Origin of the sequence: Arthrobacter sp. NPDC093128 (genome assembly GCF_040683875.1) — a bacterium.
Lineage (GTDB): Bacteria > Actinomycetota > Actinomycetes > Actinomycetales > Micrococcaceae > Arthrobacter.
In genome coordinates this window covers 112793-224213 of the sequence record NZ_JBFBEY010000004.1, presented here as the reverse complement: position 1 = coordinate 224213, position 111421 = coordinate 112793, and the positions used below count along the sequence as shown (strand labels likewise).

General features: G+C 66.1%; 107 protein-coding genes (2 of these 107 cut by a window edge). 48 read left to right on the top strand and 59 right to left on the bottom strand.

Features of this window, described 5'->3' with window-relative positions; translation table 11 throughout:
- A protein-coding gene (locus AB0N24_RS06790; protein WP_364122189.1) for a hypothetical protein crosses the window boundary here: on the top strand, positions 1–289 show its 3' portion. 347 nt of this gene lie to the left of the window's left edge; the window shows 289 of its 636 coding nt (coding positions 348–636); its start codon lies beyond the left edge, outside the window; the stop codon is at positions 287–289.
- Between the two features lie 36 nt (positions 290–325).
- On the opposite strand, the gene AB0N24_RS06785 is transcribed toward AB0N24_RS06790, so the two are convergent.
- From AB0N24_RS06785 to AB0N24_RS06765, 5 genes are all read right to left on the bottom strand, one after another.
- Positions 326–706 (bottom strand): VOC family protein, encoded by a 381-nt coding sequence (locus tag AB0N24_RS06785; protein WP_364122186.1) that lies wholly within the window; start codon positions 704–706, stop codon positions 326–328.
- Between the two features lie 215 nt (positions 707–921).
- Positions 922–1689, bottom strand: coding sequence for an amino acid ABC transporter ATP-binding protein (locus AB0N24_RS06780; protein WP_364122183.1), 768 nt, complete (start codon positions 1687–1689; stop codon positions 922–924).
- Complete coding sequence (locus AB0N24_RS06775) at positions 1686–2741, bottom strand: amino acid ABC transporter permease (RefSeq protein ID WP_364122180.1); 1056 nt, start codon at positions 2739–2741, stop codon at positions 1686–1688. Before AB0N24_RS06775 ends, AB0N24_RS06780 begins: the two co-directional genes overlap by 4 nt.
- Before the next feature lie 6 nt (positions 2742–2747).
- The gene (locus AB0N24_RS06770; RefSeq protein WP_364122177.1) at positions 2748–3650 is read right to left on the bottom strand and encodes an ABC transporter substrate-binding protein; all 903 of its coding nucleotides are present in this window, start codon (positions 3648–3650) and stop codon (positions 2748–2750) included.
- 84 nt (positions 3651–3734) lie between these two features.
- Complete coding sequence (locus AB0N24_RS06765) at positions 3735–5006, bottom strand: alpha-hydroxy acid oxidase (RefSeq protein WP_364122174.1); 1272 nt, start codon at positions 5004–5006, stop codon at positions 3735–3737.
- Between the two features lie 132 nt (positions 5007–5138).
- Here AB0N24_RS06765 and AB0N24_RS06760 point away from each other — a divergent pair, with 132 nt between their 5' ends.
- Complete coding sequence (locus tag AB0N24_RS06760) at positions 5139–6773, top strand: helix-turn-helix domain-containing protein (RefSeq protein ID WP_364122171.1); 1635 nt, start codon at positions 5139–5141, stop codon at positions 6771–6773.
- Between the two features lie 11 nt (positions 6774–6784).
- Here the strand turns inward: AB0N24_RS06760 and AB0N24_RS06755 are convergent, their stop codons facing one another.
- The 4 genes from AB0N24_RS06755 to AB0N24_RS06740 all read right to left on the bottom strand — a co-directional run bounded on the left by AB0N24_RS06755 (position 6785) and on the right by AB0N24_RS06740 (position 12235).
- Complete coding sequence (locus tag AB0N24_RS06755) at positions 6785–8299, bottom strand: MFS transporter (protein ID WP_364122168.1); 1515 nt, start codon at positions 8297–8299, stop codon at positions 6785–6787.
- A 477-nt stretch (positions 8300–8776) separates the two neighbouring features.
- Positions 8777–9802, bottom strand: a complete 1026-nt coding sequence (locus AB0N24_RS06750; RefSeq protein WP_364122165.1) for an aldo/keto reductase — start codon at positions 9800–9802, stop codon at positions 8777–8779.
- 23 nt (positions 9803–9825) lie between these two features.
- Positions 9826–10710 (bottom strand): aldo/keto reductase, encoded by an 885-nt coding sequence (locus tag AB0N24_RS06745; RefSeq protein WP_364122163.1) that lies wholly within the window; start codon positions 10708–10710, stop codon positions 9826–9828.
- A 67-nt stretch (positions 10711–10777) separates the two neighbouring features.
- A complete protein-coding gene (locus tag AB0N24_RS06740) occupies positions 10778–12235 on the bottom strand; it encodes an MFS transporter (protein ID WP_364122160.1) in 1458 nt (485 codons plus the stop codon).
- 93 nt (positions 12236–12328) lie between these two features.
- Here AB0N24_RS06740 and AB0N24_RS06735 point away from each other — a divergent pair, with 93 nt between their 5' ends.
- The 6 genes from AB0N24_RS06735 (at position 12329) to AB0N24_RS06710 (ending at position 17450) form a co-directional block, all read left to right on the top strand.
- Positions 12329–13210, top strand: coding sequence for a helix-turn-helix transcriptional regulator (locus AB0N24_RS06735; protein ID WP_364122157.1), 882 nt, complete (start codon positions 12329–12331; stop codon positions 13208–13210).
- Complete coding sequence (locus AB0N24_RS06730; protein ID WP_364122154.1) at positions 13207–13983, top strand: SDR family oxidoreductase; 777 nt, start codon at positions 13207–13209, stop codon at positions 13981–13983. The genes AB0N24_RS06735 and AB0N24_RS06730 overlap by 4 nt, the downstream gene beginning before the upstream one ends.
- 28 nt (positions 13984–14011) lie before the next feature.
- A complete protein-coding gene (locus tag AB0N24_RS06725) occupies positions 14012–14455 on the top strand; it encodes a YdeI/OmpD-associated family protein (protein WP_364122151.1) in 444 nt (147 codons plus the stop codon).
- 72 nt (positions 14456–14527) lie between these two features.
- On the top strand, positions 14528–15280 hold the full coding sequence (locus AB0N24_RS06720; RefSeq protein WP_364122148.1) for a metalloregulator ArsR/SmtB family transcription factor: 753 nt from the start codon (positions 14528–14530) through the stop codon (positions 15278–15280).
- A 173-nt stretch (positions 15281–15453) separates the two neighbouring features.
- Positions 15454–16077: a dihydrofolate reductase family protein gene (locus tag AB0N24_RS06715; RefSeq protein WP_364122145.1), complete on the top strand. Its 624-nt coding sequence runs from the start codon at positions 15454–15456 to the stop codon at positions 16075–16077.
- Between the two features lie 383 nt (positions 16078–16460).
- Complete coding sequence (locus tag AB0N24_RS06710; protein WP_364122143.1) at positions 16461–17450, top strand: TM2 domain-containing protein; 990 nt, start codon at positions 16461–16463, stop codon at positions 17448–17450.
- A gap of 100 nt (positions 17451–17550) precedes the next feature.
- Here AB0N24_RS06710 and AB0N24_RS06705 read toward each other — a convergent pair whose 3' ends face one another.
- Together AB0N24_RS06705 and AB0N24_RS06700 are read right to left on the bottom strand one after the other, a co-directional pair.
- A complete protein-coding gene (locus AB0N24_RS06705) occupies positions 17551–18057 on the bottom strand; it encodes a DUF664 domain-containing protein (RefSeq protein WP_364122140.1) in 507 nt (168 codons plus the stop codon).
- Between the two features lie 43 nt (positions 18058–18100).
- Entirely contained in the window at positions 18101–18322 is a 222-nt protein-coding gene (locus AB0N24_RS06700; RefSeq protein ID WP_364122137.1) for a hypothetical protein, read from the bottom strand.
- Between the two features lie 297 nt (positions 18323–18619).
- Here AB0N24_RS06700 and AB0N24_RS06695 point away from each other — a divergent pair, with 297 nt between their 5' ends.
- The 5 genes from AB0N24_RS06695 to AB0N24_RS06675 all read left to right on the top strand — a co-directional run bounded on the left by AB0N24_RS06695 (position 18620) and on the right by AB0N24_RS06675 (position 21930).
- Positions 18620–19033, top strand: coding sequence for a hypothetical protein (locus AB0N24_RS06695; RefSeq protein WP_364122134.1), 414 nt, complete (start codon positions 18620–18622; stop codon positions 19031–19033).
- 2 nt (positions 19034–19035) lie between these two features.
- Complete coding sequence (locus tag AB0N24_RS06690; RefSeq protein ID WP_364122131.1) at positions 19036–19557, top strand: hypothetical protein; 522 nt, start codon at positions 19036–19038, stop codon at positions 19555–19557.
- 58 nt (positions 19558–19615) lie between these two features.
- Positions 19616–20113 carry a DinB family protein gene (locus AB0N24_RS06685; RefSeq protein ID WP_364122128.1) on the top strand — a complete coding sequence of 166 codons (498 nt, stop codon included), beginning with the start codon at positions 19616–19618 and terminating at the stop codon, positions 20111–20113.
- 180 nt (positions 20114–20293) lie between these two features.
- Entirely contained in the window at positions 20294–20671 is a 378-nt protein-coding gene (locus tag AB0N24_RS06680; RefSeq protein ID WP_214950871.1) for a MarR family transcriptional regulator, read from the top strand.
- Positions 20668–21930: an MFS transporter gene (locus AB0N24_RS06675; protein WP_364122126.1), complete on the top strand. Its 1263-nt coding sequence runs from the start codon at positions 20668–20670 to the stop codon at positions 21928–21930. Before AB0N24_RS06680 ends, AB0N24_RS06675 begins: the two co-directional genes overlap by 4 nt.
- Here AB0N24_RS06675 and AB0N24_RS06670 read toward each other — a convergent pair.
- The 5 genes from AB0N24_RS06670 to AB0N24_RS06650 form a co-directional block, all read right to left on the bottom strand.
- Positions 21927–24095: a beta-galactosidase gene (locus tag AB0N24_RS06670; protein WP_364122123.1), complete on the bottom strand. Its 2169-nt coding sequence runs from the start codon at positions 24093–24095 to the stop codon at positions 21927–21929. The two genes, AB0N24_RS06675 and AB0N24_RS06670, sit on opposite strands and share 4 nt — an antisense overlap.
- 2 nt (positions 24096–24097) lie before the next feature.
- Entirely contained in the window at positions 24098–24994 is an 897-nt protein-coding gene (locus AB0N24_RS06665) for a carbohydrate ABC transporter permease (protein WP_364122120.1), read from the bottom strand.
- Positions 24991–25917 carry a sugar ABC transporter permease gene (locus tag AB0N24_RS06660; protein WP_364122117.1) on the bottom strand — a complete coding sequence of 309 codons (927 nt, stop codon included), beginning with the start codon at positions 25915–25917 and terminating at the stop codon, positions 24991–24993. Before AB0N24_RS06660 ends, AB0N24_RS06665 begins: the two co-directional genes overlap by 4 nt.
- Before the next feature lie 6 nt (positions 25918–25923).
- Positions 25924–27276, bottom strand: a complete 1353-nt coding sequence (locus AB0N24_RS06655; RefSeq protein ID WP_364122114.1) for an ABC transporter substrate-binding protein — start codon at positions 27274–27276, stop codon at positions 25924–25926.
- An 80-nt stretch (positions 27277–27356) separates the two neighbouring features.
- Positions 27357–28409, bottom strand: a complete 1053-nt coding sequence (locus AB0N24_RS06650; protein ID WP_364122111.1) for a LacI family DNA-binding transcriptional regulator — start codon at positions 28407–28409, stop codon at positions 27357–27359.
- A gap of 212 nt (positions 28410–28621) precedes the next feature.
- Between AB0N24_RS06650 and AB0N24_RS06645 the strand changes: the two genes are divergently transcribed.
- The 5 genes from AB0N24_RS06645 to AB0N24_RS06625 all read left to right on the top strand — a co-directional run bounded on the left by AB0N24_RS06645 (position 28622) and on the right by AB0N24_RS06625 (position 34642).
- Positions 28622–29599 carry a LacI family DNA-binding transcriptional regulator gene (locus AB0N24_RS06645; RefSeq protein ID WP_364122108.1) on the top strand — a complete coding sequence of 326 codons (978 nt, stop codon included), beginning with the start codon at positions 28622–28624 and terminating at the stop codon, positions 29597–29599.
- Positions 29600–29773: 174 nt separating this feature from the next.
- A complete protein-coding gene (locus AB0N24_RS06640) occupies positions 29774–31093 on the top strand; it encodes an ABC transporter substrate-binding protein (RefSeq protein WP_364122105.1) in 1320 nt (439 codons plus the stop codon).
- Entirely contained in the window at positions 31090–32073 is a 984-nt protein-coding gene (locus AB0N24_RS06635; RefSeq protein WP_364122102.1) for a sugar ABC transporter permease, read from the top strand. The genes AB0N24_RS06640 and AB0N24_RS06635 overlap by 4 nt, the downstream gene beginning before the upstream one ends.
- The gene (locus AB0N24_RS06630; protein ID WP_364122100.1) at positions 32070–32981 is read left to right on the top strand and encodes a carbohydrate ABC transporter permease; all 912 of its coding nucleotides are present in this window, start codon (positions 32070–32072) and stop codon (positions 32979–32981) included. Before AB0N24_RS06635 ends, AB0N24_RS06630 begins: the two co-directional genes overlap by 4 nt.
- On the top strand, positions 32978–34642 hold the full coding sequence (locus tag AB0N24_RS06625) for an alpha-amylase family glycosyl hydrolase (RefSeq protein WP_364122097.1): 1665 nt from the start codon (positions 32978–32980) through the stop codon (positions 34640–34642). Before AB0N24_RS06630 ends, AB0N24_RS06625 begins: the two co-directional genes overlap by 4 nt.
- Before the next feature lie 30 nt (positions 34643–34672).
- On the opposite strand, the gene AB0N24_RS06620 is transcribed toward AB0N24_RS06625, so the two are convergent.
- Complete coding sequence (locus AB0N24_RS06620) at positions 34673–35185, bottom strand: VOC family protein (protein WP_364122095.1); 513 nt, start codon at positions 35183–35185, stop codon at positions 34673–34675.
- A 73-nt stretch (positions 35186–35258) separates the two neighbouring features.
- Between AB0N24_RS06620 and AB0N24_RS06615 the strand changes: the two genes are divergently transcribed.
- Positions 35259–36071 carry a helix-turn-helix transcriptional regulator gene (locus AB0N24_RS06615; protein ID WP_364122093.1) on the top strand — a complete coding sequence of 271 codons (813 nt, stop codon included), beginning with the start codon at positions 35259–35261 and terminating at the stop codon, positions 36069–36071.
- A 90-nt stretch (positions 36072–36161) separates the two neighbouring features.
- Here the strand turns inward: AB0N24_RS06615 and AB0N24_RS06610 are convergent, their stop codons facing one another.
- Positions 36162–36800, bottom strand: coding sequence for an HD domain-containing protein (locus AB0N24_RS06610; RefSeq protein WP_364122090.1), 639 nt, complete (start codon positions 36798–36800; stop codon positions 36162–36164).
- Between the two features lie 101 nt (positions 36801–36901).
- Between AB0N24_RS06610 and AB0N24_RS06605 the strand changes: the two genes are divergently transcribed.
- Positions 36902–37867, top strand: coding sequence for a GlxA family transcriptional regulator (locus AB0N24_RS06605; protein WP_364122087.1), 966 nt, complete (start codon positions 36902–36904; stop codon positions 37865–37867).
- Here the strand turns inward: AB0N24_RS06605 and AB0N24_RS06600 are convergent.
- Positions 37857–38678: an NAD(P)H-dependent oxidoreductase gene (locus tag AB0N24_RS06600; protein ID WP_364122390.1), complete on the bottom strand. Its 822-nt coding sequence runs from the start codon at positions 38676–38678 to the stop codon at positions 37857–37859. The two genes, AB0N24_RS06605 and AB0N24_RS06600, sit on opposite strands and share 11 nt — an antisense overlap.
- Positions 38679–38811: 133 nt before the next feature.
- Between AB0N24_RS06600 and AB0N24_RS06595 the strand changes: the two genes are divergently transcribed.
- Positions 38812–39168, top strand: a complete 357-nt coding sequence (locus AB0N24_RS06595; RefSeq protein ID WP_364122084.1) for a winged helix-turn-helix transcriptional regulator — start codon at positions 38812–38814, stop codon at positions 39166–39168.
- Between the two features lie 67 nt (positions 39169–39235).
- On the top strand, positions 39236–39700 hold the full coding sequence (locus tag AB0N24_RS06590; RefSeq protein WP_364122081.1) for a phage tail protein: 465 nt from the start codon (positions 39236–39238) through the stop codon (positions 39698–39700).
- Positions 39701–39716: 16 nt separating this feature from the next.
- On the opposite strand, the gene AB0N24_RS06585 is transcribed toward AB0N24_RS06590, so the two are convergent.
- A complete protein-coding gene (locus AB0N24_RS06585) occupies positions 39717–40061 on the bottom strand; it encodes a hypothetical protein (protein WP_364122078.1) in 345 nt (114 codons plus the stop codon).
- 108 nt (positions 40062–40169) lie between these two features.
- Between AB0N24_RS06585 and AB0N24_RS06580 the strand changes: the two genes are divergently transcribed.
- The 3 genes from AB0N24_RS06580 (at position 40170) to AB0N24_RS06570 (ending at position 43392) form a co-directional block, all read left to right on the top strand.
- The gene (locus AB0N24_RS06580) at positions 40170–41027 is read left to right on the top strand and encodes a PhzF family phenazine biosynthesis protein (protein ID WP_364122075.1); all 858 of its coding nucleotides are present in this window, start codon (positions 40170–40172) and stop codon (positions 41025–41027) included.
- Positions 41024–41956: an SAM-dependent methyltransferase gene (locus AB0N24_RS06575; protein ID WP_364122072.1), complete on the top strand. Its 933-nt coding sequence runs from the start codon at positions 41024–41026 to the stop codon at positions 41954–41956. Before AB0N24_RS06580 ends, AB0N24_RS06575 begins: the two co-directional genes overlap by 4 nt.
- A 176-nt stretch (positions 41957–42132) precedes the next feature.
- On the top strand, positions 42133–43392 hold the full coding sequence (locus AB0N24_RS06570; RefSeq protein ID WP_364122388.1) for an MFS transporter: 1260 nt from the start codon (positions 42133–42135) through the stop codon (positions 43390–43392).
- Positions 43393–43510: 118 nt separating this feature from the next.
- On the opposite strand, the gene AB0N24_RS06565 is transcribed toward AB0N24_RS06570, so the two are convergent.
- From AB0N24_RS06565 to AB0N24_RS06545, 5 genes are all read right to left on the bottom strand, one after another.
- A complete protein-coding gene (locus AB0N24_RS06565) occupies positions 43511–43927 on the bottom strand; it encodes an ester cyclase (RefSeq protein ID WP_364122069.1) in 417 nt (138 codons plus the stop codon).
- Positions 43928–44005: 78 nt separating this feature from the next.
- Complete coding sequence (locus AB0N24_RS06560) at positions 44006–44704, bottom strand: DUF2182 domain-containing protein (RefSeq protein WP_364122386.1); 699 nt, start codon at positions 44702–44704, stop codon at positions 44006–44008.
- 187 nt (positions 44705–44891) lie between these two features.
- Positions 44892–45509 carry a DUF1326 domain-containing protein gene (locus tag AB0N24_RS06555; RefSeq protein WP_364122066.1) on the bottom strand — a complete coding sequence of 206 codons (618 nt, stop codon included), beginning with the start codon at positions 45507–45509 and terminating at the stop codon, positions 44892–44894.
- A 186-nt stretch (positions 45510–45695) separates the two neighbouring features.
- On the bottom strand, positions 45696–47054 hold the full coding sequence (locus tag AB0N24_RS06550) for an MFS transporter (protein ID WP_364122063.1): 1359 nt from the start codon (positions 47052–47054) through the stop codon (positions 45696–45698).
- A 110-nt stretch (positions 47055–47164) separates the two neighbouring features.
- Complete coding sequence (locus AB0N24_RS06545) at positions 47165–47470, bottom strand: hypothetical protein (protein WP_364122060.1); 306 nt, start codon at positions 47468–47470, stop codon at positions 47165–47167.
- A 278-nt stretch (positions 47471–47748) separates the two neighbouring features.
- Between AB0N24_RS06545 and AB0N24_RS06540 the strand changes: the two genes are divergently transcribed.
- Positions 47749–49392, top strand: coding sequence for a glycosyl hydrolase 53 family protein (locus AB0N24_RS06540; protein WP_364122057.1), 1644 nt, complete (start codon positions 47749–47751; stop codon positions 49390–49392).
- A gap of 51 nt (positions 49393–49443) precedes the next feature.
- Here AB0N24_RS06540 and AB0N24_RS06535 read toward each other — a convergent pair whose 3' ends face one another.
- Positions 49444–49779, bottom strand: coding sequence for a cupin domain-containing protein (locus AB0N24_RS06535; protein WP_364122054.1), 336 nt, complete (start codon positions 49777–49779; stop codon positions 49444–49446).
- A gap of 116 nt (positions 49780–49895) precedes the next feature.
- On the opposite strand from AB0N24_RS06535, the gene ctaD reads away from it, so the two are divergent.
- Entirely contained in the window at positions 49896–51650 is a 1755-nt protein-coding gene (gene ctaD / locus AB0N24_RS06530; RefSeq protein WP_364122051.1) for a cytochrome c oxidase subunit I, read from the top strand.
- A 134-nt stretch (positions 51651–51784) separates the two neighbouring features.
- Positions 51785–52108, top strand: a complete 324-nt coding sequence (locus AB0N24_RS06525) for a hypothetical protein (RefSeq protein WP_364122049.1) — start codon at positions 51785–51787, stop codon at positions 52106–52108.
- 5 nt (positions 52109–52113) lie between these two features.
- On the opposite strand, the gene AB0N24_RS06520 is transcribed toward AB0N24_RS06525, so the two are convergent.
- Positions 52114–52971, bottom strand: a complete 858-nt coding sequence (locus AB0N24_RS06520; RefSeq protein ID WP_364122047.1) for an alpha/beta hydrolase — start codon at positions 52969–52971, stop codon at positions 52114–52116.
- Between the two features lie 317 nt (positions 52972–53288).
- Here AB0N24_RS06520 and AB0N24_RS06515 point away from each other — a divergent pair, with 317 nt between their 5' ends.
- On the top strand, positions 53289–54626 hold the full coding sequence (locus AB0N24_RS06515) for an amidohydrolase family protein (RefSeq protein ID WP_364122045.1): 1338 nt from the start codon (positions 53289–53291) through the stop codon (positions 54624–54626).
- A gap of 283 nt (positions 54627–54909) precedes the next feature.
- Here the strand turns inward: AB0N24_RS06515 and AB0N24_RS06510 are convergent, their stop codons facing one another.
- The 4 genes from AB0N24_RS06510 to AB0N24_RS06495 all read right to left on the bottom strand — a co-directional run bounded on the left by AB0N24_RS06510 (position 54910) and on the right by AB0N24_RS06495 (position 57674).
- Positions 54910–55890 carry an aldo/keto reductase gene (locus tag AB0N24_RS06510; RefSeq protein ID WP_364122042.1) on the bottom strand — a complete coding sequence of 327 codons (981 nt, stop codon included), beginning with the start codon at positions 55888–55890 and terminating at the stop codon, positions 54910–54912.
- Positions 55891–56001: 111 nt separating this feature from the next.
- Positions 56002–56604, bottom strand: a complete 603-nt coding sequence (locus AB0N24_RS06505; RefSeq protein ID WP_364122040.1) for a hypothetical protein — start codon at positions 56602–56604, stop codon at positions 56002–56004.
- Positions 56537–56821 carry a hypothetical protein gene (locus AB0N24_RS06500; RefSeq protein WP_364122037.1) on the bottom strand — a complete coding sequence of 95 codons (285 nt, stop codon included), beginning with the start codon at positions 56819–56821 and terminating at the stop codon, positions 56537–56539. Before AB0N24_RS06500 ends, AB0N24_RS06505 begins: the two co-directional genes overlap by 68 nt.
- A gap of 10 nt (positions 56822–56831) precedes the next feature.
- Entirely contained in the window at positions 56832–57674 is an 843-nt protein-coding gene (locus tag AB0N24_RS06495; protein ID WP_364122034.1) for an SDR family oxidoreductase, read from the bottom strand.
- Positions 57675–57828: 154 nt separating this feature from the next.
- On the opposite strand from AB0N24_RS06495, the gene AB0N24_RS06490 reads away from it, so the two are divergent.
- Both AB0N24_RS06490 and AB0N24_RS06485 read left to right on the top strand, forming a co-directional pair.
- Complete coding sequence (locus AB0N24_RS06490; protein ID WP_364122031.1) at positions 57829–58704, top strand: helix-turn-helix transcriptional regulator; 876 nt, start codon at positions 57829–57831, stop codon at positions 58702–58704.
- A 173-nt stretch (positions 58705–58877) separates the two neighbouring features.
- A complete protein-coding gene (locus AB0N24_RS06485; protein ID WP_364122029.1) occupies positions 58878–60410 on the top strand; it encodes a DUF222 domain-containing protein in 1533 nt (510 codons plus the stop codon).
- Between the two features lie 61 nt (positions 60411–60471).
- Here the strand turns inward: AB0N24_RS06485 and AB0N24_RS06480 are convergent, their stop codons facing one another.
- On the bottom strand, positions 60472–60825 hold the full coding sequence (locus AB0N24_RS06480; RefSeq protein ID WP_364122026.1) for a GNAT family N-acetyltransferase: 354 nt from the start codon (positions 60823–60825) through the stop codon (positions 60472–60474).
- A 93-nt stretch (positions 60826–60918) separates the two neighbouring features.
- Here AB0N24_RS06480 and AB0N24_RS06475 point away from each other — a divergent pair, with 93 nt between their 5' ends.
- From AB0N24_RS06475 to AB0N24_RS06465, 3 genes are all read left to right on the top strand, one after another.
- Positions 60919–61248, top strand: a complete 330-nt coding sequence (locus AB0N24_RS06475; RefSeq protein ID WP_364122023.1) for a DUF6457 domain-containing protein — start codon at positions 60919–60921, stop codon at positions 61246–61248.
- A 50-nt stretch (positions 61249–61298) separates the two neighbouring features.
- Positions 61299–62495 carry a TerC family protein gene (locus tag AB0N24_RS06470; RefSeq protein WP_364122020.1) on the top strand — a complete coding sequence of 399 codons (1197 nt, stop codon included), beginning with the start codon at positions 61299–61301 and terminating at the stop codon, positions 62493–62495.
- Positions 62496–62566: 71 nt separating this feature from the next.
- Positions 62567–63376: an alpha/beta hydrolase gene (locus AB0N24_RS06465; protein ID WP_364122017.1), complete on the top strand. Its 810-nt coding sequence runs from the start codon at positions 62567–62569 to the stop codon at positions 63374–63376.
- Positions 63377–63412: 36 nt separating this feature from the next.
- Here the strand turns inward: AB0N24_RS06465 and AB0N24_RS06460 are convergent, their stop codons facing one another.
- From AB0N24_RS06460 to AB0N24_RS06445, 4 genes are all read right to left on the bottom strand, one after another.
- The gene (locus AB0N24_RS06460; RefSeq protein WP_364122014.1) at positions 63413–63718 is read right to left on the bottom strand and encodes an acylphosphatase; all 306 of its coding nucleotides are present in this window, start codon (positions 63716–63718) and stop codon (positions 63413–63415) included.
- A 38-nt stretch (positions 63719–63756) separates the two neighbouring features.
- A complete protein-coding gene (locus AB0N24_RS06455; protein ID WP_364122011.1) occupies positions 63757–64620 on the bottom strand; it encodes a hypothetical protein in 864 nt (287 codons plus the stop codon).
- 76 nt (positions 64621–64696) lie between these two features.
- Positions 64697–65569, bottom strand: a complete 873-nt coding sequence (locus AB0N24_RS06450) for a hypothetical protein (RefSeq protein ID WP_364122009.1) — start codon at positions 65567–65569, stop codon at positions 64697–64699.
- Between the two features lie 161 nt (positions 65570–65730).
- Positions 65731–66465 (bottom strand): hypothetical protein, encoded by a 735-nt coding sequence (locus tag AB0N24_RS06445; protein ID WP_364122006.1) that lies wholly within the window; start codon positions 66463–66465, stop codon positions 65731–65733.
- 254 nt (positions 66466–66719) lie between these two features.
- On the opposite strand from AB0N24_RS06445, the gene AB0N24_RS06440 reads away from it, so the two are divergent.
- Entirely contained in the window at positions 66720–68594 is a 1875-nt protein-coding gene (locus AB0N24_RS06440; RefSeq protein WP_364122004.1) for an alpha-glucosidase, read from the top strand.
- Positions 68595–68918: 324 nt separating this feature from the next.
- Here AB0N24_RS06440 and AB0N24_RS06435 read toward each other — a convergent pair whose 3' ends face one another.
- The 4 genes from AB0N24_RS06435 to AB0N24_RS06420 form a co-directional block, all read right to left on the bottom strand.
- Positions 68919–69713: an alpha/beta fold hydrolase gene (locus AB0N24_RS06435; RefSeq protein WP_364122001.1), complete on the bottom strand. Its 795-nt coding sequence runs from the start codon at positions 69711–69713 to the stop codon at positions 68919–68921.
- Between the two features lie 109 nt (positions 69714–69822).
- On the bottom strand, positions 69823–70716 hold the full coding sequence (locus tag AB0N24_RS06430; RefSeq protein ID WP_364121998.1) for a glycosidase: 894 nt from the start codon (positions 70714–70716) through the stop codon (positions 69823–69825).
- A gap of 213 nt (positions 70717–70929) precedes the next feature.
- A complete protein-coding gene (locus AB0N24_RS06425; protein WP_364121995.1) occupies positions 70930–71316 on the bottom strand; it encodes a hypothetical protein in 387 nt (128 codons plus the stop codon).
- Positions 71317–71344: 28 nt separating this feature from the next.
- A complete protein-coding gene (locus AB0N24_RS06420; protein WP_364121992.1) occupies positions 71345–73642 on the bottom strand; it encodes an FdhF/YdeP family oxidoreductase in 2298 nt (765 codons plus the stop codon).
- Positions 73643–73833: 191 nt separating this feature from the next.
- Between AB0N24_RS06420 and AB0N24_RS06415 the strand changes: the two genes are divergently transcribed.
- Positions 73834–74673: a CPBP family intramembrane glutamic endopeptidase gene (locus AB0N24_RS06415; RefSeq protein ID WP_364121990.1), complete on the top strand. Its 840-nt coding sequence runs from the start codon at positions 73834–73836 to the stop codon at positions 74671–74673.
- Positions 74674–74706: 33 nt separating this feature from the next.
- Entirely contained in the window at positions 74707–75330 is a 624-nt protein-coding gene (locus AB0N24_RS06410; protein ID WP_364121987.1) for a hypothetical protein, read from the top strand.
- Here AB0N24_RS06410 and AB0N24_RS06405 read toward each other — a convergent pair.
- Positions 75327–76460: an adenosine deaminase gene (locus AB0N24_RS06405; RefSeq protein ID WP_364121985.1), complete on the bottom strand. Its 1134-nt coding sequence runs from the start codon at positions 76458–76460 to the stop codon at positions 75327–75329. The genes AB0N24_RS06410 and AB0N24_RS06405 overlap by 4 nt on opposite strands.
- A 48-nt stretch (positions 76461–76508) precedes the next feature.
- Between AB0N24_RS06405 and AB0N24_RS06400 the strand changes: the two genes are divergently transcribed.
- Both AB0N24_RS06400 and AB0N24_RS06395 read left to right on the top strand, forming a co-directional pair.
- A complete protein-coding gene (locus AB0N24_RS06400; protein WP_364121983.1) occupies positions 76509–79133 on the top strand; it encodes an excinuclease ABC subunit UvrA in 2625 nt (874 codons plus the stop codon).
- A 262-nt stretch (positions 79134–79395) separates the two neighbouring features.
- Positions 79396–80073, top strand: a complete 678-nt coding sequence (locus tag AB0N24_RS06395) for a transglycosylase family protein (protein ID WP_364121980.1) — start codon at positions 79396–79398, stop codon at positions 80071–80073.
- Positions 80074–80191: 118 nt separating this feature from the next.
- Here AB0N24_RS06395 and AB0N24_RS06390 read toward each other — a convergent pair whose 3' ends face one another.
- Positions 80192–80785, bottom strand: a complete 594-nt coding sequence (locus tag AB0N24_RS06390; RefSeq protein ID WP_364121977.1) for a hypothetical protein — start codon at positions 80783–80785, stop codon at positions 80192–80194.
- A gap of 221 nt (positions 80786–81006) precedes the next feature.
- On the opposite strand from AB0N24_RS06390, the gene AB0N24_RS06385 reads away from it, so the two are divergent.
- The 6 genes from AB0N24_RS06385 to AB0N24_RS06360 all read left to right on the top strand — a co-directional run bounded on the left by AB0N24_RS06385 (position 81007) and on the right by AB0N24_RS06360 (position 86470).
- Entirely contained in the window at positions 81007–81912 is a 906-nt protein-coding gene (locus AB0N24_RS06385; protein ID WP_364121974.1) for an MSMEG_6728 family protein, read from the top strand.
- 56 nt (positions 81913–81968) lie between these two features.
- On the top strand, positions 81969–82856 hold the full coding sequence (locus tag AB0N24_RS06380) for an SDR family oxidoreductase (protein WP_364121971.1): 888 nt from the start codon (positions 81969–81971) through the stop codon (positions 82854–82856).
- Positions 82857–82910: 54 nt separating this feature from the next.
- Positions 82911–83315, top strand: a complete 405-nt coding sequence (locus AB0N24_RS06375) for a DUF1622 domain-containing protein (RefSeq protein WP_104173541.1) — start codon at positions 82911–82913, stop codon at positions 83313–83315.
- A 119-nt stretch (positions 83316–83434) separates the two neighbouring features.
- Positions 83435–84133 carry a DUF2071 domain-containing protein gene (locus AB0N24_RS06370; protein ID WP_364121967.1) on the top strand — a complete coding sequence of 233 codons (699 nt, stop codon included), beginning with the start codon at positions 83435–83437 and terminating at the stop codon, positions 84131–84133.
- An 81-nt stretch (positions 84134–84214) separates the two neighbouring features.
- Complete coding sequence (locus AB0N24_RS06365) at positions 84215–85990, top strand: DUF222 domain-containing protein (RefSeq protein WP_364121964.1); 1776 nt, start codon at positions 84215–84217, stop codon at positions 85988–85990.
- 66 nt (positions 85991–86056) lie between these two features.
- A complete protein-coding gene (locus AB0N24_RS06360) occupies positions 86057–86470 on the top strand; it encodes a VOC family protein (protein ID WP_364121961.1) in 414 nt (137 codons plus the stop codon).
- Between the two features lie 9 nt (positions 86471–86479).
- On the opposite strand, the gene AB0N24_RS06355 is transcribed toward AB0N24_RS06360, so the two are convergent.
- Together AB0N24_RS06355 and AB0N24_RS06350 are read right to left on the bottom strand one after the other, a co-directional pair.
- Positions 86480–88315: a gamma-glutamyltransferase gene (locus AB0N24_RS06355; RefSeq protein WP_364121958.1), complete on the bottom strand. Its 1836-nt coding sequence runs from the start codon at positions 88313–88315 to the stop codon at positions 86480–86482.
- 43 nt (positions 88316–88358) lie between these two features.
- The gene (locus tag AB0N24_RS06350; RefSeq protein ID WP_364122384.1) at positions 88359–90947 is read right to left on the bottom strand and encodes a Tex family protein; all 2589 of its coding nucleotides are present in this window, start codon (positions 90945–90947) and stop codon (positions 88359–88361) included.
- Positions 90948–91127: 180 nt separating this feature from the next.
- Between AB0N24_RS06350 and AB0N24_RS06345 the strand changes: the two genes are divergently transcribed.
- Positions 91128–91424 carry a hypothetical protein gene (locus AB0N24_RS06345; RefSeq protein WP_104173544.1) on the top strand — a complete coding sequence of 99 codons (297 nt, stop codon included), beginning with the start codon at positions 91128–91130 and terminating at the stop codon, positions 91422–91424.
- 129 nt (positions 91425–91553) lie between these two features.
- Here the strand turns inward: AB0N24_RS06345 and AB0N24_RS06340 are convergent, their stop codons facing one another.
- Together AB0N24_RS06340 and AB0N24_RS06335 are read right to left on the bottom strand one after the other, a co-directional pair.
- Positions 91554–91991 carry a CBS domain-containing protein gene (locus AB0N24_RS06340; RefSeq protein WP_364121955.1) on the bottom strand — a complete coding sequence of 146 codons (438 nt, stop codon included), beginning with the start codon at positions 91989–91991 and terminating at the stop codon, positions 91554–91556.
- Positions 91992–92196: 205 nt separating this feature from the next.
- Complete coding sequence (locus tag AB0N24_RS06335; RefSeq protein WP_364121952.1) at positions 92197–92658, bottom strand: nucleoside deaminase; 462 nt, start codon at positions 92656–92658, stop codon at positions 92197–92199.
- 214 nt (positions 92659–92872) lie between these two features.
- Here AB0N24_RS06335 and AB0N24_RS06330 point away from each other — a divergent pair, with 214 nt between their 5' ends.
- Positions 92873–96547, top strand: coding sequence for a TM0106 family RecB-like putative nuclease (locus AB0N24_RS06330; RefSeq protein ID WP_364121950.1), 3675 nt, complete (start codon positions 92873–92875; stop codon positions 96545–96547).
- Positions 96548–96550: 3 nt separating this feature from the next.
- On the opposite strand, the gene AB0N24_RS06325 is transcribed toward AB0N24_RS06330, so the two are convergent.
- The 12 genes from AB0N24_RS06325 to AB0N24_RS06270 form a co-directional block, all read right to left on the bottom strand.
- Positions 96551–97393: a triose-phosphate isomerase family protein gene (locus AB0N24_RS06325; RefSeq protein WP_364121947.1), complete on the bottom strand. Its 843-nt coding sequence runs from the start codon at positions 97391–97393 to the stop codon at positions 96551–96553.
- Between the two features lie 88 nt (positions 97394–97481).
- Complete coding sequence (locus tag AB0N24_RS06320) at positions 97482–98831, bottom strand: MFS transporter (protein ID WP_364121944.1); 1350 nt, start codon at positions 98829–98831, stop codon at positions 97482–97484.
- Between the two features lie 53 nt (positions 98832–98884).
- Positions 98885–99025, bottom strand: coding sequence for a hypothetical protein (locus AB0N24_RS06315; RefSeq protein ID WP_364121941.1), 141 nt, complete (start codon positions 99023–99025; stop codon positions 98885–98887).
- A 12-nt stretch (positions 99026–99037) separates the two neighbouring features.
- Positions 99038–99805: an SDR family oxidoreductase gene (locus AB0N24_RS06310; protein ID WP_364121938.1), complete on the bottom strand. Its 768-nt coding sequence runs from the start codon at positions 99803–99805 to the stop codon at positions 99038–99040.
- A 37-nt stretch (positions 99806–99842) separates the two neighbouring features.
- Positions 99843–100844 (bottom strand): 3-hydroxyacyl-CoA dehydrogenase family protein, encoded by a 1002-nt coding sequence (locus AB0N24_RS06305; protein ID WP_364121935.1) that lies wholly within the window; start codon positions 100842–100844, stop codon positions 99843–99845.
- Between the two features lie 2 nt (positions 100845–100846).
- The gene (locus AB0N24_RS06300; protein ID WP_364121932.1) at positions 100847–101335 is read right to left on the bottom strand and encodes a ribose-5-phosphate isomerase; all 489 of its coding nucleotides are present in this window, start codon (positions 101333–101335) and stop codon (positions 100847–100849) included.
- Positions 101332–103107: a dihydroxyacetone kinase subunit DhaL gene (dhaL, locus tag AB0N24_RS06295; protein ID WP_364121929.1), complete on the bottom strand. Its 1776-nt coding sequence runs from the start codon at positions 103105–103107 to the stop codon at positions 101332–101334. Before dhaL ends, AB0N24_RS06300 begins: the two co-directional genes overlap by 4 nt.
- 72 nt (positions 103108–103179) lie before the next feature.
- Positions 103180–104184 carry a sugar phosphate isomerase/epimerase family protein gene (locus AB0N24_RS06290; protein WP_364121926.1) on the bottom strand — a complete coding sequence of 335 codons (1005 nt, stop codon included), beginning with the start codon at positions 104182–104184 and terminating at the stop codon, positions 103180–103182.
- Between the two features lie 97 nt (positions 104185–104281).
- Entirely contained in the window at positions 104282–104989 is a 708-nt protein-coding gene (locus tag AB0N24_RS06285) for a GntR family transcriptional regulator (RefSeq protein WP_364121923.1), read from the bottom strand.
- 145 nt (positions 104990–105134) lie between these two features.
- Positions 105135–106214, bottom strand: coding sequence for an alkene reductase (locus tag AB0N24_RS06280; protein ID WP_364121921.1), 1080 nt, complete (start codon positions 106212–106214; stop codon positions 105135–105137).
- Positions 106215–106296: 82 nt separating this feature from the next.
- A complete protein-coding gene (locus tag AB0N24_RS06275) occupies positions 106297–107352 on the bottom strand; it encodes a 2,3-butanediol dehydrogenase (protein ID WP_364121918.1) in 1056 nt (351 codons plus the stop codon).
- 85 nt (positions 107353–107437) lie between these two features.
- Complete coding sequence (locus tag AB0N24_RS06270; RefSeq protein ID WP_364121915.1) at positions 107438–109228, bottom strand: NAD(P)/FAD-dependent oxidoreductase; 1791 nt, start codon at positions 109226–109228, stop codon at positions 107438–107440.
- 212 nt (positions 109229–109440) lie between these two features.
- Here AB0N24_RS06270 and AB0N24_RS06265 point away from each other — a divergent pair, with 212 nt between their 5' ends.
- Complete coding sequence (locus AB0N24_RS06265) at positions 109441–110748, top strand: GAF domain-containing protein (protein WP_364121912.1); 1308 nt, start codon at positions 109441–109443, stop codon at positions 110746–110748.
- Between the two features lie 79 nt (positions 110749–110827).
- On the opposite strand, the gene AB0N24_RS06260 is transcribed toward AB0N24_RS06265, so the two are convergent.
- A protein-coding gene (locus AB0N24_RS06260) for a hypothetical protein (protein WP_364121909.1) crosses the window boundary here: on the bottom strand, positions 110828–111421 show its 3' portion. Its footprint extends 162 nt past the window's final position; the window shows 594 of its 756 coding nt (coding positions 163–756); its start codon lies beyond the right edge, outside the window; the stop codon is at positions 110828–110830.

The window sequence follows — 111421 nt, the reverse complement described above, 5'->3', positions numbered from 1 at the left end:
CACTGACCCAGCAACAAGGCCGGTTCTTCGTGATGCCCTCGCAGGTGTACGTCATGTGAGCCCCAAGACACTGGACTACGTCGACACTTTGAGCGGACTCGCTACGGGGGTTGCCACTGATGTGCGGATACGGAGAGTGGCCGAGGCAGCCGGTATCGAGGACACCTCCTCCGCCAACATGTCGGCCGTGATCCGCGCCGCGGCAGACTCCCGAGGGTGGCGCGCCGGGGACCTGGACGCCGCACTGTGGCACTTCGGTATTGCGCGCGCCCCGGAATCATCGACGTAAGGCGAGGCGCCCGCAGCGGCGGGCGCCGACGTCGTTCTACGCCCGCTGGGAGATGTTGAGAATGTTCCCTTCGCTGTCCAGGAACCAGGCGGCCTTCCCCCACTCACTCGTGGCAATGCCGTTCTCGGTCTTCAGCCCGGGCATGTCGTAATCTTCAAAGACGACGCCGCGGCCCCGCAGCTCCTCCACTTCGCGTTCGAGGTTGTCCGTGGTCCAGCCCATCTGGGTGTTCTTCGCCGTGCCTGCGTTCTCTGTCTGATAAACGAGGAAGCCCGTTCCGTGGCCCCCGCTGTAGATCAGGCTGTCCTCCTCAGCGGACTCGGAAGGTTCCAGCCCCAGCTTGTCCCGGTAGAATTCCTTCGCCCTCTTGATGTCCTTCGCGGGAAGGACAGCCATGATGTCTGAATCCGTGAGCATGATGATTTCCTCTGTGCATTGTTCTCGCGTTGATGGCGATGCCCTCCCCTATAGCGGTTCCGGAACGTCTTCTGTCCCGTGGCCGCGTGGCCGCCCGTTCCGCCAAGTACCAGGGCGGCCACCTGGGACTCTGCTACGCCCTGCCAGGCATCATCGCGAGGTCCCCGAACCTTATGGGGACATTATGGAACCGAATCACGGCTACGGAAATAGTTTCAGAGGACCTTGGACAGGAAGGCCTTGGTCCGGTCATGCTGCGGATCGCTCAGGATCTGCCGGGGCGGCCCGGCCTCCACCACCACACCGTCGTCCATGAACACCAGCGTGTCCGCCACTTCGCGGGCGAAGCCCATCTCGTGCGTGACCACGATCATGGTCATGCCGCTCTTGGCCAGTTCCTTCATCACGTCCAGCACCTCACCCACCAGTTCCGGGTCCAGGGCGCTGGTCGGCTCATCGAAGAGCATCAGCTTTGGGTCCATGGCCAAGGCACGGGCAATGGCCACGCGCTGCTGCTGCCCGCCGGACAGGTGCGCCGGGTAGGCAGCCCCCTTGTCCCCCAGGCCCACGCGCTCCAGCAGTTCCTTGGCCCGCGCGAGGGCTTTGGCCTTGGAAAGACCCTTCACCCGCATCGGAGCCAGGATGATGTTCTCCACCGCGGTCAGGTGCGGAAACAGGTTGAACCGCTGGAACACCATCCCGATTTCCTGGCGCTGGAAGGCCGCTTCCTTGAGCTTCAGCTCGTAGAGCTTGTCCCCCTTTTGACGGTAGCCAACCAGCTGGCCGTCCACCGACAGCCGGCCACCGTCAACCCGTTCCAGGTGGTTGATGCACCGCAGGAACGTCGACTTACCCGAACCGCTGGGCCCCACGATGCAGAGAACCTCCCCGGGGTCCACCTCCAGGCTGATCCCGCGCAGGACCTTGTTAGTACCGAAATTCTTGGAGACCCGCTCCGCGAGCACCATCGGCGCGTCCGTCATCCTTTTCCTCCAAAGTCATTGCCGAGCGGTCCGCCGGGCCCGGGGGCGCCGGAACCGCCCAGTCCGCCGGAAACCGCAGTCGGTTCCGGCGTCGTGCCTTCCTTACCCGTCTTGGCCCGTCCGGTTCCCCGCGAGAACCGCTTCTCAATGAAGTGCTGGCCCACCATGAGAACGGAGGTGAAAAGCAGGTACCAGAGGGACGCCACAATCAGCAACGGCACCGGAGTGAACGTCACCGCGGAAATGCCGCGGGACACCCCGTAGAGGTCAATGCTCAACGGAATGGCGGCCACCAGCGAGGTGGTTTTGAGCATCGAGATCACCTCATTGCCCGTGGGCGGAATGATGATCTTCATCGCCTGCGGGACCACCACGTACCGCATGGTCTGCCCCCAGGACATGGCCAGCGCCGTCGAGGCTTCCTCCTGGCCCTGGTCGACGGACAGGAGCCCGGCGCGCACGATCTCGGACATGTAGGCGGCTTCATTCAGGGCCAGCCCGATCACGGCGGTGATGAAGAGGTTGGTGAAGACCTCATTGGGGATGGTGACCCACGGCTCCATAAACGGAATGCCCAGCGTGAACACCGGATAGATGAGCGCCACGATGCCCCAGAACACCAGCTGCACGTAGACCGGGGTACCCCGGAAAATCCAGATATACAGCCAGGCAACGCTCTTCAGTACGGGGTTCGGCGAGAGGCGCATGATGGCCAGCAGCAGGCCGATGACGATCGCGCCGACCATCGCGTAGATGGTCAGCGACAACGTCACCCACGCCGCCTGGCTGATCCGGCGGTCGAAGATGTACTTGCCCACGTCCGGCCAGCCATAGTCCGGCCGCTGGGCGGCGTCCAGCACAAAGACCGCCAAGCCGATGATGAGGAGAACTGCAACCAGGATCCGCCAGGGGTGGCGGAGCGGGATGGCAACGATCGCTTCGGGCGGGGCGTTGTCCGCGTCCCGTCCGCTGCCGGCCCGGGACCTCCTGCCCGTTTCCGGCCTCTTGCCGGGTTCCGCCTCAATCATCCGGCCGGGCTCCGGCTCGCTCATGCGCTATCACCCTTTGGCTGCCACGTTGAGCTCCGCCGTCTTGACTCCGCCGGCTTCCACTCCCCACTTGGACAGGATCTTGGTGTAGGTGCCATCGTCGATCAGGGACTGCAGGGCCTTCTGCAGAACCGGCGTGAATTCGCTGTCCTGGGCCACCGGGATCCCGTACGGCGCCACTTCGAAGGCATCGCCGGCGGTCTGGATCTTGTCCTTGGTCTTGGAAATCGCGTAGAGGGTCACGGGCGAATCGGCGCTCATGGCATCCACCTGTCCCACCACGAGGGCGTTGGTCGCCTGGTCCTGGGCGTCGTACTTGAAGATGGTGATGGCCGGTTTGCCTGCATCGGTGCAGGCCTTCGACTTGGCGGGCACCTCGTGGGTGTCCTCATACGTGGTTGCCTGGACGGCCACCTTGAGCCCGCAGGCGTTGTCGGGGTCCACGGTCTTGCCCTTGGGGGCGGCCCACTGGATCCCGGCAGAGTAGTAGTTCACGAAGTCCACCTGCTTTTCGCGCTCCAGCGTGTCCGTGAAGGAGGACATGCCCATGTCGTCCTTTCCTGCTCGGACGGCGGGCAGGATGTTGTCGAAGGTGCCGATGTCGAAGTTGACCTTCAGGCCCATGACCTTGCCCAGGGCGTTGGTCAGGTCCACAGCCCAGCCTGCCGGCGCACCGTTATCGTCCTTGAACTCGTTGGGCGGGTAGTTGTTTGCCATGCCGACGTTGAGCACGCCGGCGCTCTTCATTTTCTCCGGGAGCATCGCGGCAATGGAGTCGTTCTTTTTCACGTCGACGGCGTCAGCGGTTGCGGATGCGCCACCGGTCGCGGCCGGTGCGCTGTTGTCGACGCAGCCGGAGAGGGCGAGCGCCGTGGCCATGGTGAGGACGGGCAGTAGGTATCGGGTGCGCATGGTTTCCTTAGCTGTTCAGGGATTCTCCGGGTTCCCGCAAGGCTGCGGGCGGAGGGCACTGTGTGCGTGCGTGTTCGGAACTCGTTAGTTCGTGGTGCCTGACGCCGTTGTTTCGGGGATTTCTCCGGAATGACGGATGTCCCGAAGAATTTCCCCGCCTCGAGCCTTCAACTCGGAAATGCTGGAAACGCCTACCAACGTCATGGTACGCCGCAGTTCGTCAGCGAAGATGTCGATGATGCGCCCGACACCCGGTGAACCGGCCGCCACCAATCCGTACAGGTAGGCCCTGCCGATCGAGCAGGCATCGGCACCCAGCGCCAGCGCCTTGAGGATGTCGCTGCCCCGGCGGATGCCCGAGTCCACATAAATCTCCATCGAATCGCCCACCCGCTGGCGGGATTCCTGCAGCACATCCATCGGGCTCAGCATGTGATCCAGCTGGCGGCCGCCGTGGTTGCTGAGCTGGACGGCATCCAGGCCGATCCGGGCGGCCTTTTCGACGTCGGCCGGGTTGACGCAGCCCTTGAGCACGATCTTTCCGTGCCACGCCTGACGCAAGGCGTCCAGTTCCTTCCATCCGCTGGTGGCATCCGAGTGGCCAAGGATGTGCTGCCACATCGACGGAGTGACCACGGAGGTGGCCGCGGCACTGCGCGGATCCAGGTTCGGGAAACTGATTCCGTCCGCCTTCAGGAAGTTGATCCACCAGGACGGCCGCCGGGCGATGTCCGCCAAGGTTGAAAGCGTCAGCGCCGGAGGCGCGGTGAAGCCGTTGTGGAGGTCCCGTTCCCTGGCGCCGAGCGCCCGAGTGTCGACGCCGACAATCAGTGTGCTGAATCCGGCAGCTTCGCAGCGCGCCAGTTTGTCCTTCAGCGCCTGGGCGTCGGAGGTGAGCCCGATGTTGAACCAGCGGTCGAGCGCCGGGTGGCCCTCGGCTATGGTTTCCATGGCCACGGTGCTCAGCCCGGCCAGCCCGTAGGGGATGCGGGCCCGGTCGGCGGCGGCCGCGACGGCCAGCTCCCCTTCGGGATGGAACAGCCGGGTTGCCCCGGTCGGTGTCAAAGTCAGGGGCAGGGCACTGTGTTTCCCGAGCAACGTGGTGCCGGTGTCTGGTCCGGACACCGGCCCCCAGCTGGGCATAAGCGCCCAGGAATCGAAGACGGCGCGGTTGCGGCGGAGCGTCACTTCGTCCTCGGAGCCGCCGTCGAGATAATCAAAAATCCCCGCCGGCAGGACTTTCCGCGCCGACTTTCGGTATTCCTCCACATTGAAGGCCTTGGCCAGCACACGGCGTCGTCGGGATAGGACGGGGGCTTTGACCTGGATGAGCTGCTTGGCTTCGCTGATTTTCAATTGCGGCCTTCCAGTGTGTGCGTGCGTTACGGTTCAGCGTAGGAAGCGGAACTCCGCGCCACTATGGAGCGTGCGACAAATTGAGGGGCCCTGAATTACCACTACCTACCAAACAGCGCATTCGGTGGCACCGTGAGGGTGCACCCCGCGGCGGAGAATCACGGCCTGCCCACTCTGGCGGATGTGGCGCGCTCGGCGGGATCGGAAATTGTCAGCCTCGTCGAAATGCCGGCCGATGACCAGCAGCTCGTGGCGGGTTCCGTGCTTTACGATTCGACGGCCCGGCCCGCCACGTTCCCCGGCGCTGTTGCCCTGGCCATCGGCCTGTCGCTGTCAGGGAAACGCCTGCGCGTGAAGGTACGGGAGCTCAACGACGCCGGCTACGTGGCCATCGTCTACAAGTCCAACGGCAACCCGGACGCCGCCCTCCGGGCAGCCGCCCGGGAAACGGGAATGGCCCTCTTCCGTGCCTCCGACTCGGTTCCGTGGAACCAGCTGGCGGAGATCATGGACGCCGCGGTGGTCCCGCACCGGCAGTCAGGCCGCACCCTGGTGGACATCCGCCCCGGGGACCTGTTCGATCTGGCCAACACCGTCGCTGCCCAGGCCGGCGGCGCCATTGCGATCGCCGATCCGGACCAGACGATCCTGGCTTATTCGACCCTCCCGGACCAGCCCATTGACGAGACGCGGCGGAGCTCCATCCTGCGTCTGCACGTGCCGCACTCCGTCCAGACGGACAAGGACTACCGGCGCGTCCATGCCGCCAGTGATGCGTTGAATGTGGCGACGGAGGACCCCCTGCTTCGTCGCACGGCCATCGCCATCCGGGCCGGCGGAGCCGTGCTGGGATCGCTCTGGCTGCTCGAACGCGCCGAACACCACAACGAGGACGCGCACCGGCTCCTGCGTGAAGCCGCCAACGTTGCCGCGCTCCATATCCTGCACAAGCGCACAACGTACGTCTCGAACCTCACCCGCCAGGTGGACCTTGTCCGGCCGCTCCTGTTCGAACCGGAGCGCGCGGAACTGGCCGCCATGCGGCTGGGAATATCGGCATCTTCGATCCGTGTGGCCGCCCTCAGCGTCTGGCCGGCGGACGCCATAGCGGCCGAAACGCTGCAATCACGCCTCAGGCTCTTCGACACCATCCGGACCGCCTGCGCCATCCGGCTGCCCTCCGCCGTCTGCGGGCTCTCGGACGGCATCGTGTACATCGTCCTGCCGCAGAGCACTGAAGCGTCCGTGCAGTTTCAGCGCGGCGCGATCCTCAAAATTGTCCAGAACGCGCGCCGGCTTCTGTCACGCCCGGTCCTGGCCGCACTGGGTGTGGCGGCCGCGATCGACCGGCTGGCAGAGTCCCGGGTCAACGCGGAACTGGTCCTGTCCGAACTGGTTCGCAACGTCGTCGAGGGGCGCATAGCTGCCGACTCCGATGACGTGGTGGCCGACGACGACTCCCTCGGCTCACGGCTGCAGCTGCGCCAGATCGTCTCGTCGCTGACGGCGTCCGGCCAGCTGCCCGGGACCCATGCCCTGAGAATCGCCGAGTACGACGCACGTCATAAGAAATCCTTTGAAGAGACCATCCACGCCTACCTGGGCTGCGGCGGCAACGCGATCGAGGCCGCCAAGTCCCTGGACGTGCACGTCAACACGGTCCGCTACCGCCTGTCCCGGGTGGAGGCCCTCTTCGGAATCGATCTGGACGATCCCGAAGCGCGCCTCCTCGTGTGGCTGCAGTTGTGGGCGAGACACAACCGGTAGATCCGCTTGCGTCAGCTGCCCGGCGTCGTGCCCGAGTGTCCCACGTGAGACGCACGCGCAGCTTCGTAGCTGCTGTCGAACGGCAGTGTGTCCATGTCCAGCAGCGGGTTCTCGTCCTGGGTCGCCACCAGTTCGCGGGCCGCTTCGTCCGAGTCCACGCTGGGCATCGACCCGGGCAGGTGCCGACGTGCGGATTCCGGCAGGAAGTATATCGTGACGGCGGCGATCGCCGAGGTGGCCATCAGGTAGTAGGCGGGCATCATGTCGTTGCCTGTCGCCTGGATGAGGGAGGCGATGATGAACGGGGTGGTGCCGCCGAAGATGGCGACGGCAAAGTTGTAGGCGATGCCCATGGCACCGTAGCGGTGGGCCGTGGGGAACAGTGCCGGCAGCGCCGACGCGAGGTTGGCGACGAAGAACGTGACCGGGAAGGCGATCATGGCGAGGCCGGCGATGGTTGCCGGAACGGTTCCGATCGAGATCAGAATGAACGCCGGCGTCGACAGCACCACCGTGCTGACGGCACCGATCCAGAGCACGGGGCGCCGCCCGATCCTGTCCGAAAGACGCCCGGTGAAGGGGATGCACAACGACATGACCACCAGGACGGGGATGGTCAGCAGCGTTCCGTGGACCTCGTCGTATCCCTTGTTGGTGGTCAGGTACGTTGGCATGTAGGACGTGAGGGCGTAGCCCACCGTGTTGCCGGCAGCCACCAGAATCATGGCCAGCACGATCCTGCGCCAGTGAGCCTTGAAAATGCCCACCGGGCCCACGGGCCCGAGCACCTCGCCGGTCTCGGGATGCCGGGCTGATTCCTCTTCCGCCTCGAGGGTTGCCTGGAAAGCAGGTGATTCCTCAATCTTCATCCGGAAGTAGATGGCGATGATGCCCAGCGGACCGGCGATCAGGAACGGAATGCGCCAGCCCCACGCCTCCATCTGGCCCTGGCCCAGCGTCAGCTGAAGGGCGGAAACCAGCCCGGCTCCAAGGGCGAAGCCCAGGTAGCTGCCCATGTCCAGGAAACTGACGAAAAAGCCGCGGCGCCTGTCCGGCGAATGCTCGCAGACGAACGTGGTTGCGCCGGCGTACTCACCGCCGGTGGAAAACCCCTGGATCAGTTTGGTGACCACGAGAAGCACGGCGGCCCAGATGCCCAGCACCGCATAACCCGGGAGGAGGCCGACGACAAACGTCGCCGCCGCCATCAGCATCAGGGTCATGGCCAGCACCTTCTGGCGGCCGATCTTGTCGCCGAGCCAGCCGAAGAACATGCCGCCCAGCGGACGGGCGATAAATGTGGCCCCGAAGGTGCCCAGCAGGAACAGGTTCTGTACGGCTTTGTCCGCTTCGGGCAGGAAGACGGGGCCCATAGTGGTGATCAGGTAACCGAACACGCCGACGTCATACCATTCCATGGTGTTGCCGACGATGGTGCCGCCGAGCGCTTTCCTCAGCGTGCGGTGGTTGACAACATTGACGTCCGAGATGCGGAGGCGGCGGATTTTCGGGGGCTGGGCGGTCATGGCTGCGGCGCTTCCGCGTCGGCGCTCAAGAGGCCCTGGCATTGGTTCTGCAGCATTTTCATTCCTCCACTGGAGGTCACGCGTCATCCCCAAATGGCGCCATCGTTGGCTTCGGACACGGTGCTCCGACCATTTTCGCACCGTTGCCCGGACACATCAATGAAATACGCTGCTTCGCTGTGGAGTTCGGCACATCGTGGCCGCTGCGATTCGCACCGTTAGCTGGCAAGTGCCTTGGATGTGTGGCCACCGGAAATTCTTGGTCATTTCGCTGGACGATCAGCCGGGGTATTTATTAGAGTCTCTAACTACGGAAAACCGGCAGGGGCGCCCAGCGCCCGGTAAGGAGGAGCGCATCACCGCTGACCAACACCAGAGATCAACTGCCCAACCCGCTGAAAGCCCCTCCTGAGGGGCTTTCCTCATTTATCCGCAAGCATGATCCCCAGGTCGTGGCATCGGTAAGGGTTCGGGCGGTCACGGCCCTGTCCGTCGGCGCGCCTGCGCTGTGAGTTCGTGTGCGCCGTAGCTGTTGTCGTCGGGATTGACGGTCACGCCTGGCCCGACGAGCTTGTCGATGCGGTCCAGGACGTCGCTGGACAAAGTGATGTCGGCGGCCGGCAGGTAGGACTCCAGCTGTTCCATGGTGCGTGGTCCGACGATGGAAGACGTGACGCCGGGGTGGTTGAGCACGAACGCGATGGACAGCTCGATCAGGGTGAGCCCGGCCTGTTCGGCCAGCTGGGCGAGTTCTTCGACGATGTCGAGCTTGCGCTGGTTCGCCGGGCTTGTCATGTCGAATCTTGCGCTCGGGCGGGCACTCGAGGTGGGTGCGGACGCCGCATCCTTCCGCCAGCGCCCGGACAGCCAGCCTCCACCAAGAGGGCTGTACGTGAGGGTACCCATGCCGTGGCGTTGCACCGCGGGGAGGATGTCCTCCTCAATGCCGCGCACCAGAATCGAGTAGGGCGGCTGTTCGGTGACGAACCGTTCCAGGTTGCGTTCACGCGACGCCCACTGGGCCTCCACGATCTGGGATCCGGAGTACGACGAAGACCCTATGTAGCGGACCTTACCGTGGCGGACGAGGTCGGTGAGCGCGCCGAGGGTCTCCTCCACATCCGTGTCGGGACTGGGCCGGTGGACCTGGTAAAGGTCGATGTAATCGGTGTTCAGGCGGCGCAGGGAGTTCTCGACCTCGCGGATGATCCAGCGGCGCGATCCGCCGCGCTGGTTCGGGTCCTCGCTCATGGGCATAAAGAACTTTGTCGCGAGGAACACATCGTCGCGCCGGCCCTCCAACGCCTGCCCGACGATCTCCTCGGACGCCCCGCCCGAATAGACGTCGGCGGTGTCGATGAAGTTGATGCCCGCGTCGAGGGCGTGGTGGATGATGCGGGTCGCCTCGGCGCGGTCATCGTTGCCCCAGGGGCCGAACATCATCGCGCCCAGGCACAGGGGGCTGACCCGCACACCGGTGCGGCCAAGGGGACGGTATTCCATGCTGATTTCCTTGTCTCTCTGTCTTAGGCTTCGGGGATGACCAGGGCGAAGCGCTCTTCACGGGCCTCGTCGGGGTCCGGTCCGTTGCGCACACCGGTGTCGAGAGCGTCGATGGCGGCGAGCTGGTCGGCGTTGAGGTCGAAGTCGAAGACGTCGAAGTTCTCGGCGATGCGTGCCGGGTTGGTTGATTTGGGGATGGCTGAGCGGCCCTGCTGCAGGTGCCAGCGGAGCATGACCTGCGCCGGGCTCTTGCCGCAGGCTCGCGCGATGGCGGCGATCGTGGGGTCTTCCATCACGTTCCGGCGGTCCTCGCCGCCCCACCCGGGATAGAAGGTGATGCCGCCGATCGGTGACCAGGCCTGGGTGAGGATGCTGTGCTCGGCGTCTGCTGCCTGGACGTCCGGCTGGGCGAAGTAGGGGTGCAGTTCGATCTGGTTGACCGCCGGGATGATGTCGGTCGCGGCGAGCAGTTCCTTCAGGTGGTGTGGCATGAAGTTGCTGACGCCGATCGCCCGCACGCGCCCGTCAGCGAGCAGCGTCTCAAGGGCTTTGTACGCCGCGATGGTCTTGCCGAACCTGTCTGGGGCGGGCTGATGCAGGATGAGCAGGTCCAGGTTGTCGACGCCAAGCTTGCCAACAGCCTTCTCCCAGGCATGCAGCGTCTGGTCAAAGCCATAGTCGCTGACCCAGACCTTGGTTTCAATGAATACGTCAGAACGGTCCAGGCCCGAGTTGCGGATGCCTTCGCCGACCTCCCGCTCATTGCCGTACGCGGCGGCAGTGTCGATATGCCGGTAGCCGGCAGCAAGCGCGGCCACGACGGCCGCCGTCGTCTGCTCGGGCGGACTCTGGAAGACGCCCAGACCGAGGCCGGGCATCGTGACGCCGTTGTTGAGAGTAAGTTCCATAACCATGCCTTTCACGGTATTCAGATGTGCGGGATTGTGGGAGGGCATGTCAGTACCCCTTTGAGTTTCAGCGGGCAGGCTCGGCCTCCGGTGCGGGCACGGCCGTCCGGATTGTCAATCGACGGGCCGCGAGGTCCGCTGGCAGGATGAGGGCCGCTGTGATGGCCAGGGCAAGGAGCAGCAGGACACTGCCCGTGGCGAGTGCGGCGCTGACCTGCAGGGCAAGGTGCGCTGCGGCAGAACCGCCCGTGGGGACGGTCGCTGCGGAGGCGACCGCGATGCCGAGCCCGAGGCAGGTGCCGATCTGGTGGAAGGTGTTCACCAGGCCCGACGCTGCCCCGGCATCGGAGGCCGGCGCACCGATGATGCCGAAGGAGGTCAGTGGCGCGAAGGCCAAACCCTGGCCGGCGCCGATGAGGATCATCGGCAGTGCCACCCCGGTCAGGTAGGAGGAGTCGAGGCCGGCGCGGCTGAGCCAGAACATCCCGGCGAGGGTGAGCAGGATGCCGGCCAGCAGCGGAACCGAGCCTGGCATCCGCCCTACGAGCCGCGGGATGCTCATGGCGACGGCGAAGTTCACCGCCGTCATTGGCAGGAACCCGAGACCGGCCTGCAGGGGGTCGAAGCCGAGCACTTCCTGCATGAACTGGGTGGTGAAGAAGAAGAACCCGATCATTGCCCCCAGGTAGAGGAAGCGGGCCAGGTAGGCGCCGGTGCGTCGGCGGCTCGCGAACAGGCGCAGCGGCATGATCGGTTGGGCTGCCTTGCGTTCGATCAGCACGAACACGATCAGGAGTACGACGCCGGCCGTGACGGCCGTGGCGGTGACCGGCGAGTCCCAGCCCGCTTCAGCGGTGTTGATGATGCCGAACACCAGGGCGCCCACACCCAGGGTGGCGCTGAGCACGCCGAACAGGTCGAAGCGTCCCCTGGCCCGGCCCGTTTCGGGGAGGAACTTCGGAGCCAGGGCGATCATCGCGGCGCCGATGGGTACGTTGACGAAGAACCCGGCACGCCAGGAGATCCAGTGGGCCAGCGCCCCGCCGATGACCAAACCGAGGCTGGCGCCAATACCTGCTGTAGCGCCATACAAAGCCACGGCCCGGGTACGCTCACGGCCCTCGGGGAAGCTCGCCGTGAGCAGGGACAGCGAAGCGGGCGCGACGATCGCCGCCCCGATACCCTGCACTGCCCGGCCTGCGATCGCCCACCATCCGGCCGGTGCCAGACCGATCAGCAGTGACGCGATCGAGAACACCACCAACCCGAACACGAAGACCCGCCGCCGGCCGAGCAGGTCTCCGGCCCGGGCGCCGAGGAGCAGCAGACCGCCGAAGACCAGCGTGTACGCATCCTGAACCCAGGAGAGCTCACCCGTGGACAGCTGCAGGTCAGCCTGCAGGCTGGGCAGGGCAGTGAAAATGACCGAGTTGTCCAGCAGGATCATGAAGTAGCTGGCGAGGATGATCGCCAGGATCGCCGCCGGGCGGGGAGCGGTTGTCGGTTCAGGTTTCATGGTTTCCATGCAACCGTGATTCCTTCCGGGCCGGGAGTCACGGCCGTTCCGGGTAACGCCAGTGCCTCCCTCGTTCGGTAAGCCGCGCGTAGCGTGGATGCCATGACACACAGCGACGACGTGCGGAAGTTCCTGACCTCCCGCCGTGCAAGGATCACGCCCGAGGAAGCCGGCCTGCCGGTCTATGGGGGAAACCGGCGCGTTACCGGGCTGCGCCGCGAGGAAGTCGCCATGCTCGCCGGGATGAGCATCGATTACTACATCCGCCTGGAGCGCGGAAACCTCTCCGGCGCCTCCGACAGCGTCCTCGAAGCGCTTGGGCGTGCCCTGAAGCTCGACGACGCCGAAACGGCCCATCTCTTTGACCTGGCCCGCGCCGCCACCGCCTCCCCCCGGGTGCGGCGCAAGCGCAGCCCGCAAACAGTGCGGCCCAGCGTGCAACGCGTCATTGATGCGATCACGACTGCACCCGCCTGGGTCCGCAATGACCGCGGGGATGTCCTCGCCGCCAACGAGCTGGGCCGTGCGCTCTATCTGGACATGATGGCAGAGGTGCCCACCCCGCCGAACAGCGCACGCTTCACCTTCCTGAATCCGAAAGCGCGGGAGTTCTTCGCCGATTGGGAGCGTGCCGCGGACGACGTCGTCGCGGTCCTGCGCTCGACGGCCGGGAAAAACCCCTACGACAAGGACCTCACAGACCTGATCGGTGAACTCTCGACCCGCAGCGAGGAGTTCCGCACCAGGTGGGCCCGTCACGACGTAAAGCACCACCGCACCGGCCGCAAACGGCTCCACCACCCGATCGTTGGCGACCTCGATTTGAGCTTCGAAGCACTGGAACTTCCCGCGGACCCGGGACTGCGCATCAACGTATACACAGCAGATCCCGCCACCCCCTCCGAGGACGCACTGAAAGTCCTGGCCAGCTGGGTCGCCACCCAGCGGGAAACAAAAGAGGCCACAGTCAAGGAGAAGAAATGAACTCCAGTCCCTCTACCGTGCTGATCGTCGGCGCCACCGGCAGCATCGGACGCCACGCAGTGGCCGAGGCACTGCAACACGGCTACGCCGTCCGGGCCCTCGTGCGCGACCAGACGCGCGCCGCCCGCATCCTTCCCGAAGGTGTGGACCTTGTGATCGGTGACCTGACCCGTCCCGAAACCCTTGGCCCCGCCGTCGACGGAGTCGACGCGATCGTGTTCACCCACGGAACCACCACCAGCGAACGCGACGTACGCGACAACGACTACGCCGGCGTCGCCAACGTCCTCAAGACGCTGGACAGCCGCCCGGTGCGTATTGCCCTGATGACTGCTATTGGCACCACCCGACCCGGCGTCGCCTACGCCCAGTGGAAGCTGCGCAGCGAACGGCTCATCCGCGCCAGCGGCAACCCGTACACAATCGTGCGCCCCGGCTGGTTCGACTACAACCAACCCGACCAGCGGAAGATCGTCATGCTCCAAGGCGACAAACGGCAGTCCGGCTCACCCAAAGACGGCGTCATCGCCCGGGACCAAATCGCCCGCGTCCTCATCGACAGCCTTCACATCGATGCCGCCAACCACAAAACACTCGAACTCATCGCCGACCACGGACCCGAACAAGACGACCTCACCGCCGTCTTCAACGCCCTGACGCCGGACTCAAGCGCATCGCTCGACGGGGCCGAAGACAGTGTCGACCTCCTTACGGAGAGTGAGCCCGAAACGTTCCGCCACGACCTCACCGCCATCACAGCCACGGGCCTCTAGGGGCGGATGGGGAAGGCATACTGTAAACATGAAATTCACCACGACCATTCAGGGCAGCGGCAACAAAGCGGGCATTGAGGTCCCTGAAGACATCGTGAACGCACTCGGTGCCGGCAGGCGGCCGCCGGTAGTCGTGACCATCCACGGCCAAAGCTACCGCAGCAGCATCGCGGTGATGGGCGGCCAGTACATGGTAGGGGTCAGCGCGGCCAACCGGGAACTGACCGGCGCCTCGGCGGGAGACACTGTAGAGGTCGACGTCGAACTGGACACCCAGCCGCGGGTCATCGATGTTCCCGATGACCTCGCGGCCGCCCTGGATTCCGAGCCCGAGGCGAAAGCGTTCTACGCGACACTGAACTACAGCAGCCAGCGGCGCTACGTTGAGCCGATCGCGGACGCCAAAACGGAAGACACGCGCTCACGCCGGATCACCAAGGTGGTCGCCGACCTCAAGGCGGGTAAGAAGTAGCAAACACCAACCTTGGTGAGCCGCATTTTCACACCCTAGACATGTGACCAATTAGTCACCTATTCTGGAGCTGTGGACGCCGTATTCAAGGCCCTCGCCGACCCCACCCGCCGTGACCTCCTGGACGAACTGTTCAGGGAAGACGGACAGACCCTCCACGCGCTCGAGGCACGCTTCGACATGACCCGCTACGGCGTGATGAAGCACCTCAAGCTGCTGGAGGAAGCCGGCCTGGTGGTCACACGCCGCCGGGGCCGCGAGAAACTCCACTTCCTGAATCCGGTGCCCATCCGGCTGGTCCACGACCGCTGGGTCAGCAAATATTCCGAACCATGGGCCGCTGCCCTCAGCGACCTCAAAACCCGATTGGAAAGTCCCATGGAAAAGGTCTTCGAAATCTACATCAAGACCACCCCGGAACGGCTCTGGGAAGCCATCACGGACAGCGAGATCCGCAGCAAGTACCAGTTCGGGATGAAGATCAGCTCGGACTGGACGCCCGGCTCCCGGTTCGAGATGGCACCCAACGGCGGGGACCCCCTGGGCGAGGGCGAAAACATCGAGGTGGACCCACCCCGGAAGCTCGTGCAGTCCATGCGGGCACTGTGGGGCGAGGACGTCAAGGCCGAAGGCACCTCGCGGATCACGTGGGAGATCGAGCCGGTGGGCGACGATTCCTGCCACCTCACCGTCACGCACGACCAGCTCCGCGAAGGCGCCAACGACCAGCTCTACGGCGGCTGGCCGATGATCCTCTCCGGCCTGAAGACCTGGCTGGAAACCGGCGAGCTCCTCACCACGCCCGGCTCCCTGATGTACACCTGAGACGGCTGTACACCTGAGGCGGCCGGCGGGAGCAACCGGGCGCCGCCGTCGTACTCCCCCGCCCGGCGGGACCACCGGGTGCCGCCGAGCCGTTGATACCGGTTGCTTCGTGTGGCAACCTCGAAGTGATCCCGCCGCCGCGGCGACGACGGGCCGCAGAGAAGGAGCACGGCATGGGACTCATCCATATCGACCTGTTCACCACTCTTGACGGCGTCGCGCAGGCGCCCGGCGGGCCGGAGGAGGACGCCGAGGGCGGTTTCGCGTTTGGCGGCTGGCAGGCGCCCCTCATCGACGAGGTGGTGGGCGACCAGATTGACTCCGGGATGGCGGGGATGGACGCGCTGCTGCTTGGGCGCCGGACCTACGACATTTTCGCCTCGTACTGGCCGCACGCGAACGGGGACATCGCGCGGTTGTTCAACCGCCTCCCGAAATACGTGGCCTCGCGCCAGGCGCCCGCCCTCGAGTGGGCCGGCTCCACACTGCTCGGTCCTGACGTCCCCGCCGCCGTGCGCGAACTGCGCGACCGGCACGAGAACATTCACGTCATTGGCAGCCTCGACTTCGTGCAGACCCTGTTCGCCGAGAAACTCTTCGACCGGCTCACGCTCTGGGTGTATCCGATCCTCCTCGGCGGCGGAAAGAAGGTCTTCGCCAACGGGGTGGTTCCCACGAACCTCACACTCATCGAGCCGGTGGTCGCCTCACCGAAGGGTGCGGTGCTGCAGCGCTACGCGCTCGCCGACGGCACCCCCGGTGTCGGCGACATGTCAGCCGTCGACCAGGAGGGCTAGCCGCGGCGGTTCAGGCCCTTGGCGTACGCGGCTTGCCCCACGTGCTGGAGGCAGTCGGCAATCGTGCTGAAGGCTGCGCGGCTTCAGCCGTGCGGCCGGGACGGGTGGCTGCGGGATTGCTGTGCAAAACCTGTTCCAGTCCTGCGCCAATACTGCATTAAACGGCACGTGCGCTGAGGCATGCTGTAACCCGGGCGGCTACACCGTAGCCGCACTTCTGGGGGGAAGCGAACGTCACATGAGCATGGCATAGCGCGCCAAGCCATCCTTCCGCACCGCCCGAGAGCGAATCACCGGCGAACCCCGTCCATCCGACGGCATTTCTCGCATCCATCACGCACTCCGGGCGCCCCGGCACCAGGGCGCCCTTTGAAAGGAACCCAATGAGCTCAAAAGACCCCTATGGCGCACCGCAGCAGCCGCAGCAGGCCCCCTACGGCCAGGGGCCCTCCTACGGGCAAGCCCCCACTTATGGGCAGACCCCCGCCTTCGGGCAAGCACCCGTGGCCACACAGCCTTACCCCGGCGCCCCCGGCCAGTATCCGGGCGCCCCGGCGCCCTATCCCGGCGGCCCAATGCTGGGTGGATACGGAGTGAGCAACAAATCCTTCCTTGTGACCTGGCTGCTCTCCCTGCTCGTCGGAGTATTCGGCGTCGACCGTTTTTACCTGGGCAAGGTCGGTACCGGACTGCTCAAGCTGTTCACCTTCGGAGGCTTGGGTATCTGGGCACTCGTCGACCTCATTCTCGTTCTGGCGAACAAGCAGCGCGACAAGCAGGGCCTCCCGCTGGAGGGCTATGACCAGCACAAGAAGGTCGCCCTCATTGTGACCGGAGTGGTCATTCTCCTCAGTGTCATCTTCAACTCCACCCGAGGTCCTTCAGTTCCTGTTTCCGCACCTGCGGCTAGCCAAGCAGCTGAAGCTCCCGCTGCAGAGCCTGCAGCTAAAGCCCCGGCGGCTGAAGCACCGGCTGCGTCCTCGGAAAAGAAGGTCGGCGAGGCATTTACTGCTGACATGGGCAACGGGAACACCGCCAAGATCACCATCCTCTCCGCCACCTACGGCCCCTCGATCACGACCGGGCCGTTCGACAGCCCGGCGAAGAACGGCGGCTACCTGACCCTCGATGTGCTTTGGGAAACGGAGAAGGGCGAGACCACCAGCAACCCGCTGTACTTCAAGGCCAAGGACGCTGACGGCCGCTCCGCCAGCGTTGAACTCATCATGGATGACCAGCTGGGTTCCGGCGAGATCCCGGCCGGCGACAAGGCACGAGGCAAGGTTGCCTTTGACATCAAGTCGGGCACGTCTACCGTCATCATCACAAACCCGATCCTGCAGGAAGTCGCACGCATCAGTGTGACCCCGTAACGACCGGCATTCCCCGAGGGAGCCCCCGTTTCGGGGGCTCCCTCATCCATGGGGTCCCGGGGTTGTCCAGACGTCGACGGCGGACCCCACACCAGGAGGGCTAGCCGCGGCGGTTCAGGCCCTTGGCGTACGCGGCTTGCCCCACGTGCTGGAGGCAGTCGGCAATCGTGCTGACCAGCCGCACGCCGAGGGTGACGGGCGGGTCCCAGCGGGTGTCGACGATGCGGTCCAGATCGTCGTCGCTGAGGCTCTGCAGAAAGCCCACGGTCTGCCGGTGAACGGCATCATAGTATTCGAGCAGCAGCGCCGGCGGGGCCTTCACCGAATCGACCTGCACGCTCGAATGGCCGTACCCGGTGTCACGCTTCTGAAGCGGCAGGTCGAAGCGGCCCACAAACCCCTGCGAGGTCCAGACCTGTTCCAGGCCGGCGGCGGAGGCCACCTGCGCATCCTCCACGCGGCCAAGGTGCCAGATCAGCCACGCCATCGAGTTTCCGGTGCCCGAGGGCCGCCGGACCAGGTCCACGCCGTCGACTCCCTCAAGAGTGGCTTCCACGGTCTCCCGGATCCGGCCAAAGGCGTCCAGCAACAGTTCGTTGGATTTCATCAGGTCCCCTTCATCTGCGTTTCCGTGTGCTTGCGCCGTTCACTTACTTCAGGATCTCCGCCCGGCGCAGGCGCACTATTTCCTCCAGCACATCGTCCGGGACGGGATGGTCCGGGGTAAAGCGGATGGTCCCCTTGGACAACGAATATCCGTCAAGCTGGCTGGCGACGGCGTCACAACGGCCCTGGCAATTGTCGATGACCCGTTGAAGACACCCGCGCTGGGGCTCGGCTAAAGCGGCCAAGGAATCGTCAACAGTGCCCATGGCGCTCAGTCTATTCCGCGTTCCACGTCCGCGGCCCGCGACGGCGAACAAGCGGCGGGGTGTGGAAGCCGGATAGTTGTCCCCATTGCACACGAGCTGCCAACGACTAGAGTCAGGCTCGGCTGTCAGACGAAATCAGGGGGACAACGGATGCAACCACCTCAGGGCTACGGCCCACCGCCGATGCCTGCCCAGCAGCCTCAGGGACCTCCGTACCCGCAGTATGGGCCACCGCAGCAGCGATTTCAGCCACCACCGAAGAAGACCAAACTCAAGTGGATTCTGGGTGCGGTTGGCGTGGCAACCGTCTTGTTTGTTCTCCTCCTCTTCGCCGCATGCACCTCGATGGTTAATGGCATCAACGGAGGAGGTGACCATCAGGAAAAGGCCCGCACGATGATGGCCATGGCGGACACCCTGCCGGAAGAGGATTGGCAGCTCAAGGTACGGGTCGATCCAAAAGTGGAGCAGGGCTGCCTCTCGATCGACATCGAGTGCGTACGACTGAACGCCGTATGGTCGGTGCCCCATGAGGTGACTATGGAAGACGCTGCCGCCCGTCTGGGACTGGATTGCAGTGATGCCGCAATGACCTACAAGGGCTGCCCCCGGAAAAACTCGACAGACGGCATCACTGCAGACCTTCGTATCTATCCGGCCGAGGATGCGCCAGGCACGTGGAAGGTCATCATTGACCTGAGGGCAAAATAGGAATGGAAGATGCGCAAGCACCGCAGGGCTACGCCCCACAGCCGGAACCTTCGCAGCAGCCTCAGGTTCCGGAGAAGAAGAACAAGCTCGGATGGATTCTCGGTGGCGCCGGCGCTGCAACCGTACTGATCGTGGTCCTCCTCTTCGCGGGTTGCGCCGCCGTGGCTGACGCCGTCAAGAACGGCGGCAGCAATGAGGAAAGAGCCCAGGCGATGACCTCCAAAGCCGACGACCTGCCACAGAGTGACTGGCAACTCGTGGAACGTTCAGATCCGGACACCGGCTGCCTTTCAACAGATCTCGCCTGCGTCCGGCTGAACGCAACGTGGTCGGTGAACCACAAAGTGGGCCTTGAAGACACCGCCGGCCGGCTGGGAGTGGACATCAGCGGCCCGCCCATGGGCAGGTACACCGGTTGCCTCAAGTCCGAAATGGAGGGCGGAGGCATGGCAAGGGTTTGCATCGACCCCGCCCCGGATCTGGACGACAACTGGCTTGTCAACATTGAGCTCACCGCAAAGTAGCGGCTCCCCCGCCACGCTGGTCGTTGCCTTGGCCCGCCGCCCTTGCAATACTTCAGCCATGCCTCCCCTCCCCGCCACCTATGCCGAAGACGTCCTCCATCAGCCTGCCCGCGTCCAGTTCGAGGCCTTCCTCAATGAGCACCGGAACATGCTCCACTCCTGCCTGGACGGACTGACCGAAGAACAGGCCCGCCGGTCCCTGGTGCCGTCGCGGACCACGCTGCTCGGCCTGGTGAAGCATGCCACCTTCGTGGAAAAGGTCTGGTTCGACGAAGCGATCACGTGCCGGTCGCGCGCCGAGATCGGCATCCCGGCCACACCGGATGAGTCGTTCATCCTCGAAGAGGCGGACACCATCGCCACCGTCCAGCAGGCCCACCTCGACGCCTGCGAGGCCTCCCGCCGGGCCACGTCAGTCCTGGAGCTCGACGACGTGCTCCGCGGCAACCGCCGAGGACCGCTGCCGCTGCGCTGGGTATACCTGCACATGCTGCGGGAGCTCGCCCAGCACTGCGGTCACGCCGACATCCTCCGCGAGCAGATCACCTCCGGCTAAGGCCGCAGCCCGCAGCGCACACTTGCCGCGAGCACCGCGTCGGAGCATAATGGTTAGCAGAGCTAATTAGCATTGCTAAGTAAATTCGCAGGAGGCGCTATCACAGTGACGGCAACGGACCGGGAGCCCCAGGACAGCATCAAGCCGGATATTCTGGCCATCGACCTTCGGACGGCGGTGATGCGCACTTCCCGCAGGCTCCGTGTGGAGGCAACCGGTGACGTCATCACGCCGGGCCAGTACACGGTCCTGGCCCAACTGAACGGCGGCGGCCCGCAGACCCTCCGCGAACTGGCAGAACGCGAGCACGTGCAGGCGCCCTCTATGACCCGGATCGTGAATGCCCTCACTGAGCTGGGCTTTGTCACCCGGACAGCCCATCCGTTGGACGGACGCCAGGTCCAGGTGGGCATCACCCCGGCCGGCGAGGCCATCCTGGCCGAGGCGCGTGAACAACGGACCGCCTGGCTGGCCCACCGTGTCGCCGGACTGAGCGACGAAGACCGCCGGATCCTGAGCCGCGCGGCCCGCATCATGCAGCAGCTGAGCGCCAAATGAGCGCCATGTTCCAGGCACTGGCGAACCCCAATTACCGCGTGTGGGCCGGCGGCGCGCTCGTCTCCAATATCGGCACGTGGATGCAGCGTGTGGCTCAGGACTGGCTGGTACTGACCGTCCTCACCGACCACTCCGGCACGGCCGTCGGCATCACCACCGGCCTGCAGTTCCTGCCGATGCTCTTGCTTGGCCCCTACGGCGGCGTGCTCGCGGACCGGCACCGCAAACGTGTGATCCTGCTCTGGACGCAGCTGGCGATGGGCCTGTGCGGACTGGCAGTCGGACTCCTCGTGGTGACGGGCACCGCCCAGCTGTGGCACGCCTACCTGGCTGCCCTGTGCCTGGGGCTGGCAAGCGCCATTGACGCACCGGCCCGCCAGTCCTTCGTCTCCGAACTGGTGGGGCAGGACAAGGTGGCCAATGCGGTGGCCCTGAACTCCGCCTCCTTCAACACGGCACGGCTCACCGGCCCGGCCATTGCCGGTGTGCTGATCGCGTGGGTGGGCACCGGGCCGGTCTTCCTGCTCAACGCGGCCAGCTTCGCCGCCGTCATCATTTCGCTGTTCCGGATCCGCACCTCAGAACTGGCCCCGTCCACGCTGGCAGTCCGCGGCAAGCATCAGGTGGCCGAGGGCCTGCGGTACGTGCGGGGCCGGCCGGACCTGGTGCTCATCCTGGTCATGGTGGGGATCCTTGGCGCCTTCGGGATGAATTTCCCCATCACCAACGCGCTGATGTCCACCGCGGAGTTCGGGGTGGGACCGGGTGAATTCGGGCTGCTGGGCTCCATCATGGCGGTCGGGACCCTGGCCGGTGCCCTGCTTGCGGCCCGCCGGTCCGGCCCCCGGCTGCGTTTCCTGCTCGGCGGTGCGCTCGGACTCGGGTTCTTCACGCTGGTAGGCAGCGTGTCGCCGTCGTTCTGGCTCTATGCCGCGGTGCTGATACCGGTGGGCCTGGCCTCAATCACCTTCCTGAACAGCTGCAACACCACCATCCAGCTCTCCGTGGAGCCGCAGTTCCGGGGGCGGGTGCTGGCCCTCTACCTGGCCGTCCTCCAGGGCGGCACCGCCGTCGGAGCGCCGCTCATGGGATGGATAGGCACTGAATTCGGCGCGCGCTGGTCAGTGGCCGCCGGCGGACTCATCGTATTGCTGACAGGCCTGCTCTCCGTCATCGCGGTCAGCCGGCGCAGCCCGCTGACCTTCCGGGGACAGCTGCGAACCGCGTTCCCCAGAAAGCGCGCCGTACCTGACGCTTAGGCATCAGCCTCCACCAGCACGCGCACGTCCCAGGCGCCCAGCTCCAGCACGTCGCCGTAGCCAAGGGATGCGCCGCTGATGACGTCCGTGACCGCGCCTGGCAGCTTGAAGCTGCCGGGCGTCCAGGACCAGTTGTGCACGAACCGGAGACGGCGGCCGTCCCGGGCCGTGGCGCCGGTGACGGTATGCGACGCCGTCTGCGGACGCCAGTCGCCCTGGTCCCGGGCCGCCCACTGCAGGATGTCCCGGGCCAGCGCCTCGTTCGGAACGGTGCCCACGTACGTGATGCGGCCCTTCCCGTGGGCGTTGGTGGTCAGCGCCGGCCACCGGCCGAAGTGCACGTGGTCATAGGAGGCCAGCACCTGCGCCCCCTGGGGCTGGACGCCGTCGATCCAGCGCGTGCCGGCGGCAGCCGGGCTCGGGCTGAAGCCGGTTCCCTTGAAGCCGGCACCCTCCCCTGCTGCCACGCTGTCCAAAGCCGGAGCCACGACATCCACAGGCGCGGACAGCGTGCTGAACTCGTCGTAGAAGAGGCCGGCGGCCTCCGCCAGGTGGGCTGGCTTGCGTTCAAGCCGGGCGCGGGCCTCCTCATCCTGGTAGCCGGTGCGGATGCCCAGGAGCAAGTGCCCGCCGGCCTCGGCGTAGGAGCGCAGCCACTGAAGTTCCTCGTCCGAGGCAATGGCGAAGCCGGCGGCCACGAGGACGGGCTGCGCCGAGGCGTACGCTGCCGGGTCTTCGGCAGTCATCTGGCCGGGGTGCAGCAGGCGCGACTGGAGTCCGGCGTCGAACGCGCCGCGGTAGAAGGCATCGAAGATGGTCTGGTAAGAACGCGGGTCCGGCTCGTTATCGTGCTGGCCAGTCAGCGGAAGCTGCGGCGCCTCCTGGAAGGCCCACTTCGTGTCGTTTGAGTACACCAAGGCGATGTCGGCGTCGGGCGTCAGGCCGGTGACCAGGTCACCGGCCGCGGCGAAGTCCGCCCCCAGTTCCTTGATCTGCTGGTAGGTCCGGCCGGGCTCCAGGCTGTGCGGCAGCACCCCGCCCCAGAACGTCTCAGCACCGAAGTGCAGGGTGTGCCAGTGCCAGTACTCGATCATGCTGGCACCGCGGGACACCAGCGCCCACGCCGCCTGCCGCCACTGGCCGTCATAGGCGGGCTCGTTCTGGTGCGCGTGGCCGATTGCCTGGGCGTTGGTCTCGGTGACCAGGAACGGCGCCTGCTTGGAGGAGAACATCCGGTCCGCCGTGGCGTACAGGGACCACGTGCCCTCGGTGGTCCAGGCCTGCGTCGTGGGACCGGCAGCCGGCAGGGCCAGGTGGTCCTGCATCCGGTAGTACGGGTTGCCCGCGGTGACATCCAGTCTGGACGTTAGGTCGTCGTCCCGGACGGTGCGGCGCTCGTAGGAAATGCAGGTGGTGACGAACTGGTCTTCCTGCGCATACTCGCGGACGACGTCGGCCTGCCAGTGGATGAAGGACGTGGTCAGCTCCGCCTGGAAGCGCCGCCAGGCCAGTGCGTATTGCGGTTGCGCGTTGGAGTCCGGGGTCCAGAGGTCGGCCCAGTCGGACAGCTTGTGGGACCAGTAGGTCAGGCCCCATTCCTTGTTGATGTTCTCCACGGAGCCGTACTGCTTGCGCAGGTGCTCGGTGAAGCGTTGGAACACGCCGGGGTTGAAGAAGATCTCATTGCCGGGCTCGTTGTCCACCTGGAACCCGATGACGGCCGGGTGGTCCACGTACCGCGCGATGATCTTGCGGATGATCCGTTCGGCGTGGAACAGGAACGCCGGGTGCGAGTAGTCGATCTCCTGCCGGACGCCCCAGCCCATCGGCTGGCCCGTGGAGCGGTGGACGTTGATTTCCGGATAAGCGCGGGCGAGCCACGGCGGCGCCGCGTAGGTGGGCGTTCCGAGGATCACCTGGATGCCGCGCTGGTGGGCGGCGTCGAGCACCGGCTGGAGCCAGTCCAGGTCAAAGACGCCGTTCTCCGGCTCCCACGTGGACCAGACGGATTCGCCCACCCGGATGACGGTGAAGTGGGCCTCCTTCATCAGGTCCATGTCGGCGTCGAGCCTTTCGGTGGGCTGGTACTCGTGATAGTACGCAGCGCCGAAAAGCACACGGTCAGTGGGGAACGGCATGGTGCTGCCTTTCTGGTTGATGGTCATGGTCAGCCTTTCACCGCACCGGCGGCGAGGCCCTCAAGCAGCTGCTTGCGCAGCAGCAGGAACACAAGGATGGTGGGCAGCGACGCGAGCACCGCGCCCGCAAGCACCAGGTCGAAGGACTGGTTCTCCGCGCCGAACAGGATGTTCAGGCCCAGCGGAAGGGTGTACTGGTTGGCGTTGGAGATGATCACCAGCGGCCACATAAAGCTGTTGTACGTCTGCAGGAAACTCCACACCGCCAGCGCTCCCAAGGAGGGCCGGAGCAGGGGCAGGACGATCCGGAGGAAGATGCCGAACTCGCTCGCGCCGTCGATCCGGGACGCCTCCAGGATCTCGTCCGGCACGGACTGGATGATGTACTGCTGCATCATGAAGATGCCGAACGCGGGCGCCACCCACGGCACCACCAGCGCGAACCACGGATCGGACACCCCGGTCTTGACCACCAGGATGAACAGCGGCACCAGGATGACGGCGAACGGGATGGAGAGCGAACTGAACATGATGTTGAACAGGACCCGCTTGCCGGCAAACCGGAACTTCGCGAAGCCGTAGCCGGCCATCGCACACACAAACACGGAGATGGCCGTGGACAGCAGCGCGGTGCCCACGCTCATGCCGAACCAGCTCCAGAACGGCTGCGTGCCCAGCAGGTTGCTGTAGTTCTCGGTGGTGGCCGGGGACGGGATCAGCTGCGGCGGGAAGTTGAAGATGTCGCCGCGGGGCTTGAAGGACCCGCTCGCCGCCCACACCAGCGGGGCGATGAAGACCAGCAGCAGGCCGATCAGGAAAGCGTAGAGCAGGCCCCGCCTGACGTAGGGCGTGCGGCGGCGCGGTCTGCGCTGTACGACGGCGGCCGGTGCGGTTGCGGTGGTGGGTTCCTTGATGGCGGTGGTCATGAGACCCTCCCGATGGCGAGTGCGCGGTTGAGGATTTGGCTGACGATAAAGACCAGCGCGAAGAGGACGACGCCGGCTGCGGCGGCGTAGCCGAACTGCTGCCGTTCGAAGGCGGCGCGGTAGATGAACATGGCCACGCTGAGCGTGGCTTCCCCGGGGCCGCCCCGGGTGAGCAGGTACGGCTCATCGAAGAGCTGGGCCGCGCTGATGAAGGACGTGACCACCACAAAGGCGGTCACCGGCTTGAGCGCGGGAAGGGTGACGGTGGTGAACTGGCGGAACTTGCCCGCGCCGTCCAGCTCGGCCGCCTCATACAGTTCGGTGGGGACGGCCTGCAGCCCGGCGAGGAAGAAGATGGTGAGGTACCCCACCCAGCGCCAAAGCAGCACGAAGCTGATGGAGATCTTGGCCAGGGTCGGATCGCCCAGCCAGTCCAGCGACGGGGCGCCGAACAGTGCCTTCAGGGTGGCGTTGAGGAGCCCGAAGTTCTGGTCCAGCAGCAGGCTGTAGACCAGGGCGATGACGATGGGCGAGAGCACCATGGGGACAAAGAACGCGACGCGGAAGAGGTCCCGGGCACGCAGCCCGCGGGTGTTGAGGGCCTGGGCAATCAGCAGGGCGGCGGGGACGGCGATGAAGACGCTGACCAGCACATAGAGCAGGGAGTTGCCCAGCGCCGTATGGAAGCTGGTGTCCATGGCCAGGCTGGTGTAGTTCCGCAACCCGACGAAGTCCGGTGTGCCCAGGCCCACCCATTCGGTGAGGCTCAGGTAGATGGCGGCCAGGACCGGGACGATCAGGAACAGTCCATAAAGGACGTAGAACGGGGCGATGAACGCGTACGGCGCGAGGCCGGTGGTGCTGCGCACGCTGCGCCGCGTGCGGGGCCGGGACGTGGTACCGGCGGGGGCGATGGTGGTCATGGGGTCCTATCCTTCGCGGGTCTGTCCGCGGAACGCTGCGGCGGCCTGCAGGAGCGCCTCGCGCGGGGAAATGTTGCCCTTGTAGGCCTGGAGGAGGTAGCCACTGAGCACCGTGTCAAGGATGGCCTTGTTGGGGCTCAGGTTCTGGGCCGGCGCTTCGCCGATGACGTCGGAGTAGACGTCGAACAGCCGCTGGCCGCCGCAGAAGTCGTCGGTGATGGACAGCAGTGCCGGGTCGTTGAAGACGGACCGCAGGGTGGGCAGGTAGCCAAGCATCTGGTATCGCCGGATCTGCTCCTGCGGGTCCAGGTACGCCGCGGCCAGGAGGTGTGTGGCGGCGTCGGTATTGGGTTTGTCCTTGAGGACGGCGAAACCTGTGCCGCCCGCGAACGCTGCACGGCTTCCGCCCCCGCTGAACCGGGGCAGCGGACGGATCCGCCACAGCCCCTTCTGGTCCGGAACATTGGGCAGCAGCCCGAAGGTCTTGTACCAGCTGGCCATCCAGAGGCCGGCCAGCTTGCCGCTCTTGAGCGCGGCCTGGATGCTGGGCCCGTAGTAGTCGCTGACGGAGGTCAGGAAGCCGCTGGCCAGGCCTTTGGCAATGAAGGCCAGAACGTCCTCGGCCTCCTCGGATTCGATGGCCAGCCCGCCCTGGGCATCAAACAGCTCGCCGCCGCGCTGCTGCAGGAGCATGTCGAAGCCCTGGATGACCTGGGGCAGGTTGGACCCCACGGCCAGGGCACCGAACGAAACGTCAGTGGAGGTCCGCACCCGGGCACCCAGCTCGGCGAACTCCTCCCAGGTCTGGAAGCCCTCCGGAATTCCCAGCTGCGTGAACAGGTCATCCCGGTAGTAATAGGTCACCAGCGGCGCGTCGGAGTCGAGGGCGTACAGGGCGCCGTCCGAGCTGTACGGGGCGGTGCGCGAGGTGATGAGGTCCGAGCTGACTTTGGCGGTGGCCGGTGTCAGGTCCACAAATAGCTCCGGAGCCAGGTTCTTGCGCCGCAGCCGCGAGTAGTTGCCGATCTCCACCCCCACCAGGTCCGGCGTTCCGCGGTCCGCGACGGCCTGGGCGATCATTTTGGTGATCAGGTCCGTGGAGCCGGACTTGGTGACCTGGATGTTGTAGCTGAACGGGGCGGCCTTGGCGGGATCCTTGGCCACCTCGGAGAAGAAGTTGATGTAGCCCTGGTCGTGGGTCCACAGGGACAGGTCCACGGCGCCGGAGGCGACCAAAGCGCCGGCTGTGCCGCTGCCGCAACCGGCCAGTGACGTGCCTGCCACGGCAGCGGTGCCGAGGCCAAGGCCAAGCTTGAGGAGGGACCGCCGTGAGGGGGCGGCGTGGTTGGGTAGGTTCATCGTGATCCTTTGTTAGCGCTAACAAAGCGCGGAGGGTTGATGATGGGCTGGAAGGCGGAACTATGCTGGCGCTCGCCCGCTTAGGGGTTGCCTGCGGGCGGTGCGGCGGACTCGCGGATCACGAGTTCCACCGGGAGGGTGAAGTGCCTGGGGCTTTCATCCCGGCCCTCGATGGCCTGGACGAGGCGGTCCACTCCCCTGCGCGCGGTTTCCTGGAAATCCGCGCGCACGGTAGTGAGTGGGGTGTGGAGATAGGCGGAATCGTCAGCGTCATCGAAACCGATGATGCTGACATCGCCGGGGACTGACAGGCCCGAGCGTTCCAAGGCGTGGATCGCCCCGACCGCCATCTGGTCATTGGCCACAAAAACGGCGGTAGGACGCCCGGCCTCCTGCCCGGCCTCCAGGAGCCGAAGCATTTGGGTATAACCCGACGCCGGCGTCCAGTCACCAAAGACGGGTTCGACGGCGGGCGCACCCTCCGCTTCAAGGGTTTCCCGCCAGCCGCGCACCCGCTGCCGGGCTGCAGCCCAGGCGGGATCGCCGGCGATGTGGTGGACAGTGCGGTGGCCCAGGGACAGGAGGTGCTTGACCGCCTGCCGCGCCCCGTCCACCTCGTCAGGTCCGACGACGATTTCCTCAGCGCTGTGCCTGTGGTCAGGGAAGTCGATACTCAGCAACGGAACACCTGCCGGGGCGTGGATGCCCAGGTCATAGGTGTCCACGGGCTCGGAGAGGATGAGCCCGTCGATCCCCTGGCTCACAAGCTGGGCCATCGCGTGCTGGATCTCGTAACCCTCATCGGGCTGGGTACGCACGAGGGCCAACGAGTAGCCCTGCTGCCGCACCGCTTTCTCCACGCCGTCCAGAATGGCGGACGGCCCGGAGAGCGACGTACTGGCGGCGATCATGCCAATGCGGCGGGTCTTCTTGCTGGCGAGTGCCCGGGCCGCGCCGTTCGGCTGGTAGCCGAGTTCGTCGATGGCCTGCTGGACGGCGTCGCGGACACCGCTGCTGACATGCTGCTCCCGGTTGACCACCCGGGAGACCGTCTTCAGGGAAACACCAGCCGCACGGGCGACGTCGGTCATGGAGACGCTCGCCGTGCGGCGGGTGCCGTTGGCAGTTTCCATGGTTACTCCTTCAGATTGACAGCGCTGTCAGTAACGACGATCACAAAGATATCAAGGCGCTGACAGCGCTGTCAATGGTTCCGGCGGCCCCGCGTTTACGAAACGTACAGCAATCCCGAATGCCTCCATTTAGTGTTGGTGCAGCACATCACGAAACCGATTACGTAAACCGTTTGCGTAAGACGGTCCAGCAACACCCGCAAGGAGAAACAGTGGTAACCATCAGGGACGTCGCCAAGCACGCCGGCGTATCTCCCGCCACCGTTTCGCGGGTGGTCAACGGGCTGGTGGGGTACTCCACCGAGACCCGCGAGCGCGTGGAGGACGCCGTCCGGAGCCTCAGCTACGAAACGGACTACCTTGCCCGCGGCCTGAAAACCCGGCAGACCTCCGTGATCGGGCTCCTGGCCCCTATGGTGTCGGATGCCCTCGCCTCGCAGGTCATGCTGGGGGTTGAGCAGGAAGCCCAGGAGCGCGGCTACGCCGTGATGCTCGGCCGCACGGGCGCCAAGTCGGCGTTCATCGCCGGCTATCTGCGGACGCTCCGCACTTACCGGGCGGCCGGCGTCATCCTCATCTCCGCCGTCATCACCCCCGAAACACGGCAGCTGCTGGGGCCGAACATCCCCATCATCTCCGTGGCCATCAGCGACAAGTCCGGCTCACCCAGCGTGGCCATCGACGACGAACAGGCAGCCTACGACGCAACCCGTCACCTGCTGAAGCTCGGCCACCGCCGCATCGGCCTGCTCGCCGGCGACCCCGCCTCCATCTACGTGGCCCAGCCACGCCAACGCGGTTACCTCCGCGCCATGGCCGAGGCCAAATGCACCCCCGTCACCGCCGCCGGCAGCTTCTTCTACGAAAGCGGCGCCCCCGGCCTGGACGAACTCCTCCGCCAGGAACCGGACCTCACTGCCATCTTTGCCATGAGCGACGAGATGGGGGCCGCCGTGGTCAACGAACTGCAGAAACGGGGCCGCCGGGTCCCGGAAGACGTCTCCGTGCTGGGGTTCGACAACACCTCCACCGCCCTGCACGTCCACCCGCCCCTGAGCACCATGGCCCAGCCGCTCGAGGAAATGGGACGGATGGCGGTCAGGAAACTCCTCCGCTCCCGCGACCTCGGACCGAAGAGCATGCCGCACCGGCTGATCGAACGCGGCTCCACCGCGCCGCCCACCAGCTAGCGCCCCCAACAGCTAACCCAACACCCCAACCCAGCCACACCGCACCCAACCCAAAGCCCCACGGCAACAGCCGGCACTGACGTGTGCCGCCGTCGTCGTACTCCCCTGCGCCCTAAGACCAAGCGCCCTAAACCAATTGCCGCAAAACAGACAGAACCCCTGAAGGAGCAACACATGAGGCAGCGCCGCCGGACCTGGCAGACTCTTCTCACCACCACCGCACTCGTGACGGCCGCCGCCGTCTCGCTCACGGCCTGCGGCGGATCCGCGCAGGAACCCAAGGCCGCCGCCAACGCCGCCGCGGCGTTCGAAGGCAAGGGCCCCATCAACTACGTCTCCTCACGCGACGCCTCCGGTGCCGCGCAGAAGAGCATCGACGAGTGGAACGCCGCGCACCCGGACGAGAAGGTCACCTTCATCGAGCTCCCGGATTCCGCGGACCAGCAGCGCCAGCAGCTCATCCAGAACGCGCAGATCAAGTCGGACACGTTCAGCGTGCTCAACCTGGACGTGGTCTGGAACTCCGAGTTCGCCGCCAACAAATGGGTCCTCCCGCTCCCCGCGGACGCCATCCCCACGGCGGACATGATCCCCGCCACCGTCAACGCCGCGAAGTACCGGGACACCCTCTACGGCGCCCCGTACTACACCGACGGCGCGCTGTTCTACTACCGCGCCGACCTGCTCAAGGTCGCCGGCGTGGCCGCCGCGCCCAAGACCTGGGACGAGATGAAGGCCGCCTGCGAAAAGGTGCTCGCACTCCCCGAAGCGGCGGGCATGTCCTGCTACGCCGGCCAGTTCGACAAGAACGAGGGACTCACCGTCAACTTCTCCGAAGCCGTGGCCTCAGCCGGCGGCAGCATCGTGGACGCCGAGGGCAAGCCCACCGTCAATACCGCTGAAGCCAGGCAGGGCCTCTCCCAGCTGGTGGACGGCTTCAAGGACGGCCTCTTCCCCAGCGACGCCATCACCTACCTCGAGGAACAGGGCCGCCGCGCGTTCCAGGACGGCAAAGTGGTGTTCCTGCGCAACTGGCCGTTCCTCTACTCGTCGCTGACCGCCACGGACGGCTCCAGCTCCGTGGCCGGCAAGTTCAACATCACCTCCATCCCTGGCACCAACGGCCCCGGCGTCTCCACCCTGGGCGGCCGCAACCTGGCCGTGTCCCCCTTCACGCAGAACAAGGCAACGGCACTGGAGTTCATCAAGTTCTTCACCGGCCAGGAACAGGCCCAGAAGCGCCTGGCCCTCAGCTCCCGCGCACCGGCCTACGCCGCGCTCTATGAAGACCCCGCCGTCGTGGCCAAGCGCCCGTTCTTCCCCACCCTGCTCGAATCCCTGACCGTCGCCCAGCCTCGCCCCAAGGTGGTCCAGTACGGCGCCACCACCAAGGCCATCCAGGAAGAGGCGTACGCCGCCCTCACCGGCGCCAAGGACACGGACACCGCCCTAAAGGACATGCAGGCCAAGCTCGAAGAGATCACGGCGAAATGACAACCACCACCGTTCCCGCACTCCGGAAGCTGAACACCCGCACGCCCGGCGAAGGCCGCATGGCCGCCATGCTGCTCTCCCCCACCCTCCTCGTCCTGGCCCTGGTGATCGTGTACCCGCTCATCTCGGCCGTCCACCAGTCGCTCTTCAGCGCCGAGTCCGGCCTGGACGCGGACGGCTTCGTCACCGAGGGCGAGGCCTTCGTGGGACTGGCCAACTACGCGGACCTGTTCGTGGGCGAATCCGGCCGGCGCTTCCTCAACGCCTTCTGCAACACCACGTTCTTCACCGTCACCACCGTGCTGCTGGAAACCGTCCTGGGCCTGTGCTTGGCGCTGGCCATGAACCGGGCGTTCCGCGGCCGGGCCTTCCTGCGCGCCAGCATCCTGGTCCCGTGGGCCGTCCCCACCGCTGTCTCCGGCCTGCTGTGGCGCTGGATCTTCCAGTCGGACGGCATCGCCAACAGCCTGCTGGGCAGCGAGATCCTCTGGACCGCCGAAGGCACCGCCTCCAAGCTGGCCGTGATCATCGCCGAAGTGTGGAAGACCGCCCCGTTCATTGGCCTGCTGGTCCTGGCCGGTATGCAGATCATCCCGGAGGAAGTGTACGAGGCCGCTAAGATCGACGGCGCCGGCTGGTGGCGCCAGCTGGGCTCCATTACGCTCCCCCTGGTCAAGCCCACGCTCCTGGTGGCTGTGCTCTTCCGCATGCTCGACGCCCTGCGGATGTTCGACCTCCCGTTCGTCCTCATCGGGCCCGGCAAAGAGTCCGTGGAAACCCTCTCCATGCTCGCCTGGGACGAGTCCAACCAGCTCCGCTACGGCTCCGCCTCCGCGTTCGCCGTCGTGCTGTTCCTGTACGTCGCCGTCGTCGCGATTGTGTTCGTGAAGGTGCTGGGCGCGGACGTGACCGGGGCAAAAAAGCTGGGCATAAAGAAGCGCAAGGCAAACCGTTCACAGAAGGCCGAGGCCACCCGATGACCATCACCGAACTCCGCAGCCTTGCCACCGAAGGTAAGGGCGGCAACCGCTCGACGTCGGATACTCCCGCCCCAGCGAAGAAGAAGCGCACGTGGCGCTCGTACTCCGTGTACGCCGGGCTGGTGCTGATCTTCGCCTATTGCCTGGCGCCGTTCTACTGGATGATCGTCTCCAGCCTCCGCCGCACCGCGGACATCTTCGACAACACCTTCCTGCCCGCGCCGTTCTCCCTCGAGAACTACGTGAAGGTGTTCGACGGCTCCACCATGTTCGGCCAGGCCCTGCTCAACAGCCTGATCGTGGCCGGCACCACCACGGTGTTCGCCCTGGTGCTGGGAGTCTTCGCCGCGTACGCCATCTCCCGGCTGGAGTTCCGGTTCAAGTCCGTGATCCTCGGCGTTATTATTGCGACGTCGATGTTCCCCGGCATCTCGGTGGTGGTCCCGCTGCTGAGGTTCTTCACGGACCTCGGCTGGATCAACACCTACCAGGCGATGATCATCCCCAACCTGTCCTTCGCCATCCCGCTCGCCGTCTGGAACCTGACCACGTTCATGAAACAGCTGCCGTTCGACCTCGAAGAAGCGGCGATGATCGACGGCTGCACCAAGTGGCAGGCGTTCCGGAAGGTGCTGCTTCCGCTGGCCGCACCCGGCGTGTTCACCACCGCCATCCTGACGTTCATCCACAGCTGGAACGAGTTCATCATCGCCCTCTCGATGATCAACGACCCCAAAATCCAGACCGCCACCGTGGCCATCTCCAAGTTCACCGGCGCCACCGAATTCCAGGCACCGTTCGGCGAGCAGATGGCCGCCGGCGTGATCGTCACCGTCCCGCTGGTGATCATGGTGCTGATCTTCCAGCGCCGGATCGTGGAAGGCCTCACCGCCGGGGCCGGCAAATGAGCACTATTTCTGTTTCACAAGAAGCGCACGACGCCGGCTGGTGGGAGTCCGCCGTCATCTACCAGGTGTACCCGCGCTCCTTCGCGGACGGGAACGGCGACGGCGTCGGGGACCTCGCCGGACTCATCGCCCGGCTCCCGTACATCGCCTCGCTGGGCGTGGACGGCATCTGGATGACGCCGTTCCAGCCCTCCCCGCAGGTGGACCAGGGCTACGACGTCAGCGACTACTGCGGCGTGGACCCGCTTTTCGGCACCATGGACGAGTTCGACCGGCTGCTGGAGCTCGCCCACTCCCTGGGCCTGCGCATCCTGCTCGACGTCGTCCCCAACCACTGCTCCTCCGCCCACCCGCTGTTCCAGCAGGCCCTCGCGGCGGGGCCGGGCTCGCCGGGGCGGGACATGTTCCACTTCGTTCAGGGGCGCAGTTCCAGCCCGGACTCCCCCAGCGACCTGCCGCCCAACAACTGGCAGAGCGTGTTCGGCGGGCAGGCCTGGAGCCGCGCCGCTCCCGACTCGGAGACGGACACCGACTGGTACCTGCACCTCTTCTCGGCCGGCCAGCCGGACTGGAACTGGCGGAACCCCGCGGTGGGCGATTACTTCGAAGGCGTGCTCCGCTTCTGGTTCGACAAGGGCGTGGACGGCCTCCGGATCGACGTCGCGCACGCCCTCTTCAAAGCGGACGGCCTGCCGGACGCGGCATCCGCCACCGCCGTTGTGGACGGGCTGCGGTCCAACCCGCTGGTCTCGGACCAGGAGGAAGTCCACGAGGTGTACCGCCGCTGGCGCACCGTCGCCGAGAAGTACCAGCCGCACCGCCTGCTGGTGGGCGAGGTCAACCTGGAACCCGCCCGCGCCGCCCGCTACACCCGCGCCGATGAGATGCACCAGGCGTTCGCGTTCGCCTTCGTGAAGCTCGGCTGGGATCCCGCGGCCTGGGCTGAAGTTGGCACTGAGCTGGAGGCCGCGCGGCAGCTCCACGGCGCCGCCCCGAGCTGGGCGCTGGAGAACCACGACATCGTCCGGTCCGTGACCCGCTTCGGCGGCAGCGGGGCGGGCAGTGGCGAGCTCGGTGTCCGCCGGGCCCGGGCCGCCCTGCTGGCACTGCTCGGACTCCCCGGCGCGGCCTACATTTACCAGGGCCAGGAACTCGGCCTGCCCGAGGTGGACGTTCCGGTGGAGGCCCGGGTGGACCCCATGTGGGCCCGCGGCGGCATCACCCGCGACGGCGCCCGCGTCCCGCTGCCCTGGACCGAGGATGCGGCGCTGAACCACGGGTTCTCGCTGGGTCCCGGTGGAGAGCCTGCGGCAAATCAGGCATCGGCGCCGTGGCTGCCCCAGCCCGAGGGCTGGGGCAGCCACGCGATCGAAACCCAGCAGCAGGATCCCGGTTCCACGCTCGCACTGGTGACTGCCGCCGTCGGACTCCGACGCAAGTTGTCGGAGCAGGGCGTGTTCACCGCGGACGACGGCGGCAGCTGGCGTGTGGAGGACGGGAACCTGCTGATCTGCGAGCGCAGCCCGAAGTTCCTGGTGGCCGTCGCGATGGGATCCGGGCCGGTGCGGTTGCCGGCCGGGACCGTGCTTGCCAGCGCGGTCCCGCTGGAAACCGACGGCTGGCTGCAGCCGGACAACGCCGCGTGGGTGCTGCGGGACTGAGTTGCTGCAGGCCTAGGGTGCTGCGTGGGTTCAGCCTTGCGTGGCGGCCCAGTCGGCGACCCGCTGTGTGCTTTCCTCTTCGGAGAGGTCCTCGACGCGGGTCATGATGGACCAGCGCACACCGTACGGGTCCCGGATGCTGGCGAAGCGGTCTCCGGAGACAAAGGTGGACAGCGGCTCCCGAATGGTGGCACCTGCCCGCTCGGCGCGCGCCACGAGGGCGTCCGCGTCGGCGCAGTAGAAACCTATGGAATAGCAGTCGTCGTCGCCGTTCGGTGCCGGGACCAGGTGGTAGTCGGGGTTGGGCTCCCCAATTTGGAGCCGCCCCTGACCGAAGTCCAGGTCGGCGTGGACCACGATTCCGCCGATCTCGGTGGCACTGACGGTGCGCGCGCCGAAAACGTCCTGGTAGAAGGTGATCGCTTCCTTGGCAGAGGTGATCGCCAGGAACGGCGTGAGGCTCGTGACGCCGTGCGGGATGCCGGATGTTGTGTGCTTGCCGTCGGCGGCTGCGGTCAGTTCGGTGCTTGTAGTATCAGTCATAAATCTCACGGTACGCAGCGGTCCGCCCGGCGGCTTGGAGAATTGCGACAGCCTGGAAAAGGAGTGCCCTCCGATGGTGGATTCGTTCAAGGGAATCCTCTACCCGGCCCGGCTTCCCACGTTCCACCGCGTGCCCGCACCGGAGTCCGTCACGGACCTGGTGCAGTGGTTTTGGATCCCCGAATGGGACATCGAGCCGGGGCACACGTCACGCCAGCACCTCATCGCGTTCCCGGCGTCCAACCTGGTGGTCCAGCAGGAACTCGTCGAGTTCGCCGGCCCAACAACCCGCCGGTCACACCGCGACCTCACGGGCCGGGGCTGGGCGGTCGGGGCCCTCCTGCGTCCCGCGCTGGTGCCGCGTTTCACGGATGATCCGGGGAGCCTGCGGGATGCCCAGCTGCCGCTGCCGCTCGCGGATCTGCAGGCCTCCGTATCGGCGGCGATGAGCGGAACCGATCCGCTGGCACGCCGGCAACGCGCGGTGGAGGCCTTCACTGGCTGGCTGATGACGGAGGGCCCGGAGGTGTCCGAGGAGGGCCTTCTTGCCAACGCGATGATGGACCTCGTCGGAACATGCACCGACGTGACCCGCCTTGAAGACGTTGCGGCGCGTCTGTTTGTTTCGCCGCGAACCCTTCAACGGGTGGCGAAGAAGTACATCGGCCTGAGCCCGTCCGCGCTCATCCGAAGGCGCCGCCTGCAGGAGGCCGCTGACCGGTCCCGGACCGACCCGGCAGCTGACCTCGCGGCGATAGCTGCCGAGCTCGGCTACACGGATCATGCCCATCTGACGAACGACTTCCAAAAGACCCTGGGGTTCACGCCGAGCACATACCGGCGATCAGTCGGCCAGGACCCGGCCGGGAATCAGAACGATGATTAGGTCACCGGTGCACAGGTCATGAGTGTTCCTGCAGACGTCCTGGTATCCCGTCCCCAGTTGGGGAGGCCGGCAAGGCACCTGCCGTTGCGCTTATTCCGGCCAGCCGGAGCCCAGGATGACTTCCACGAAGTCGCCGCGCTGGAATCCGGGGACGTAATGGGCGAGCACGTCTGCCTTGACGTTGCCGAACGTGGTTTCCGGCCGGTCCTTGATGCCCTCGGTGAATGCTTCAAGGATGCGGTCCTTGAAGTTCGGCCTGGGGTGTGCCGCGACCACGGCGGCACGCTGTTCGTCGGAGATGGCATCGTAACCGATGCCCAGGACATCCAGTTCCACCCCGCGGGTCACCAGGGCAATCTCGGGGGCCATGTGCAGCGGAATCTCCGGGGTGGTGTGCAGCGCGATACCCGTCCAGACCCTGTCGGCCGCCTCGCCGGTGATTCCGTGGGAGTGCAGGAACCGACGGGCCTCGTCTGCGCCGTCGATCTCGAATCGCTGATCGGTGCGGCGGTACTTTTCGGTCAGGCCGAGGTCATGGAACATTGCCCCTACGTAGAGGAGCTCCGGGTCGAAATCCAGGCCCTGCTCCCGGCCGCGCAGCGACCCGAACACGAAGACCCGGCGGGAGTGGTCGAACAGCAGCGGCAATGCAACCTCGCGTACCAGTTCGGTCGCTTCCCGCGCCAAAGCGCTGTCGGGAATATCCACGCCAGCGATCGATTCAGTCATCTTGTTTTCCTTTTCTCATCGGTTGGTAGTCTCTTCCAGCATCGCCCGGAAGGGTAGAGTGGTGCCATGTCCGTACAGCCACGAAAACCACAAATTCAGACATGACTCAGCGGGTGGGCTTTGTCGTGTTCGACGGTGTGACGATGCTGGACGTCAGCGGTCCCGGCGAGGTGCTGCACCAGGCAATCCGGGCCGGCCTCCCGTACACGTCGGTCTTGGTCTCCCCGCGCGGTGGCAGTGTCACGGCCTCCTCCGGGCTGGTGATGGCGGGCACCACTGCGGTGGCCGACGCCGGGCCCCTTGACACGGTTGTCGTCGTCGGCGCCGACCGGCTCACCGAACCGGACCTCGACGGCGAGCTGCTGGCCGCCGTCAGCACGCTCGCTGAGCGGGCGGGGCGGGTTGCTTCAGTGTGCACAGGTGCATTCGTGCTTGCCGAACTCGGCCTGCTCGACGGCCGCCGGGCAACCACCCATTGGCGGCATACCGAAACTTTGGCCCGCCGCTACCCCCGAGTGCACGTGCAGCCGGACGTCATCCATGTCCGGGACGGCCGGTACACCACCTCTGCGGGCATCACCGCAGGAATCGATCTGGCGCTGTCGCTAGTGGAGGACGACCATGGGGCGCAGTCCGCCAGGGAGATAGCCCGCGAGCTGGTCGTGTTCATGCATCGCCCGGGCGGGCAGTCCCAGTTCTCCACGGCACTTGCGATCCCGCAGGCCCGCAGCAGCCTGCTGCGGTCGCTGACCGCAGCAGTGCACGCCGATCCGACGGCCGAGCACACGCTGCCGACCATGTCCGCGGCCGCAGCGGTCAGTGCCCGGCACCTGACCCGCCTGTTCCAGGCGGAGCTGGGCACCACGCCGGCCCGCTGGGTTGAACGCGTCCGCCTCGACCGGGCGCAGCAACTGGTGCTCGATGGCCACAGCATCACCGCAGCAGCCGAGCACAGCGGGTTCGGCAGCGACGAAACCCTCCGCCGCGCTTTCGGCCGGCACTTGGGCATCACGCCGACCGAATACCGGAAGCGCTTCGCCACCACCACGCCGTCCCTCAGCCAATGACGTCACCGCCGGATGTACGGGCGGCAGGGGCGATCCTATCGCTGTCGTCGACATGGATCTGGGGTCCCCGCTGTCCAGGGGCGATATCCGACCTCAGCTCAAGCCGACCGTCATAGTCGCCGCCATTCTGGCAGCGGAAACGAATCGGCGGTGTCTCCGGCAGCTCCTGCAGACGTCCGCGAAGTTGCTTGACAGCCAGTTCATAGTCCTCCACAGCGGCCCTGTCGGCGCCGTGAACCACCAGCGGTGGTACCACTGAGATGCCGGTGTACCAGAGCGTGCCGTGCTGGAGCGGGAACAGCAGCTCGTTGATCTCGCCGTTGATCCCCCGCGGGCCGATGCTCGATTCGCGTGCACCCACGGACGTGACGACCATTGCGGTCTTTCCGGAAAGATTCCCTTGCCCGTAGCGCAGCGTCTGCCCGGTGCCCGGATCATTGACGCCAAAGGCGAATCCCTTGACGAAGATGCGGTCAAACCAGCCCTTGAGTATCGCCGGCATTCCGTACCACCAGAGCGGAAACTGGAAAACCAGCGTATCTGCCCACGCGATCTTCCTTTGCTCCTCCACGATGTCCGCGCTGAGCCGGCCCGAAGCATAAGCCAACGCCGAAGCGTCTCCGACAATCAGCCGCTCACGGGCATCGTGTGCAAAGTCCTCACCGCTGACAATAGGATTCCACCCCATGGCGTACAGGTCGGACACCATGACCTGATGTCCGGCATCCTCCAGCCATCGCACGCCTGCATCACGCAGCGCGCCGCTAAGGGACCGTTGCTCAGGATGGGCAAACACCCACAACACCCGCATCTGCACTCGTCCTTTCGTCTCGACCGACCCACCTGTTCCAGCCAATCCCACACGGCCCTTTCGTGCAAGTACGGTCTTATATGACCCATACGTACGCCTTGTATAGTGGAGTCAGGCTGAGCGGAGGAAGCACATGCGCAAACCGGTATCCAACGCCGTCAACAGCTGCACCCTTGAAGTGGCCACGGCAGTGCTGGGCGGCACCTGGAAACTCACGATCCTTAAACACCTGCTCGCATCAACACGGCGGTACGGCGAGCTGAACCGGCTCATGCCCGGCATCACCCCGCGCATGCTCACACGCCAGCTCAGGGAGCTGGAGACGGACGGCGTCATCATCCGCACCGTCTATCCGCAGGTACCTCCCAAAGTGGAGTACTCCCCCAGCGAACTCGGGAGTACCCTGGCCCCGCTCGTAGCGGACCTCGAGCGGTGGGGCACCATGTACAGCAACCGCCTCCCGGACAACATCGACAACGGCCCACAATAATCGGCCCAGGAGCCGCTGCACGTCGTCGCGTTAGCATGGTCCCAACACGTCCCTACCAGGAGGCTACATGCCGTACACCGTTGACTTCGAGAACGTTTCTACTGTCGGCTTGGAATCGTCTCCGGTCGCCGAGACCCTCGCCGGGTTGCGCGCCAACGAGGCCCGCTATTACCGGAACAAGTACCACCACGTCTTCTCAGTGAGCCCTGCAAGCGAGGTTCCAGAGGTGGTGGACCGGGTGAGCCGGATCCTCCGGGACGAGCGTGACATCGTCATCGGATCCCGCCCGCTGGAAGCCACCGCCTTCGAAGTCGACGGTTTGCGGATGGCCTACGTTTTCTACGAGTCGGGGCTGTCTGTCAACGTCATGTACAGCGTCGAGGACGGCGGGAAGCGAGCGGTCGGGTTCAAACTCGCCGACGGCATGGAAATTCCGGAGGAACTGGCGCCGCGCTTCAAGTTCGCCCGCCAAAAATCGAAGCTGGCGGGCGTTATTCGCGGCTCCTACTTCGTGATCAAGGGCGAGTACTGACCAGGCACCGGTCGCGTTATCCACGGGTGGAACGGTGGGCAGACCCCACGAAGTCCAGGGCTTCACGGGCCAGGGCCAGCCATGACCCCTCATCATCCGCCGTGACGGTGAGCCACTCCTTCATCGCACGGCCCTTGCCGGCGTCGAACGGTGCCCCGGCTCCGGACCCGATCAGCGCGGTGACGCGATCGTGCGGCAGCTTCACTACGAGCCGGCCTCCGGCGATCATCGCAAAAATCGAGCCGTTGACCTTCAATGCGGACGATCCGAACCCTCGGCGTCCCGGTTCACCCGGAACCGCGACCCCTGGCCTGGCTCTGAACTCGTCCGCCAGCGCGGTGAACCGCTCCTCGGGAAGCATGCAATCATCGTCCCTCCCCGGACATCGGGGAACAACCCCTCTGACCGGTCCGGCCGTGCTTGGGCAAAGTTGACGGGCATTAGCCGGACGCCGTGCGAGGATACCGGAATGGAAACGACCTCCGAAGTTCTGCGTTATGCCGCCTTTACCACCACTCCCGAGGGGGGAAATCCGGCGGGAGTAGTCCTGGACGCCACCCGGCTCGACGACGCCCGGATGCAGGCCATCGCCGCCGACATCGGATATGCGGAAACGGTCTTCGTCACCGAAGCGAGGGTTGACGGCGACTTCCGCCGAAACCGTGTCCGGTACTTCTCCCCGATTGCCGAGGTGCCGTTTTGCGGCCATGCCACGATTGCTTTGGCCGTCGCGCTGTCAGGGCGTGATGGTACGGGGACCTTTGTCTTCGACACGGCCGTGGGACCTGTGGCGATCGAGACTGCAGGCCAGGGTGCAGCGGTGACGGCGTGCTTCACCAGCGTTGAGCCGCGGGTTGCCGAGTTCCCCGACGGTGTTCTGGCCACCCTGCTCGGGTTGCTCGGCGCGGACCGGCGTGATCTGCACCCTGAGTACCCTCCGATGATCGCTTTTGCCGGAAACTGGCATCCCATTCTCGTCTTCGCGGAACGAAGCACCTTTGACTCATTCGTTTTCGACCCGGACTCCATGCGCACGTTGATGGACGCCCAGAACTGGGCGGGCACCGTCACGACGCTCTACGAGATTGGACCGGGCGTGTACGACTCGCGCAATCTCTTCCCGGTTGGCACCATCACTGAAGATCCGGCGACCGGTTCGGCGGCCGCTGCCTTCGGCGGATACCTCCGCTTGCTTTCACTCGTGAAGCCGCCAAGCCGCGTAGTTGTCCACCAAGGCAGCCATGTGGGCCGCCCGAGCGTCCTCACAGTCGATACTCCTCCATCCGGCGGGATTGCGGTGAGCGGTGAAGCAGTGGAGATCCCATGACGGAACTTGAGGACCACGGGCTGCCGCTGACCGCCCTGGCCGTGGCAGCAGGCCGTGCCGTCGAGACATCCCGGCCCGACCAGCTCATCGCGGATCCGTTCGCTGCCGCCATTGTGGAGGCCGCCCACTCCCACGTGGACCTGCCCACGGCATGGCCCGCCAGCCCCGAAGACGCCCCTCCATTTCAGCAGCCGCTCCTGCTCGCGTCGATCTACCTCGGGATGCGGACCCGGTTCATCGACGACTTCCTGACGTCGGACCCGCAGACCGCCCAGACCGTGATCCTCGGCGCGGGGCTGGACACCCGCGCCTACCGGCTCACCTGGCAGGCCGGCGCCAGGGTCATCGAGATCGACCACGCCAACGTCCTGGAGTTCAAGGCGTCCGTATTGACGGGCCTGTCCGCCGAGCCGGCCTGCGAGCTGATCACTGTGGCTACGGACCTGTCCCGGCCGTGGCGCGAGCCGCTCCTGGCGGCCGGCTTTGATCCGAAGCAGCCCACCACGTGGGTCCTCGAAGGCCTGCTGCCGTACCTCGATGCCGCCGCCCAGCTGGCGGTGCTGGTGGAGGTGGCGGCATTGTCGGCGTCGGGATCCCGGGTGGTGATTGAGCGGGCGGTGGCCCTGCCCAAGACTGACGACCTGGAGGCAAAGCTGCGGGATTTCAGCCTCCAGACGGGGCTTTCCATGAGCGAACTGCTGGCGCGGGCCGTTCCGCCCGACCCGGTGGCCCTGCTCGAACCGGCCGGCTGGCGCTGCAGTGAACACACCGTCCCCCAGCTGTGTTCGATGTATGGCCGCAACCTGTCGCTGACTGAATCCACCGAGGCTGACTCCGCGGAAACCGTTGCGCCCGGACCGGAGGAGACGGGCGATTCCGGCACGTCCGGCGGGTCGCGCGGCGGCTTCGTCACCGCCTGGAGGCCGTGAGCCAGTAGCGTCAGGACGCGTCCGTGAGGGTGGGTCTGACAGACCCTGCCTCGGGCCAAATAAATCAGGTAATTTGAGTAAAGGACACCGGCAACCGGCGCCGCGCTCCTTCCCCACTCCCTGAAAAGGACTCCTCACCCGTGTCTCCCGCGACCTCCGTTTCCGCACGCGACCGCATGCCCTTCGGCGCGCTGCTGGTGCTGTCGATGATCGGCTTCACCGCCATCACCACCGAACTGCTGCCCTCCGGCCTGCTCCCCCAGATCAGCGCCGGGCTCAGCGTGTCCGAGCCCGTGGCCGGCTACCTCACCGCCGGGTACGCCGCCGTCATCGTGGCCACGGTGATCCCGGCCGCCATGCTGCTGTCCCGCATCCCCCGGCACATCCTCCTGGTGGCGCTGGTCCTGACCTTCGCCATCAGCAACGCCCTGGTGGGGCTGGTGTCCGACTTCGGCGCCGCCCTCGCCGCCAGGCTGGTGGGCGGCATCGCCCACGGTCTGCTCTGGACCGCCATGGCCCCCTTCGTGGCGCGCATTGTTCCGGCCCACAAGGTGGGAAAGGCGATGGCCATCGTGTTCAGCGGCAACAGCCTTGGCCTGGCCATCGGCGCCCCGCTGGGAACCGCCCTGGGCGCGGCGGTCGGCTGGCGGGCATCCTTCCTCCTGCTCGCGGGCGCCGGCGTCGTGCTCGCGGCGCTGGCCATGTGGCTGCTGCCCGCCGTGCGGAGGATCCCGGACGCCCCGCGGCCGTCGCTGCGCAAGGCGATCGGCCAGCCCGGAGTGAAGCCGGTGGCCATCGCCTGGCCGCTGATGCTGATGGCGCACTTCGCGCTGTTCACCTTCATCGCCCCGTTCCTCCGTGAGGCCGGCCTGCCCGACTACAGCATCACCCTTTCGCTCACCGTCCTGGGATTCGCCGGGCTGGTGGGCATCTGGATCGCCGGCATCACCGTGGACATGCGGCCGCGCCGTTCACTGCTGATCACGACGGCGGTAATCGCCGCCGCGTTCCTCCTCCTGCCGCTGGGCGGCACAACCGTCCCGGGCGCCCTGGTGCTGATGGCGGTCTGGGGAGCGGCCTTCGGCGCGATCGGCATCTACAACCAGTCGGCCATCCTCCGCGCCGGCAAGGAATACCGGGAAGCCGCCAACGGCCTCACCGTGCTGACCATCCAGCTGGGGATCACCATCGGCGCACTATACGGCGCGGTCGCCCTCACTACAGCAGGCCCGCTGCTGGTGCCGGTCGCCGCTGCGGTACCCGTCGTCGTCGCCCTCGTGATTATGGTGACCGGGCGCAGGCACGCCTATCCGCCGGGGCCGAAAGAGGCGGGCTATGTGGCAGCGGAACAGAAACCAGCTCAGGCGCACACGCCGGACGCGCCCGCCGCGAACGTGGCTGCCGCAGCTGCGGCGGACGTGTCCGCCCGCGCTTAGGGCATAGGGGTGCGGCACCGCCACGGGACGGTGCCGCACGCTGTGCCTCCCGCCGTCGGCTAGGAGTGGCGGCGGGAAACTCTAGTGGCCCGATTTGCGGACGTCCGTCCGGCGAGCCCTAGGTAGGGACTGCACCAAGCTGCTGCATGAGGGTCAAGTTGTCCGTGGTTCCCCAATGCTCGGCCACCTTGCCGTCCTCGACGCGGATAATGTCGGTTGTGCCGAATTCGACGCTCTTGCCCGTTGCGGGCATGCCGGCCATTTCCCCGCGATGAGTGCCCGTGAGAATTACGTGGCAGGCCTCCAGGTTTCCGTCGGCCAATGATGCTTCGATCGTCTTGACCTTAATATCCGGGAACGCCGTCCGGATCGCATTCACGAAGTAGCGAACACCATCCTTGCCGGGCGGCTGCCCTGGTAGAGCCTCCTCATGATCGACGTAGTCATCCGTCGACAACTCGTCAATGAGGGACAGATTTCCGCCCTCGATTATTTCCTTATAAAACCGCTCGATCAGTCCAGCCCCGTCAGCCATTTCCAACTCCTCCAGTGCATGAGACCTATCAGATTTCCCCCGTTTCCACGGCCGCCGCGCGTTGTGCAGGGCGGCCGGTTACATCCCCATACCGCCCGTCGCCGCGGGTATGAGGGCCACACCGAGTGCGATCACGGCGAGCGCCACCGCAACGGAGCGGTTGGCCAGCCGTCTCCACGGCAGCATCTTCTCCCCCGCAATGAAGGCCCCAATCAGCGCCATCCAGCCGAGGCTCATCACCCCAAGCGCAAACAGGGCCACCATCAGCGCCCAACAGCAGGCGACGCACCAGGCACCGTGCTCCACGCCCATCACCAGCGCGCCCCGGTACCCGGGCCGCATGCGGTGCAGGATGAAATCCATGGGGTTTCGGCATTTCATCAGGCTGATGTTCTTGGCGGGCGTCAGCTGATAAACCGCAGCCAGCATGATCACTCCCACCGCCAGGTAGCGGCCGCCCTGGTCCGAGCCGAAGAGCCCGGGAAGCAGTGACGCCACCGCGTTGTACAGCCCGTAGGCCAGCACCCCGAACACCGTCCAGGAAATCAGGTAGCCGGCAACGAACACGGCGGTGGATCCGCCGGGCGCATACCGCCCCGTCGTGCGCCGGTGGTGCTGGATCCTGTCATAGGCCACCACCATGGGTGCCACGGAGGGGAACATCATGGCCGCCAGCATCACCACCCACGTGGTGACGAAGAATCCCAGCGGTCCCGGATCTGTCCAGCGGCCCATGTCCATCCCGCTCAGCTGGGTGGACGTGAAGATCCAACTCATCGCTGCCAAGAGGAGCAGGACAGCGATCAGGCTGGCTTCCCGAGGGTCAATGCGGGGGGCGGTGTGCGCTCTCGCCTGTCCCTGCGCAGCGAGCCCGGAGACGGCAGCACCCGAAATGGCGGCGCGCGCAAAGACGCGCCCGCGGCCTCTCTTGAAAAGCCTCCTGTGATACATCGGCCGGCCGCGCTTAGCCGCGGCCCTTCGGGGCATCCTCTGCCATCTCACTGGCGAAGGTGAAGTCCGCGGTCTCGCCGTAGACGCCGTCGAATTCCAGGCCAAACAGGTCCGAGTGGCCCGGTCCCTTTCCAATCCGGAATTCCGGGGCGAAGCCGAACATCGCGTTCTTCTCGGTGGTGAAACCGCCGCCCGGCCCCGGTAGCGGCTCGAATGTGAGGTCAGCGTGCCCGGCGACCGAACCCGACGGGCTGTCGCCATCGGAGAATGTGACGCTCGCACGCTCGACTCCTAGCCATTCTCCGTACAACGCCGCAAAATCCGCGAACGGGCCGCCAGCCTCACCATGAAGGATGCTTTCCAAGGCGGTGGCCTGCGCAGCCGATGCGCCGTCGTCGACAACCACTCCCACTTTCCAGCCACCTGCGGTGAGGTTCGACGGGAACCAGTTGCAGAAGGCGAAGGCGATGCCGGACAGATCGGTATCATCGAGTTTTCCACTCGCGATGTTGAACACAGCCACGCCGCGGCACTCGTTGTTCGGTCCCGTGGGCGTCCCATCCACCGGGCACGGACAAATTAACTGGCAATTGCAGTTGGCGACATACTTTCCGGAAATTTCCCAAGACATTAGGACTCCTTGCTGGCGCCCTCGCCTAGCAGAAGCGGCCCAGACTCCAGCGCCGAAAATACTCAGGAACGGGGCGGATGGCCCCGTTAAGGCAGACACTATTCCCGCGGAATCTGGGTGTCAATATGCCGTGAATACAAGGAAATGGGGCGCCATAGTTGTGCCCTGTTTCCCGCTCCGGCTGGCTCATTTCCGCTCCCGCCACAGCAGCGTCACGCCGAACGCGACGCCGCCCAGCACCAGCATGGCGATCACCATCAGGCCCCAGTTGGCCTGGTTCACGCCGCTCCCGTAGAAGATGCCGATCATCACCGTGGCCGTGATGGCGCCAAGGTAGCGGCAGGTCTGGAAGATGCCCGCGGCCACCCCGCGTTCGTGCGGCTGGGTGGAGACGTACATGCCCTGGCTGGAGGCGATGCTCACCACGCTCCACGGAATGCCCATCAGCGCGGTGAGCACCAGGACCAGCGGGATGGCGAACGAGGCAGTCAGCAGCCACATGGTTCCCGCGGCGGCCACCAGGAACAGCACCCCGGCAATCAGCACCCGCCGCACACCGAAGCGTTCGATCGCGCGGACCGCGAACGGCGTCGCGACCACGGACATCGCTGCAAGCGGCAGCATCAGGAGACCCACGACGCCGGGATCGTAGCCGGCCGCTTCCTGCAGCAGCTGCGGCAGGCCGAAGAACGCGAAGTAATAGATGCCGTTGAACACGGCGAAGCCGAGGTAGACCAGCAGTAGCGGCCGGTTCCTGCCTAGCAGCCGCAGGTCCAGGAACGGCGGGCTGAACTTCAGCTCGCGCCAGACGAACAGGGCCGCCAGCACCGTCCCGCCGGCGAGCAGCCACCAGCGCACGTCCGGCAGCACGTTCAGCAGGGCCATCATGGTGAGCATCAGCGATCCGACGAAACCCAGGATGCCGGGGATGTCCGAGTCGCGCAGCAGCTCCGCGGCACTCCCTCGCTCGCGTTCCTCGTCCGCCGGGGCAAACTTCCAGACGACCAGCAGTGCCGCGAGGGACAGCGGCACATTGATCAGGAACAGCGCCTGCCAGCCCACAAGGCTCACCAGCAGCCCGCCCACCACGGGGCCGACCGCCGCCGCGGACGTGTTGGCCATCTGGATCCGGCCGAGCGGCCGGGTGGACTTCACATTGGCTGTCCGGGCCAGCGCGCCGACGATCACGACGGCGCTCGGGTACGCGGTGGCCGTGCCGAGCGCCATGAATGCCCTGGCGACGCACAGCAGGGCGAAGTTTTGGGCGAACGGTGCCACCGCGCAGGTTGCAGCCACCAGCACCATCCCGAAGGTGAACAGGCGCCGCGGGCCGAAGCGGTCCGCCAGCCGGCCCATCAGCGGCTGGCCCGCTGCTGAGGTGAGGTAGAAGGCGGTGATCACCCAGGTGACCGTGGCAACGTCGAGCCCGAAATCCGCGCGCAGCACCACGAGGGCGACGGCGATCATGGACGAATTCAGCGGGTTCAGCGAAGTGCCCAGGCTGAGGCCGGCCACGGCGAGGGCTGTCCGGGGTTTGTTGCTCACGGAAACAGTCTGTCCCACATCTGCGCGGGAGGCCGAACTTGGTTACGGCCGTGCGTGAGTTGCACCGGCCGAGCCACCACCGGCGGTGGTGGCGACCGGATTCTCAGCGGTCAGCCCGCGGCCTGCCCCTCGCGGGCCGTCTCCTCCAGGAGCCTGGCTGTCGGCGACGCCGACATCAGCTGCCCTATCACCTCCGGTTTGTCCCACACGTCCCTGCGGAGCCGCTCCAGAAAGGCGGTCGCTGCGTCCTTGGTGTCGAAGTCAAGGAGCACGGCCACGCTGTTCTGGTCGTCTGTATCCCGGAACAGGCGGACAGACCGGGCGCCCGAGGCGGCGCGGCCTGCAGGATCGCTGTCGAATACTTTCTTGAAAGCCTCGTAGTCCCGGACCGGATAGCTGATCTGCAAGGTGAACACCGTGGTTCCTTTCCCTCGGGCTGTGTCAGGTCAAAGATAGGCCTTCCAGCGTCATCCCGGTAGGGCCCAACGCTGGCCGCGATCCGGTGCTGCGTCGGGAAGCCCGCCCCCACAGGGTGAGGGCCGAAAGTTTGCCGTGAACGCTCCCAGCATTCCATGAGAACAAGAGACTTTCCTGATTTTGAACTGCTCTATTATCAACCAATAATCATGTGCTAGAACTGGGAGCGCACACAGCTCAGTGAGCTGATTCAATTCATACCGTCAGGGAGGACGACATGAAAAAGCACCATAGGGAAATTCACCCCCAGGCGAAGCGGCACCGTCGACCAGCGGTGGTGGCGGCGTCGCTCCTCACGGTGCTGGCGCTGCCCGCCGGGATGGCGCCGGCCACTGCGGAGAACCCGGCTGCACCGGGCGACGGCACCATCATCAACGGCGGGTTCGCCAATGGGCTGACCGGCTGGAAAGTCTCAGGGAAGACGGCCTCCACAACCACAGAGGCGGCCGCCGGAAATGCCCACCTCAGCCAGCGCCTCGACGCCGACGGCACCGCAACCGCACGCCAGAAAACCGGCCGCCTGGCCGAAGGCTGGTGGACGGTTTCCGCCCGCGTAAAGGCCGAAGGAACCCTCGGTGCCTCACGGATCGGCCTCAAGAACTGCGGCGTCGACGGCGAAACCGTCCTGCCGTCCGCCGCGCAGGACGGCGCCTGGCTACAGATCTCGGCCGACGCCTACGTCACGAAGGGCGCCTGCGAGATCGTGATCGAAACCCGCGGCACGGCTGGTGACTGGGCCGTCGTCGACGACGTCACGCTCACACCGGGATCGGTCCAGCGGGCCGTCCGCGGCGCCGACCTTTCCAACCTGGCCAAGAACGAGGACAAGGGCGCTGTCTACTTCGACGCCCGGGGCAAGCCGGTGGATGCCGTCGAGGCCTTCGCCGACGCCGGCGCCAACATGGTGCGGCTCAAGGTGTGGGTCAACCCGGCTGATGGCTACAACACCACCAACGAAGTGGTGGCCACGGCCAAGCGCGCCAAGGCCGCCGGCATGAAGGTCCTTGTTGACTTCCACTACAGCGACCGCTGGACCGACCCCGGCGCCCAGGGAACACCGGCAGCCTGGGCCGAACTGAGCCCACAGGAAACGGCGGATGCCGTGTATGCCCATACCTTCGAGGTGCTGACCGCGCTGAAGGACGCCGGCGCGACGGCGGACTCCGTCCAGGTGGGCAACGAGATCAACCCGGGCATGCTGTGGCCCCTTGGCCAGACCTGGGATGTGAACCCCGCGGATGACGTCACGGGAGCGCAGTGGGATAACCTCGCACTGTTCCTCTCCGCCGGCTCGCGTGCTGCGAAGGACGTCAGCGCCGGGACGGATGTCATCCTGCACCTGACCAACATCAACAACGGCATCGGCGGCCTCACCTGGTGGTTCGACGAGGTGACAAAGCGGGGCGTCCGGTTCGACACCATCGGCCTGTCCTACTACGGCTACTGGCACGGTTCCATGGCCGATCTGCAGAATGCCATCACCACACTGTCCGCCCGCTACGACCGCGACGTAATCGTCGTCGAAAACTCCTACCCGTTCACCCTCGACGACGACACGGTTGACCCCTGGGAAAACGTGATTAGAAGCCAGAGCCAGCTGGTTTCCGGCTACCCGGCAACCCCGGACGGACAGGCCGCCAACTTCCGGGCCGTGCAGGACGTCGTGGCCTCCGCACCCGGCGGCCGTGGCATCGGGGTGGTCTCCTGGGAGCCAGCCTGGACGGCGGTTCCGGGCAATGGCTGGGATCCCGCCGATCCCACCACGGGCAACGCATGGGAGAACCAGGCCATGTTCGACTTCGACGGCCGGGCGCTTCCTGCTCTGCAGGAATTCGCACCCGACCCGGACGTCAGGCGGTAGTCCGGTATTTCGCCGGGGCCGCATCTGCCTGGGCAACAGGCAGGTGCGGCTCTACTTCGCAGCCTTTGCCACGGTAAAAAGGAACGTCGAGTCCTCCTCCGCTTCCAGGCTGTGCAGTCCCTCCGGAACAATCAGCAGGTCACCGGGCTTGCCGTCCCAGGAGTCGCCGCCGGCCCGAAGCCGGAGACTCCCTTGCAGGACAAAGACTGTGGCGTCACCCGGATTCTGGTGCTCGCTCAACTTCGTGCCGGCCTTGAGCGCCATGACCGTCTGGCGAAGCACCTTCTCATGCCCGCCATAGACGGTGTCGGCAGCCCGCCCGTTGCTCGCTGCAAGGGCCGCGGCCAGCTGTTGCCGGGCCAGGGCGTCGATCGAAATTTTCTGCATGAGGCCACGGTACTCAAAAGCCCAGCCAGCACAAGCTCTGGACAGCACGATCCGCCGTCAGTAAATTCGAAGAATAGATCCCACCTCCCGCGGGACCTTCGGGAAAAGAGCCGGTCATGGCCACTTATGATTACGCTTCCGGAACTGCGGCGCCTACCTCCTACGCCCAAGTTGTGCCGAAGCGCAAGGGACGCATGGTGGTCAACTGGATCACCACCACAGACCACAAGACCATCGGGTACTTGTACCTGATCGCGTCCTTCGTATTCTTCTGCTTCGGCGGCGTGATGGCCCTGCTGATCCGCGCCGAACTGTTTGAACCGGGCATGCAGATCCTGCAGACCAAGGAGCAGTACAACCAGCTGTTCACCATGCACGGCACGGTGATGCTCCTCATGTTCGCCACGCCGCTGTTCGCGGGCTTCACCAACGTCATCATGCCGCTGCAGATCGGCGCCCCGGATGTCGCCTTCCCGCGACTGAACGCGCTGGCCTTCTGGTTCTTCCTGTTCGGCTCCACCATCGCCGTCTCCGGCTTCATCACCCCTCAAGGCGCAGCTTCCTTCGGCTGGTTTGCCTACGCCCCGCTGAATAACACCACATTCACGCCCGGCGTGGGCGGTGACCTGTGGGTCTTCGGCCTCGCGCTCTCCGGCTTCGGCACCATCCTCGGCGCCGTCAACTTCATCACGACGATCGTCTGCATGCGTGCCCCGGGCATGACCATGTGGCGCATGCCCATCTTCACGTGGAACGCCCTGGCCACGTCCATCCTGGTGATCATGGCCTTCCCGCCGCTGGCAGCAGCGCTGTTCGCCCTCGGCGCCGACCGCAAGTTTGGTGCCCACATCTACGATCCAGAGAACGGCGGTGCCGTCCTCTGGCAGCACCTGTTCTGGTTCTTCGGCCACCCCGAGGTGTACATCATCGCGCTGCCGTTCTTCGGCATCGTCTCCGAGATCTTCCCGGTCTTCAGCCGCAAGCCGATCTTCGGCTACAAGGGCCTGGTCTACGCGACCATCGCCATCGCCGCGCTGTCCGTGACCGTGTGGGCGCACCACATGTACGTGACCGGCTCGGTCATGCTGCCGTTCTTCGCCTTTATGACGATGCTGATCGCGGTCCCGACCGGCGTGAAGTTCTTCAACTGGATCGGCACCATGTGGGGCGGCTCGCTCACCTTTGAGACACCCATGCTGTGGAGCATCGGCTTCCTCGCAACGTTCCTTTTCGGCGGCCTGACCGGCATCATCCTGTCCTCCCCGCCGCTGGACTTCCACGTCTCGGACTCCTACTTCGTGGTGGCCCACTTCCACTACGTGGTGTTTGGCACCGTGGTGTTCGCCATGTTCGCCGGCTTCTACTTCTGGTGGCCGAAGTGGACCGGCAAGATGCTCAACGAGCGCCTCGGCAAGATCCACTTCTGGATGCTGTTCCTCGGCTTCCACGGAACCTTCCTGATCCAGCACTGGCTCGGTGTCCAGGGCATGCCCCGCCGCTACGCCGACTACATGCCGCAGGACAACTTCGCCTGGATGAACCAGTTCTCCACCATCAGCTCTTACCTTCTCGGTGCGTCGATGATCCCGTTCTTCTGGAACGTGTACATCACCTGGCGCAGCCACGAAAAGGTCCAGGTGGACGATCCCTGGGGCTTTGGTGCTTCGCTGGAGTGGGCCACGTCCTGCCCGCCGCCGCGCCACAACTTCACGTCGCTGCCGCGCATCCGTTCGGAGCGCCCTGCCCTTGACCTCCACCACCCGGAGCTTCGGGTGCGTGAACACGAGACCACCCATTCGCCGGCCGCAGACGTCCTCGGGGCGGCAGACATCGGCGAGAAGGACGTGCGGAATCCGAATCCGGACGAGTAAGCGCAACCGCCGGGAGCTTTTCATCCTTAGCGCTGCCGATTAGCGCCGCTCCGCGGCTGTGCCTTCCTGTGCCTTCCTTTGTTGCCCGTTCCCAATTGTTCAGGCAGAAGCCTGTTTCGCGAGATAATTGAGGTATGGCCGACCAGGATCAGGACAGGGACCTCTGGGACGAGTTCGACAGTCTCAAGCCCGGAGCCCCCGACCGCGTCGGGGGCTACCCCGGAGGTGAACCTTTGGGCTTTGGCTTCCGAACGGGAGTCCGTAGCGCAAGGGTGGCCCTCGGCTTCGCCGTGTACACCCTGGTTCTCGGAACCGTGCTGGTCCTCGTGGGCGCCGTCGTTTTCGTCAGCCAGGGCGAGTGGCTGATGCTCGCGCTGATGATGCTGATCGAGGGCGTTTTCCTCTATGCCTTCACCCGGCTGGTGAAGCAGGCCCGCAACCGGCGCTCCGCCCGGTAGTACATCTACTTCGCCCACCCCACCTTCCGGAGCCAGCCGGCCAGGATGGGCAGCACCACTGAACTGTTCATCGCCCCCAGGTGGTCCAGGCCCGGAAGCAGCTCGACGTCCCATCCGGCCTTGATGAGTGCCGCCTCGTGTGCGGCCAGGGGGTCACCGATCCGCACCTGCACGCCGCCCCACTTGGGTCCGTAGTCGATCCGGTCCTCGGCGCCGGCGAAGGCGAGGCGCGCCAGGCCAGGCGGCAGCACGGCTGAAAAATCATCGAAGTCCTGGAGGGCCTCGTAAAGGGTCATGAATTGGCGGGTTTGCGACTCACTGGTCTGAATGGCCGCCGAATCCCAGTCGCCCGGCTCCGCCACAGGCACCGGCGTGTCAGGATCTGCAGGCCGGGCTGACGCGGCATGCGCCGCCCGGGTCACCGCCAGCATGCTCTGGTACGGCCCGTCGAGGGGCGGGAATCCGCCCATGGCGAGCGCCCGGAGACGGTCGGTGCGGATCGCGAGCTGCAGGCCACTCAATGCCAGCCAGGAATAGCCGTAGTACGCGAAGCCGTCGGCACCAGCGGCATCAGCAATGGCCAGGAAGTCGGCCGCGACGTTCTCCGGGGTGAGAGTGTCCGGTGCCGGGTGGGCCATCCGGTGGCCTTCGTAGTCCGCCACGATCACCCGGTTCGAGCTTTCCAGCCCCTCCACCAGGTTGGGACCGAGGTCCGGGTCGCCGCCCCACTGCCGGAGCGTTTCGGCTTCCGCCGGCGTCTGCGTCGCGAGGCTAACCGGCAATAGGAGCGGCGGTCCGTCTCCGTGGATGGAGACGGCGATGGTCGATCCATCGTGCAGGACGGCGTCAGCAGTTTCAGCCATGGCTTCATCCCTCGGTGTGAGGTAAACGTGGACGTCTTAAGCATGCCACCGAGCTGGCCCGGACTGGCGCCAGGCGTGAAGGCGGCTTTTTCGGGCGCACAGTGCGGAGTGAGCTTTGGAATACCAAACATCGGAAGGGCCTGCCACCTCAGCCGGGGCCCGATCGAGCCGAATCCGTTGATAGTGAACGGTATTTCAGACAGATTCGGCGTCCAGCACCGAAACCTCTGGCAACCCTCTGGCCGGATTTTGGAATACCAAGTACCGTTTAAGTACGCGCCTTCGCCCTAAGGGCGGCTTTCCCCAAGGAGACAATGATGTGCCTTCACGACCACACTTCCGCCCCACAGCTGTCAGCCGACGTCCCGCGCCGCGGCATCCTGGCCGGTGCCGCCGCCCTCGCCGGGGTCTCCGTCGCGAGCATCGCCGCCCAGCTCGGCGGAGCCCCGGCAGCACTCGCCGCGGAGCGTCCGTCCGGGCCCAACTACCCGGGCAGCCCCATCGCGCACCCGCCCCTGATCATCGAGGGCGGCACCATCGTGGATCCCAAGACCGGTGACGCCGTCGAAGACGGCGTGCTGGTGCTCGACGGCGTCAAGGTCGCCGCCGTCGGAAGCCGGGACGCCACACGGAAGGCAGTCGCCGCCGTCGCCGGCCGCGCCCAAGTCCTCAACGCTTCGGGCCGCTGGGTGCTCCCCGGACTCATCGACGTACATGTCCACGCAAACGCGTTCGCCGATGCCCGCGCCATCCTGCAGGGTGGCGCGACCAGCGTCAGGAGCGGTTCGAGCAGCTACTACCAGGACGTCGCGCTGGCGGCACTCCCCGACTGGGCACCGGGCGTCTCGCCGCGCATGCTGCCAGCAGGACTGTTCATCTCCCCGGAGCTGGGTGACTCCCTCCTCGCGGACCCCGACCTCGCGCCGCTGGCCACCCTCTCCGGGGGCGTCAAGGAGGTAACGGACCTCGCCTACCTGACCCGGGTCAACCTCAAACGCGGCGCCGAAGTCATCAAAACCCGCGCCAATCCGCGCGCCGGGCTGCCTGAGCAGGATCCCCGCGAACTGGTCTACAACTACGAGCAGCTTTCCGCCGTGGTCAAGGCCGCCAAGGGCGCGGGCGTCCTGTGCCACGCCTACAGTGCAGAGGGGATCGACGGCGCCGTCCGGGCCGGCGTGCGCAGCATCGAACACGGCGTCTTCGTCACCGAGCGGACCATCGCCGAGATGGCCCGCCGCGGCACCTACTTCACGCCCACCATGGATGCCATCACCAGCATGGCGGCTTCCACCAACCCGATCCTCGCCGCCCGCGGCAAGGAGTACACGCCGATTCTCCAGGCTGCCGTCCGTGCCGCGCAGGACGCCGGCGTGACGATTGTGGCCGGCACCGATTCCTTCGGAACCGACGTAACGCCGATCGGCACGGAAGCGCGCCTCCTCGCCGAGGCCGGGCTCTCCCCGCTGGAGGCATTGCGGTCCGCGACGGTCCACGCCGCCCGGCTGCTGGGCTGGAGCGAAACTGCCGGCCGGCTGGTGCGCGGTTCCTTCGCCGACGCCATCGTGGTGGACGCCGATCCCCTGGCGGACGCCTCCGCCCTTGAAAAAGTCAGCGTCGTTGTTGCCCAAGGAGCCATAGTCCGCAACGGGCTCTGAGCGTAGGCATTCGTCCACGACGTGTCGTGGGGCTCGCGCTGGCCCTCATCTGGCCGCTCCCCCGGACAGTGCTGCTGCCCGCCGGGGTGTTTACCTCTCGTCCAGCTCCCGGCAGGCGGCAGTCCACGGGTACAACGTCGTCTCCGCCACGTTCCGCTCCGTTCACCCCCGCGATGATCGCCGAAGCCCATCAGCTGGGCCTGCCGGTCATCCCGTGGACGGTGGGCTAACCTTCAGGCCCGAAGACCCGAGTCGGGGATATTCCGTGTCCTGTCCCTTCGGATCAGCGGTCGATGGAGGCCATGTTGGCTTCATTGTGGCGTTCTCCCGCGGCGGGCCGGAGCGCGTTCAGCCGGTCCAGCTGGTCGCCGGTGAGTTCGATGCCGTCTGCCGCGGTGTTCTCCTCGACCCGGGAGACCCGGCGGGTGCCGGGGATCGGCGCAATGTCGTTCCCGCGGGTCAGCAGCCAGGCGAGGGCGGTCTGTGCGGGGGTCGCGCCGATCTCGGCGCCGATGGCCTTCACTTCGTCGACGATCGCGAGGTTCCGGCGGAAGTTCTCTCCAGTGAAGCGCGGGTTGGTCTTGCGCCAGTCGTCGTCAGGGAAATCGTCGACGGAGCGGATTTGCCCGGTCAGCAGGCCGTGTCCGAGCGGTGAGTACGGGACGAAGCCGATGCCGAGTTCCCGCAGCAGCGGCAGGATCTCAGCCTCCACGTCGCGGGTCCAGAGCGAGTACTCCGTCTGCAGGGCCGAGACCGGCTGCACGGCGTGTGCCCGGCTAATGGTCTCCGGGGAGGCCTCGGACAGCCCGAAGTGCAGCACCTTGCCCTCGGCGATCAGGTCCGCGACGGCGCCGGCGGTTTCCTCGATCGGGGTGTTCGGGTCGACCCGGTGCTGGTAGTACAGGTCGATGTGGTCGGTGCCGAGGCGCTTGAGGGAGCCCTCGACGGCGGCCTTCACGTTCGCCGCACTGCTGTCGATCACGCCGGGGCCGCCGCCGGAATGGGAGACCAGGCCGAACTTGGTTGCGATCTTGACGTGGTTGCGGCGTCCCTTGATGGCCTGGCCGACGATCTCCTCGCTCAGGAAGGGCCCGTAGATCTCCGCAGTGTCGATGTGGGTCACCCCGAGATCAAGCGCGCGGTGGATCGTGCGGATCGACTCCGCATTATCCAGGCCGCCCTCGCTGGTGTAGGTGCCAGCCATGGTCATGGCACCGAGGCCGATGGCAGAGACTTCCATGCCTCCGAGGTGTGCGTTCTTCATGGCGTGTTTCCTTTCTGTTGCTTGAGCCCGCCGACGCGGACGGGCTTCTTGGTGAGCTCTTGGGGCAGGGTGGGGTCTGAAGCTTCTCGCATCGGCCTGCTTTGGGGTGGGCTAATGCGTCGCGACGAAGCCCAGGGATTCTTCGAGGTATTCGATGAAGGCCGGGCTTCGTCCCTGGGCGCGGAAGAATGCAGCCGGGAGCGGTGGGCGGGGGGTTTCGTAGGCTTGGTCCGACAGGGCCCGCTGTGGGAAGTCGTGGTGGATGACGGCACCGCTGGCTACGAAGACGAAATCGCTGCCGTGATCGAGGGCCCGTTGGGCGCCCGCGGTGCTCATGACGTCGCCAGAGATCCCCACCCGGGTTTTTCCCCTCGGGAGATCGGTGAAGAGATCGACGAGCACCTTACCGGCGTAAAGGCCTACCTCTACCCGGGTGTCGAGGCTGCGGACGACCAGATCGAGGTAGTCGACCAGGTCGCGTTCGAGGAAGACGGCGACCATGTCCCGAAGTTCGGGCAGGTGAGGGTCCTGGCCGCTGAGAGCGAGGCGCAGTCCGATGTGGAAGTCAGGGCCGCAGGTGGCCCTGACTCCGCGAATGATCTCCCGGAGCAGGCGTGCACGTCCGTCGCGGTTTCCGCCGTAATGATCAGTGCGCCGATTCGGCCATGGAGCACTCGCCTCGGTCCAGTTGCTGGTGGTCGTCGTAGATGCCAAGCTGGCCGGTGAACGACTTGCCGTTGGACTGCACGTTGGCAGCGGCGGTGGTGAGCATCGAGTACCCGCCAGCGGCGAGTCGCCCAAACCAGTTCAGATCGTGCTCGGACGCTGTGCCGTCTTCGTTGCTCTGCTGGTTCGTTAGCGGGGCCAGAGCGAACCGGTTCTGCAGCACGGAACCCGCGCTGAGAGTCAGTGGATCGGTCAGAATTGGCATAAGTTCTTCCTTAAGAGTCGTAGGACAGTGCCGCGGAGAGATCGCGGTTCGCTTCAATCTGCTCCTGGACTGCGGCCTGCTTCTGCTCGATGGCGCCCATGGCGTCGGCGCCCGCGACAAAGCGTGCGGGCAGGCTGCCGCCGTCGGAAAGGGTGACGAGTGCCGCGGCCAGTTTCGCCGGGTCGCCGCCCTGTTGTCCGTTCATGCTCTTCCAGGCCGCGATGGTGGAAGCTGCTTCCTCGGCATAGTCCTCGATATGCACTTCCGGCCATATCGTTGACGAGCCTTCGACCAGCAGTTCGGTGCGGAAGAAGCCCGGCTGGACGGCCATCGTTTCAATGCCGAATGGCGCAACCTCCAGACTCAACGACTCCATCCACCCTTCGAGCGCGAATTTCGACGCTGCGTAGGCTGATGTGAACGGACCCCCGACAAAGCCGGCGGTCGAAGTCACCGTGATGATCTGGCCTGAGCGTTGACCGCGCAGGACTGGCAGGACGGCGCGGGTCACATTCAGGGGACCGAAGAAGTTCGTCTCCATCTGTGCCCGGATCTGCTCGGGGCTGACTGTCTCAAAGAAGCCGGCGTAAAAGTTGCCCGCGTTGTTGACGAGCACGTCGATGCGGCCGAAGCGGTCCACCGCGGTGCTGACGGCGGCTTCTGCCGCGGCTGCGTCGGTGACGTCGAGCGCGAGACTGAGCAAATTCTTATGCTCTCCGATTGCTGTCGCGACCCGTGACGCGTCGCGGCCGGTGGCGACGACGGAGTGCCCGGCGGCGAGAGCGGCCTGGGCGATGTCGATGCCCATACCGCGGCTCGCTCCGGTGATGAACCAAACGTTCTTTTCTGCCATGACTGGGTGTCCTCCTGTTGCGCGGATCGGCTGGTGCCTGTCCGTTGACGTGACATTTCCAGTAAAGGAGAACCCGCGGGCCGGAGGCAGACCCGCTCTATAGGGTTAATAAGCGGGCCCCCCTCAAAGGGGAGGGCTGACGTAGATTTGAAGCATGACCACCGCCGCCAACATCCGCGAGTTCCTTATTACGCGCCGGTCGCGGCTTACCCCTGCCGACGCGGGGCTGCCCGACTTCGGAGGCCGCCGTCGCGTGCCAGGGCTTCGCCGCGAAGAAGTCGCGCTGCTCGCCGGAATGAGTGTTGAGTACTACGTTCGCCTTGAACGGGGCAACGCATTCGGCATCTCGGACGCCATCCTCGACGGCATCAGCCGCGCGCTCAAGCTCGACGATGCCGAGCACGCCCACTTGTACGACCTGGTCCGTGCCGCAAACCAGGGATCGAGGACGCCGCAACGAAAGCCCGCCTCCCGTACCCAGCAGATCCGGCCCGGCACCCAGCGACTCCTCGACGCGATGACCTTCCCGGCAATCATCCAGAACGGTCGGATGGACGTCGTTGCCACCAACACCCTCGGGCGTGCTCTGTTCTCCGAGATGTATGTTCAGCCTTATGAGCCCGTGAACTTCGCCCGTTTCCTCTTCCTGGACCCGCGCGGCAAGACCGCCTACCGCCGCTGGAACGACCCGGCCGAACAAATCGTCGCCCTGCTCCGCGCTGAATCAGGGCGCGTGCCCGCAGACCGCGCCCTCCGCGCCCTCATCGAGGAACTCTCAAACGGCAGCAGCGAGTTCGCAGCGCTCTGGGAGGCCCACGATGTACGGATTCACCTCGCCGGCAACAAGCTCTTCCACCACCCCGACGTGGGCGACCTCGACCTTGGCTACGAGGCCATGCAGCTCATGACCGACCCGGGCCTGCAATTCGTTGGATTCACAGCCGAACCAGGATCCGCCTCTGACCATGCTCTCCGCCTTCTCGGGAGCCTGGCGGCGCGCGTCCCGGATCAGATCAAGCTCGATAGGTAGCAAGCGGTCGCTACCCCGAATAATCCAACAGCCCGCAAGGTCCGGAGCACCTCTAGCCTCACGCCCTTCTATCTGCCTGCTGACTGGCGACCATCACCCGATAGAATCCGGCATCAGATGAAGCATTGGTGGAGACCGCTAAAATGTCAGACCCTCGAGCCAGACTCGTGGGTATGGGAAGCACCGCCGTAAGTGACGCCTTGGACGCCATCACGACGTCCGTTGCTGCGCTGTACCGCGTTGTCGATAGTAGACGCCCCAGCGACGAGTCCTGCTCGGATCCTTTGCGGCAGCTGGCCGACGACTGCCTGGACGGGCTCACTGAACTGGCCCGTCTGGACGCCCGGAGCGCGGCCCTCAAGGTCCGGCTGACTGACACGTTTGTCGAGGCGACCAGGGCCATGGCGTCCCCGTCGGCGTCACCCCAAGAGCAATCAGCAGCTGAGATGGGCCTGGTCGCCGAATTGGCGTGCGCCCTGACCGTCAGCGAAAGGACTGCAGGAGCATTCGTGGAGGACGCCCGCCAGCTCACCACGGCCCTGCCACTGACCCTCGCAGCCCTGCAGGCCGGGACCATTTCATGGCAACACGCCCGGGTCATGGTCGACGAAACCACTGATGTACCCCAGGCCGCGGCTGCTGCACTGGAAGCTCATTTCCTGGACCCTGACGCCGAGAATCCTGCGCGAGGCTGTCCGGCCGGGGATCTGGTGCCCTCCCGGTTCCGGGCAAAAGCCAGAAGCTGGCGGGAGCGTCACCACCCTGTCAGCATCGAAAGGCGCCACGACACGAGTGTCCAGGACCGGCGACTGGAATTCACCCCGGACCGCGACGGCATGGCATGGCTCTCCGCGTACCTGCCCGCCGACGCCGCTGCCTCCATCTGGAACCGTGCCACTGACGCGGCCAGGGCACTCCAAAGCCCGTCCGAGCCGCGAAACCTCGCCCAACTCCGGGCCGACACCGCCGCTTCCTGGCTGCTCGCCGGCGTCGCCGAGGGTGTCCCGTCACCGAAAGCGCAGGTCCTGGTCACCGTGCCCGTGCTTTCGCTCCTGGGCGTCACCGAAGAGCCCGCCGTCCTGGATGCCTACGGACCGATTCCGCCCAGTATGGCCCGCCGGCTCGTCGCAGATGGCGCCTCCTCGTTCCACCGCGTCCTGACCGACCCCGGCACCGGTGCACCGCTGGAGATCGGACGCACCAGCTACCGCATCCCGGCGGCCATGCGCCAATGGTTACGCCTCAGGGACGGAAAATGCCCCTTCCCCGGGTGCAATAACCAATCCCTCGACACTGAGGCGGATCACGTCCTGGCCTGGCGCGATGGCGGTGCCACGGGGATCTCCAACCTCGGCCAGCCCTGCCGGAAGCATCACCGGCTCAGGCACACCACCGGGTGGACACCCACTGGCGCCAGCCGCGACGCACCGCCAGGCTGGGTGGCACCGTCAGGGCGCCGCTACGCCAGCGAAAGCTACGACTGGGAACCACCCTGGATGCCCTACCCCATAACAGGGCCACCGGGCTTGCCTCACCATGCCGAAGGGACGGAACACGTCACGGATGCAGACCTGCCCCAAGGAACGCACCAGGCCCGTGGAGCAGATCTGCCAGTTGACCCGTTGTCCCTTGACCAGTTGCCACCTGATCAATTGCCCCTGCCTGTTGATCCGCTGCCGGAATGGGAGACGTGGATCGCGGCCTAGCTACTCCCCACGCTGCTGCTGACGGCGCCCACGTCCAGGTCCAGGACCACGTCCACGCAACCTACGCCCGGGCGTGCGGGGCCAGGGCCTCGCTCAGGAACTCGAGGTGCGCCGGCTTTGGGGCGGTGGTGCTGGCGGCGTACTCCGGGTGCTTGGTGAGGAACTTCTTGATGTACGGGCACACTGGCACAATGTTGATCCCGGCCGCCACCGTCTCATCCAGGGCCGCTGTCGCCAGCTGGCCGGCCAGCCCCTGGCCGCCGTATTCCTCATTAATCACGGTGTGGTAAAAAATCCGCTGCGGTGCGTCACCGGCGTCGTACGTCTTGTACACGGCCTTGCCGATCACGTTGCCGGAAACAAGCACCTCAAAGCGTTCGCGCTCCGGATTATGGCGGATGGTGGCTTCAGTCATCGGGATCTCCTTGATCGGGGCTTCTGCTACAGCCTAACCTCAGGGGAACTGCTGTTATTTCTGACAGCTGCTATTTCTGACTGAGGAGCAACCATGGCCGTCAACGACAACGAAGCGCAGATCCTGGACCAATGGAGCCACCGGCTGGCCCAGGCGCTTCAGCTCCTGGACCTCGACTTTGACCGGGAACAAATCCTGGACCTGGCCGGGGAGTCCGCGCGCTCGGTGACCCACGCAGCCGCGCCAATCACCGCGCTGATGGTGGGCTACGCGGCCGGGCTCGCCGCCGGCACCGGAAGTGCCGGCTCCAAGGAATCGTCAGCCGCGGCGATCGCCCAGGCAGCCGGGGTGGCCTTGCAGCTGTGCGAGCACGGAGCCGACGGCGGCCCGACGGGCAGCGGCTGGGCCGACACCGCCCAGTAGCACCCGGCCGGTAGGGCGATAACACCGCACCGACAGGAAGGCACCCAAGTATGCAGGTTCCCCTCTATGTATGGATTCTGACCATTGTCGGCATTTTGGGCCTGCTGGCCTTCGACTTTTTCTTCCACGTCCGCAAGGCGCACTCCCCCAAGCTCAAGGAGTCGGCCACGTGGTCCGCCATTTACGTGGGCCTTGCCCTCCTCTTCGGCCTTGGCGTCCTGATGTTCGGCGGCACCACCATGGGCACCGAATACTTCGCCGGCTATGTCACCGAAAAGGCCCTGTCCGTGGACAACCTTTTCGTCTTCCTCATCATCATGTCCAGCTTCAGGGTCCCTCGGGCGGACCAGCAGAAAGTGCTCCTGTTCGGCATCGTGTTCTCGCTGATCGCCCGCACCGGCTTCATCTTCCTCGGCGCGGCCCTCATCAACAGCTTCGCCTGGGTGTTCTACATCTTCGGCCTCATCCTGCTGATCACCGCCGGCAACCTGCTCAAGCCCGATTCGCACGAGGAGGAAAGTGAGGGCTTCGTGGTCCGGCTCGCCCGGAAGCTACTCCCGGCTTCGGAGCACTACGACGGCGACAAGCTCTTTACCGTGGAGAACGGCAAGCGAGTGCTCACCCCCATGCTCCTGGTCATGGTGGCCATCGGCGGAACGGACATCCTCTTCGCTCTGGACTCCATCCCCGCCATCTTCGGCCTCACGCAGAACGTCTTCGTCGTGTTCACGGCCACGGCCTTCTCACTCATGGGCCTGCGGCAGCTGTTCTTCCTCATCGACGAACTGCTGGACCGCCTCATTTACCTGTCGTACGGCCTCGCCGCGATCCTCGGCTTCATCGGCGTCAAGCTCATCCTGCACGCGCTCCACGAGAACAACCTGCCGTTCATCAACGACGGGCAGCACGTGAATGTTTTGGAGATCAGCACCGGCCTCTCGCTGATCATCATTATCGGCGTGCTGGTGATCACGGTCCTGGCCTCGATCTACAGCCCCAAGGGCAAGGCCAAGAACATGGTCTCCCGCGCTAAACGGCACGCCACCGATTACGTGGACCTCAATTACGAGACGGACATTGCCGAGCGCGAGGCGATCTTCAACAAGATGGTCCACGAAGAGCAAGAACTCAGGAAGCTGCCGGAGAAGTACAAGCGGCTCATCCGGAACCAGACCGAGTTCATGGACCTGATCAAGCAAGCCCACGCTGAGCACGACGAAGCCCTGCACCGGGAAGGACGCGCGTAGCACCGGGTCAGCCGGCCCGAAGCAACCCACCGGATCTCGACCGGCGGTGTCCCCTGTTCTACGCTTGAAACATGCCCCGCTTGAGCGTCAACGGCATAGACCTCTACTACGAAGAGCACGGCGAAGGCGTACCCGTCCTGGGCATACACGGGACACCCAGCTCCGCTCTCCTGTGGGAAGACGCCGCCGTGGAACTGGGCAGGATCGGCCGGTGCATCATCTACGACCGCAGGGGCTTCTACCGCAGCGGCCGCCCCGAACCGTTCGACGCCGTCGGCCTGACCGAGCACGTGGACGATGCCGCCGCCCTCCTGGAAATCCTTCATGCGGCGCCGGCGGTGGTCATCGGCCGCAGCACCGGCGGTGGGATCGCCCTCTACCTGGCCCACCGTTTTCCCGAACTCGTGCAGGCCCTCGTGCTGCTTGAGCCGGCGGTCTTCTGGATGGACCCCAAGGCCCTGGCGTGGGCAATGGAGCTGCGGAAGTCAGTGCTCCACGCCGCCGCCAAGGATCCGTGGCGGGCCGCGGAAAGCGTCGTTCGTGCGGCCCTTGGCGATCAGGGCTGGGAGGCTTTTCCGGCCACTTTCAGGGACATGTTCGCCGCCACCAGCCCGGCCGTCCTCGCGGAGATCAGGGGTGAAGGCCTGGACCTCAGCGACAAGCAGGCAGAGCTGGGCGCCGAGGAACTCAGCCAGCTGCGCCAGCCGACGCTGCTCGTTTCCGCCGAAGATTCGCCGGAGGTCCTGCGTCTGGTCAACTCGCGCCTGGCGGAGGCACTCCCCCACTCCGAGAGCGTGCTGGTCAGCGGTGGCCACCTGATCAACCCGGCGCATCCGGCCGTACTTGAGTTCGTCCGTCGCTTCGTGGCGGCGCGCGACTAACAGCGTTCGCCCAGTACACGGGCTCAGTACACCGGCTCAGTACACGACCTCGAAGCTGCTGAACTCCCCCGTTGCCGCCGATACCGACTCGGCCACGTGGTCCACGCGCCCCGGCGCGTCCTCGGACCTCAGCCAGCGGCGGAACTCCAGAACCACCGCCTGGGGACCTTCGACGACGACGGCGACGGTACCGTCGTCGTCGTTCCTCACCGTTCCGGTCAGCGAGAGTTCCTCCGCCTTCCGCACGGTCCAGTAACGGAATCCGACCGCCTGGACGATGCCCTCCACGCGGGCCTGCAAGCGGACGTCCGTGCCAGAGTCCTGATCTGCAGCATGAGCCATGGTTCAAATGTAATGCCGGGACCGGGGGTTTCGCTCCCTCAGGCTTCCGGCGTTGTGTTGGCGGCGTGCTTGGCCTTGCGGCGCCTGGAGCGCGACCAGACAAGGAGGGCACCCATGGCTCCGATGAGCACCGGGATGGTCACGCCCAGGGGCTGGGCCCAGTCCTTCACGAGCGCATTCAGCACATAGCCGAGTTCAATCTCCACCTGGATATTTTCCCGGAACGTCTCCAGGCTCAGGTCCGGCCCGTCCTCCGCCGTGGCGAACAGCTGCAGGGTCATGGTTTTCCGGCCCGACTCCTTGGGCGTGATCCACCAGCGCCATTCCGCGACGCCCTCCACGGGAACCAGCATCTCGCCACTTGGATTTCCGGCCCGCTCAATGGCCATGCCCGGGCCGGACAGGTCCGCACGCATCTCTTCGCAGACAATGGGCGCACGCGTTTGCACCGGGTTGTTGCCGGGGATCTTCTCTTCATGGCCCGCCCCGGGATCGCCCATGGTGACGTGCAGGACGAACTCCCGGGTCTCGCCCTGGCGCATCGGCGACGGCGGCCTGAACGTCAGCTCGCCCTCCAAGCACGTGTCCAGGATTTCCTTGGCCCGCCGGGCCCGTACGAAGGCAGTAGAGGTGGGACCCGGCGGACGACTTGCGGTCTCTTCGGGCAAGGGCCCGGTGACCGTCGCGGTGGGGCGCGTTGTAGGGAATGGTCCCGCACCGGGCTTCGTGTCGGAAGGGCCGCCGTCGCCAGGCGTGGGTCGCGTGGCTGAGGCCGACGGCGACGGTCCGGCGTTCGGCCCCGGCGTGCACGCGGCCAGGCCCGCGGCGACGCACAGGGCTACCAGGGCGGATGCAATTGCCTTCGCACCGCCCACGAGCCGCTGCTTCCCCAGTGCGTACATCAGAACTCCGACTTATCGGACTGCGTCCTGATTCGAGTCTGCGCGGGCGCATTGGGCGAGTCAAGGAGCGCCGCAGCTATCCTGCGGGCCGCAGCGAGGTGATCATCCGCCGGATATTCCGGTACTCGCCGGTGTCCGCGTACCGCTTGGCCTTTTCCAAGTACGGGAGCGCCGGATCCACGGGGGTGGCATTGTTTGCGGGGTCGTAGACCGCGCCGAACATGGCGCCGCTGGGCGGCCACCTGAAAAGCAGGAAGATGGGACACTCCAGCGTCCCTACCTTCTCCGGAATCATGGTGATGCCGTAAGCCGCAATGGTTTCAGGTGTCCTGGCCGGAGCGGACGCGTCTCCCCTGGTTTCAAACATGAACCGGGGCACGTTTTCGTTTGGCACGCCCTTCTCGGCGAGCACCGTCATCGGTTCAGAATCCAGCACCGTAAACGGGTATTGCTGCACGCACTCCAAACCGGTGACCACCTTGGTCTGCAGGACAGCCATCGGCTTCCCTGCGGCATTCAAAACCTCCACGAACATCCCGCCGAGCGGTGATGTTCCGGCGGGATCCTTGACGGTCCAGTCGCCCGGATAGTCGAACGTCAGGTCACGGTCCGACGTCGTAAACGTCTTCCAGCCGGACGCCGTCGGTGACGGCAACCGGCTCGGGGACGTTGCCGACGGCGCCGGTTCAGTCGGTGTTACGCCAGCCGTCGCACTTGGCCGGACAGCGGTCCCGGTGGGCGCGCCAGTGGCGGTTTCGCTTGTAGTACCGTTCGTGGTCCCGCTCGCCGACGCGCTGGGTGGGGTGGCCGTCGCGGATCCCGTGTCAGGCGGGGCGGCAGACGGTCCGCAGGCTGCAAGAAGTGCCGCGACACAGGTCCCGGCAGCAATTGCGGCCACTGTGCGTGCCGGTCCAGATGATCCATAGCCGGGCTTCTTTGATCGGCGCATGCAATCCTCCTCAAACAAGCTGAGGGATTAATTGTGGCCCTGCCGTTCTCGCTGTGACCGGGACGGGGGCAATTTGCCGCCAAAACGTTGCGCACCGCGGGTTGCTCCGCGGTGCGCAACGGTTCCTGCGTGCGCAACGGTTCCTGCGCGGCCGGGTCCGCCTAGGAGGCGGGCCGCAGCGACGTGATCATCTTCTGGATGTCCTTATACTCCTGGGTGCCCATGTACGCCTCCGGGGTGTCCACATGCATCTCGTTGCCGGGAGTGGTGTCGAAGGGGTCGTAGACGCCGCCGAACATGGCGCCGCTGGGCGGCCAGGTGAAGAAGTGGAAGATGGGGCACGCTTCGGTACCGCTGGGTTCGGGAGCCGTGGTGATGCCGTACGCGAACAGGGTCATCAGCTTCGGATCCGTCGCGGTGGTGTCCGTCCGTGATTCGAAGGTGTACCGGGGCACCCTGCCGTCCTGCTCCAGTGCCGGAACGGGCTCGGATTCGTACACTCCGAACGGCTGTTTCCCGGTGCATTCGGAGCCGGTGACCATGTTCGTCCTGAGCGTCGCCAGGTCCTTGCCGTTCGCGTTGGTGATGTTCACGAACACGCCCCCGGGAGCAGCTTCGCCGCCAGGATCAGTGATCTTCCACTCGGCCGGGTAGTCGAAGATCAGGCCGTCTGCGGTGGTGTAGGACTTCCAGCCTGCTTCGGGATCCGAGGGCGCTGAGGGGGAGGCGGTGGCACTTGGGGAAGCGGAGGCGGTGGTGGGGGTTACCGAAGCGGCGGATGTGGTGCCCGGGGAGTTCGTCGACGGTGACGATGCCGGCGGGCCGCAGGCTACGAGCAGGAAGGAGAGGCATAGGGCCCCTGAGACTGCGATGGCCGAGGGTGCAGAGCGGTGCATCTGTTCTCCTGAATCTCATGAGACCGCGAATAATTCCTCAATTGTGAACCTCCGACAACGAACGCTCCAGCATTAAATCCAATCGATGTCCAAATGTTACTGGTGAAGCGAACCGCACTCCGGCTCCCTTCCACGGGAAGGGGCCGCGCCGCCGTCGTGCGTCCCTGCAGCCCTTTCCTGCCCGTAGGATCTGAACAATAATCGAACCGAGCCCAATCATCAGACCAGCCGAAAGCAACTGAGGAGACCAGGCCATGACCACGCACGCGGACCCCGCAACGGAACCCCCTGTCAGAGATGAGGCGGACACCGATGACGAGGTGACCACGGATCCCGGCTGGTTCCGGAAGGCGGTGGTCTACCAGATCTATCCGCGCAGCTTCGCGGACTCAGACGGCGACGGCATAGGCGACCTGCCCGGCATCATCAGCAAGCTGGACTACCTGCAGAAGCTGGGGGTCGACGTCGTCTGGCTCTCCCCCATCTACACGTCACCGCAGGACGACAACGGCTACGACATCAGCAACTACCGCGATGTGGACCCCATCTTCGGCACCCTGGCGGACCTGAAGAAGCTGACCGACGGGCTGCACTCACGTGGCATGAAGCTGGTGATGGACCTCGTGGTGAACCACACGTCGGACGAGCACCCGTGGTTCGTCGAATCCCGCTCCTCCAAGGACAATCCCAAGCGTGACTGGTACTGGTGGCGGCCGCCCAAGGAGGTTGCGGCAAACGGCGCCGAACCGGGAAGCGGCGCGGAACCGAACAACTGGGGTTCCGCGTTTTCCGGCCCGGCCTGGGAGTTCGACCAGGTCACCGGCGAGTACTACCTCCATCTGTTCTCCCGGAAGCAGCCGGACCTGAACTGGGAAAACCCCGAGGTCCGCGCCGCCGTCTACGAGATGATGAACTGGTGGCTGGACCGCGGAGTGGACGGTTTCCGGATGGACGTCATCAACTTCATTTCCAAGGACACCGGGCTGCCCAATGGACCCCGGGCCGACGGGATGCTGTTCGGGGACGGCAGCCCGCACTTTATGTCCGGGCCGCGAATCCACGAGTTCCTGCACGAGATGCACCTGGAAGTCTTCGCAGGGAGGGACAAGCCGCTGCTGACCGTGGGCGAGATGCCCGGTGTCACGGTGGAGGACGCCGTCCTGTTCACCAACCCTGCGCGGCGCGAAGTGGACATGGTGTTCCAGTTCGAGCACGTGGCGCTGGACCAGGAGGACGGCAACAAATGGCGGCCCAGGAAGCTGCGGCTTACGGACCTGAAACAGTCCCTGGGCCGGTGGCAGGAGGCGCTGGCGGAGCGCGGCTGGAACAGCCTCTACTGGGGCAACCACGACCAGGCCCGGGCTGTGTCCCGCTTCGGCAATGACGGGCCGTACCGCGAGCTCTCCGCCAAGATGCTGGCCGGGATCCTGCACCTGCACCGGGGCACGCCCTACGTGTATCAGGGCGAGGAACTGGGCATGACCAACATGAGCTTCGGGACGATCAGCGACTACCGCGACATCGAGGTGCTCAACCACCACCGCGAGGCCACCACCCACCTGGGCCACACCGACGCCGATGTCCTGGCCGCGCTGGCACCCCTGAACCGGGACAATGCCCGCACGCCGGTGCAGTGGGATGCCAGCAGGCATGGCGGCTTCACCACCGGCGCTCCGTGGATCGCCGTCAACCCAAACACCAGCCACATCAACGCCGCGGAGCAGGAGGACAACCCGGACTCGGTGTTCAGCTTCTACCGCCAGGTCATCGCGCTGCGGCATGCCGAGCCGGTGGTGGCGGAGGGTGACTTCACCATGCTTCTCCCCGACGACGACCACGTGTACGCGTTCCGGCGGTCCCTTGCGGCTCCGGCCACGGGACCCGGTTCGGCGGCGGCGCCGGGCGTCCAGCTGCTGGTGCTGGGCAACTTCTCCGGGCAGGACAGGACTGTCGCCCTCGACGGCGGCGGCTGGGGCGATGCCGAAGCCGGCGCAGACGAGCCGGAACTGGGCCACTACCCGGCTGAACTGATTCTGGGAAACTATCCCCTGGAGGCCACGGGGACACACGCCGAAATTGCGCTCCGTCCGTGGGAACTGAAGGTTTTCCGCCGGCAACACAACACCTGAGCGTCTCCCAACCAAGGCACCACACCAGCGAAGAAGGAGTTCACGATGACCATTCCACCGCTGCCAGAGCCGGATCCGTTCCCGCCGGAGCCGGGCCCCACCGGTCCGCCGGACCCGGACAATCCGTTTCCGCCCAGCAGGCCTGATCCCACGGAGCCGCGTCCGCCAGGGCCCGGACCCGAGCCGGCGCCTTCGCCGGGGCCGCTGCCGATTCCGGACCCCGGACCGGTCCCGCCAACGCCTCCCCCGCCGCACCCGGACCCCACGCGGTTCTGATTCCGGCTCTCGGCGACGGGGTTAAAAGCCTCAGTCACCAATGCTGTGTCAGTCACCAATGCTGTGCACGAAGCGGCGGACTTCGGCGTTGAACGCCTCCGGCGTTTCAGCGGCAGTCAGGTGTCCGACGTCGGGAATCACCACGAGCTGTGAACCCGGAATCTGGCGGTGCATCTCCCGGGCGACGGCCAGCGGCGACCGCACGTCCTCTTCGCCGTAAAGCAGCAGCGTGGGAACGCTGATAGTGGGCAGCACGTCACGATAATCGGCGTGTCCGCTCGCGCTCAGCAGCGCCCGCATGCCGGCAGGGTGGAAGTCTGCCATGATGGCGCTGATCTCTTCGACGATCCCGGGGTCTGCCCGCTCGGTGAAGAGCGTGGGCAGCCATGCGGGGATGAACTGTTCGGGTGGCTGGTCGAGCTCAGCCAGGATCTGCGCGTACCGCCGCTCCACCTCTTCCGCGGACAGCGAGCCGGCCCAGCCCGCATAGGCGGAGGCCAGCACCAAGGACGCCGCCATGTGCGAGTGGTTCCGGTACAGCTCCAAGGCGACCACTGAGCCCCAGGACAGCCCGAGGACATGGGGTTTCCGCGGCGCTACTTCCCGGAGGAAACCCGCCAGGGCATCGCCGAGGTCCGCGCCGGAGAAGTCCGGAGGAGGATCGTCGGAACGGCCGCAGCCCGGGGCATCCCAGGCAATGACGGTGAAATCGTTGGACAGCCCCTCCAGCTGCGGACGCCAAACGCGGCTGTCCTCGTAGGCGCCGTGGAGCAGGACCAGCGGCGGCCCTTGGCCCGCGCGCTGATAGCCGATGCGCAATCCTGAAATCTCAACGGTGTCCACGCCACACCGGTCCTTTGGGGAGCTGACCCTGAATGCTCTGATTCTAGGACGATCAGGGTCAGCTGCCTACAGGAACTACACCGCTTGCGCGGAGACCGCTGTCGCGGGATTAGACCAGGGTGATGTCCCGGGTCCGGTGATCGTAGTTGAACGTGATCCGGCCGCCGGGGTGGTGCAGTTCGTGGTTGGCGCCATCGAACGCACCGAATGCACCGTAGTTCTCGTCCCAGGAACGGTTGAGCGCGATCTTGAAGGTGTAGTGCCCGGCGGGAAGGTCCGTGGTGAGCTTCCACAGCTGGTCCACTGCATCGAGCTGCATCTGGGCTTCGTCGTACTGGGGTGCCCAGTTCGCCGGGGCGCCCAGCAGCACGTTGAAGTCGCCCGCGATTGCCACGGCTTCCGGCTGGTCGATCGTCTCAACGCTGGCGGCCTCTGCGGGCTGCTCCGTGCTGGCCTTGGCCGGCTTGGCGGCGGTCTTGCGCGTGCGCACGGCCTTCGTCACGGGTGCCACTGCGTCCTCGATCAGCTCGGCGGCCTTTTCGACCACCTTGGCGGCCTTGGACGGCGCCTTCTTCTTCGGAGCGGCCTTGGGAGCCTTCGCGGCAGCAACCTTCGCAGCGGCGGGCTTGGCGGGGAGCTCCGTGGGAACAGGCACGTCAGCCGGCACCGGAGTGCCATCGGCGAGCGCGGTTGCAAACGTGTCAGCATCCGGGAACGCCACGGTGGCACGGAGGCCGTCGTCCGTGATGGTCCAGCCGCTGCGACCCTTGACGAGCCAGCCGGCCTTGACCAGCTTGCCGGTGGCAGTGGTCAGGGCCTTGTGTCCCCGGGGGATGCCTCCGCTGAGCAGTTCACTTTCCTTCTCGTTCAGCGGGACGCGAACCGTGGCCTGGGCCAGGACGGCGCCTGCGCCGAGGGTCTCACCTGACAGGACGCTTTCCGCGAGAATGTCAAGCACTGACTTGAGTCGAACCGTGGTGGTGTCTGCAATAGCCGTGGGCATGTTTGTCCTTTCGAGCATGTGATCACTCAGCATTTTGCCAGTGAACTGTAAATAGAGGCGACTATGCGCGTTAACAACGTGTGTCGTGACCGTCTATGACGCAGAATGCGGCGCAAGTGATCTTAGAGTCTCAGCTTACTGGGGGAAACATGGGACTTTTGGCCCGTTGACAGAAGCCGGAAGGACTGCCACCGACACCCACTGGCGTGCATGTCAGGCCGCCGGGACGCGGGCGAACCCTGCGTGGAGGTCGTGGATAATCACGGTGCCGCCCAGCAGTTGAGTCTTCGCCTCGAGCTGTTTCGCCAGCTCTTCGGTGACAGCCCCGAAGATTTCGATGGTCCGAAGCTGGACGAGGGGCGCAATCGGAGGAAACCGCGGGCCGGCGACCTTCAGGTGAAACTCCAGCGATGGCACGTCCGTGTGGACGTGGAGGACGCTCATGCGTGTGCCGTCGGCCGAAAAGTAGACGTCGTAGGCGATGATCCGTGGCTCATTTACTTCGACAAAGCGGGCAAGGTCCTGCATCGCGGCCTTCAGCTCGCCAAGCTTCCCGGGCCGAACCTCGGACGTATCAAGATAGACGATGAAATCACTCATGATGCCCTTCTTATGGTGCTGCCCGCACTCACACCAAACTCGGCTCCAACCGGACGATCACTGCCTTGGACACCGGCGTGTGGCTGCCCTCGGCGACGGTCTCCAGGGGCACCAGGACATTCGCCTCCGGGTAGTACGCCGCAGCGCATCCCCGCGCCGTGGGGTAGGACACCACCCGGAAGTTCCTGATCACCCGTTCGGCACCGTCCCCGTACACGCCGCGGATGTCCACGTGCTGCCCGTCGGCCAGGCCGAGCTCGGCGATGTCCTCGGGGCTGACAAAAACAACGTCCCTGCCTTTCTTGATCCCGCGGTACCGGTCATTGTGCCCGTAGATGGTGGTGTTGAACTGGTCGTGCGAACGCATGGTCTGCAGGATCAGGGTCCCTGCCGGCCGCTCCACATACTCCAAATCATTGACCGTGAGCATGGCCTTCCCGGTGGGCGTGCGGAACGTCCGCGAATCACGCGGGCCGTTGGGCAGCACGAATCCGCCCCATTCCCGGATCCGCCGGTTGTAGTCCTCACAGCCGGCCACCACGTGCGAGATGTGGTCCCGGATGAGGTCGTAGTTCCGTTCGAAACCCGCCCAGTCCGCGTCGATCCGGCTGCCCACGGTGGCCCGGGCCAGCCGGCTGACAATCGCCACCTCGGACAACAGCCCGGGCGCCACCGGCTGCACCTTTCCCTCGGAGGCGTGCACAGCCGAAACGGTGTCCTCCACGGACACAAACTGCGGACCGGATTCCTGCACGTCGATTTCAGTCCGTCCCAAGGTGGGCAGGATCAGCGCTTCCTGGCCGGTGACAGTGTGCGAGCGGTTGAGCTTGGTGGAAATCTGCACGGTCATCTCGGTGTTCGCCACGGCGGCCTCGGCCGCGTGGGTGTCCGAGATGGCAGCCACGAAGTTGCCTCCCATCGCGACGAAAACCCTGATCCCGCCGTCGCGCATTCTGCGGATGGTTTCCACGGCGTCGGCGCCGGGTTCGCGCGGCGGTTCGAAACTGAATTCCTTGGCGAGCGAGTCCAGGAAGGCGGGAGGCATCTGCTCCCAGATGCCCATGGTCCGGTCGCCCTGCACGTTGCTGTGGCCGCGGATCGGGGACGCCCCGGCACCGGGCTTGCCGATGTTTCCGCGAAGCAGCAGAAGGTTGATGATCTCCTTGATGGTGGGCACGGCCTTCTTGTGCTGGGTGATGCCCATGGCCCAGGTGATGATCACCTTTCCCGCCCGCAGATACCGCTCGGCGAGTTCGTCGATTTCCATGCTGCTCAGCCCCGTGGCGCGCAGGACCGTCTCTTCCCGCAGCCCTGCCAGGTGGGCCCTGAGTTCGTCCAGGCCCTGGCAGTGCTCCCGGAGGAACTCATGGTCCAGGACTTTGCCGGGCCGCTTCGTTTCGGCGTCGAGCACACGTTTCGACAATGCCTGCATCAGGGCCATGTCCCCGCCCAGCCGGATCTGCAGGTACTGGTCCGCCAACTCCGTTCCGCGCCCCAGAATCCCGTTGACCTTCTGCGGATTCTTGTACCGCATGAGCCCTGCCTCCGGGAGCGGGTTGATGGCAACGATCTCGCAGCCGGCTTCCTTGGCCTCCTCCAGGGCGGTCAGCATCCGGGGATGGTTGCTGCCCGGGTTCTGTCCCATGATGATGATCAGGTCCGCCTTGGCGAAGTCGTCATAGGAGATGGTGGCCTTGCCGACGCCGATGGTCTGGCCCATGGCCCAGCCGGAGGATTCGTGGCACATGTTGGAGCAGTCCGGCAGGTTGTTGGTCCCGTACGCCCGCACGAACAGCTGGTACAGGAACGCGGCCTCGTTCGACGTCCGGCCGCTGGTGTAGAACGCGGCTTGGTCCGGGCTGTCCAGGCCTTGGAGCTTGCTCCCGACGATGGAAAATGCCTCGTCCCAGCTGACCGGCCGGTAGTGGTCCTCCCCCGCCGGTTTGTACACCGGTTCGGTGAGGCGGCCCTGCATCCCGAGCCAGTATTCGGACCTCCCCCGCAGTTCGCTGACCGGATTTTCGGCCCAGAACCCGGACGGGACGACGACGGGCGTTGCCTCCCAGGTGACCGCCTTGGCACCCTGTTCACAGAACTCGAACGTCTTGCGGTGCCCGGGGTCCGGCCATGCGCAGCTCATGCAGTCGAAGCCGTCCTTTTGGTTCAGCCCCAGCAGCGTCTTGCCGGCCCGTCCGACGCCCATGTGTTTCAGGGCCGGCTGCATGGAGTGATACACCCCGGGGATGCCCGCGGCCCAGTCCTTCGGCTTCGCCACTTCAAGGTTGTTTTCGTCGGCTTCCTCGACGTGCGGGTTCTTGCGCGGCATGCTGCACCCTCCCTGGCTTGGAACGCCCTGCGTGGAACGCACCGTTCGGTGCTGCCCTTTCATCAGGATTAGCAGTTCTGGAGTGCCCGGGCAAGCATTTGGCCCGGCTTCCCGGGTTATCCTCCGGGGTGTTGTTCAGGTGCCGAGGGGCGGACAATAGGACCCACCCGTCCTGAATGTCCGGAGCCGTCATGCCGCGCTTCCACAACTGGCTTCAGCACCACCGCCTGGCTGCCTTCTTTGTTCTCTCGTATGTGATTTCCTGGCTGTCCTGGCCGGTGTATGCGCTGGGCATGATGCCGACGATGGAGTTCCTGCCGATCGGTCCGCTGGCAGCCGCGGTCGTTGTGATAGGCCTCGCCGAAGGGCGGTCCGGCTACAGGGCGTGGGGCCGCCGGATCATCCGCTGGCGGGTGGGCTGGGTCTGGTACGCCGTGGCCCTGCTCCTCCCGGCCGTGCTGGTGCTGGTCACGGGCACAGTCAATATACTGCTGGGCGCTGCCGCACCTGGTCTGTCCCAGCTGACCTGGACCGGGCTGCTCGTGGTCTTCGCCGTGCGCCTGGTCAACCCCATGGACGGGCCGCTGGGTGAGGAACCGGGATTCCGCGGCTACGCCGTACCGTTACTCCAGGCCGGACGGTCGCCGCTGCAGTCAGCGGCGCTCCTTGGGGTCGTCGTGGCCTTCTGGCACCTGCCGCTGATCATCTTCGGGGGGCTCAGCCTGATCGGCCTGCCCACGACGTTCGTCATCACGTTCCTATACGTGTGGCTGTTCAACCGCACCGGCGGCAGCGTGCTGATGACACTGCTCTTCCACAACAGCCAAGGCACCTTCACCGTGGGATCGTACGGTTTCACCGGTCCCGACGAACCGCGCGCGGAGCTGATCTATTTTGTCGTGGTTGCCGCCGCAGCCCTCGCCACTATCCTGTTGGACCGACCGGCCTGGCGCTCCGCACCCAAGGAAGCAACCGACGTCGGCCCTCTCTCCCGGCGCTTCAACCGCACCGCATCCGGGCCCCCGGCCTGACTAATCCCCAACCCAACCCCGTTAGGAGGAGTGATGTCCTCACCACTCGCTTCCACCGCCGGACCGATCGCCCTAGTTGCAGGCCTCACCTTCGCCGCCGTCGATGTCTCGAGGCTGCTCGCGGCCGACACCAGCAAGGAACGGATTGCGATGATGCGCGAAACCCCGTTCCAGGTGACCAACGCGCTCTACTTCGTGGTCTTCATCGGCCTGCTCCTGGCGCTGGTCTCCGTGTACCTGAGGCACCACGCAGACGCCGGAGCGCTCGGCGCCGTCGCCTTCTGTTTCGCCCTGGTGGGCACCATGGACATGGCCGGCAACATGTGGTTCGACGGCTTCGCCGGTCCATGGATCGCCGACGTCGCACCCGAGGCCATCCTGGCGGGCGGCTCGGGAATGCTGGTCATCGGTGGGCTCTCGAGCTATGTCCTCTTTGCCCTCGGCTGGATGGTCTTTGGGATCGCCGGATGGCGGGCACGCATGTTCCCGGCCTGGCTGGGCGCGGCCTTCGTAGTGGCCGGTATCCTCGGCTACAACGCGGGCCTGCCGCCCTACGGAATACCGATCGGCCTGGCCATGGCGGCGCTGGGGTGGTGGATCACCAGCAGCACCCAGGGCGCCCGTAGCGCTGCCCGCCGCGACGAAGCGGCTGCCTAGGAGTAGCCCAGCTCCGCGAGCAGCTCTGTTTTGCGCTCTTCCTCCGCAAACGAGGACCGGATGGAGTTGGAAGCCAGCCGCACCCGGTCGAACTCGGACAACCCCAGCATGGTCTCCAGCTGCACGAAGTTGTCGTCCACGTACCCGCCGAAGTACGCGGGATCGTCCGAATTCACGCTGACGTTCAGTCCCGCGGCGAGCATGGCCGGCAGCGGATGGTCGGCCAGCGTGTCCACGGCACGGAGCCGGACATTGGACAGCGGGCACACCGTCAGCGGCACCCGCTCCGCCACGAGGTGTTCCACCAGCTCCGGGTCCTCCATGCAGCGGATGCCGTGGTCGATCCGCTCCACGTCCAGCAGTTCCAGCGCATCAATGATGTACGACGGCGGTCCCTCCTCGCCGGCGTGCGCAATCCGGTGCAGCCCCGCCTCCTTCGCCCGGGCAAAGAGCCGTTCGAACTTGGCCGGCGGGTTGCCCACCTCGGCCGAGTCCAGGCCGATGCCGGCGATCGGCGCGTCCATGGCCAGCAGCTGCCCCAGGACTTCGAGCGCTGATTCCTCGGACAGGTCCCGCAGGAACGCGGCGATGAGCAGTGTAGATATGCCGAACTCCTCCAGGGAGTTGGCCAGCACGGAGGCCACGCCGTTCACGCAGGTTTCCAGCGCCACCCCGCGGGACAGGTGGGCCTGCGGATCCAGCATGATTTCGGCGTGCCGGACGCCCGCAACAGCAGCCCTGGCGAGGTAGGCACGGGTCATGTCGGCGAAGTCCTGCTCCGTCTGCAGCACGGCCATGTTGGCGTAGTACAGGTCCAGGAAGGACTGCAGGTCGGTGAACTCATATCGTGAGCGCAGCTCGTCCAGGTCCGCATAGGGAAGCTGGATTCCGTTCCGTTCCGCCAGGGCGAAGATCAGCTCCGGTTCCAGCGTCCCTTCGATGTGGAGGTGCAGCTCCGCCACCGGCAACAGCTTGCTCGGTTCTTCGGCAATCGGTTCTCCGGCAACGGGTTCTTCGGCTTCGGTTTGTTCGGCGTGCGTGCGCTCGGCTTCCGGGAGCTCGGCCTCGGGTTGTTCCGGGGCGGGTACGGGAGCATCGCTGAGTGCTGGCGCACCGTCGTAAGTTTCCATCCGGTAAGGATATGCCCGCATCGCTCCGGCACCGATAGAGTCGAATGAATGCACACTGAACAGCATGCTTCCGATTTGCCGTTCCTGGTTTCGGACCACGCCACGGATGGATTTGTGCGGGTCCGCGGAGCCCGGGAAAACAACCTTCGCAACGTGGACGTGGACGTGCCCCGGGATGCCATCGTCGCGTTCACCGGTGTTTCCGGTTCCGGCAAGTCATCGCTCGCCTTCGGCACCATCTATGCCGAGGCCCAGCGCCGCTACTTCGAGTCCGTGGCGCCGTACGCGCGGCGCCTCATCCAGCAGGGGCACAACCCCAAGGTGGAGATGATCACCGGGCTGCCTCCCGCCGTCGCGCTCCAACAGCGGCGCGGTACGCCGAGCAGCCGCTCCACCGTAGGCACGGTGACCACGCTGTCCAACTCGCTGCGCATGCTGTTCTCCCGGGCCGGCACGTACCCTGCCGGCATGGCGCAGCTGGATTCGGACGCCTTCTCGCCCAACACGGCCGCTGGCGCCTGCCCCGTCTGCCACGGCCTGGGCATTGCCCACACCGTCAGTGAATCTTCGCTGGTTCCGGACACCTCGCTGAGCATCGCCGACGGCGCCATCGCCGCGTGGCCCGGCGCATGGCAGGGCAAGAACCTCCGCGATATCCTCAGTCACCTGGACTACGACGTCCACACGCCGTGGCGGAGGCTCCCCAAAAAGGACCGTGACTGGATCCTCTTCACCGAGGAACAGCCCGTCGTGGAAGTGACACCGAAGCGTGACCGCGTGGCCAAACCGTACAAGGGCCGTTTCTGGAGCGCCAAGAGCTACGTGCTGCACACCCTGGCCGACTCCAAGAGCGACACCATGCGCCAGCGCGTCCTCCGCTTTATGGAAACAGGACCGTGCGAACGCTGCAGCGGAAGCGGACTGACCCCGGACGCCCTGGCGGTGACGTTCGCCGGCCGGACCATCGCGGAGCTCAACGCCGTGCCCATGGCCGAACTGGCCGAGATCATCCGGCCCACGAGCAAACTCAAGGACGCCGGGACGGCAAGCCGTGCGGCGGCCTCGGGCGAGACCAACGAAGTGGCCGTCGCCATCACCCGCGACCTCCTGCTGCGGATCACCGTCCTGCTGGAGCTGGGCCTGGGCTACCTCGCCCTGGGCCGCGCCACCCCCACGCTCTCCCCCGGCGAAATGCAGCGGCTGCGGATCGCCACCCAGCTGCGCTCCGGCCTGTTTGGCGTGGTGTACGTGCTGGACGAACCGTCCGCCGGGCTCCACCCCGCCGACGCCGAACCGCTCCAGGCCGTGCTCGAAGCGCTCAAATCCTCCGGGAACTCGGTATTCGTGGTTGAACACAACATGGACGTGGTCCGCCGTGCCGACTGGCTTGTTGATGTGGGTCCCCGCGCCGGTGAAGGCGGCGGCGAGATCCTGTACAGCGGCCCCGTTGCCGGACTCGCCGAGGTCGAGTCGTCGGTCACGCGGCCCTTCCTGTTCCCCGACGGAAACGACGGGACGCACGACGGCGGGACGCGCCGCGGCGGCGCTGCGCCCGGTAAGCCTGCGACCGGTAAACCTGCTGCCAGAAAACCTGATGTCAGGGAGGCGGACGGCTGGCTGGGGCTGAAGGGCATCAGCCGGCACAACCTCAGGGATCTCGACGCGGATTTCCCGCTGGGCATCCTGACCGCGGTCACCGGTGTTTCGGGCTCGGGCAAGTCCACACTGGTGAGCCAGGTCCTGGCCGAGGTGGTGGGGGCACGGCTGCACCCTGAACCCGGGGCGGAGGCGGCTGCCGGACCCGGTGACCTGGGATCCGAGGACACTGAATCAAACGGGCCGCTGAATGTTGCCGAGGCTGTGGGCGAAACCAGCGGCATGGACCGGATTGACCGGCTGGTGCGGGTGGACCAGAAACCGATCGGCCGCACGCCGCGGTCGAACCTGGCCACCTACACCGGGCTCTTCGACGCCGTGCGCAAGGAGTTCGCCGCCACGGAGGAGGCCCGTGCCCGGGGTTTCGGTGCGGGACGGTTCTCCTTCAACGTTGCCGGCGGCCGCTGCGAGACCTGCCTGGGCGAAGGGTTCGTGGCCGTGGAGCTCCTGTTCCTCCCGGGCAGCTACGGCCCCTGCCCCGAATGCCAGGGCTCGCGCTACAACCCGGAAACCCTTGAGGTCACGTACAACGGCAAGAACGTGGCCGAGGTGCTGGCCATGACAGTGGATGCCGCCGCGGAATTCCTTGGCGACGTCCCGGCCGCCGCCCGCAGCCTGCAGACGCTGCGCGACGTGGGCCTGGGCTACCTCCGGCTGGGCCAGCCCGCCACCGAACTTTCCGGCGGCGAGGCACAGCGGATCAAGCTGGCCACCGAACTCCAGCGCGCCCGCCGCGGACACACCCTGTATCTTCTGGACGAGCCCACCACTGGCCTGCACCCCGCGGACGTCCAGCTGCTCATGGCCCAGCTGCACGGCCTGGTGGACGCCGGCAACACGGTCATCGTGGTGGAACACGAGATGGACGTGGTGGCCGCAGCGGACTGGGTGATCGATCTCGGCCCGGCCGGTGGTGACGCCGGCGGCGAGATTGTGGCGTCCGGGACACCCGCCGCCGTCGCGCGTTCCAAGCAGAGCCGGACGGCGCCGTACCTGGCAACCGCGCTGGGCGTGTGATCCCGGGCCCGCAGCCATCACGCCACGCGCGGTAACTATTTCGATTTGATAACGCGGCGGCACTGTCCTAGCGTGGGACGTGATCCCGCCGAGCGGGACATCGAATGCCCGGTGCTGCCACCACCAGTAACTGCCCGGCCGGCAGACACCGTAAATGACCTCTAGTTTGTCAGGGGCGGGCAGTGGCGCGACAACGTCCGGGGACGGACCGAGCGCAGGTGGCCCTTTCGGAGCATCCACCCCCATGAACACTTCCACTCGCATGAACAAATCCAAATTGGGAACCGTTGCGCGCCGCGGAGTCACCTTGGCTGCCGTTTCGGCCGCGGGCCTCGCACTCTCCGCGACCGCCGCCAGTGCGGCCGCCCCCACCGCCACGAGCGCCAGCACCTGGGACTCCCTTGCCCAGTGCGAAAGCGGCGGCAACTGGAGCACCAACACCGGCAACGGCTTCAGCGGCGGTCTGCAGTTCACGGCCAGCACCTGGTCCGCCTACGGCGGCACCGGGTCACCGGCGGACGCCACCCGCGAGCAGCAGATCGCCGTCGCCGAAAACGTCCAGGCCAGCCAGGGCTGGGGCGCCTGGCCCGCCTGTGCAGCCAAGCTAGGACTGAGCGGCGGCGGCGGTGCACCTGCACCGAGCGTTCCCGTCACCCCGGCTCCCACCGAGGCTCCGGTGCAGGCCGCGCAGGCTCCTGTCCAAGCGGCCTCCGCTGCAGTTGCGCCTGCCCAGGCGCCCGTCCAGGCTGAACCGCGCCACGCCGCCGAGGTGCCGCTGAGCGGCGAAACCTACACGGTGGAGGCTGGCGACACCCTGAGCACCATCGCAGAAAAGCTGAACATCACGGGCGGCTGGCAGACCCTTGCCGACGCCAACGTTGACACCATCGCGGATCCCGACCTGGTGTTTGAAGGACAGGTTCTGCAGCTGCCTGCCTAAGGCAGCAACCGTCCTGACTCAGGACGCCTGGTTCAGCGGTAGCCGTTAACCACGACGCCGGAGCCTCCCATGGTGGGGAGCTCCGGCGTCATTGTTTCTTAAGTCAGTTCAGAAGCAGTCAGTTCAGGCTGGCGTGCGGGTACGTAGCCTGCGGCAGTTCCCGGACGATCCGGACTTTCCAGGCGGAGTCGTCGCTGGTGTCCAGGACGGCCACCGTGCCGATGTGCAGGTGCAGGGCCACGCGCTTGGCTGCCAGGAGCTCCAGGTAAAGGTGCTCGTTCATGCGCGCCGGCGAATCGATCACGAACTTGACTGCGTCGCGCACCTTGCGGTAGTTGTCACTGCGTTCGCGGTGCAGGTGCAGTTCCAGCGAGTGGCGCTGGCGGACCTTCGGTTCGTGCTTGTTCAGCCACGAAACGCCTGCATGCACGCCGATCACAACGGCCAGGGATACGGCGTAGATCCACCAGCCGGTGGACAGGAGGAACAGGGGAAGGTTGGCGATGGCCACCACTGCGATGAACAGGCGGAGGGCCACGATGCGCCGAAGAGTGAGGGCGACAGAGCTGATGGCGGCGCGGAAACCGTGCTGCTCTTTGCGGGCCGCTACCGGGTCCAGGGTGAACTCATCAAGCACCAGGATGCCGTTGGCTTCCGGGCTCAGCATTTGTCCGAACTTCGGAGCGAACGGAACTGCTTGGGTCAGTGTCATGTCGTATCTTCCGGAGGGTGGGCTGAGGGGGGAACTGCTTGGGGTCATCTTAGTGAAATTGTGACCGTGTTGTCGCCGTCGTCTCACCATACGGTCCAGTAGACTACGCCGCGCCCCCTTGCCAACCGCTGACAGCCTACCCCATGTGTGCGGCTGCAGCGCCGGGGCCAGTGCCGCCAGCGGCATTTGGTCTGGGACCCCGGCACCTCCACACTTGAAGAATGCAGACTTTCCTTCCCTATCCAGATTTCCAGCAGAGCGCCGCGGCCCTGGACCGCGTTCGGCTCGGCAAGCAGCGTGTCGAGGCGCTGCAGACCCTGCGTGCGCTGGTGATCCCGGAGTACGGCTGGCAGTCGCACCCGGCCGTCCGCATGTGGATGGGCTACGTCCCCGCCCTGACGATGTACGGCCTGGCCATGGCGGATGAATGGATCGCCCGCGGCGGCGAAGACACCACCCGCGGCAAGATCGTCGAATTCGCGCCGCAGGCAGATCACCCGGCGTACGCGGCCAAGATCGCCATGCCGCCGTGGCTCGGCGAGCCGGACCTCCACCTCAGCCACCGCTCCCGGCTGCTGCAGAAGGAACCGCGTTTCTACACTGAACTTTTCCCGGGAACGCCGGCGGACCTGGAGTACGTCTGGCCCGAACCGCGGCACGAGTTCCTCCCGGAAGATCCGGTAGGCGACCGGCTCTGGATCCTGCGCGCCCTGGTGGGAGACACAGACCCGAAAAAGCTGGACACCATCAGCCTGCCGGAGGTTGGCCGCGCCGCGAAGGCCGCTGCCCAGTCCGACGAATACGAGTTCGTCTACGCCGACTCCGGCTCACGCCGCCCGCCCAAGAACCCCAAGAAGCGGCCTCCCAAGCAACTGGTCAAGAAGCCCACCCGCAAGCGCCAGCTGCAGGAAGAGGCCTTCCGCACCCTCCCCGGCAACTCGGCAATCGCCGTACCGTTCGACGGCGGCGCCACGTTTGCGGTGGGCAAGGTCCAGGGCCGCCCCATCACGGTGGACGGCCGCTTCGCCCGGAACTTCCAGGTAACCGAGGTTGTGGAACGCTCATCGTTCGACTACCCGGCACTGCTCCAGGACCCGCGGCTGTTCTTCCCGATTCCTGCGCCGTAGGCGTGGTCAGCGGCGCCTAGCCGAGCCGTTGGGGCAGCTCTGGCAGACTGGTCCGTATGACTGTTCTTATGGCCGGCTGCGGCGATCTTGGTACCGAGGCCGGGCTGCGGTTCGCTGCCGCCGGCCACCGCGTGGTGGGCTGGCGCCGGTCGCCTGACAAGCTTCCGGCCGCCATCGAAGGTGTCGCGGCGGACCTGACCACGGCGGCGCTGCCGCCCATCCCGGCGGACACCACCGCCGTCGTTGTGGCCATTGCGGCCGACTCTCCCACCGAGGACGCCTACCGGGCCGCCTACGTGGACGGGCTTGGGAACGTCCTCGATGCGCTGGAGCGCGGACGCGGGCACGACGGCGGGGCGTCACCTTCGCCGCTTCGACGCGTGTTGTTCGTCTCCTCTACCGCCGTTTACGGCGATGCGGAGGGCGGCTGGGTGGATGAAAGCACGACGCCGGCACCCGGCGGATTCTCCGGCCGCATCATCCGCGAGGCGGAGGAACTGTTGCACAGGCGGTTGATCGGCACCGGAATCGCCCCCGTCGTGCTCCGGCTGGGCGGCATTTACGGCCCGGGGCGGACGCGGCTCATCGACCAGGTGCGGGCAGGCACGGCTGAGGCCCCGGCGGAACCCCGCTACACGAACCGGATCCACCGCGATGACGCCGCGGCGGCCATTGTGCACCTTTGTACCATGGCCGCAGACCCCGGTCCCGTGTACCTCGGGGTGGACAACGACCCCGCCGAGCTCGGCGAGGTCCAGCGCTTCCTGGCCGCCGAACTGGGACTCCCCCAGCCGGCGTCGGCCATTGCTGGCGAACCGTCCCGCGGCGGGAACAAGAGGTGCAGCAACGCCCTGCTCCGCAGCACCGGGTTCGAGTTCGTATACCCCACTTTCCGTGAGGGGTACCGCGCCATGCTGGCCGGCGAAGGCTTCCGGCACCCGTGATGCGCGCCTTTCCGTGTCCGACGTTGTAGCCGAAACTTTCTTCTAAGGGGAACAGTGGATTTTCAGCACATCATTGAGACGGTCGGCAGGTTCATGGACTTTGCCGGCGTCGCCGTAATGGTGATCGGCGCCGTCGTCTCCATCCCCATGGCCGTGCGTGGATTCCAGCCGAAGCGCCTGCCGGAAGGCGCCGAACCGCTCTCCGTCTACCGTTCGTACCGGCAGCTGCTGGGACGCTCCATCCTGCTGGGACTTGAGCTCCTGGTGGCAGCGGACATCATCCGGACGGTCGCGGTCACACCCACGTTCGAAAGCGTGGGTGTGCTGGCGATCATTGTGCTCATCCGGACGTTCCTGAGCTTCTCGCTGGAGCTGGAAATCACCGGCCGCTGGCCGTGGCAGAAACAGCCCGCAGGCGAGGCGGCCTCGGCCGGCTCCGCGAGCTCGGCCGCCGGCTAACACCCTTCTCGGCTGTCAGGCGGCTCGGCTAGGCTCACAGGATGACTGGGCCGGAGATGCAAGCTGCGAGCCTGCCTGACCCATGGCCTAAGCCACCTGAGCTGCCCGCCCCTGTCCTCATGGAGCAACGATGGACCGATGCAGTGTTCCTGCACTGGCGCATCCCCGAGGCGGAGTCGGCGGCATTCATGCCGTCCGGAGTGGTGCCGGACGTGTTCGACGGGTCCGCCTGGGTGGGGCTGATCGGGTTCCGCATGCAGAAGGCGGGCTTTGGCCGTGGGCCCGCTGTGCCGTTTTTCGGGGACTTCAACGAGATCAACGTCCGCCTGTACTCGCGCGAACCGGATGGCACCCGGGGTGTGGTGTTCCTGAGCCTGGACGCCGACCGGCTGGCCGTTGTCCTGGCCGCCCGCGCGGCCGGGATCCCCTACGTGTGGTCGCACGCCCGCTTCCGCCCGGCCCAACCCGGCAGACCGGCCACCGGCTATTCCGTGCGTAGGTTCCGCCGCGGCGCGACGAGCGGTTTCGCGGTTATTCCGGCGTTCGACGACATCGCGGCGGATCCCCTGTCCATCCACCTCACGGCCAGGTTCGGGCTGCACTCCCGCTTCCGCGGCCGTACGCTCTACATTCCGAACACCCATCCGGCGTGGCCGCTGTACCGGGCTGAGCTGACGGTACTGGACGACGGGTTGGTCAGCGCCGCCGGCCTCAACGTGACAGGGCCGCCCGACTCCGTGCTGTACTCCCCCGGGGTCCGGACGCGGTTCGGCAAGCCGCGCGTGCTCGGGGCTGAGGCTGGGCGCGTACGGATCTAGTCGTTCGAACTCTTCACTGGATTAGAGCGTCCTGACTGTCCGCAGGCCTAAAATGTCTGACCCCTTTGGCAGAGTTATCCCATGGAAGCCATGGGGGATCTTGCAGCAGAAGGGGCGTTGCAGTGGGCCGAGCTGCCCGCAACCGCGTCTGCTGTCCAGCCTCCTCCTGTTCAAGCGCGAGCCGCGCGCGTCCGCGGCCTGCGCACTGTCCCCGCAGGACTCCACCATCCGGATGCTTTAGCGGACGACGGTGGCGGGTCCGGTGATCTGGCGCGGTGTCTTGAGCTGCTCAGGACCTTGAGTTCGACGGCGGTCGTCGAAACGGCGCTGCTGAGCTTCCGCGAGGCCGCGGCCTTCGCCGACAAGGTCGAGGAAATCTCCCGGGCCGCGGAATACCTGCAGATCGTCGCGGCCGGCGCCGTGGACCGGACCCGTCGTGAAGCCGCAATAGCTGCGCGCTCGGCCGCAGTCGGCTCGGGCTCAGGCTCGGGCGCGGCGGTCGGCTGGGTCACGGGATGGGGCACAGAAACCGCCGCAGCGGATCATCAGGTGCCCCCGGCGCCGAACCCCACCAATTCGGACCCGGCTGATGACGGGTGCCGGAACGCCACCGAATTCCTTCGGGCCCGGCTGCGGATCAGCGTCTCCGAAGCCCGCCGCCGTCTCGCTCTCGCGTCCGCGATGCTGCCCAGGACGGGGTTCACGGGTCACATCGAGCCGCCGGAGCGGCCCGAACTTGCCGCCGCCGTTGCCGCCGGGAGCGTCGCGTCCCGCCCGGCGACCATCATCACTCTGGCCCTGGACCGGGTCCGGCATCACGCCACCGCGGACACCACCGCCCGGATGGAACACGCCCTGACCCGCACCGCAGCACAATACGACACGGATTTCCTGACCCGGGTCGCCCGCCGCTGGACCGACGCGATCGACCAGAACGGATCCGAACCGTCCGAGGAAGAACTCCGCCGCCGCCAGGGTGTCTTCCTCCGGCAGGCCCGCCGTGGCCTGCAGCACATCGAAATCTTCGCGACCCCGGACCAATGCGAACCCCTCCTGACCGTCATGAACACCGCCACCAACCCCCGCACCCAGGCCGGGGCGGTTGCTGACAGCGACGCAGACAAAAGCGGATGCGGCGGCGGCGACGGAACCGACACCAGCGGGACAGGCGGCGCACCTGATGCCGGCCTGGACCGGCGGACCCGTCCGCAGCGGCTCCTGGACGGCCTCGTCGGCGCCTGCAAAGCGTCCCTCACCACCGATGCACTCCCCGCCGCGGGAGGGCTCCGGCCCCAGGTGATGGTTACCATCGACTACCGGAACCTCCTGGACCGCCTCGAACACACCACCGAAGCCACCAGCATCCCCGGCATCCCCGGCACGGGGTCGTTCACGTTCACCGGCCCGGTCACCGCCTCCACGATCCGGAAGATCGCCTGCGATGCCGACGTCATCCCGGTCCTGCTCGGCAGCCAGGGACGCATCCTGGACATCGGCCGCACCACCCGGATTTTCCCGCCGCACATCCGCAAAGCCATCACCGCCCGCGACCAGGGCTGCGCGTTCCCCGGCTGCACGATCCCGGCCCCCTGGTGCGAAGCGCACCACATCAATTACTGGTCGCACGGCGGGAGCACCAGCACGGACAACGGAACCTGCTGTGCTCCCATCACCACCACCTCATCCACAAAGAACAATGGACCATCCAGGTCAAAACCGGGATTCCCTGGTTCATCCCGCCACCCCACATCGACCCACGCCAAAAACCACAACGCAACAGATACTTCCGATGCTGAGCAGCGCCCAAATCGGCCCAGCTCTTTCCACCGGGCCGGACGAGCTAGCCACACCTGGTGAAGAAGATCGTCCGCTCTGCAAGAATCAAAGAGCGGACGCTCACACCTTGGAATAAGGAGACACGCCATGCTGAACCGCTTCTACGTGAACCCGATCCTTCCAGCACAGGACGGCGACCGTGCCCGGAAGTTCTACCGCGATGTCCTTGGCCTCGACCTTCTCACCGGCCCAACGGATGATCCCATGGTCTTCGGAGCGGCCTCCGGCTCGAGCATCGCCCTCACCGAGCTCCCGGACAGGATTCCCCCGGCCTATCCAATGATCAGCTTCATGGTCGAAGACATCGAGAATCTCGTGAAGGAGCTAAAAGCGCGTGGCGCCACATTCCAGCCACCGGGCGCCGGAAGCTTCGCCGGCGTCGAAGGCCAAGCTGAGGGCGAGGTAATGGATTTCGGCGCCGTGAAGTCAGCATTCCTCCAGGACACCGAGGGAAATGTCATTGCACTGAACGAGATGATGGGCTGGCCTCCCCACGAGTAGGGTCACCCCCTAGCGACCCGCCGCGTACCCCTGCCCACCGCGCGGATTGGCGGCAGCCTGCAGCACCCCCGTCAGAGGATCGCGCACGACGGCGGACAACCGTCCCAGCGTCCAGTCACCAGCCCGCGTGATCCGGTGGCCGCGACGCTCCAAACCCGCAATGACGCCGTCGCCTAATCGGTCCTCCACCACGGCCCCGCCCGGCTCCCACGTTCGGGGCCAGAATGACCCCGGCATCGACGTCGTATGGAACATGGGCGCATCGATGGCCTGCTGCGGAGAGTAGCCGCCCACGATTGTCCGCAGAAGGTAAGGCAGCTGCCACTGATCCTGTTGGTCCCCGCCGGGCGAGCCCAGCGCAGTTACAGCCCTGCCGTTCCGAAGCACGAGCGTTGGCGTCAGGGTGGTCCGGGGGCGCTTTCCCGGGGTCAGCGTGGACGGCGTTCCGGGTTCGAGCCAGGTCATCTGCAGCCGTGTGCCCAGGCAGAACCCCAGTTCGGGAATCGCCGGGGAGGACTGCAACCAACCGCCGGACGGAGTCGCAGAGATCATGTTTCCCCAGCGGTCCACAACGTCGATATGGCAGGTATCGCCGCGCGTCTCCCCGGTCGCCAGCACTGTCGGCTCACCCACGCCGGCACTGAAGCGGCTCCCGCGAAGACCCGGCCCGGCGTCGTCGTTCCCGAGCGACGACGGCACATACTCCGTCCGCAGCGGCGGGTGGAACGGCTCGCGTCCCGGAACTTGGCCGGGCCGGAACTCGAGCGACGCCCGCTCCGTGATCAAGGCACGGCGCGCGGCGGCGTACTCGGCGGACAACAGGTAGTCGAGCGGAACATCCGTATCGCCGTAGTAGGCCTCGCGGTCCGCGAGCGCCAGTTTCTGTGCCTCGAGGATGGTGTGCGCGCCAAGTTCGGTGGACGGGTCAAGGTATTCGTCGGCGAACCCGTCCAGGATCGCAAGAGTCTGCAACAGTGCCGGACCCTGACCCCACGGACCGGTCTTGGCGATCGTGTGGCCGCGGAATTCGATGGTGGCGGCGTCTTCGTAGCCAGCCTCGAAGGCTGCCAGATCGCTCATTGCCAGTACGCCGCGGTGGTCCGTGCCGGACGAGTGCCTGTGCGGCACCTGGACGGACCGGACCATCGCCGTTGCGACGAAGCCCTCGCACCATTCACGGCGGGCGGCATCGATACGCTCCTCGCGGGAGGACTCTGCTGCACCCGCTTCCAGAAGCCGCTCAAGGGTCCGCGCATAGGCCGGGTTGCGGAACAACTCGCCGTCGGCCGGGACCCTGCCTTCCGGCATCCACAGCTCGGCCGACGTGGGCCAGTGCTCCCGGAACAGTCCGGAAACGGCAGCGACCGTCGCTCCAACGCGGCCCAGCACCGGATGGCCGTCCCGGGCATACCCGACTGCAAACTCCAGCACAGCCGGCAACTCCCATGTCCCGTGGTCGCGCAGCAGCAGGAGCCAGGCGTCGACGGCGGCAGGCACCGCCGTCGCGAGGGCACCCGAGCCGGGGACAAGTTCCAGGCCTTCCGAGCGATAGTGTCCGGGCATTGCTCCGGCGGGCGCGGGACCCTGCCCCATCAGGACCATCGGTTTGCCTGGCGCCTCGGCGGTGACGAACACACCGGTCATGTCCCCGCCCGGACCGTTCAGGTGCGGCTCAACAACGTGGAGCACGAACGCCCCTGCGGTGGCGGCGTCGAACGCATTCCCGCCGCGTTCCAGCACCGCCTGAGCGGTGGCCGTCGCAGTCCAGTGCGTGGAGGCGCTCATCCCGAAGGTGCCCCGCAGCGTGGGGCGCGTGGTGAACGGATCGGGCCGCGTGAAAGTCATGGGGTCCACTGTAGCCACGGCCTGGGTCGGGAGTGCGGTGCGGTTACTTGCCCAGGCCGGCCTTTCGCAGCGCTTCGGCCATGGCGGTGTTCACCGGAGCGGGCTTGGGCGGCGGCGTCCGCTTGGCGTCGGTACGGTCGTTCCTCGCGGGCCGGCCGTCATTCCGCGGCGGACGGGCATCCTTCCGCGGCTGACCGGCGTCGCTACCTTGCCGCGGCGCACTGGTGCCCTGCCTCGGCGCATTGTTGCCCTGCCGCCCACCGGCAGCAGCCGACCGGCCACCGGGAGGTGCCGGTTCGTCGTCGAGCCTCAGCGTGAGCGAGATGCGCTTCCGCTCGGGATCCGCCTCGAGGACCTTCACCCGCACCACTTGTCCGGATTTCACCACTTCGCGCGGATCGGACACGAAGCGGTTAGCCAGCGCGGATACGTGCACGAGCCCGTCCTGGTGCACTCCGACGTCCACGAACGCCCCGAACGCGGCCACGTTGGTGACAGTTCCCTCCAGGATCATCCCGGGCCGGAGGTCGGAAATCTTCTCGATCCCTTCCGAGAACTTGGCCGCTGCGAATGCCGGCCTCGGATCCCGTCCGGGCTTCTCCAGCTCGGAAATAATGTCCTGCACCGTGGGCAGGCCGAAGGCACCCTCAACGAAGTCCTGCGGGTTGAGCGCGGCGAGGCTGCCGGTACCTGCCCCTCCTACGGCTGCCCTGCCGGCAGTTGCCCTTCCGCCTGCGGCGGCGACGATCTTCCGCGCCACCGGGTAGGCCTCGGGGTGCACGCTGGAAGCATCCAGCGGCTCCGCTCCCCCGGTGATCCGCAGGAATCCCGCACACTGTTCGAACGCTTTGGCGCCCAGCCGCGGCACCTTCTTCAGCTCGCTCCGCTTGGCAAACGGTCCGTGCTCGTTCCGGTATGCCACGATGTTCTCGCTCAGCAGCGGTCCGACGCCGGCCACACGGCTCAGCAGCGCGGGCGACGCCGTGTTGACGTCCACCCCAACAGCGTTGACGCAGTCCTCCACCACGGCATCCAGGCTGCGGTCCAGCTTCGCAGCTGTGACATCGTGCTGGTATTGCCCGACGCCGATCGACTTCGGCTCGATCTTCACCAGCTCCGCCAGCGGATCCTGCAGGCGCCGGGCGATGGACACGGCACCGCGCAGGGAAACATCCATGCCGGGCAGCTCGGCAGCAGCCAGCGCGGACGCCGAGTACACGGAGGCTCCGGCTTCCGACACCACCAGCTTTTCCGGCGGCCGGGTTCCCGGTGCCCCGTTGCCCGTTTGTCCCGCCGCTGACCCCGCGGACAGTTTCTTGATCAGTTCGAGGGCGAGCTTGTCCGTCTCGCGGGATGCCGTCCCGTTGCCGATCGCCACGAGTTCGACGGCGTGCTGACGAGCCAGCCGGACCAGCGTGGCCAGGGCTTCGTCCCATTTCCGCGCCGGGGCGTGCGGGTAGACAGTGTCCGTGGCCACCACTTTGCCGGTGCCGTCCACCACCGCTACCTTCACGCCGGTGCGGAGCCCGGGATCCAGCCCCAGGGTGGCCCTGTTTCCGGCCGGGGCAGCCAGCAGCACGTCGCGGAGGTTGGCGGCGAAAACCCGGACGGCTTCGTCTTCGGCGGCTGCGAACATCCGTCCGCGCAGGTCGGCCGTCAGCCGGGCCAGCACCCGCGAGCGCCACGCCACCTGCGCGGTCTGCAGGAGCCACTCGTCGGCGGGACGGCCGCGGTCCGCAACCCCGAGGAACCTGGCCACGGCGGATTCGTAGCGGCCGCGGGCGGCGGCCAGGGCGTCGTCGTCGGACGGTTCAGCCTCGGCGAGATCCAGCTCCAGCACCCCGTCCTTTTCCCCGCGAAGCAGCGCCAGGACGCGGTGCGACGGCATGCCCGACGGCACCTGCGAAAACTCGAAGTAGTCCTTGAACTTCTGGCCCTCGGTCTCCTGGCCCTTCTTCACCCGGGACACCATGCGGCCCTGGCTCCAGAGCCGTTCCCGCAGTGTTGCGGCGAGGTCAGGGTCCTGCGCCACCCGCTCCACCAGGATGGACCGGGCACCCGCCAGCGCCGCGGCGGCGTCGTCAATGGAGTGTTCAGCGTTCAGGAACTTGGCGGCCTCGCGCTCCGGATCCAGCTCCGGGCGCTTGAGCAGCGCGTCGGCGAGCGGCTCCAGCCCCGCCTCGCGGGCGATCTGCGCCTTGGTCCGCCGCTTGGTTTTGAAAGGCAGGTAAATATCTTCAAGGCGGGATTTGGTATCCGCATCGACGACGGCGGCCTGCAGTTCCGGCGTCAGCTTGCCTTGCGAGGCGATCGCCTCCAGGACGGTCCGACGGCGGTCCTCCAGTTCACGGATGTACCGCAGCCGTTCCTCGAGCTCGCGGAGCTGCGTGTCATCAAGGGTCCCGGTGGCTTCCTTGCGGTACCGGGCGATGAAGGGAACGGTCGAACCGCCGTCGAGGAGGTCCACTGCCGCCTTGACCTGCCAGGCCTTCACTCCCAGTTCGCCGGCGATCTGGGCCGCGATCTGTTCCGCCACGGCGTCGGCGGTCCTGCCGGCGGGCTTGCCAGACGGCGTGCCGCCCGGCTGCGCGGCCGTCTGTCCGGCTGTCCCGCCGGCGGGTTTTCCGGGCATCACGGCAGCCGGAGTGGCAGGGGACGGGTTAGGACGCTGCGGGATGTGGTTCACCCAGAACATTTTGCCTTACCGGACCGACACTATGGCACGGGCTGCGCGAGATTAGGGCTACCGGGCCCGGGGCATAAGTGATGTAGTGGCAGTAGGAAGGCCAGCAACCAACGGAGGCGGTCCATCATGCAGGAGTTGCTCATCATCCTTCAGGACGGCTTTGAGGAGGACAATGTCACGGTCTTCGTTAACGGCAAGCAGGCCAGGCGCGACACCGATCTCTCCACCAACCCCCTTTTGGGCATTGCGGAGGAGGTAGCAATCGAGCTTCCGGCGCGCGGGGCCACCATCGGCGTCGAGGTCACCAGCCGGGGTCTGGCCGGAGGCGTCAAACTCAGCGGAAGGCCGAAGAGCCTTCTCGTGTCCATTGCAGAAGGCAAACTGGTGATTCGGGAGGGAACCGGACGCGAGGCCTTCCTGTAGCTTTGCGGTCAAGCAGCTTTGCGGTCAGCCGAGACCCGGCGCAAGGAATGACGGCAGGCAAGGGACAAGCGCCGCGAACAGTTCGCGGCGCTTGGGTCAGTTGCAGTCAGCAGTTGCTCGCATACGGCACTAGGCCATGTTCTCCATGGGCTTCTTGGCCGAAATGTGTTCCACCAGTTCGCCGACGCGCTCTTCCGAGTAGTTGCGTGCAATGTCGCCCTGGCTGATGATGCCCACCAGCTTGTGGTCGGAAATGACCGGCAGGCGCCTGACCTGGTACTGCTCCATCAGTGCAATGGCTTCGTCGATGTTGGCGTCAGCATCGATCCAGCGCAGATTGCCCTGGGCCAGGTCGATGGCCCTGACCTCCCTGGCGTCCAAGCCCTCGGCAACGCACCTGAGTACGATGTCGCGGTCCGTGATGAGTCCCCTGAGTTTGCCTTCGCTGCCACAGATCGGCAGCGAACCACAGTCAAGGTCGCGCATCATTACGGCCGCTTCCTGCAGTGTCTGGTCTTCCTTGACGCACTGGGCGTTGGTAGTCATGAATTCACGTACGACGCTCATCAGTCCTCCTTCATCGGTTGGGGTTCGACGCAGGGGCCCTCGGCTCCGGCGCCGATGCTGTCAGCCTACGCCCGGGCAAACGCCCTGACTAGGCTCAATCATGGTTCGTCGGACGGCGGTACCGGACGGCGCACCCGGGCCGGTTTAGGCTCCATTTTTGGAGTTCAAACAGGGCCGCGCTGGAGGCAAAGTTGAAGATGTCGGCCTACTCGGCGATGTCCTCGGCCCACAGTTCCGGGTAGTCGTGTTGGAACGTGAGCATCATGTCCACGCAGCGCTGGTCGTCCAGCACCACCACCTCCACACCCCGCGAGCGCAGGAGGTCGAATTCGCCGGGGAACGTCCTGGCCTCACCCACCACAACTCTCGGAATCTTGAACTGGATGATGGTTCCCGTGCACATCGCGCACGGCGCAAGGGTCGTGTACAGAGTGGTGTCGCGGTAGCTCTTCTGCCGGCCGGCTGCCCGGAGCGCCGACATCTCGCCGTGGGCAATGGGATCGCCGTGCTGCACGCGTTCGTTGTGGCCGCTGGCGATCACCTCGCTCCCCCTCGCCAGCGCGGCCCCGATGGGGATGCCGCCTTCGCTGCGGCTCTGTTGCGCAGCCCGGACGGCAGCCTCGAACGCGGCTTCGTCGTATGCAGTGATGCCATCTTGCTCAGTCATATTCCCCGGTTCAGTTCAGTCGCGTGCCCCGCCGGCAGCGGTGCAGCATCCGTTGATTTTTTTGTCTCAGGCACGTCCCTCAGACCCTACGCCGACGGCACGGGCCAGGACCAGACCAGCCCTTGCAGCCCAACCCGCCAATACTGTCAGGGGCCTTTGATACTTTGGCAATAAGACATCAACGGCAACACGACATCTACGGCAACGAGGCGCAGTGTTTCTTCTTGAACCGCAAGCACCGGATCTCGAACAGGATCTGGTCTTCTCCGCGAGCGATCTCGTCATCGCGGCCACGTGCGAGTACCAGCTGCTGCGCAAGCTGGACGAAAAACTGGGCCGGTCCCCCAAAGCGGAGTTCGAGGCCGACGAGATGTTGGCCCGCACAGCGAAGCTGGGTGACACCCACGAGCACAAGGTCCTGGACAAGTTCCTGGATGAGTTCGGCCCGTGGGATCCCGCCACCGGCCGCGGCGTGTACGACGTCGCGCCCGCCACAGCCATGGACCGCGCCACCCTGCAGGCCAAGCATGCCGAATCCGTCGATGCGCTGCGGGCCGGGGCGGACGTCGTCTTCCAGGCGGCTTTCTTTGACGGCCGCTTCCACGGCCGTTCCGACTTCCTGGTCAAACAGGCCGATGGCAGCTATGCCGTGTACGACACCAAGCTGGCCCGCCACGCCAAGGTGACGGCGTTGCTCCAGCTCGCCGCGTACGCCGACCAACTGCTCCACGCCGGCATTGCGCCGGACCCTGCGGTGACGCTGGTTCTGGGGGCCACGGTGGAAACGCCCGGAGGCGGCTTCGACTATGTCCGGAGCAGCCACAAACTGGCGGACATCCTGCCGGTCTTCCGCGAGCGGAGGGACAGATTCCTGGCGCTCAGTACCGGCCACCGCAACCAGTCCGACGTCGTCAGCTGGGGCGCGTCCGGTGTTGTGGCCTGCGGCCGGTGCGATTACTGCCAGGAACAAGTGAAGGCCACTGACGACCTCCTCCTGGTGGCACGGATGAACTCCGCCCAGCGGAAGAAGCTGCACGCGCAAGGGATCCTCACGGTCAAGCAGCTGGCCGACGCCACGTTGCCCGGAGCCAACGCGTCACTGCTGCGGATGCAGGATCAGGCCAGGATGCAAAGCAACGCCGGAACCGCGGAGGGATCCGTCAGCTACGTCAAAGACGGTGAACAGCACAGCATCGGCTACCGCGTGATCCCCGAGAACACACTGGCGGAACTTCCCCCGCCCAGCCCCGGAGACATCTTCTTCGATTTCGAGGGGGACCCGCTGTGGCAGGACAGCGGCACCGGAGTCTGGGGGCTTGAGTACCTCTTCGGGGTTATCGAAGCGCCGCTGGAACCGGATCGCCGGACCGTGTTCAAGCCCTTCTGGGCCCACAACCGCGCCGCGGAGAAGCAGGCGTTCCTCGATTTCCTGGACTATGTGGAAGACAGACGGCGCAAGTATCCGGACATGCACGTCTACCACTACGCCGCCTACGAGAAGACCGCGCTCCGCAAGCTGTCGGTGATGCACGTCGCCGGTGAGGACACCGTGGACAACTGGCTGCGGGACGGGTTCCTCGTGGACCTGTACCAGACCGTCCGGAACAGCATCCGCATCTCCGAAAACTCCTACAGCATCAAAAAACTCGAGCCGCTGTACATGGGCAGCAACCTCCGCTCCGGGGACGTGAAGGACGCCGGCGCCTCGGTTGTGGCGTATGCCGATTACTGCGCGGCGCGCGACGCCGGCCTGGCCGGGGATGCTGCGGCCATCCTCGCCGGCATCTCCGACTACAACGAATACGATTGCCTCTCCACCCTGGAACTGCGCAACTGGCTGCTGCGGCTGGCTGGCGAGCGCGGAATCGGGACCGCTCCGGGAAGCAAAAAGACTGCCGGAAATTTAGGCCAGGCGGCATCTGACTCCGAGGACGGTGCCGCGCTCCCGCGGTCTGAGTCCGCCATCAGGGCCTTCCTGCACCGGGCGGCGGAGTCCCGCGCCGCGGGGGCAGCGGCTGTGTCCCTCGGCGCCGCGGTGGGGCACGGCGGCGCGGACCCTGACGTTCAGGCCGTCGCCATGGTGGACGCGGCCGTGAGCTACCACCGCCGCGAGCGCAAGGCGTTCTGGTGGGCCCACTTCGACCGCTGCGAGAACGGACCCGACACCCATCAGCAGGACCGCAACGTTTTCCTCGTGGAGGAGGCCCGCATCCTCGATGACTGGCAAAAGGTCGGCACCAGGCTCCCGGAGCGCAGGGTGCACCTGACCGGCACGGTGAGCGCCGGTTCGGACCTCCGCGAGGGCAGCACGTGGTTCCGCATGTATGACCGTCCGTTGCCGGCCGGCCTGGAGGGAACAGGGAGCGACGGTTCCGGGCGCAACGGCTTGTTCGGGACGGAGGTCCTGGAGCTCGGCCACGAGGACGGCAGGGATATCGTGGTGATCCGCGACAGGCTGCCCCGGAAGATCGATCCTCACAACAGGCTGCCCATCGCACTCACCGAGGACCAGCCTGTCCCCACCAAGAGCCTGGAGGAGGCCCTGGCGCGGCTGGCTGACCAGGTGGCGGCCGGGCTTCCGGACGGCACCGCAGCGGCGCCGGGGAAACCAGTCTTTCGGAAGCATCCGGCCCTGGACCTCGTGCGCCGGGTTCCGCCGAGGCTAGTGACAGGCGGGCCGCTGCCCGCGCCGGCCGGTGGCCCGGACCGCTTCATCGACGCCATCACGGCTGCAGTGGAAGCGCTCGACCATTCGTATCTGGCAGTCCAGGGTCCGCCGGGCACCGGCAAGACACACGTCGGCTCGCACGTCATTGCCCGGCTGGTGGCCCGCGGCTGGAAGGTGGGCGTTGTGGCCCAGTCGCACGCGGTGGTGGAGAACCTGCTCTGCACGGCCGTGGACAAGGCCGGAGTGGACCCGCGCAGGGTCGCCAAGGACGTCAAACACGACGGTTCCCTGCCGTGGCTTCACCGGGATGCCGCGGATGTGGACAGGCTGCTCAGTACCCCGGGCGGGGCCCTGGTGGGCGGCACGGCCTGGACCATGACCGGTTCCACGGTGCCCGCGGGGTCTTTGGATCTCCTCGTGATCGACGAAGCGGGGCAGTTCTCGCTCGCCAACACCCTGGCTGTGGCCCAGGCCAGCCCGCGGCTGCTGCTGCTTGGCGATCCGCAGCAGCTCCCCCAGGTCAGCCAGGGCACGCATCCCGAGCCGGTCAACGAATCCGCCCTGGGCTGGATCTCTGCTGGCCGTGCCACGCTTCCGCCGGAGCTCGGCTATTTCCTGGCCGACTCGTGGCGGATGGCATCTCCCCTGTGCGCTGCTGTGTCGGAGCTCTCGTACGAGGGTCGGCTGCAGTCCGCCAGCGCGGCGGACCTGCGCTTCCTGGACGGCGTTCCCGCCGGAATCGAAACGGTGATGGTGCCGCACAGCGGAAACATCACGTCCTCGGCCGAGGAAGCAGCTGAAGTGGTGCGGCAGGCCAGCAGGCACCTGGGACTGACGTGGCACGACGAAGCAGGCAGCCTGCCGCTCGGGCCGGAAGACATCCTGGTGGTGGCGGCCTACAACGCCCAGGTGAACGTGATCCGGGATGCCCTGGACGCCGCCGGCCACACGGCGGTCCGCGTGGGTACCGTGGACAAGTTCCAGGGCCAGGAGGCGGCTGTGGTGATTGTGTCCATGGCCTGTTCAGCGGTGGCCGAGGCTCCGCGCGGCATGGAGTTCCTGCTCTCCCGGAACCGGATCAATGTCGCTGTGTCCCGCGGGAAATGGCGCGCTGTGGTGGTGCGGGCCCCGGAGCTGACCAACTATCTGCCCACTCATCCGGAGGGCCTCGAACAGTTGGGCGGTTTTATCGGGCTCTGCCAGCGGTCTGTTTCTTCGTAGCTTCTACCTGGCGGCGATCAGCAGCGCCTCATCCAGCACCCTGCCGAAGTTCGCGGCGTCGTGCGCGAAGCGGCCAAGGAAGATCCCGGACACCCCGCCGAGCCGGGGCAACAGGCCGGGCTTGGCAGAACCGCCGTAGATGACCGAAAGATCCTGAAGTCCGTGCACGGCGAGCAGGGCCCGGAGGTGACTCACGACGTCGGACACGTAGCCGGCGTCAGCCGGCTCGGCGGCGCCGATGGCCCAGACAGGCTCGTAGGCAACGATCAGGCGCGAGGCCAGCGCCCAGTCGCCCCCAACCGCGGCCTTGATCTGCCGGTACACGAAGTCGGCCGCAAGGGCGCCGCCGGCGGCAGGCTCGCCGGCTGAGTCCCCGACCACTGATACTTCACCGACGCAGAGCAGCGGCGTCAGCCCGGCGTCGTCCGCGGCGCGTACCTTGAGCGCCACCACCGCGTCGTTTTCGCCGAAGTGCGCGCGACGTTCTGCGTGGCCGATCTCCACCAGGCCGACGCCGAGCTCCGCGAGCATGGACGGTGCCACCTCACCGGTCCATGGCCCGTCGGCCCAGCCGCAGTTCTGCGCGCCCAGGACCAGCGGTGACCCGTCCGACACTCCTGCAGCTGCCGGGAGCACCGGGAAGGACGGGATGACAAACGGGACAACCCGCCCGGCCGCGAGGGCCGGACGGGAGTCCACTTGGTGCCGCAACTGCTCCAGCCAGTCCAGGCTGTCCCGATATCCCAAGTACATCTTGGTGCTGACGCCCACGTAGATGGTGCGGTCGTAGGCATCCGGTCGTGCGGTAATGGAACCCGGGGACTGGCTGGCTGAAGCGCGCTGCATGTGTCTTGCTTTCTCGCTGGGGCGGAGGCTGACGGCCGCCTGGCTGGTGACGGAGTCCGGAGCTTGTGTCCGAAACTTCCTTCCGGACCTACTTCTCCAGCAGTTCGTCGGCCTTGTTCTGGAACCGCTTGGTGGCGTACATCATGACGGCGGCCACGAACGGCAGGACGCCGAGGGCGTAGACGCCCATGGTTCCGGTGTCGGACGCCGTGACCTGGTTGACCGTGGTGCGCAGGATCGGGGCGACGAAACCGCCCAGGTTGCCCAGCGAGTTGATCAGGCCGATGCCCGCAGCGGCTGCTGTTCCGGTGAGGAACGCCGTCGGGTAGGACCACGCGATGGGTCCGATCGACAGGAAGCTGCAGACGGCCAGGGTGATGAAGATGATGCCGAGCGCCGGGATGTGGTTGGCTCCGGCCCAGGCCGAGCCGAAGATGCACAGGCCCGTGGAAATGAAGAGGCCGGTGCCCCAGACGCGGCGGCGGACTATGGTGTTGGCAGCCTTGCCGATGAAGTAGCAGGCGAAGATGCCGAAGAACCACGGGATGGCTGCCAGCAGGCCCACCATTATGCCCACCTTCTGGCCGGTCAGCTGGGCCACCTGCTGCGGCAGGTAGAACGTCACGCCGTAGACCGCTATCTGCAGGCAGAAGTAGATGGCCGTGAAGTACCAGACCTTGCGGTTCTTCATGGCGGCAAGGACACCGCGGGGGCCGGTTTCTTCCTTGACCGTGTCCTCCAGCGCCATGACGTCCAGCAGCGCCTTCTTTTCGCCCGGGTTCAGGAACTTTGCGTCCTGCGGGCTGTTGATCAGGAAGAAGTAGGCCGCCATGCCGGCCAGGACCGCAAGCATGCCTTCGACGAAGAACATGACCTGCCAGCCGGCCACACCGGGTACCTGGTCGCCGATATTGATCAGCCATCCGGACAGCGGGGCGCCCATCATCTGGGAGAACGGCTGGGCAAGGTAGAAGATGGCGAACATCTTCACGCGCACCTTGTTCGGGAACCAGGCCGCCAGGAACATGATGACGCCCGGGAAGAGGCCCGCCTCAGTCACGCCGAGCAGGAAGCGCAGGATGATGAAGGAGGTCTCGCCCTGGACGAAGGCGAAGCACGCGGACACGATGCCCCAGGTGATGGCGATGCGTGCCAGCCACATCTTGGCGCCGAACTTGGTCAGCAGCAGGTTGCTGGGGATTTCAAACAGTGCGTAGCCGATAAAGAAGATGCCCGCGCCAAGGGCGTACGCACCGGCCGTGATACCGCGGTCCACACCGAGCGCGGCTTCAGCGAAGCCCACGTTGGTGCGGTCCAGGAAAGCGACGACGTACAGGATGACGAGCATCGGCATGAGCCGGAACGAGGCCTTGGAAATCGCCGATTTGAGGATCGGCGAATCCAGGAGCTCCTTGGTGGAAGTTGCTGTTAGGGACATCAAAACTCCTCTTTGAGTAAATCAGGTGCGAACGAAGGTGGGCCCCTCGGGTCCTAGCGGGAGAACGCGATGATGAGGACGCCGGCGATGCAGGCAAGGATGCCGACGGCGAGGTAGATCCGGCGTTCACGGCTCCAGGACCTGAGCCCGGCGGCTGCCGCAGCGGGTGCGGCGGGTTTGCTGTGCTGTGCCATGGCTGTCCGTTCCTAATGCATGTAGAGTCCGCCATCGACATTCAGCGTCTGGCCGGAGATGTACCCGGCGTCCTCGCTGATGAGGAAGGCGATGGCTGCTGCGATGTCGCGCGTGGATCCGACCCGGTTGACCACGAGGTCCTTGGTGAGTTCGTCCTTGCGTTCCTGGCTGAGGGTGCCGCCCATGATGTCGGTGTCGATGGGGCCCGGGGAGATGGCGTTGACGGTGATGTCGTACTCCCCCAGTTCGCGGGCGGTGGACCGGGTCAGCCCGATCACGCCGGCCTTGGCCACCGAGTAGGGCGTCTTGGAGAAGGTGCCGCCGCCGCGCTGGGCGGACACGGAGGAGATGTTGACGATGCGCCCGATCCGGTGCTTCACCATGGATTCGGCCACCCGGCGGGTGGCGTAATGGACGCCGTTGAGGTTGATGTTCAGGACGCGGTCCCATTCGGCGGCGTCCAGTTCCAGGTACGGAACCGGCGAGCTGACGCCAGCCACGTTGGCGAGGGCCACGACCTGCGGCAGTTCCGCTTCGATCTCGTCGATCGCGGCGCGGACGGACGCTTCGTCGCCGACGTTGGCGCCGACACCGTGGGCCTGGACGCCGTACTGGGCGACGAGTTCCTTGGCGGTGGCCTTGCACAGGCCGTCGTCGAGGTCGATGATGCCGATGTTCCAGCCCTGTGCGGCGAGGTAGTTAACTGTGGCCCGGCCGATGCCGCGCTCGGAGACGGCTCCGGTGACGATTGCCGTGCGTTCTGCGGGGAAAATGCTCATGGTTGCTCCTGGAAGATGCGAAGAGTAAGGGACGCGCTCAGTTGATGGGGGCCGGGCCGAGCTCGTCGATCAGCTTCTGCATGGCCACGTAGGCCTTGTTGCGGTAGGCGATCAGTTCGGGAGTGCGCTCGGCCGGGACGTTGAGGAAGCCCGCGCCGGTCTTGGTGCCCAGCTTCCCGGCGTCCACCAGGTCGCTGAGGATCTTCGGAGTGGCGAACCGCTCCGGGAAGTCGGTCTGGAGGGACTTGTAGCAGAAGTTGTACACGTCCAGCCCGGCCATGTCCGCGATGGCAAACGGTCCGAAGAACGGCAGCCGGAAGCCGAAGGTGGTGCGGACCAGGGTGTCCACATCGTCCGCGGTTGCGATGCCCTGCTCCACCAGCTGCGCGGCTTCGTGGAACAGCGCGTACTGCAGCCGGTTGAGCACGAAGCCGGTGACGTCCTTGACGACGGCGGTCTGCTTGCCGGCGGCGTGCACCAGGTCGCGGACTGCGCCGACGGTTCCGGCCGAGGTGCCGGCGTGCGGGATGATCTCGACGCCGGGGATGAACGGCGACGGGTTGGAGAAGTGCACGCCGAGGAACCGCTCCGGGTTGGTAACCGGCTCGGACAGTTCGGCGATGGAGATGGTGGAGGTGTTGGAGCCGATGATGGCGTCCGGCCTAGCGGCGGCGCTGATGCGGGCCAGCGTCTGGTGCTTGATGGCGATGACTTCGGGGACGGCTTCCTCGATGAAGTCGGCGTCAGCGACGGCTTCCTCGATGTCCTTGGCGGCCCAGAGGTTCTGCTTCAGGATTTCGGTGGAACCGGCGGGGAAGAGGCCGTCCGCCACGAACTGGTCCGACTCCGCCAGGAGCCTGTCGAAGTTGCTCTGTGCCACTTCTGCGGACACGTCGGCGAGCGCCACGCGGGCACCGCCGAGGGCCAGGACCTGCGCGATTCCGCCGCCCATGTAGCCGGAGCCGACGACGGCGATCTTCCGGGCGCTGTTTGCCGCGCCGGCGGCTGCGGTGGTGGGGGTGCTTGCTGTTTCGGTCATGATCAGATTGCCTTCGTGTAGTCGGGCTCGTAGGAGCAGATGGCGTCCACCTTGGCGGCGGAGGATGAGGTCTCATCGAAACGGTAGTCGAGCCATTCGCCCACCAGCTTCTTGGCCAGTTCCAGGCCGATGACGCGCTGGCCCATGGTGAGGACCTGTGCGTTGTTGCTCAGCACGGAGCGTTCCACGGAGTAGCCGTCGTGGGCGGTGACTGCGCGGATCCCGGGTACCTTGTTGGCTGCGATGGCCACCCCCAGCCCGGTACCGCAGATCAGCAGCGCCCGGTCCGCTTCGCCGTCGGCCACCTTACGGGCGGCATCGACGGCGACGTGCGGGTACGCGGTCGGGTCGTTCGCTCCGACGCCCACGTCCAGAACGGACGCCACGCGGCTGTCCGCTTCGAGGAGCGCCTTCAGCGCTTCCTTGTATTCGACGCCGGCTTCATCGTTGCCAATGACGATGCGCCATCCGGCCGCAGTACTGGTGCTCATGGGTGTGCTCCATTTCCGGCCGCAGCGGCCAGGTGGGAATCAGACGGTTGTGGATCAGTCAGTTCGGAATCGAGGTAGTTCGAGATCCGGGTAGCGATCAGCCCGAAGGACACAGCGCCGGGATCGGGATGGCCCAGGCTCTTTTCCGCCAGCGGCCGTGCCCTGCCCTTGAGTGGCCGGAGCGAAGCGGTGGCGTCCGCCGCCTCCTGTGCGGCGGTCGCTGCGGCGGCGAGGGCGCCGGCGACGGGAGTGCCGCCGTCGAACGCTGCCAGGAAGGTGTCCTTGAAGGGAAGCAGCGCGTCCACCATGGTCTTGTCCCCCGGTTCGGCCTTGCCGAGGGCGGTGATTGCGTTCACGAAAGCCGTGACGGCGGCCGCAGCATCCTCGCCGCGGTACGCGTCCCTGTTGCCGAGCGCGAGTCCGGCGGCGATCACCGCGGATCCCCACAGGGCCCCGGAGGTTCCGCCGGCGCGTTCGCTCCAGGCCTCCCCGGCAGCGGTGAGCACGCGTTCTGCCGATGCCCCCGCCGCAGAGGTTTGTTGTGCTGCGGCGGCTGCCGCGTCCACGCCGCGGCGCATGCCGATGCCGTGGTCGCCGTCGCCCGCGATCGCGTCCAGGTTGCCCAGTTCCTCTTCGTGTTCGACGACGACGCCCTGCACCTGGGCGAGCACGGCGGCTGCGAACCGGCCCAGGTCCGCTGCTGCCGCCGTCGTTTCCTCCGATGCGGCGGCCACGGCGTCCTCCGGTCCGGCCAGTTCGCGGCGTGCCCGCGGGGCGAGGCTGCCCTTGCGGAAGGCCGGGGTGTCGGCCGGGGCTGCCCAGAACTGCTCCAGTTCGTCGTCCAGCCACAGCAGGGTCAGGGAGAGCCCGGACATGTCCAGGCTGGTGACCAGCTCGCCGCATTCCGGTTCCACCACAGTCAGGCCGGCCCCGGTCAGGAGCTTTTCGATCTTGCCGAACAGCAGGAACAGCTCGTCGTACTTGACCGTGCCCAGGCCGTTGACGATGGCCACCACGCGGTCCCCGGCGTCGTCGGGCTTGTCCGCGAGGAGCCGGGAGACGAGCAGTTCGGCGAGTTCGGAGGCGGTGGGCATAGGGTGTTCGGAGATTCCCGGTTCGCCGTGGATGCCCAGGCCCAGCGACATCTGGCCGGCGGGCACATGGAACAGCGGTGCCTCCGCTCCCGGGAGGGTGCAGCCGTCGAAGGCCACGCCGAGGGAACGGGTGCGGTAGTTGGTGCGGATGGCGAGCCGTTCGACGGCGTCGAGGTCCAGCCCCGCTTCGGCTGCGGCGCCGGCGATCTTGAAGACCGTCAGGTCTCCGGCGATGCCGCGGCGCTTTTCGATCTGGTCAAGCGGCGCGCTGGCGATGTCGTCCGTGACAAGGACAGTGCGCGTTTCGATGCCTTCCGCGTTCAGCCGCAGCTGGGCCTGGCCGAAGTGGAGCACGTCACCGGCGTAGTTGCCGTAGCTCAGCAGTACTCCGCCGCCGGCATTGGCCGCTTTGGCCACTCGGTAGACCTGGCCGGCTGCCGGGGACGCGAACATGTTGCCGCAGGCCGATCCGGCGGCCAGGCCCGGTCCCACCAGGCCGGCGAAGGCCGGGTAGTGGCCGGAGCCGCCGCCTACCACCAGGGCCACCTGGCCGGCAGGCACCTCGGTGGAGCGGACGACGCCGCCGTCTACCCGGGCAACGTACCCGCGGTTGGCCGCCACAAAGCCGTCCAGTGCCTCATCCGCGAAGTCAGCGGGGTTGTCGAAGATCTGGGTCATGGTTCCTCATTGAATCCGTGTTGGGAGCGGTGCTGGGTTTGGAAGCCGGCTTCAGTCAGACGCCGGCTCCGCTTAGACGCCGGCGAGTTCGACGGCGGACGGCTGCTGCCGTCCCTGGGCCACCCGGCTCTGTCCAAGCGCGTAGCCGTCGGTCTTCGGGAGGACGTGGCGGCGCAGGTAGTCCTGGTTGCTGGCCGTTACGCTCAGGCCGTCTCCGCCGTAGTGCTCGGTGCAGAGGATGCCCTGGAACCCGACGGAAAGCGCCAGTTTGAAGGCTTCGCGGTAGTTGATGAGGCCGCTTTCCATCGGAGCCGGCATGGTCACGTACATGTCGCGGGCTGCGTCCTCGTCCCGGATGTAGTTCTTCATGTGCCAGTAGTTCGAGTACGGCAGGGTCTTGGCCACCATCTCGCGCCAGTCCTCGATGGGACGGTGGAGCCGGATCAGGTTGCCGAGGTCCGGGTTGAGGCCGACGTTTGAGAGGCCGATGTCCTGGACCAGCTGTACGGACGAATCCGCGGTGCCCAGGTAGGTGTCCTCGTACATTTCGAGCGAGAGCAGGACGCCCACCTCGGCGGCGTGCCGGCCGAGTTCGCGGAGGCGGGTGACGGCGTTGCCCCAGGCTTCCTTGTTCCCCGCCGGGTCCTTGTGGCCTTCAACCGTCCAGAACCAGAGCTGCTTCTGCTGCTCGGCGGTCAATGCCTGGTGGAGCCCGAAGGAGACAACCTCGCAGCCCAGCTCGGCGGCGGCGTCGATGGTGCGGTGGCTGTAGGCCAGGTTGGATTCCCAGTTGCCTTCCTCGATGACGCTGCGGCGGATCGCGGAGATCACCGGGATGCCGATACCGACGGTAGCCGCCGTCTGCTTGAACTCGGCGAGGCGCTCCCTGCTCAGGTCCCCCGGGCGAACCCAGCTGTCCGTCAGGTCCGCGTGGGCGAAACCGGCGTCCTTGACCTCGGTGAGGACCTCGGCCCAGGCCGAAGCGTCGGCGTCGTTGATCGGGGTTCCCTGGGCGTCGGCGCCCGGGAACTGCAGCAGGGCCGCGGTAATGGGCCAGTTCTCAGCTGTGTAAGCCATGGTGTTCACTCCTTATGCGAATCCTGTTTCCTATAGGATTTACTATCGAAAGAGAGTTGTCAAGGTCACACTTCAGGTGGTGGTTGGGAGGGCGGGTTTAGCCTTCCGGAGCGTCAGCGATGGCGCGGCCGCGGACCTTCCGGACGTGCTCGGCCATGGCGGAGGCGGCCTTTTCGGGTTCCCCCGTGGACAGCGCGTCCAGGACAGCCTGGTGCTCGGCGATGGCGTTTTCAGCATCCGTGATGCCGACGCCGCCGAACAGTCGGAACCGCTGCACCTGGCCTCCCAGCGCAGCGTAGGCGGCCACCATGAACTGGTTTCCGGTTTGTTCGGCGATAAGCCGGTGGAAGCGTTCGTCGGCTTCGAGGTAGTCACGGTATTCAGCGAACGACGGGCCCCGCGGCGCGGTCTTCAGATCCGTCACGGCCTGTTCCAGCTGGGCGAGCCGTTCCGGGGTCAGACGTGCACACGCGAGGCGGGCGTTCACCGGTTCAATGGCGAGCCGGGCCTCCATAAGCTCGGCAAAGTCCTCGCGGGTGAAAACCGGCGCCACGCGGTAGCCCTTCAGGGCCACGCGGCGGACCATGCCGGTGTGCTCGAGCCGGGCCAGCGCTTCGCGGACCGGCGTGGGCGAAACGTCGAGATCCCGTGCGGTTCCGTCAATGCTGACAGTGGCGCCCGGCTCGAGCCGGCCATCCATCAGTGATTCCAGCAGTTCCTCGTAGACGTGGTCGGCCAGCACTTGGCGGCTCACAGGCCTGCTTTTGCGGGTGCCGGGACTGTTGATCTGGGACGGACGCTGCATGTTCAGATCCTATAGGGCTGGCACGAAGCCGCTCGCATGAACGCCGGTGGGAACGACAACGCAGGGTCACATCGTGTCCGATAACCCCAGGCCATAGGACTCGATGCGACCCCGCGTTTGCTACGTGTAGCGGCGAGCTAAGAGGCTAGTTCCGGGACTCCTCGTAGAAGGGGTAGTCGGTGTATCCTGCCGCGCTGTCGCCATAGAACGTGGCCTGGTCCGGCTCGTTGACCGGCAGGCCCTCGCGCCAGCGGCGGACGAGGTCCGGGTTGGCGATGGCAGGCCGGCCCACGACTACTGCGTCGGCATGGCCGTCGGCAACGAGGGAGATGGCTTCATCGCGGGAGGTTACGACACCGAAGCCGGTGTTGACGAGGAACGTGCCCCTGAAGCGGGCCTTCAGGTCCTGGACCAGTTCGCCGGCCGGTTCCTTGTGCAGGATGCTCAGGTAGGCAAGGTTGAGCGGCGCGATCGTGTCCACGAGCACCTCGTAGGTTGCGCGGACATCGGCGGGGTCGTTCTCCGCGATCCCCTGGACGCCGTGTGCCGGTGAGATCCGGATCCCTACGCGGTTTCCGCCGAGCGCTTCGACCACGGCGTTGACGGTTTCGATGACGAACCGGGCCCGGTTCTCGGGTGACCCGCCATAGCCGTCCGTCCGCACGTTGGTGTCCGGCGCAAGAAATTCGTGCAGCAGGTAACCGTTGGCCGAGTGCAGCTCAACGCCGTCGAACCCTGCCTCGATGGCGTTCCTTGACGCCGTCACGATTTCCTGGATCACCACGGGCACCTCATCGGCGGTGAGCTCGTGCGGCACGGGGTGCGCCTGCTTGCCCTTGTACGTACGGGTTTCAGCTTCGAGGGCGATGGCGCTCGGTGCGACGACCTGGTGGCCGCCGTTGATGTCCTCGTGTGAGACCCGGCCGCCGTGCATGATCTGCGCGAAAATCCGGCCGCCTTCGGCATGGACAGCGTCCGTGACCTTCTTCCAGCCGGCAATCTGTTCGGTGGTGACGATGCCGGGCTGCCCCGGGTAGGACCGGCCGGCAGGGCTGGGGTAGGTGCCCTCGCTGACGATCAGGCCAAGCGAAGCGCGCTGGCGGTAGTGCTCCACAACGAGCGCACTGGGCACGCCCTCCTCGCCGGAGCGGAGGCGGGTGAGCGGCGCCATTACCAGTCGGTTGGGCAGTTCGAGCTCGCCGAGAGTCATGGGGGAAAACAACATGCGCGGTTCCTTTCGAAGCGGATGGGGTCCACTGAGATCAACTGGGGCGCGCGTGCAACTATTCCGCATGAGACGGGGATCACTAAGGGTGCACGATGATCTTCACCGCCGTGTCGTTGTGGTTGATGAGCGTATCGAAGCCCTTGTCCACCAGGTCCTCGAGGGCAATTCGTCCGGTGATGAAGGGTTTGAGATCCACTTTCCCGTCCTGGACCAGCTTGATGGCAGCCGCATGGTCGCCCCGGTAGGCAATGGTGCCCCGCAGGTCGATTTCCTTGAGGACGATCTTCTGCATGTCCACCGCGGCCGGGCGGCCCCAGATGGACACGTTGACCACCACGCCGGCGGGCTTCACGACGTCGAGCATGGTGTCCAGCACCGCGTTCACCCCCGCACACTCAAACGCTGCGTCCGCACCGGTCCCGCCGGTCAGCTCGAGCACCCGAGCCTTGACGTCGTCACTGCTCGGGTCGATCAGATGATCCGCGACGCCGGACGACGTCGCCTTCCCTTTGCGCGCGGCGGACAGCTCGGTCACCACGGTGGTGACGCCGATCCCTTTCAGGACTGCCGCCGTGAGCAGTCCGATGGGACCTGCACCGCCGACGACGGCGACGTCCCCGGCTTTGAGGCCGCTCCGGCCGACGGCGTGATAGGCCACCGCGAGGGGTTCGATGAGCGCGGCTTCGTCGAGCGGAATATCGCCGACGGGGTGGACCCAGCGTGAGCCGACCACGATCTTTTCACTGAGTCCCCCGCCGCCGCCGGCCAGCCCGATGAAGCCCAACTGAGTGCACAGGTTGTAGTTGCCCTCCCGGCACGGGCCGCACTCGTCGCAGACGAAGTAGGGTTCCACCACCACGCTGTCTCCGATGGCGAGCCCGGTAACGCCCTCCCCCAGTTCTTCCACAGTGCCGGAGAACTCATGACCCAGGGTGACCGGGGCGGCCTCGTTGGACAGCCCGTGGGGGTGCCCGGGCGGCGGGGTGAAGATGGGCCCTTCCAGGAATTCGTGGAGGTCCGTACCGCAGATCCCGCACCAGGCGACGGCGATCTTCACGGCTCCGGCGCGCAACCCCGGCTCCGGAATGTCTTCGATCCGGAGATCCTCGCGGGCGTGGAATCGTGCTGCTTTCATGATGTTTTCCTTCGCATTGCGGGCCGTGGATGCACCGGCCAGGCGCATCCACGGCATGTCGTTGGATTGTCACGGCCCGCCAGGGTCAGCGCGCGTGGTGGGTGGGCTGGAGTTCGTAGACCGGCGTCGGCAGTCCCTCCATCCGGGCTTTCAGCTGAAGCGCCAGGTAGTTGGAGTAGTGGCGGCTCTGGTGCAAGTTGCCGCCATGAATCCAGAGACTCTCAACATTGGTGGGCTTCCACATGTTGCGCAGTTCGCCCTCCCATGGGCCCGGGTCCTTGGGCGTGTCCGAACCGTACCCCCAACACTTGCCGACGGCGTCCGCCACCTCGGGCGAGACCAGGTCGGCCAGCCACCCGTTCATGGAACCGTAGCCTGTGGCATAGATGATGACGTCCGCTTCAAGCTCCGCCCCGCTGTTCATGACTACGGCATTGCCCGTGATCTTGCTGACCTGGCCGTTCGCGAGCTTGACGCGTCCTTCAATGATCAGCTGGGACGCGCCGACGTCGATGTAATAGCCGGAGCCCCGCCGCAGGTATTTGAGGAACAGGCCGGAACCGTCGACTCCGAAGTCCAGGTCGAAGCCGGCGGCCTCAAGCTGGGAGTAGAACCCGGCGTCGCGCTTGGCCATCTCCTGGTAGACGGGGATCTGGGCTTCCGGCAGGATCCGGTACGGCAGGGATGCGAACAGGAGGTCGGCCTTCTCGGTGGTGACGCCGTTGGCGAGCGCCTTCTCCGAATACAGGTCACCGAGCGCGAGATCCATCAGCGACTCGCTTCGGGCAATGTGCGTGGAGGACCGCTGGACCATGGTGACGTCCGCGCCGTGCTCCCACAGATCGGCGCAGATATCGTGCGCGGAGTTGTTCGAGCCGATCACCACTGCCTTCTTGCCCGTCCAGTCTCCACCGCCCGGGTGCTTGGACGAGTGGTACTGCTGCCCCAGGAAGGACTCGGCGCCGTCGAACGCTGGAACGTTCGGGTAACCCGAGACGCCCAAGGCGAAGACGAGCTGTTTGGGCCGCAAGGTGACCGGTTCGCCGTCGCGCACTACCTCAACGATCCATTCCTGGGACGCTTCATCGAAGCGGGCGTTGGTGCATTCGGTCCTGGACCAGTAGTTGAGCTCCATGATCCGGGTGTAGTGCTCCAGCCAGTCGCCGATCTTGTCCTTGGCGGCAAAGACCGGCCAGTCGTCCGGGAACTTCATGTACGGCAGGTGGTCGTACCAGACGGGGTCGTGCAGGTGGAGGGACTTGTAGCGGTTCCGCCACGAATCGCCGGGTTTCTCGTTCTTCTCCACGATGATGGTGGGCACGCCGAGCCTGCGGAGCCGCGCACCAAGTCCGATCCCGCCCTGTCCGCCGCCGATGATCACGGTGTACGGCTGGTCCGCATACCCGAGCTTTGCCGCTTCCTCCTCCTTGAGTTCCAGCCAGGACTTGCGACCCTTGCTGATCTGGTGCGCCACGCCCTTCTCCCGGTTGGGGCCCTTCTTCTCCTCGAATCCTTTGAGTTCCTGCATGGTGGTGAGCAGGGTCCAGCATTTGCCGTTGCGGAGCCGCAGGTGGGCATAGCCCCGCGCCTGGGCAGTTTCGAAATTCACCCACGCCTCGGTGTTCGCGGCGTCCCCGGTGGCATCCTCCGCGAGTTTCCAGTTGCCGGGCTGGACGTCGCCGAGCGTGGTGTCCAGCATGCGCTGGATTTCCGCTTTGCCCTCCAGTGTTTTGAGGTTCCAGGTGAAGGATACGAAGTCGCGCCAGTACGAATCGTCCTCGAACAGTTGCAGGGCGGCATCGGTGTTGGTGCTGCGCAGCGCCTCATCGAACTGCGCCAGCCAGGCCTCCACGATGCCGTTTGGTGTCTCAGGCATGATTCCTCTTTCCGTTGCTTTCAGTGAGCCACTCCCGGTCCGCCTCGCCATGACCGCCCCGTGACCCGCATCACAAGTAAAAGACGCCGAGGGTTACAATCGAGTGACATGGCCCTCTCCCCCTGTTCCTCGAGGTGTCTGCCGTGGGAATTGTGGAGTTGGCCTCCGGATTATGGCCGGATCGATTTCGATGACGAGTTGGGAGATTGTGGATGCGGACGGGCACTGGCGCGGCCACCTATCTTCCTGACCTGAGGTTTACTGCGCCGGCGGAGTACGCACGCACGCTGCGCAAGGCCCATGAAGCCACGATTTCGGGCAATCCTGATCCGTTCCTTTCGCCAGGCATTCTCAAGTCCTGGCAGCGATCGCTGGCTCTGGGGATCGACCCGGATCAACACCGCCCCGTTCACCGGCACGACGTGTCGGAGGCGCGCTCGCTCAGCGCCGGGCACCGGCTGGCCTCCGTGATGCCGGCCTTGTCGCAGCTGCTGGCCGACGAGTCCGCCGCGGGCCGCCATCTGTTGATCGTCACGGACCGGCAGGGCGAGGTGCTGTGGCGGGTTGGCAGCCGGCAGGCGCTGCGGCTGGCCGATTCCCTGGAGTTTGTTGAGGGAGCCGACTGGTCCGAATCCGGCGTTGGGACCAACGCCATCGGCGAGGCCTTGGTGACCGGCGCACCGGCGCAGTTGTTCAGTGCCGAACACCTGGTGCGCATGCACCACGACTGGGCCTGCACGGCAGCGCCGATTCGCGATCCGTTCACGGGCGAAGTCGTGGGAGTGCTCGATGTGTCCGGCCCGTTTGAATCGGTGACGCCGGACAGCCTCCGCATGGTGCGCTGCGGTGTTCGGCTGGCGGAGGAACTGCTGAAGACGGCCGGCACCCCGGCCGCCGGCCACCTCCTGCGGCAGCCCGCGAGCGCAGTGCGCTCAACGCTGATGCTGAGGTTGCTGGGTGACACTCCCAGCGCCGAGGTCGACGGCGGTGCCCGGCTTCCGCTGACTCTTCGCCGCGCGGAGATCCTGGCGCTGCTGGCATCCCGGACCCAGGGGTGGAGCGCCGACGAACTGGCGTATCGGCTTCACGGCGAGGACGGTGCCGCAACAGCCATCAGGACAGAGATGCACCGAATCCGCAGCGTCCTGGGCAACGTGGTAGAACCCAACCCCTATCGATTCTCTTCGGCCATCCGCGTCGTTACGGACGCGTCTGTCGTTGCCTGCCACTTGCGCGAGGGCCGGGTGCTGGACGCCCTGGCCGCTTACCCTGCAAAGCTGCTCAACCGTTCGGTCAACCTGTCTGTTGAACTTATGCGGGACGAGCTCAACGAAGCGATGGGTGCGTCCGTCCGAGCAAGCGGGAATGCCCAGCTCATGATGCGGTGGTGCGCGAGTGACATGGGCGCATCTGATACTGAAGCAGCTTCGGCAATGGCCAGCCTGGTTGGGCCTAACGATCCGCGCTATCAGTTGGTTCGGGCGCAGATGGAGCGGGTGGACCGGGAGCTGCAGGCGTAGCTGGTGGTTACGGCGATGGCCGCGCCAGAGGTGCGACTCCCTACGGAGCCGTGCGGCACCCTACGGAGCCGCGACGCTCTTATGGAGCCCGCGGCGCGGCGCCCGGACAGCCTTGGCCCTGCGGATTCCTGATGCAGTCGTCGGCGTAGTTTCGGGTGACGGAACGCCACACGCTGATGGTTTGAGGCGGCGAATTGAAATGCCCCTGTCCCGGGATGGGCAGCGGTGGGCCGTTGTTGACCGAGTACGCCCCCTGGAAGTGGGTCGTAAGCACCACCTGGAAATCGCCGGTCTGGGTGTAAACGTGGCTGGTGCGCGTTTTTTCACCCCAGCGGTCCTGCGGGAGTGGGCCGCCCATGACAGTCGTAGGCCCGAAGGAAGTCCCGTCGCCGTAGTTCCATTGGTACTGCACTGGCTTTGCAATTATGGAGACGCTCTGGCCGAACATATCGACCGTGAAAGACTGCTCGCTCGCTTCTGCGTAGAAGTTCGTCTCGGCCCCCCGAAGTGTGTGAGGATTAGGTTGCGCCACCGAGTCACCAGCCAGGACAGGTAACTGCTCGAACTTGCTTTGGATTTCCTGAGCGATTCTTTCCATCACGTCCTCAGGCTTCTCTGAATAGACGCAACGGTCTGGACGCATTTGAGTCCAGATCGGCGGTTGGAATGCCTT

Bases quoted from the DNA above. Each gene is read 5' to 3' on its own strand.
- AB0N24_RS06785 (WP_364122186.1), bottom strand. From the start codon at position 706: ATGCTCACGGATTCAGACATCATGGCTGTCCTTCCCGCGAAGGACATC.
- AB0N24_RS06780 (WP_364122183.1), bottom strand. From the start codon at position 1,689: ATGACGGACGCGCCGATGGTGCTCGCGGAGCGGGTCTCCAAGAATTTC.
- AB0N24_RS06775 (WP_364122180.1), bottom strand. From the start codon at position 2,741: ATGAGCGAGCCGGAGCCCGGCCGGATGATTGAGGCGGAACCCGGCAAG.
- AB0N24_RS06770 (WP_364122177.1), bottom strand. From the start codon at position 3,650: ATGCGCACCCGATACCTACTGCCCGTCCTCACCATGGCCACGGCGCTC.
- AB0N24_RS06755 (WP_364122168.1), bottom strand. From the start codon at position 8,299: ATGACCGCCCAGCCCCCGAAAATCCGCCGCCTCCGCATCTCGGACGTC.
- AB0N24_RS06750 (WP_364122165.1), bottom strand. From the start codon at position 9,802: ATGGAATACCGTCCCCTTGGCCGCACCGGTGTGCGGGTCAGCCCCCTG.
- AB0N24_RS06745 (WP_364122163.1), bottom strand. From the start codon at position 10,710: ATGGAACTTACTCTCAACAACGGCGTCACGATGCCCGGCCTCGGTCTG.
- AB0N24_RS06740 (WP_364122160.1), bottom strand. From the start codon at position 12,235: ATGGAAACCATGAAACCTGAACCGACAACCGCTCCCCGCCCGGCGGCG.
- AB0N24_RS06735 (WP_364122157.1), top strand. From the start codon at position 12,329: ATGACACACAGCGACGACGTGCGGAAGTTCCTGACCTCCCGCCGTGCA.
- AB0N24_RS06730 (WP_364122154.1), top strand. From the start codon at position 13,207: ATGAACTCCAGTCCCTCTACCGTGCTGATCGTCGGCGCCACCGGCAGC.
- AB0N24_RS06725 (WP_364122151.1), top strand. From the start codon at position 14,012: ATGAAATTCACCACGACCATTCAGGGCAGCGGCAACAAAGCGGGCATT.
- AB0N24_RS06715 (WP_364122145.1), top strand. From the start codon at position 15,454: ATGGGACTCATCCATATCGACCTGTTCACCACTCTTGACGGCGTCGCG.
- AB0N24_RS06710 (WP_364122143.1), top strand. From the start codon at position 16,461: ATGAGCTCAAAAGACCCCTATGGCGCACCGCAGCAGCCGCAGCAGGCC.
- AB0N24_RS06705 (WP_364122140.1), bottom strand. From the start codon at position 18,057: ATGAAATCCAACGAACTGTTGCTGGACGCCTTTGGCCGGATCCGGGAG.
- AB0N24_RS06700 (WP_364122137.1), bottom strand. From the start codon at position 18,322: ATGGGCACTGTTGACGATTCCTTGGCCGCTTTAGCCGAGCCCCAGCGC.
- AB0N24_RS06690 (WP_364122131.1), top strand. From the start codon at position 19,036: ATGGAAGATGCGCAAGCACCGCAGGGCTACGCCCCACAGCCGGAACCT.
- AB0N24_RS06685 (WP_364122128.1), top strand. From the start codon at position 19,616: ATGCCTCCCCTCCCCGCCACCTATGCCGAAGACGTCCTCCATCAGCCT.
- AB0N24_RS06680 (WP_214950871.1), top strand. From the start codon at position 20,294: ATGCGCACTTCCCGCAGGCTCCGTGTGGAGGCAACCGGTGACGTCATC.
- AB0N24_RS06675 (WP_364122126.1), top strand. From the start codon at position 20,668: ATGAGCGCCATGTTCCAGGCACTGGCGAACCCCAATTACCGCGTGTGG.
- AB0N24_RS06670 (WP_364122123.1), bottom strand. From the start codon at position 24,095: ATGACCATCAACCAGAAAGGCAGCACCATGCCGTTCCCCACTGACCGT.
- AB0N24_RS06665 (WP_364122120.1), bottom strand. From the start codon at position 24,994: ATGACCACCGCCATCAAGGAACCCACCACCGCAACCGCACCGGCCGCC.
- AB0N24_RS06660 (WP_364122117.1), bottom strand. From the start codon at position 25,917: ATGACCACCATCGCCCCCGCCGGTACCACGTCCCGGCCCCGCACGCGG.
- AB0N24_RS06655 (WP_364122114.1), bottom strand. From the start codon at position 27,276: ATGAACCTACCCAACCACGCCGCCCCCTCACGGCGGTCCCTCCTCAAG.
- AB0N24_RS06650 (WP_364122111.1), bottom strand. From the start codon at position 28,409: ATGGAAACTGCCAACGGCACCCGCCGCACGGCGAGCGTCTCCATGACC.
- AB0N24_RS06640 (WP_364122105.1), top strand. From the start codon at position 29,774: ATGAGGCAGCGCCGCCGGACCTGGCAGACTCTTCTCACCACCACCGCA.
- AB0N24_RS06635 (WP_364122102.1), top strand. From the start codon at position 31,090: ATGACAACCACCACCGTTCCCGCACTCCGGAAGCTGAACACCCGCACG.
- AB0N24_RS06630 (WP_364122100.1), top strand. From the start codon at position 32,070: ATGACCATCACCGAACTCCGCAGCCTTGCCACCGAAGGTAAGGGCGGC.
- AB0N24_RS06625 (WP_364122097.1), top strand. From the start codon at position 32,978: ATGAGCACTATTTCTGTTTCACAAGAAGCGCACGACGCCGGCTGGTGG.
- AB0N24_RS06620 (WP_364122095.1), bottom strand. From the start codon at position 35,185: ATGACTGATACTACAAGCACCGAACTGACCGCAGCCGCCGACGGCAAG.
- AB0N24_RS06615 (WP_364122093.1), top strand. From the start codon at position 35,259: ATGGTGGATTCGTTCAAGGGAATCCTCTACCCGGCCCGGCTTCCCACG.
- AB0N24_RS06610 (WP_364122090.1), bottom strand. From the start codon at position 36,800: ATGACTGAATCGATCGCTGGCGTGGATATTCCCGACAGCGCTTTGGCG.
- AB0N24_RS06605 (WP_364122087.1), top strand. From the start codon at position 36,902: ATGACTCAGCGGGTGGGCTTTGTCGTGTTCGACGGTGTGACGATGCTG.
- AB0N24_RS06600 (WP_364122390.1), bottom strand. From the start codon at position 38,678: ATGCGGGTGTTGTGGGTGTTTGCCCATCCTGAGCAACGGTCCCTTAGC.
- AB0N24_RS06595 (WP_364122084.1), top strand. From the start codon at position 38,812: ATGCGCAAACCGGTATCCAACGCCGTCAACAGCTGCACCCTTGAAGTG.
- AB0N24_RS06590 (WP_364122081.1), top strand. From the start codon at position 39,236: ATGCCGTACACCGTTGACTTCGAGAACGTTTCTACTGTCGGCTTGGAA.
- AB0N24_RS06585 (WP_364122078.1), bottom strand. From the start codon at position 40,061: ATGCTTCCCGAGGAGCGGTTCACCGCGCTGGCGGACGAGTTCAGAGCC.
- AB0N24_RS06580 (WP_364122075.1), top strand. From the start codon at position 40,170: ATGGAAACGACCTCCGAAGTTCTGCGTTATGCCGCCTTTACCACCACT.
- AB0N24_RS06575 (WP_364122072.1), top strand. From the start codon at position 41,024: ATGACGGAACTTGAGGACCACGGGCTGCCGCTGACCGCCCTGGCCGTG.
- AB0N24_RS06570 (WP_364122388.1), top strand. From the start codon at position 42,133: ATGCCCTTCGGCGCGCTGCTGGTGCTGTCGATGATCGGCTTCACCGCC.
- AB0N24_RS06565 (WP_364122069.1), bottom strand. From the start codon at position 43,927: ATGGCTGACGGGGCTGGACTGATCGAGCGGTTTTATAAGGAAATAATC.
- AB0N24_RS06560 (WP_364122386.1), bottom strand. From the start codon at position 44,704: ATGAGTTGGATCTTCACGTCCACCCAGCTGAGCGGGATGGACATGGGC.
- AB0N24_RS06555 (WP_364122066.1), bottom strand. From the start codon at position 45,509: ATGTCTTGGGAAATTTCCGGAAAGTATGTCGCCAACTGCAATTGCCAG.
- AB0N24_RS06540 (WP_364122057.1), top strand. From the start codon at position 47,749: ATGAAAAAGCACCATAGGGAAATTCACCCCCAGGCGAAGCGGCACCGT.
- AB0N24_RS06535 (WP_364122054.1), bottom strand. From the start codon at position 49,779: ATGCAGAAAATTTCGATCGACGCCCTGGCCCGGCAACAGCTGGCCGCG.
- ctaD (WP_364122051.1), top strand. From the start codon at position 49,896: ATGGCCACTTATGATTACGCTTCCGGAACTGCGGCGCCTACCTCCTAC.
- AB0N24_RS06525 (WP_364122049.1), top strand. From the start codon at position 51,785: ATGGCCGACCAGGATCAGGACAGGGACCTCTGGGACGAGTTCGACAGT.
- AB0N24_RS06520 (WP_364122047.1), bottom strand. From the start codon at position 52,971: ATGGCTGAAACTGCTGACGCCGTCCTGCACGATGGATCGACCATCGCC.
- AB0N24_RS06515 (WP_364122045.1), top strand. From the start codon at position 53,289: ATGTGCCTTCACGACCACACTTCCGCCCCACAGCTGTCAGCCGACGTC.
- AB0N24_RS06510 (WP_364122042.1), bottom strand. From the start codon at position 55,890: ATGAAGAACGCACACCTCGGAGGCATGGAAGTCTCTGCCATCGGCCTC.
- AB0N24_RS06500 (WP_364122037.1), bottom strand. From the start codon at position 56,821: ATGCCAATTCTGACCGATCCACTGACTCTCAGCGCGGGTTCCGTGCTG.
- AB0N24_RS06495 (WP_364122034.1), bottom strand. From the start codon at position 57,674: ATGGCAGAAAAGAACGTTTGGTTCATCACCGGAGCGAGCCGCGGTATG.
- AB0N24_RS06490 (WP_364122031.1), top strand. From the start codon at position 57,829: ATGACCACCGCCGCCAACATCCGCGAGTTCCTTATTACGCGCCGGTCG.
- AB0N24_RS06485 (WP_364122029.1), top strand. From the start codon at position 58,878: ATGGGAAGCACCGCCGTAAGTGACGCCTTGGACGCCATCACGACGTCC.
- AB0N24_RS06480 (WP_364122026.1), bottom strand. From the start codon at position 60,825: ATGACTGAAGCCACCATCCGCCATAATCCGGAGCGCGAACGCTTTGAG.
- AB0N24_RS06475 (WP_364122023.1), top strand. From the start codon at position 60,919: ATGGCCGTCAACGACAACGAAGCGCAGATCCTGGACCAATGGAGCCAC.
- AB0N24_RS06470 (WP_364122020.1), top strand. From the start codon at position 61,299: ATGCAGGTTCCCCTCTATGTATGGATTCTGACCATTGTCGGCATTTTG.
- AB0N24_RS06465 (WP_364122017.1), top strand. From the start codon at position 62,567: ATGCCCCGCTTGAGCGTCAACGGCATAGACCTCTACTACGAAGAGCAC.
- AB0N24_RS06460 (WP_364122014.1), bottom strand. From the start codon at position 63,718: ATGGCTCATGCTGCAGATCAGGACTCTGGCACGGACGTCCGCTTGCAG.
- AB0N24_RS06455 (WP_364122011.1), bottom strand. From the start codon at position 64,620: ATGTACGCACTGGGGAAGCAGCGGCTCGTGGGCGGTGCGAAGGCAATT.
- AB0N24_RS06450 (WP_364122009.1), bottom strand. From the start codon at position 65,569: ATGCGCCGATCAAAGAAGCCCGGCTATGGATCATCTGGACCGGCACGC.
- AB0N24_RS06445 (WP_364122006.1), bottom strand. From the start codon at position 66,465: ATGCACCGCTCTGCACCCTCGGCCATCGCAGTCTCAGGGGCCCTATGC.
- AB0N24_RS06440 (WP_364122004.1), top strand. From the start codon at position 66,720: ATGACCACGCACGCGGACCCCGCAACGGAACCCCCTGTCAGAGATGAG.
- AB0N24_RS06430 (WP_364121998.1), bottom strand. From the start codon at position 70,716: ATGCCCACGGCTATTGCAGACACCACCACGGTTCGACTCAAGTCAGTG.
- AB0N24_RS06425 (WP_364121995.1), bottom strand. From the start codon at position 71,316: ATGAGTGATTTCATCGTCTATCTTGATACGTCCGAGGTTCGGCCCGGG.
- AB0N24_RS06420 (WP_364121992.1), bottom strand. From the start codon at position 73,642: ATGCCGCGCAAGAACCCGCACGTCGAGGAAGCCGACGAAAACAACCTT.
- AB0N24_RS06415 (WP_364121990.1), top strand. From the start codon at position 73,834: ATGCCGCGCTTCCACAACTGGCTTCAGCACCACCGCCTGGCTGCCTTC.
- AB0N24_RS06410 (WP_364121987.1), top strand. From the start codon at position 74,707: ATGTCCTCACCACTCGCTTCCACCGCCGGACCGATCGCCCTAGTTGCA.
- AB0N24_RS06405 (WP_364121985.1), bottom strand. From the start codon at position 76,460: ATGGAAACTTACGACGGTGCGCCAGCACTCAGCGATGCTCCCGTACCC.
- AB0N24_RS06400 (WP_364121983.1), top strand. From the start codon at position 76,509: ATGCACACTGAACAGCATGCTTCCGATTTGCCGTTCCTGGTTTCGGAC.
- AB0N24_RS06395 (WP_364121980.1), top strand. From the start codon at position 79,396: ATGAACAAATCCAAATTGGGAACCGTTGCGCGCCGCGGAGTCACCTTG.
- AB0N24_RS06390 (WP_364121977.1), bottom strand. From the start codon at position 80,785: ATGACACTGACCCAAGCAGTTCCGTTCGCTCCGAAGTTCGGACAAATG.
- AB0N24_RS06385 (WP_364121974.1), top strand. From the start codon at position 81,007: ATGCAGACTTTCCTTCCCTATCCAGATTTCCAGCAGAGCGCCGCGGCC.
- AB0N24_RS06380 (WP_364121971.1), top strand. From the start codon at position 81,969: ATGACTGTTCTTATGGCCGGCTGCGGCGATCTTGGTACCGAGGCCGGG.
- AB0N24_RS06370 (WP_364121967.1), top strand. From the start codon at position 83,435: ATGGAGCAACGATGGACCGATGCAGTGTTCCTGCACTGGCGCATCCCC.
- AB0N24_RS06365 (WP_364121964.1), top strand. From the start codon at position 84,215: ATGGAAGCCATGGGGGATCTTGCAGCAGAAGGGGCGTTGCAGTGGGCC.
- AB0N24_RS06360 (WP_364121961.1), top strand. From the start codon at position 86,057: ATGCTGAACCGCTTCTACGTGAACCCGATCCTTCCAGCACAGGACGGC.
- AB0N24_RS06355 (WP_364121958.1), bottom strand. From the start codon at position 88,315: ATGACTTTCACGCGGCCCGATCCGTTCACCACGCGCCCCACGCTGCGG.
- AB0N24_RS06350 (WP_364122384.1), bottom strand. From the start codon at position 90,947: ATGCCCGGAAAACCCGCCGGCGGGACAGCCGGACAGACGGCCGCGCAG.
- AB0N24_RS06345 (WP_104173544.1), top strand. From the start codon at position 91,128: ATGCAGGAGTTGCTCATCATCCTTCAGGACGGCTTTGAGGAGGACAAT.
- AB0N24_RS06340 (WP_364121955.1), bottom strand. From the start codon at position 91,991: ATGAGCGTCGTACGTGAATTCATGACTACCAACGCCCAGTGCGTCAAG.
- AB0N24_RS06335 (WP_364121952.1), bottom strand. From the start codon at position 92,658: ATGACTGAGCAAGATGGCATCACTGCATACGACGAAGCCGCGTTCGAG.
- AB0N24_RS06325 (WP_364121947.1), bottom strand. From the start codon at position 97,393: ATGCAGCGCGCTTCAGCCAGCCAGTCCCCGGGTTCCATTACCGCACGA.
- AB0N24_RS06320 (WP_364121944.1), bottom strand. From the start codon at position 98,831: ATGTCCCTAACAGCAACTTCCACCAAGGAGCTCCTGGATTCGCCGATC.
- AB0N24_RS06315 (WP_364121941.1), bottom strand. From the start codon at position 99,025: ATGGCACAGCACAGCAAACCCGCCGCACCCGCTGCGGCAGCCGCCGGG.
- AB0N24_RS06310 (WP_364121938.1), bottom strand. From the start codon at position 99,805: ATGAGCATTTTCCCCGCAGAACGCACGGCAATCGTCACCGGAGCCGTC.
- AB0N24_RS06305 (WP_364121935.1), bottom strand. From the start codon at position 100,844: ATGACCGAAACAGCAAGCACCCCCACCACCGCAGCCGCCGGCGCGGCA.
- AB0N24_RS06300 (WP_364121932.1), bottom strand. From the start codon at position 101,335: ATGAGCACCAGTACTGCGGCCGGATGGCGCATCGTCATTGGCAACGAT.
- dhaL (WP_364121929.1), bottom strand. From the start codon at position 103,107: ATGACCCAGATCTTCGACAACCCCGCTGACTTCGCGGATGAGGCACTG.
- AB0N24_RS06290 (WP_364121926.1), bottom strand. From the start codon at position 104,184: ATGGCTTACACAGCTGAGAACTGGCCCATTACCGCGGCCCTGCTGCAG.
- AB0N24_RS06285 (WP_364121923.1), bottom strand. From the start codon at position 104,989: ATGCAGCGTCCGTCCCAGATCAACAGTCCCGGCACCCGCAAAAGCAGG.
- AB0N24_RS06280 (WP_364121921.1), bottom strand. From the start codon at position 106,214: ATGTTGTTTTCCCCCATGACTCTCGGCGAGCTCGAACTGCCCAACCGA.
- AB0N24_RS06275 (WP_364121918.1), bottom strand. From the start codon at position 107,352: ATGAAAGCAGCACGATTCCACGCCCGCGAGGATCTCCGGATCGAAGAC.
- AB0N24_RS06270 (WP_364121915.1), bottom strand. From the start codon at position 109,228: ATGCCTGAGACACCAAACGGCATCGTGGAGGCCTGGCTGGCGCAGTTC.
- AB0N24_RS06265 (WP_364121912.1), top strand. From the start codon at position 109,441: ATGCGGACGGGCACTGGCGCGGCCACCTATCTTCCTGACCTGAGGTTT.